The 112,617-nt window shown below is 73.9% G+C and carries 97 protein-coding genes (2 of these 97 running past the window's edge); 65 read left to right on the forward strand and 32 right to left on the reverse strand.

Features of this window, described 5'->3' with window-relative positions:
* A protein-coding gene (locus ACFYUY_RS15090; RefSeq protein ID WP_387900820.1) for a hydrogenase maturation protein crosses the window boundary here: on the forward strand, positions 1 to 759 show its 3' portion. Its footprint begins 954 nt before the window's first position; only the last 759 of its 1,713 coding nucleotides appear in the window; its start codon lies off the left edge, out of view; it ends in the stop codon at positions 757 to 759.
* Between the two features lie 68 nt (positions 760 to 827).
* Here ACFYUY_RS15090 and ACFYUY_RS15095 read toward each other — a convergent pair whose 3' ends face one another.
* Together ACFYUY_RS15095 and ACFYUY_RS15100 are read right to left on the reverse strand one after the other, a co-directional pair.
* Complete coding sequence (locus ACFYUY_RS15095; protein WP_360212570.1) at positions 828 to 1,634, reverse strand: MHYT domain-containing protein; 807 nt, start codon at positions 1,632 to 1,634, stop codon at positions 828 to 830.
* Positions 1,635 to 1,931: 297 nt separating this feature from the next.
* Positions 1,932 to 2,327: a VOC family protein gene (locus tag ACFYUY_RS15100; protein ID WP_387900822.1), complete on the reverse strand. Its 396-nt coding sequence runs from the start codon at positions 2,325 to 2,327 to the stop codon at positions 1,932 to 1,934.
* Positions 2,328 to 2,592: 265 nt separating this feature from the next.
* Between ACFYUY_RS15100 and ACFYUY_RS15105 the strand changes: the two genes are divergently transcribed.
* Together ACFYUY_RS15105 and ACFYUY_RS15110 are read left to right on the forward strand one after the other, a co-directional pair.
* A complete protein-coding gene (locus ACFYUY_RS15105; RefSeq protein WP_360212566.1) occupies positions 2,593 to 3,027 on the forward strand; it encodes a MarR family transcriptional regulator in 435 nt (144 codons plus the stop codon).
* A gap of 357 nt (positions 3,028 to 3,384) precedes the next feature.
* Entirely contained in the window at positions 3,385 to 4,674 is a 1,290-nt protein-coding gene (locus ACFYUY_RS15110; protein WP_360212662.1) for an MFS transporter, read from the forward strand.
* Positions 4,675 to 4,716: 42 nt separating this feature from the next.
* Here the strand turns inward: ACFYUY_RS15110 and ACFYUY_RS15115 are convergent, their stop codons facing one another.
* Complete coding sequence (locus ACFYUY_RS15115; protein ID WP_360212564.1) at positions 4,717 to 5,253, reverse strand: GNAT family N-acetyltransferase; 537 nt, start codon at positions 5,251 to 5,253, stop codon at positions 4,717 to 4,719.
* A 69-nt stretch (positions 5,254 to 5,322) separates the two neighbouring features.
* Between ACFYUY_RS15115 and thpR the strand changes: the two genes are divergently transcribed.
* Positions 5,323 to 5,910 (forward strand): RNA 2',3'-cyclic phosphodiesterase, encoded by a 588-nt coding sequence (thpR, locus tag ACFYUY_RS15120; protein ID WP_360212562.1) that lies wholly within the window; start codon positions 5,323 to 5,325, stop codon positions 5,908 to 5,910.
* Between the two features lie 283 nt (positions 5,911 to 6,193).
* Here the strand turns inward: thpR and serC are convergent, their stop codons facing one another.
* Positions 6,194 to 7,312 carry a phosphoserine transaminase gene (gene serC, locus ACFYUY_RS15125; protein WP_360212560.1) on the reverse strand — a complete coding sequence of 373 codons (1,119 nt, stop codon included), beginning with the start codon at positions 7,310 to 7,312 and terminating at the stop codon, positions 6,194 to 6,196.
* Positions 7,313 to 7,475: 163 nt separating this feature from the next.
* Positions 7,476 to 8,576 carry a citrate synthase 2 gene (locus tag ACFYUY_RS15130; protein ID WP_360212558.1) on the reverse strand — a complete coding sequence of 367 codons (1,101 nt, stop codon included), beginning with the start codon at positions 8,574 to 8,576 and terminating at the stop codon, positions 7,476 to 7,478.
* A 418-nt stretch (positions 8,577 to 8,994) separates the two neighbouring features.
* On the opposite strand from ACFYUY_RS15130, the gene pdxH reads away from it, so the two are divergent.
* The 13 genes from pdxH (at position 8,995) to ACFYUY_RS15195 (ending at position 29,432) form a co-directional block, all read left to right on the forward strand.
* Positions 8,995 to 9,627 (forward strand): pyridoxamine 5'-phosphate oxidase, encoded by a 633-nt coding sequence (gene pdxH, locus ACFYUY_RS15135; protein ID WP_360212660.1) that lies wholly within the window; start codon positions 8,995 to 8,997, stop codon positions 9,625 to 9,627.
* 244 nt (positions 9,628 to 9,871) lie between these two features.
* A complete protein-coding gene (gene fxsA / locus ACFYUY_RS15140; RefSeq protein ID WP_360212556.1) occupies positions 9,872 to 10,063 on the forward strand; it encodes an FxSxx-COOH cyclophane-containing RiPP peptide in 192 nt (63 codons plus the stop codon).
* Between the two features lie 138 nt (positions 10,064 to 10,201).
* Positions 10,202 to 11,611, forward strand: coding sequence for a TIR-like protein FxsC (locus ACFYUY_RS15145; protein ID WP_360212554.1), 1,410 nt, complete (start codon positions 10,202 to 10,204; stop codon positions 11,609 to 11,611).
* Positions 11,601 to 15,614, forward strand: coding sequence for an FxSxx-COOH system tetratricopeptide repeat protein (gene fxsT, locus ACFYUY_RS15150; protein WP_387900826.1), 4,014 nt, complete (start codon positions 11,601 to 11,603; stop codon positions 15,612 to 15,614). Before ACFYUY_RS15145 ends, fxsT (ACFYUY_RS15150) begins: the two co-directional genes overlap by 11 nt.
* Before the next feature lie 96 nt (positions 15,615 to 15,710).
* Complete coding sequence (locus ACFYUY_RS15155; protein ID WP_387900828.1) at positions 15,711 to 16,994, forward strand: FxsB family cyclophane-forming radical SAM/SPASM peptide maturase; 1,284 nt, start codon at positions 15,711 to 15,713, stop codon at positions 16,992 to 16,994.
* Between the two features lie 14 nt (positions 16,995 to 17,008).
* Positions 17,009 to 18,073 (forward strand): aKG-HExxH-type peptide beta-hydroxylase, encoded by a 1,065-nt coding sequence (locus tag ACFYUY_RS15160; protein ID WP_387900829.1) that lies wholly within the window; start codon positions 17,009 to 17,011, stop codon positions 18,071 to 18,073.
* A gap of 372 nt (positions 18,074 to 18,445) precedes the next feature.
* Positions 18,446 to 18,631 (forward strand): FxSxx-COOH cyclophane-containing RiPP peptide, encoded by a 186-nt coding sequence (gene fxsA, locus ACFYUY_RS15165; protein ID WP_360212546.1) that lies wholly within the window; start codon positions 18,446 to 18,448, stop codon positions 18,629 to 18,631.
* A 91-nt stretch (positions 18,632 to 18,722) separates the two neighbouring features.
* The gene (locus tag ACFYUY_RS15170) at positions 18,723 to 21,071 is read left to right on the forward strand and encodes an FxsB family cyclophane-forming radical SAM/SPASM peptide maturase (RefSeq protein WP_387900831.1); all 2,349 of its coding nucleotides are present in this window, start codon (positions 18,723 to 18,725) and stop codon (positions 21,069 to 21,071) included.
* A 152-nt stretch (positions 21,072 to 21,223) separates the two neighbouring features.
* Positions 21,224 to 21,934, forward strand: coding sequence for an AAC(3) family N-acetyltransferase (locus ACFYUY_RS15175; RefSeq protein WP_360212542.1), 711 nt, complete (start codon positions 21,224 to 21,226; stop codon positions 21,932 to 21,934).
* A 187-nt stretch (positions 21,935 to 22,121) separates the two neighbouring features.
* Complete coding sequence (locus ACFYUY_RS15180; protein WP_387900833.1) at positions 22,122 to 22,886, forward strand: hypothetical protein; 765 nt, start codon at positions 22,122 to 22,124, stop codon at positions 22,884 to 22,886.
* Positions 22,887 to 23,048: 162 nt separating this feature from the next.
* A complete protein-coding gene (locus tag ACFYUY_RS15185; RefSeq protein ID WP_360212538.1) occupies positions 23,049 to 24,410 on the forward strand; it encodes a TIR-like protein FxsC in 1,362 nt (453 codons plus the stop codon).
* Positions 24,407 to 28,429 carry an FxSxx-COOH system tetratricopeptide repeat protein gene (gene fxsT, locus ACFYUY_RS15190; RefSeq protein WP_387900834.1) on the forward strand — a complete coding sequence of 1,341 codons (4,023 nt, stop codon included), beginning with the start codon at positions 24,407 to 24,409 and terminating at the stop codon, positions 28,427 to 28,429. Before ACFYUY_RS15185 ends, fxsT (ACFYUY_RS15190) begins: the two co-directional genes overlap by 4 nt.
* Before the next feature lie 37 nt (positions 28,430 to 28,466).
* Positions 28,467 to 29,432 carry a D-glycerate dehydrogenase gene (locus ACFYUY_RS15195; protein ID WP_360212536.1) on the forward strand — a complete coding sequence of 322 codons (966 nt, stop codon included), beginning with the start codon at positions 28,467 to 28,469 and terminating at the stop codon, positions 29,430 to 29,432.
* 60 nt (positions 29,433 to 29,492) lie between these two features.
* Here the strand turns inward: ACFYUY_RS15195 and ACFYUY_RS15200 are convergent, their stop codons facing one another.
* The 3 genes from ACFYUY_RS15200 to ACFYUY_RS15210 all read right to left on the reverse strand — a co-directional run bounded on the left by ACFYUY_RS15200 (position 29,493) and on the right by ACFYUY_RS15210 (position 32,314).
* Positions 29,493 to 30,347 (reverse strand): alpha/beta hydrolase, encoded by an 855-nt coding sequence (locus ACFYUY_RS15200; RefSeq protein WP_360212656.1) that lies wholly within the window; start codon positions 30,345 to 30,347, stop codon positions 29,493 to 29,495.
* Between the two features lie 23 nt (positions 30,348 to 30,370).
* Complete coding sequence (locus ACFYUY_RS15205; protein ID WP_387900836.1) at positions 30,371 to 31,351, reverse strand: DUF4231 domain-containing protein; 981 nt, start codon at positions 31,349 to 31,351, stop codon at positions 30,371 to 30,373.
* Positions 31,352 to 31,549: 198 nt separating this feature from the next.
* A complete protein-coding gene (locus ACFYUY_RS15210) occupies positions 31,550 to 32,314 on the reverse strand; it encodes a sugar isomerase domain-containing protein (RefSeq protein ID WP_360212532.1) in 765 nt (254 codons plus the stop codon).
* A gap of 221 nt (positions 32,315 to 32,535) precedes the next feature.
* On the opposite strand from ACFYUY_RS15210, the gene ACFYUY_RS15215 reads away from it, so the two are divergent.
* Positions 32,536 to 33,228 (forward strand): metal-dependent transcriptional regulator, encoded by a 693-nt coding sequence (locus ACFYUY_RS15215; protein WP_360212530.1) that lies wholly within the window; start codon positions 32,536 to 32,538, stop codon positions 33,226 to 33,228.
* A gap of 508 nt (positions 33,229 to 33,736) precedes the next feature.
* Here ACFYUY_RS15215 and ACFYUY_RS15220 read toward each other — a convergent pair.
* Positions 33,737 to 34,447 carry a bifunctional DNA primase/polymerase gene (locus tag ACFYUY_RS15220; protein WP_387900838.1) on the reverse strand — a complete coding sequence of 237 codons (711 nt, stop codon included), beginning with the start codon at positions 34,445 to 34,447 and terminating at the stop codon, positions 33,737 to 33,739.
* 306 nt (positions 34,448 to 34,753) lie between these two features.
* Between ACFYUY_RS15220 and ACFYUY_RS15225 the strand changes: the two genes are divergently transcribed.
* Complete coding sequence (locus ACFYUY_RS15225; RefSeq protein ID WP_360212528.1) at positions 34,754 to 36,130, forward strand: transcriptional regulator; 1,377 nt, start codon at positions 34,754 to 34,756, stop codon at positions 36,128 to 36,130.
* Positions 36,131 to 36,350: 220 nt separating this feature from the next.
* Positions 36,351 to 37,520, forward strand: coding sequence for a hypothetical protein (locus ACFYUY_RS15230; RefSeq protein WP_387900840.1), 1,170 nt, complete (start codon positions 36,351 to 36,353; stop codon positions 37,518 to 37,520).
* A gap of 96 nt (positions 37,521 to 37,616) precedes the next feature.
* On the opposite strand, the gene ACFYUY_RS15235 is transcribed toward ACFYUY_RS15230, so the two are convergent.
* Positions 37,617 to 38,912 (reverse strand): ABC transporter substrate-binding protein, encoded by a 1,296-nt coding sequence (locus ACFYUY_RS15235; protein ID WP_360212524.1) that lies wholly within the window; start codon positions 38,910 to 38,912, stop codon positions 37,617 to 37,619.
* 173 nt (positions 38,913 to 39,085) lie between these two features.
* Between ACFYUY_RS15235 and ACFYUY_RS15240 the strand changes: the two genes are divergently transcribed.
* Positions 39,086 to 39,601 carry a hypothetical protein gene (locus tag ACFYUY_RS15240; RefSeq protein ID WP_387900842.1) on the forward strand — a complete coding sequence of 172 codons (516 nt, stop codon included), beginning with the start codon at positions 39,086 to 39,088 and terminating at the stop codon, positions 39,599 to 39,601.
* 193 nt (positions 39,602 to 39,794) lie between these two features.
* The gene (gene purU / locus ACFYUY_RS15245; RefSeq protein WP_387900844.1) at positions 39,795 to 40,661 is read left to right on the forward strand and encodes a formyltetrahydrofolate deformylase; all 867 of its coding nucleotides are present in this window, start codon (positions 39,795 to 39,797) and stop codon (positions 40,659 to 40,661) included.
* 94 nt (positions 40,662 to 40,755) lie between these two features.
* Here purU and ACFYUY_RS15250 read toward each other — a convergent pair whose 3' ends face one another.
* Both ACFYUY_RS15250 and ACFYUY_RS15255 read right to left on the reverse strand, forming a co-directional pair.
* Positions 40,756 to 41,943, reverse strand: coding sequence for an MDMPI N domain containing protein (locus tag ACFYUY_RS15250; protein ID WP_360212520.1), 1,188 nt, complete (start codon positions 41,941 to 41,943; stop codon positions 40,756 to 40,758).
* Entirely contained in the window at positions 41,940 to 42,605 is a 666-nt protein-coding gene (locus tag ACFYUY_RS15255; RefSeq protein WP_387900846.1) for a sigma-70 family RNA polymerase sigma factor, read from the reverse strand. Before ACFYUY_RS15255 ends, ACFYUY_RS15250 begins: the two co-directional genes overlap by 4 nt.
* Before the next feature lie 576 nt (positions 42,606 to 43,181).
* On the opposite strand from ACFYUY_RS15255, the gene ACFYUY_RS15260 reads away from it, so the two are divergent.
* Positions 43,182 to 43,661, forward strand: a complete 480-nt coding sequence (locus ACFYUY_RS15260) for an ATP-binding protein (RefSeq protein WP_360212516.1) — start codon at positions 43,182 to 43,184, stop codon at positions 43,659 to 43,661.
* Positions 43,662 to 44,206: 545 nt separating this feature from the next.
* Here the strand turns inward: ACFYUY_RS15260 and ACFYUY_RS15265 are convergent.
* Positions 44,207 to 45,178 carry a GlxA family transcriptional regulator gene (locus ACFYUY_RS15265; protein WP_387900848.1) on the reverse strand — a complete coding sequence of 324 codons (972 nt, stop codon included), beginning with the start codon at positions 45,176 to 45,178 and terminating at the stop codon, positions 44,207 to 44,209.
* Positions 45,179 to 45,298: 120 nt separating this feature from the next.
* Between ACFYUY_RS15265 and ACFYUY_RS15270 the strand changes: the two genes are divergently transcribed.
* The 4 genes from ACFYUY_RS15270 (at position 45,299) to ACFYUY_RS15285 (ending at position 49,020) form a co-directional block, all read left to right on the forward strand.
* On the forward strand, positions 45,299 to 46,663 hold the full coding sequence (locus ACFYUY_RS15270) for an MFS transporter (protein WP_387900850.1): 1,365 nt from the start codon (positions 45,299 to 45,301) through the stop codon (positions 46,661 to 46,663).
* 77 nt (positions 46,664 to 46,740) lie between these two features.
* Positions 46,741 to 47,268: a GNAT family N-acetyltransferase gene (locus tag ACFYUY_RS15275; protein ID WP_360212510.1), complete on the forward strand. Its 528-nt coding sequence runs from the start codon at positions 46,741 to 46,743 to the stop codon at positions 47,266 to 47,268.
* 121 nt (positions 47,269 to 47,389) lie between these two features.
* Positions 47,390 to 47,734 (forward strand): DUF4229 domain-containing protein, encoded by a 345-nt coding sequence (locus ACFYUY_RS15280; RefSeq protein WP_360212508.1) that lies wholly within the window; start codon positions 47,390 to 47,392, stop codon positions 47,732 to 47,734.
* Positions 47,735 to 47,763: 29 nt separating this feature from the next.
* A complete protein-coding gene (locus ACFYUY_RS15285; RefSeq protein WP_387900852.1) occupies positions 47,764 to 49,020 on the forward strand; it encodes a substrate-binding domain-containing protein in 1,257 nt (418 codons plus the stop codon).
* 261 nt (positions 49,021 to 49,281) lie between these two features.
* Here ACFYUY_RS15285 and ACFYUY_RS15290 read toward each other — a convergent pair whose 3' ends face one another.
* Entirely contained in the window at positions 49,282 to 50,490 is a 1,209-nt protein-coding gene (locus ACFYUY_RS15290) for an MFS transporter (protein ID WP_360212504.1), read from the reverse strand.
* Between the two features lie 424 nt (positions 50,491 to 50,914).
* Here ACFYUY_RS15290 and ACFYUY_RS15295 point away from each other — a divergent pair, with 424 nt between their 5' ends.
* Positions 50,915 to 52,264 carry a dicarboxylate/amino acid:cation symporter gene (locus ACFYUY_RS15295; protein ID WP_387900854.1) on the forward strand — a complete coding sequence of 450 codons (1,350 nt, stop codon included), beginning with the start codon at positions 50,915 to 50,917 and terminating at the stop codon, positions 52,262 to 52,264.
* Positions 52,265 to 52,474: 210 nt separating this feature from the next.
* Here ACFYUY_RS15295 and ACFYUY_RS15300 read toward each other — a convergent pair whose 3' ends face one another.
* On the reverse strand, positions 52,475 to 52,678 hold the full coding sequence (locus ACFYUY_RS15300) for a cold-shock protein (protein WP_030060085.1): 204 nt from the start codon (positions 52,676 to 52,678) through the stop codon (positions 52,475 to 52,477).
* Between the two features lie 511 nt (positions 52,679 to 53,189).
* Here ACFYUY_RS15300 and ACFYUY_RS15305 point away from each other — a divergent pair.
* The 7 genes from ACFYUY_RS15305 (at position 53,190) to ACFYUY_RS15335 (ending at position 61,425) form a co-directional block, all read left to right on the forward strand.
* The gene (locus ACFYUY_RS15305; RefSeq protein ID WP_387901044.1) at positions 53,190 to 54,053 is read left to right on the forward strand and encodes a menaquinone biosynthetic enzyme MqnA/MqnD family protein; all 864 of its coding nucleotides are present in this window, start codon (positions 53,190 to 53,192) and stop codon (positions 54,051 to 54,053) included.
* Positions 54,054 to 54,300: 247 nt separating this feature from the next.
* Positions 54,301 to 56,064 (forward strand): protein kinase, encoded by a 1,764-nt coding sequence (locus ACFYUY_RS15310; RefSeq protein ID WP_387900856.1) that lies wholly within the window; start codon positions 54,301 to 54,303, stop codon positions 56,062 to 56,064.
* Positions 56,065 to 56,176: 112 nt separating this feature from the next.
* Positions 56,177 to 57,397, forward strand: coding sequence for a cyclic dehypoxanthinyl futalosine synthase (gene mqnC, locus ACFYUY_RS15315; RefSeq protein ID WP_360218832.1), 1,221 nt, complete (start codon positions 56,177 to 56,179; stop codon positions 57,395 to 57,397).
* A gap of 16 nt (positions 57,398 to 57,413) precedes the next feature.
* On the forward strand, positions 57,414 to 58,280 hold the full coding sequence (locus ACFYUY_RS15320) for a hypothetical protein (protein ID WP_387900858.1): 867 nt from the start codon (positions 57,414 to 57,416) through the stop codon (positions 58,278 to 58,280).
* Positions 58,281 to 58,594: 314 nt separating this feature from the next.
* Positions 58,595 to 59,116 (forward strand): hypothetical protein, encoded by a 522-nt coding sequence (locus ACFYUY_RS15325; protein WP_387900859.1) that lies wholly within the window; start codon positions 58,595 to 58,597, stop codon positions 59,114 to 59,116.
* Between the two features lie 111 nt (positions 59,117 to 59,227).
* Positions 59,228 to 59,923, forward strand: coding sequence for a demethylmenaquinone methyltransferase (locus ACFYUY_RS15330; RefSeq protein ID WP_360218841.1), 696 nt, complete (start codon positions 59,228 to 59,230; stop codon positions 59,921 to 59,923).
* Between the two features lie 212 nt (positions 59,924 to 60,135).
* Complete coding sequence (locus ACFYUY_RS15335; protein ID WP_360218919.1) at positions 60,136 to 61,425, forward strand: geranylgeranyl reductase family protein; 1,290 nt, start codon at positions 60,136 to 60,138, stop codon at positions 61,423 to 61,425.
* Between the two features lie 69 nt (positions 61,426 to 61,494).
* Here ACFYUY_RS15335 and ACFYUY_RS15340 read toward each other — a convergent pair whose 3' ends face one another.
* The 3 genes from ACFYUY_RS15340 to ACFYUY_RS15350 form a co-directional block, all read right to left on the reverse strand.
* Positions 61,495 to 61,860, reverse strand: coding sequence for a MazG-like family protein (locus ACFYUY_RS15340; protein ID WP_360218844.1), 366 nt, complete (start codon positions 61,858 to 61,860; stop codon positions 61,495 to 61,497).
* A 252-nt stretch (positions 61,861 to 62,112) separates the two neighbouring features.
* Positions 62,113 to 62,817, reverse strand: coding sequence for a peptidylprolyl isomerase (locus tag ACFYUY_RS15345; protein WP_387900862.1), 705 nt, complete (start codon positions 62,815 to 62,817; stop codon positions 62,113 to 62,115).
* 75 nt (positions 62,818 to 62,892) lie between these two features.
* Positions 62,893 to 63,633 carry a TetR/AcrR family transcriptional regulator gene (locus ACFYUY_RS15350; protein ID WP_387900864.1) on the reverse strand — a complete coding sequence of 247 codons (741 nt, stop codon included), beginning with the start codon at positions 63,631 to 63,633 and terminating at the stop codon, positions 62,893 to 62,895.
* Positions 63,634 to 63,732: 99 nt separating this feature from the next.
* Here ACFYUY_RS15350 and ACFYUY_RS15355 point away from each other — a divergent pair, with 99 nt between their 5' ends.
* Together ACFYUY_RS15355 and ACFYUY_RS15360 are read left to right on the forward strand one after the other, a co-directional pair.
* On the forward strand, positions 63,733 to 64,398 hold the full coding sequence (locus ACFYUY_RS15355) for a CatB-related O-acetyltransferase (RefSeq protein ID WP_387900866.1): 666 nt from the start codon (positions 63,733 to 63,735) through the stop codon (positions 64,396 to 64,398).
* Between the two features lie 179 nt (positions 64,399 to 64,577).
* The gene (locus tag ACFYUY_RS15360; RefSeq protein ID WP_387900868.1) at positions 64,578 to 65,612 is read left to right on the forward strand and encodes a DMT family transporter; all 1,035 of its coding nucleotides are present in this window, start codon (positions 64,578 to 64,580) and stop codon (positions 65,610 to 65,612) included.
* 13 nt (positions 65,613 to 65,625) lie between these two features.
* On the opposite strand, the gene ACFYUY_RS15365 is transcribed toward ACFYUY_RS15360, so the two are convergent.
* Positions 65,626 to 66,252 carry a hypothetical protein gene (locus ACFYUY_RS15365; RefSeq protein WP_387900870.1) on the reverse strand — a complete coding sequence of 209 codons (627 nt, stop codon included), beginning with the start codon at positions 66,250 to 66,252 and terminating at the stop codon, positions 65,626 to 65,628.
* Positions 66,253 to 66,446: 194 nt separating this feature from the next.
* On the opposite strand from ACFYUY_RS15365, the gene ACFYUY_RS15370 reads away from it, so the two are divergent.
* The 20 genes from ACFYUY_RS15370 (at position 66,447) to ACFYUY_RS15465 (ending at position 90,431) form a co-directional block, all read left to right on the forward strand.
* Entirely contained in the window at positions 66,447 to 67,565 is a 1,119-nt protein-coding gene (locus ACFYUY_RS15370) for a sensor histidine kinase (protein WP_387900872.1), read from the forward strand.
* On the forward strand, positions 67,562 to 68,242 hold the full coding sequence (locus ACFYUY_RS15375; protein WP_387900874.1) for a response regulator: 681 nt from the start codon (positions 67,562 to 67,564) through the stop codon (positions 68,240 to 68,242). The genes ACFYUY_RS15370 and ACFYUY_RS15375 overlap by 4 nt, the downstream gene beginning before the upstream one ends.
* Before the next feature lie 574 nt (positions 68,243 to 68,816).
* Complete coding sequence (locus ACFYUY_RS15380) at positions 68,817 to 69,176, forward strand: NADH-quinone oxidoreductase subunit A (RefSeq protein WP_030060100.1); 360 nt, start codon at positions 68,817 to 68,819, stop codon at positions 69,174 to 69,176.
* A 101-nt stretch (positions 69,177 to 69,277) separates the two neighbouring features.
* Complete coding sequence (locus ACFYUY_RS15385; protein WP_360218868.1) at positions 69,278 to 69,832, forward strand: NADH-quinone oxidoreductase subunit B family protein; 555 nt, start codon at positions 69,278 to 69,280, stop codon at positions 69,830 to 69,832.
* Positions 69,829 to 70,542 carry an NADH-quinone oxidoreductase subunit C gene (locus ACFYUY_RS15390; RefSeq protein WP_360218871.1) on the forward strand — a complete coding sequence of 238 codons (714 nt, stop codon included), beginning with the start codon at positions 69,829 to 69,831 and terminating at the stop codon, positions 70,540 to 70,542. The genes ACFYUY_RS15385 and ACFYUY_RS15390 overlap by 4 nt, the downstream gene beginning before the upstream one ends.
* Positions 70,542 to 71,912 (forward strand): NADH-quinone oxidoreductase subunit D, encoded by a 1,371-nt coding sequence (locus ACFYUY_RS15395; RefSeq protein ID WP_387900877.1) that lies wholly within the window; start codon positions 70,542 to 70,544, stop codon positions 71,910 to 71,912. Before ACFYUY_RS15390 ends, ACFYUY_RS15395 begins: the two co-directional genes overlap by 1 nt.
* A 26-nt stretch (positions 71,913 to 71,938) precedes the next feature.
* Positions 71,939 to 72,664: an NADH-quinone oxidoreductase subunit NuoE gene (nuoE, locus tag ACFYUY_RS15400; protein WP_387900879.1), complete on the forward strand. Its 726-nt coding sequence runs from the start codon at positions 71,939 to 71,941 to the stop codon at positions 72,662 to 72,664.
* Complete coding sequence (gene nuoF / locus ACFYUY_RS15405) at positions 72,664 to 74,025, forward strand: NADH-quinone oxidoreductase subunit NuoF (protein WP_360218877.1); 1,362 nt, start codon at positions 72,664 to 72,666, stop codon at positions 74,023 to 74,025. The genes nuoE and nuoF overlap by 1 nt, the downstream gene beginning before the upstream one ends.
* On the forward strand, positions 74,022 to 76,541 hold the full coding sequence (locus ACFYUY_RS15410) for an NADH-quinone oxidoreductase subunit G (protein ID WP_387900881.1): 2,520 nt from the start codon (positions 74,022 to 74,024) through the stop codon (positions 76,539 to 76,541). Before nuoF ends, ACFYUY_RS15410 begins: the two co-directional genes overlap by 4 nt.
* The gene (gene nuoH, locus ACFYUY_RS15415; RefSeq protein ID WP_360218883.1) at positions 76,538 to 77,881 is read left to right on the forward strand and encodes an NADH-quinone oxidoreductase subunit NuoH; all 1,344 of its coding nucleotides are present in this window, start codon (positions 76,538 to 76,540) and stop codon (positions 77,879 to 77,881) included. Before ACFYUY_RS15410 ends, nuoH begins: the two co-directional genes overlap by 4 nt.
* Positions 77,882 to 77,887: 6 nt before the next feature.
* A complete protein-coding gene (nuoI, locus tag ACFYUY_RS15420; RefSeq protein WP_360218886.1) occupies positions 77,888 to 78,490 on the forward strand; it encodes an NADH-quinone oxidoreductase subunit NuoI in 603 nt (200 codons plus the stop codon).
* 5 nt (positions 78,491 to 78,495) lie between these two features.
* The gene (locus ACFYUY_RS15425; RefSeq protein ID WP_360218925.1) at positions 78,496 to 79,407 is read left to right on the forward strand and encodes an NADH-quinone oxidoreductase subunit J; all 912 of its coding nucleotides are present in this window, start codon (positions 78,496 to 78,498) and stop codon (positions 79,405 to 79,407) included.
* Positions 79,404 to 79,703 carry an NADH-quinone oxidoreductase subunit NuoK gene (gene nuoK / locus ACFYUY_RS15430; protein ID WP_030235394.1) on the forward strand — a complete coding sequence of 100 codons (300 nt, stop codon included), beginning with the start codon at positions 79,404 to 79,406 and terminating at the stop codon, positions 79,701 to 79,703. Before ACFYUY_RS15425 ends, nuoK begins: the two co-directional genes overlap by 4 nt.
* 15 nt (positions 79,704 to 79,718) lie before the next feature.
* Positions 79,719 to 81,614 (forward strand): NADH-quinone oxidoreductase subunit L, encoded by a 1,896-nt coding sequence (gene nuoL, locus ACFYUY_RS15435; protein ID WP_360218889.1) that lies wholly within the window; start codon positions 79,719 to 79,721, stop codon positions 81,612 to 81,614.
* A 34-nt stretch (positions 81,615 to 81,648) separates the two neighbouring features.
* Positions 81,649 to 83,301 (forward strand): NADH-quinone oxidoreductase subunit M, encoded by a 1,653-nt coding sequence (locus ACFYUY_RS15440; RefSeq protein ID WP_387900883.1) that lies wholly within the window; start codon positions 81,649 to 81,651, stop codon positions 83,299 to 83,301.
* Positions 83,302 to 83,312: 11 nt separating this feature from the next.
* Positions 83,313 to 84,935: an NADH-quinone oxidoreductase subunit NuoN gene (gene nuoN / locus ACFYUY_RS15445; protein WP_387901048.1), complete on the forward strand. Its 1,623-nt coding sequence runs from the start codon at positions 83,313 to 83,315 to the stop codon at positions 84,933 to 84,935.
* Positions 84,936 to 85,238: 303 nt separating this feature from the next.
* The gene (locus tag ACFYUY_RS15450) at positions 85,239 to 86,249 is read left to right on the forward strand and encodes a polyprenyl synthetase family protein (protein ID WP_360218895.1); all 1,011 of its coding nucleotides are present in this window, start codon (positions 85,239 to 85,241) and stop codon (positions 86,247 to 86,249) included.
* A gap of 225 nt (positions 86,250 to 86,474) precedes the next feature.
* Positions 86,475 to 87,137, forward strand: coding sequence for a response regulator transcription factor (locus ACFYUY_RS15455; RefSeq protein ID WP_360218898.1), 663 nt, complete (start codon positions 86,475 to 86,477; stop codon positions 87,135 to 87,137).
* Positions 87,138 to 87,381: 244 nt separating this feature from the next.
* Positions 87,382 to 89,379 (forward strand): 2-oxoacid:acceptor oxidoreductase subunit alpha, encoded by a 1,998-nt coding sequence (locus tag ACFYUY_RS15460; protein WP_387900886.1) that lies wholly within the window; start codon positions 87,382 to 87,384, stop codon positions 89,377 to 89,379.
* Positions 89,376 to 90,431: a 2-oxoacid:ferredoxin oxidoreductase subunit beta gene (locus tag ACFYUY_RS15465; RefSeq protein WP_387900888.1), complete on the forward strand. Its 1,056-nt coding sequence runs from the start codon at positions 89,376 to 89,378 to the stop codon at positions 90,429 to 90,431. Before ACFYUY_RS15460 ends, ACFYUY_RS15465 begins: the two co-directional genes overlap by 4 nt.
* 105 nt (positions 90,432 to 90,536) lie before the next feature.
* On the opposite strand, the gene ACFYUY_RS15470 is transcribed toward ACFYUY_RS15465, so the two are convergent.
* The 3 genes from ACFYUY_RS15470 to ACFYUY_RS15480 all read right to left on the reverse strand — a co-directional run bounded on the left by ACFYUY_RS15470 (position 90,537) and on the right by ACFYUY_RS15480 (position 93,236).
* On the reverse strand, positions 90,537 to 90,917 hold the full coding sequence (locus ACFYUY_RS15470) for a VOC family protein (RefSeq protein ID WP_360218904.1): 381 nt from the start codon (positions 90,915 to 90,917) through the stop codon (positions 90,537 to 90,539).
* 218 nt (positions 90,918 to 91,135) lie between these two features.
* On the reverse strand, positions 91,136 to 92,797 hold the full coding sequence (locus ACFYUY_RS15475) for an LCP family protein (RefSeq protein WP_387900890.1): 1,662 nt from the start codon (positions 92,795 to 92,797) through the stop codon (positions 91,136 to 91,138).
* Complete coding sequence (locus tag ACFYUY_RS15480) at positions 92,790 to 93,236, reverse strand: DUF6542 domain-containing protein (protein ID WP_360218910.1); 447 nt, start codon at positions 93,234 to 93,236, stop codon at positions 92,790 to 92,792. The genes ACFYUY_RS15475 and ACFYUY_RS15480 overlap by 8 nt, the downstream gene beginning before the upstream one ends.
* 277 nt (positions 93,237 to 93,513) lie before the next feature.
* Between ACFYUY_RS15480 and ACFYUY_RS15485 the strand changes: the two genes are divergently transcribed.
* A complete protein-coding gene (locus ACFYUY_RS15485; RefSeq protein ID WP_387900893.1) occupies positions 93,514 to 94,161 on the forward strand; it encodes a TetR/AcrR family transcriptional regulator in 648 nt (215 codons plus the stop codon).
* A 118-nt stretch (positions 94,162 to 94,279) separates the two neighbouring features.
* On the opposite strand, the gene ACFYUY_RS15490 is transcribed toward ACFYUY_RS15485, so the two are convergent.
* The 3 genes from ACFYUY_RS15490 to ACFYUY_RS15500 all read right to left on the reverse strand — a co-directional run bounded on the left by ACFYUY_RS15490 (position 94,280) and on the right by ACFYUY_RS15500 (position 97,859).
* Complete coding sequence (locus ACFYUY_RS15490; protein WP_387900895.1) at positions 94,280 to 94,996, reverse strand: hypothetical protein; 717 nt, start codon at positions 94,994 to 94,996, stop codon at positions 94,280 to 94,282.
* A gap of 173 nt (positions 94,997 to 95,169) precedes the next feature.
* Positions 95,170 to 95,688, reverse strand: a complete 519-nt coding sequence (locus ACFYUY_RS15495) for a GNAT family N-acetyltransferase (RefSeq protein ID WP_387900897.1) — start codon at positions 95,686 to 95,688, stop codon at positions 95,170 to 95,172.
* Positions 95,689 to 95,813: 125 nt separating this feature from the next.
* Positions 95,814 to 97,859 carry a DUF4157 domain-containing protein gene (locus tag ACFYUY_RS15500; RefSeq protein ID WP_387900899.1) on the reverse strand — a complete coding sequence of 682 codons (2,046 nt, stop codon included), beginning with the start codon at positions 97,857 to 97,859 and terminating at the stop codon, positions 95,814 to 95,816.
* A gap of 330 nt (positions 97,860 to 98,189) precedes the next feature.
* Between ACFYUY_RS15500 and ACFYUY_RS15505 the strand changes: the two genes are divergently transcribed.
* Positions 98,190 to 98,603 carry a DUF3052 domain-containing protein gene (locus ACFYUY_RS15505; protein ID WP_360213503.1) on the forward strand — a complete coding sequence of 138 codons (414 nt, stop codon included), beginning with the start codon at positions 98,190 to 98,192 and terminating at the stop codon, positions 98,601 to 98,603.
* Positions 98,604 to 98,675: 72 nt separating this feature from the next.
* Here the strand turns inward: ACFYUY_RS15505 and ACFYUY_RS15510 are convergent, their stop codons facing one another.
* Positions 98,676 to 99,398 (reverse strand): DsbA family oxidoreductase, encoded by a 723-nt coding sequence (locus ACFYUY_RS15510; protein WP_387900901.1) that lies wholly within the window; start codon positions 99,396 to 99,398, stop codon positions 98,676 to 98,678.
* A 216-nt stretch (positions 99,399 to 99,614) separates the two neighbouring features.
* On the opposite strand from ACFYUY_RS15510, the gene gcvH reads away from it, so the two are divergent.
* Entirely contained in the window at positions 99,615 to 99,998 is a 384-nt protein-coding gene (gene gcvH, locus ACFYUY_RS15515) for a glycine cleavage system protein GcvH (protein WP_387900903.1), read from the forward strand.
* Between the two features lie 54 nt (positions 99,999 to 100,052).
* Here gcvH and ACFYUY_RS15520 read toward each other — a convergent pair whose 3' ends face one another.
* Positions 100,053 to 100,529: a hypothetical protein gene (locus tag ACFYUY_RS15520; RefSeq protein WP_387900905.1), complete on the reverse strand. Its 477-nt coding sequence runs from the start codon at positions 100,527 to 100,529 to the stop codon at positions 100,053 to 100,055.
* 300 nt (positions 100,530 to 100,829) lie between these two features.
* Here ACFYUY_RS15520 and ACFYUY_RS15525 point away from each other — a divergent pair, with 300 nt between their 5' ends.
* Positions 100,830 to 102,800, forward strand: coding sequence for a hypothetical protein (locus ACFYUY_RS15525; protein WP_387900906.1), 1,971 nt, complete (start codon positions 100,830 to 100,832; stop codon positions 102,798 to 102,800).
* 77 nt (positions 102,801 to 102,877) lie between these two features.
* On the opposite strand, the gene ACFYUY_RS15530 is transcribed toward ACFYUY_RS15525, so the two are convergent.
* Complete coding sequence (locus ACFYUY_RS15530; protein ID WP_360213513.1) at positions 102,878 to 103,087, reverse strand: DUF6011 domain-containing protein; 210 nt, start codon at positions 103,085 to 103,087, stop codon at positions 102,878 to 102,880.
* A gap of 63 nt (positions 103,088 to 103,150) precedes the next feature.
* On the opposite strand from ACFYUY_RS15530, the gene ACFYUY_RS15535 reads away from it, so the two are divergent.
* On the forward strand, positions 103,151 to 103,921 hold the full coding sequence (locus tag ACFYUY_RS15535) for a TetR/AcrR family transcriptional regulator (protein ID WP_387900908.1): 771 nt from the start codon (positions 103,151 to 103,153) through the stop codon (positions 103,919 to 103,921).
* Positions 103,922 to 104,023: 102 nt separating this feature from the next.
* On the opposite strand, the gene ACFYUY_RS15540 is transcribed toward ACFYUY_RS15535, so the two are convergent.
* Positions 104,024 to 104,425: a winged helix-turn-helix transcriptional regulator gene (locus ACFYUY_RS15540; protein WP_387900910.1), complete on the reverse strand. Its 402-nt coding sequence runs from the start codon at positions 104,423 to 104,425 to the stop codon at positions 104,024 to 104,026.
* 112 nt (positions 104,426 to 104,537) lie between these two features.
* Here ACFYUY_RS15540 and ACFYUY_RS15545 point away from each other — a divergent pair, with 112 nt between their 5' ends.
* Together ACFYUY_RS15545 and rarD are read left to right on the forward strand one after the other, a co-directional pair.
* Positions 104,538 to 105,392 (forward strand): NAD(P)H-binding protein, encoded by an 855-nt coding sequence (locus ACFYUY_RS15545; RefSeq protein WP_387900912.1) that lies wholly within the window; start codon positions 104,538 to 104,540, stop codon positions 105,390 to 105,392.
* A 142-nt stretch (positions 105,393 to 105,534) separates the two neighbouring features.
* Positions 105,535 to 106,500: an EamA family transporter RarD gene (gene rarD / locus ACFYUY_RS15550; RefSeq protein ID WP_387900914.1), complete on the forward strand. Its 966-nt coding sequence runs from the start codon at positions 105,535 to 105,537 to the stop codon at positions 106,498 to 106,500.
* A 158-nt stretch (positions 106,501 to 106,658) separates the two neighbouring features.
* Here rarD and ACFYUY_RS15555 read toward each other — a convergent pair whose 3' ends face one another.
* Genes ACFYUY_RS15555 through ACFYUY_RS15565 form a run of 3 tightly spaced genes read right to left on the reverse strand, consistent with a single transcriptional unit; the run spans position 106,659 to position 109,977 of the window.
* Positions 106,659 to 107,594 carry an ABC transporter permease gene (locus ACFYUY_RS15555; protein ID WP_387900916.1) on the reverse strand — a complete coding sequence of 312 codons (936 nt, stop codon included), beginning with the start codon at positions 107,592 to 107,594 and terminating at the stop codon, positions 106,659 to 106,661.
* Complete coding sequence (locus ACFYUY_RS15560; protein ID WP_387900918.1) at positions 107,581 to 108,675, reverse strand: ABC transporter ATP-binding protein; 1,095 nt, start codon at positions 108,673 to 108,675, stop codon at positions 107,581 to 107,583. Before ACFYUY_RS15560 ends, ACFYUY_RS15555 begins: the two co-directional genes overlap by 14 nt.
* Positions 108,676 to 108,678: 3 nt before the next feature.
* Positions 108,679 to 109,977, reverse strand: a complete 1,299-nt coding sequence (locus ACFYUY_RS15565; protein ID WP_387900920.1) for an outer membrane lipoprotein carrier protein LolA — start codon at positions 109,975 to 109,977, stop codon at positions 108,679 to 108,681.
* Between the two features lie 182 nt (positions 109,978 to 110,159).
* Between ACFYUY_RS15565 and ACFYUY_RS15570 the strand changes: the two genes are divergently transcribed.
* A protein-coding gene (locus ACFYUY_RS15570; RefSeq protein ID WP_387900923.1) for a bifunctional FO biosynthesis protein CofGH crosses the window boundary here: on the forward strand, positions 110,160 to 112,617 show its 5' portion. It continues 131 nt past the right edge of the window; 2,458 of the gene's 2,589 nt are visible here — the first part of the coding sequence; the start codon lies at positions 110,160 to 110,162; its stop codon lies off the right edge, out of view.

Here is a 112,617-nt window from a genome sequence, read left to right on the forward strand (position 1 = left end):
GCGATGGACACCGGGCAGTGCCGCCGGCTGCTCGCCGCCTACGTGGAGGCGGCCGACCGGCCCACCTCGGTGCTGGTGCTCGGCGCGCCCCGGGACTTCTACTCCAACGGGATCCACCTCAACGTCATCGAGGGCGCGTCCTTCCCGGCGCTGGAGTCCTGGGAGAACATCAACGCGATGGACGACCTCGTCCACGCGGTCCTCACCACCACCGACAAGCTCACCGTCGCCGCACTGGCCGGGAACGCGGCGGCCGGCGGCCTGATGCTGGCGCTCGCCGCGGACGAGGTGTGGTGCCGGGAGTCGGCGGTGCTCAACCCGCACTACCGGCTGATGGGCCTGTACGGCTCCGAGTACTGGACGTACACCCTGCCCGCCCGGGTCGGCGCCGAGCGGGCCGAGCGGCTCACCACGGAGGCGCTGCCGGTCGGCGCCGAACAGGCCCGCCGGATCGGGCTGGTGGACCGCACCCGCGGCGGGGACGCCGCGGCCTTCCGCCGCTGGGTGGCCCGCGAGGCCGCCCGGCTCGGCGGCTCGCCCGAGCTCGCCGGGCGACTGGTGGAGAAGAAGCGCCGCCGGGCCGCCGACGAGGAGGCGAAGCCGCTGGCCGAGTACCGGGCGGAGGAACTGCGGCGGATGCACGCCAACTTCTACCGGGCCGGCGAGCCGTACCACGCGCTGCGGCGGGACTTCGTGCACAAGGTCTGCCCGGTGGCCACGCCGGCGCACCTGACCGGACTGCTCGGCCGTCCGGAGTAGCCGGGGTCATCGCGCGGCGGCGCCCGGCCGGGGTGGGGGACCCGGCCGGGCGCCGCCGCGCCGGGGGTTCAGCGCTGGGCGCCGACCCGGTTCAGCGGCCGCCGCTGCCGCGGCACCAGCGGGGCCGCCGGTCCGGCCAGCAGGGGCTGCGAGGAGGCGCGGCTGGGGGAGACCGCGAAGGCCAGCGAGCCGAAGAAGACGTAGCAGCCGAGCCCGACGCCCAGCGGGAAGATGAACTGGAGCGCCATCACCCCGCTCTGGACGGACTGCGCCGGGTCCAGTCGCACCGAGAGCGCCGCCATGCCGGTGTAGTGCATCGCGCAGACCGCCACGCCCATCACCGGCGCGGCCGCCAGGACGGCGAGCGTGCCGCGGATGTTCAGGGCGGCCCAGAGCGCCGCCGTCGCGGCGAACACCGCGATCCCGACGGAGAGTCCGACGGTGACGTGGTCGTAGCCGAGGTGGCCGGGCAGGACCATCGCCGCCATGCCCAGGTAGTGCATGGCGGCGACGCCGAGTCCGGTGGTCAGGCCGCCGGCCAGCAGCGACAGGACGGGCCTGCGGCTGTACCCGACGGTGAACAGCCCGACGCCGACGACGGCGACGGCGACCACGAGGCTAAGCACGGTGAGCCCGGGCCGGTAGCGGATCTCGACCCCGCTGACGGAGAAGCCGAGCATCGCGATGAAGTGCATGGACCAGATGCCGGCCCCGAGCGAGCTGGAGGCGAAGAGCAGCCAGACCGCGCGGGTGCGGCCCTGCGAGACGAGGGCCCAACGGGCGCTGCGCAGCGCGACGAAGGCGCCCACGCAGGCGATGAAGTACGAGACCGCCGGTGTCACCCAGCCGTGGTCGGCATGGTGGATCTCACCCAAGAGAGCTCCCTGGAGGGATGAGGGGATGCGGGCGCCAGGGCTCGGGCGGAGGCGGTGGGCCGGAACGGGTCGGCCGGTGGAACGCGCGGGTGGGCGCGGGAGGACGAGGGCTCCGCCGTGGGGAGACCTGGGCGTGTGGTGCCCCTGACAACGGGGACAGTAGCCACTGCCCGGCGGCGGCACAATGTTCGGGGTTTTCGTGAAATCCCAGGTCAGGATGGCCCTTTACGCGGTCTGCATGATCTTGGCACCAAGCCCTGACACCGCCTGCGCACGGCCCCCGGGCCGGTTGGTGCGTTACTCCAGGGGGGCTAGCCCGAACGGGTGGCCGGCCGGGTCGATCAGCACCTTGAGCGTCCGGCCGTGCTGGTACGTCGGCTCGGTCGCGCCGAGCTCCAGCGCCTTCGCGGTGGCCTCGTCGAGGTCGTCCACGTAGAAGTCGAGGTGGAAGTGCTTGCTGCCGTCCGGCTCCGTCCACGGCTCCGGGCGGTAGTCGGTGACCCGGCCGAAGCCGAGCGGGCTGCCGCCCTCGGGGTTGTCCAGGATCGCGAAGTGCTCGTCCGAGTGCCGGGTCTCCCAGCCGAGCAGCTCGCCGTAGAACGCGGCCAGCGCGACCGGGTCGGCGCAGTCGATGGTGACCATGGCGAGCCGGGCGAAGCCGGTGTCGTTCTGCTCGGTGGCGAGGTCGGACATGTGTGGTCGGCCCTTCTGGGAGTGGTGTCGGCCCTTGCGGAAGGGGGAGCGGGCACCCGGCGGCGCGTCGGATCGTGGCCTACGACCAGCATCGCACCGGGGCGATCTTCCGGCGCGGCGGTGCGTGCGGGAGAGGGTGGCGCGGGGCCGCCGGGTGGGGGGTGCCGCGGTGCGTGCGGCGGTGTCGGGTACCGGGGCCGCCGGGGCGGGCGGGGCGGGCGGGAACCAATTTTCCTTAGCGAGAGTAATGAGATAGGCTAAGGACATGCCCGAGATGTCCGAGCAGGACCTCGCAGCGGTCAACCAGCTGCGGTCGTCCACGATGCGCCTCTCCCGTCGACTCAAACACCAGAGGGTGGAGGAGTCGCTGAGCCCCACCGAGATGGGGGTGCTGGGCACCCTCGCCCGGTGCGGGAAGGCCACACCGGGTGAGCTCGCCCGGAAGGAGCACGTGCAGCCCCCGTCGATGACCAGGATCGTCGCGATGCTGGAGGAGAAGGGGCTGGTGCGGCGCGAGCCGCACCCCGAGGACCGCCGCCAGGTGGTCGTCAGCAGCACCGAGCAGGCGGAGGCGATCCTCGCGGAGAGCCGCCGCCGGCGCAATGTCTGGCTCGCCGAGCTCGCCGAAGGGCTCGACGAGGAGGAATGGGCCGTCCTCCGCGAGGCCGCGCCCGTGCTCTACAAGCTCGCACACCTCTAGGCACACCCACTCCGGCGAGCCGGCCGGAAGAAGAAGGAGCACCGCATCACCGCAGGACCGACCACCGAAACCAGGAGCGCGACGGCCTTCGCCAGGGCCGCCGCGCCGCGAGGGGAGACCACCTTGACACCGCCGGCCGCAGCCAGCGCCGCCGCCGTCCGCACCGACGACGTGACCACCGACCCCACCGCGGCCGGTGCCGCGGCCGCCGACCTCCAGGCACCCGCCCCCACGGGGCTGCCCGGCAGCGGCGACGACGACCCCGACGAACGCACCGCGGCGGACGACCCCGCCGCTCCCGGCCGCAGCCACGCGGCCACGTCCCCCACCGGAGCCCGCTTCACCCGGCCCGGGGGGATGTTCTCCTCCCTGCGCGTCCGCAACTACCGCTACTACTTCGCCGGCCAGGTGGTGTCCAACACCGGCACCTGGATGCAGCGGATCGCCCAGGACTGGCTGGTGCTCAGCCTCACCGGCAGCCCGCTCGCCGTCGGCATCACCACCGCCATGCAGTTCCTGCCGATGCTGCTGCTCGGCCTGTTCGGCGGCGTGCTCGCCGACCGGATGCCCAAGCGCCGGCTGCTGGTCTACACCCAGGGCGCGATGGGCCTGCTCGCCGCCGGCCTGGCCGTCCTGACCATCGGCGGCGTCGTGACGCCGTACTACGTGTACGCCTTCGCGCTGCTGCTCGGCCTGGTCACCGTGGTCGACAACCCGACCCGGCAGGCCTTCGTCTCCGAGATGGTCGGCCCCAAGGACCTCTCCAACGCGGTCAGCCTGAACGCCGCCAACTTCCAGACCGCGCGCCTGGTCGGCCCCGCCGTGGCGGGCCTGCTGATCGCCGCGGTCGGCAGCGGCTGGGCGTTCGCCGTCAACGCGCTGTCCTTCGCCGCCGTGATCGGCGGGCTGCTCGCCATGCGCGAGTCCGAACTGCGCCCGACCGCGCCGATCGCGCGTGAGAAGGGGCAGTTGAAGGAGGGGCTGCGGTACGTGAAGGAGCGGCCAGAGCTGCTCTGGCCGATGGTCCTGGCCGGCTTCATCGGCACCTTCGGCTTCAACTTCCCGACGCTGCTCTCCGGTTTCGCCCACGACACCTTCAAGGTGGGCGCCGGGCAGTACGGCCTGCTGAACACCGCGATGGCGGTCGGTTCGCTGGCCGGCGCGCTGCTCGCGGCCCGCCGCGGCGCACCCCGGCTGCGCCGGCTGGTGGGGGCCGCGCTGGCCTTCGGCACGCTGGAGGTGGTCGCCGCGTTCGCGCCCGACTACTGGACCTTCGCGGTGCTGCTCACCCTGATCGGGGTGTTCGGGCTCAGCTTCAACACCTCCGTCAACTCCGCGCTGCAGCTGGGCACCGACCCGGCGATGCGCGGCCGGGTGATGGGGCTGCTGGTGCTGGTCTTCACCGGTGGCACGCCGATCGGCGCCCCGGTCGTCGGCTGGGTGACCGCCTCGTACGGGCCCCGGCTGGGCCTGCTGGCCTGCGGACTGGTGTCCGCGCTGGCCGCCGGCGTGGTCGGACTGGTGCTCGCCCGCAGCGCCGACCTGCGGCTGCGCCTCGACCTGCACCCGGGCCGCGGCGGGCGGGTGGTGGCCTTCGTGCCGCGCACCGGCACCACCAGCAAGTCCCAGCTGGCCGCCGCCTGCTGACGGGCCGCCGGGCCCCGGGGGAGTGCCCCCGGGGCCCCGCGGTCACAGCCGGATGGCGAGGACCTGGCCGGGCCAGACGCCGTCCCCCTGCGCGACCTCGAAGCCCTCGGTCTCGGTGAAGCCGAGCGCGCGGTAGCGGCCGACCAGCTTGCGGTCCGCGCCCGCGTAGCAGTCCACCCGCAGCAGGCCGAGGCCGCGCCGGCGGGCCTGCGCCACGGCGTCGGCGATCAGCGCGGCGCCGATCCCCGAGCCCTTGCGGCTGCGGTCGGTGACCAGGTTGCGGATGAACAGCTCGGGCTCGTCCGCCGGCGGGACGTGCGGCCCGCGCTCCTCGGAGAGCACGCAGGAGCCGACCGTGCGGCCCTCGCCGTCCACGGCGAGCCGGATCAGGAACGGCTCCGCGCCGTACCGGGCGACGTGCCCGGCCCGGGCCGGGACGGTGCTGAAGGGCTGGTCGCCCCACTGGCCGGTGCGGCCCTGGCCGGCCAGCCAGGCGACGGCGCCGTCGAGCAGGGCGAGCACGTCCGGGATGTCGTCGGGGCCGCCGGTGCGGATCGTCACGCCAAGGGAATCGGTCATGGGACGTTCTAACCCGGACGGCCTCCCGCGGGAAAGCGGGGGCGCGGCGGCGCGGGGGAGGATGGCGGCATGAGGCTGTTCGTGGCGGTGCACCCGCCGGACCGGGCGCTGCGGGGGCTCGCCGCCGCGGTCGAGCCGCTGCGCGGGCTGCCGGGGGCGGACCGGCTGCGCTGGACCGCCGTCGACGGGTGGCACCTGACCCTGGCGTTCCTCGGCGAGGTGGCGCCCGAGCGGGTGCCGGAGCTGGAGGCCGGCCTGGCCGGGGTCGCCGAGGTCCACCCGGTGCACCGGCTGCGGCTGTCCGGGGCGGGCCGGTTCGGCGACCGGGTGCTCTGGGTCGGGGTGGAGGGGCAGGCCAGGGCGCTGGGCCGGCTCGCGGAGGCCGTGTCCGGGGCCGTCGCCGAGGTGGCCGGGGCGGCCGGTGCCGAGGCCTTCCACCCGCACCTGACCCTGGCCCGGGCGGGCTCCTCGCGCGGCCACCGGCGGGCCGTCCAGCGGGTCACGGCGGCCGAGCTGGACGCCCTGGCGGCCGTGCTGGCCGACTACCGGGGGCCGGAGTGGGAGGCCGCCGAACTGCACCTGGTGCGCAGCGACCCGGACGGCGGCGGGGCGCGCTACACCACGCTGCGCTCCTGGCCGCTGGCGGACTGGTGCTGAACCGCCCCGCGGGCGGGCCCGGCGGCGCTCCGCGGGCCCGGCGGCGGGGGAGCGGACCGGCCTCGGCGTCCGGACGGGTGTGGGCCGGAGGTACCCTCGTTGACCGTGGATCCCAAGACTCGTATGCGTATCGTGACCGGCACCCTGGTGCTGCTGCTGGTCGTCGTGCTGATCAGCTCGCTGTCCGGCCGCTAGGGCGCCCCCGGACGCCCCCGGGGCCGCCCGGGGACGGCTGAGGGCCACCGCCCGCCGGGCGGTGGCCCTCAGCCGTGCGTGGAGCCCGTCAGAGCTGCTCGACCACGTGGTCGATGCAGGCGGTGAGCGCCTCGACGTCGGCCGGGTCGATGGCCGGGAACATCGCGATGCGCAGCTGGTTGCGGCCGAGCTTGCGGTACGGCTCGGTGTCCACGATGCCGTTGGCACGCAGTGCCTTGGCGACCGCGGCGGCGTCCACCGACTCGTCGAAGTCGATGGTGCCGACCACCTGGGAGCGCTCGGCCGGGTTGGCCACGAACGGGGTGGCGTAGGAGGACTTCTCGGCCCACGAGTACAGCCGGGACGAGGAGTCGGCCGTCCGGGCGACGGCCCAGTCCAGCCCGCCGTTGCCGTTCAGCCACTCCAGCTGGTCGGCCAGCAGGAACAGGGTGGCGATCGCCGGGGTGTTGTACGTCTGGTCCTTCGACGAGTTGTCGATGGCCGTCGGCAGGTCGAAGAACGGCGGGATGTAGCGGCCGGAGCCGGCGATCTCGGCGGCGCGCTCCAGGGCGGCCGGGGAGAACGCGGCCAGCCAGAGGCCGCCCTCGGAGGCGAAGGACTTCTGCGGCGCGAAGTAGTAGACGTCGGTCTCGGTGATGTCCACCGGCAGGCCGCCGGCGCCCGAGGTGGCGTCCACCAGGACGAGCGAGCCCTCGTCGGTGCCCACCGGGCGCTTGATCGGCATCGCGACGCCGGTCGAGGTCTCGTTGTGGGTGAGGCCGTAGACGTCCACGCCGGCCTCGGCGACCGGCAGCGGGTGGGTGCCCGGGGCGGTCTTGATCACGGTCGGCTCGGCGAGCCAGGGCGCGGCCTTCACCGAGGAGGCGAACTTGGAGGAGAACTCGCCGAAGTCCAGGTGCTGGGACTTCTCCCGCACCAGGCCGAAGGCGGCGATGTCCCAGAAGGCGGTGGAGCCGCCGTTGCCGAGGACGACCTGGTAGTCCTCGGGGAGCGAGAAGAGGCTGCTCACGCCCTCGCGCACGCGCTTGACCAGGTTCTTGACCGGGGCCTGGCGGTGGGAGGTGCCGAGCAGCGAGGTCTGGGTGGCGGCGAGGGCACTCAGGGCCTCGGGGCGCACCTTGGACGGTCCGCAGCCGAAACGGCCGTCTGCGGGCTTGATGTCAGCGGGGATCTGGATCTGAGCCACGCGCGCAGCCTACCGGCCGGGAACCGGCCCGGGGTACGGTCGTCCGCCTCCTGAGATTGTGATCTTCGCTGCCCCCCGACGTGCGGACAGCGGGCCCGGCGGAGGCCGGACCCGCTGTTCAGAGGCGGTGCGCAGGCGGTCGACCGGTGTGCGGCCGGTCGACTCAGTGGGCGATGGCGCCCCAGCCCTCGATCTCCTCGGGGCGGCGCGGGCCGGGGCCGATGTAGCGCGCGGCGGGGCGCACGAGCCGGCCCGTGCGCTTCTGCTCCAGGATGTGCGCCGACCAGCCGGCGGTGCGCGCGCAGGTGAACATCGAGGTGAACATGTGCGCCGGGACCTCGGCGAAGTCCAGCATGATGGCGGCCCAGAACTCGACGTTGGTGGCCAGCACGCGGTCCGGGCGGCGGTTGTGCAGCTCCTCCAGCGCGGCCTTCTCCAGCGCCTCGGCGACCTCGAAGCGCGGCGCGCCGAGCTCCTTGGCGGTGCGGCGCAGCACGCGGGCGCGCGGGTCCTCGGCGCGGTAGACGCGGTGGCCGAAGCCCATCAGGCGCTCGCCGCGGTCCAGCGCGTTCTTGACCCAGGCGGTGGCGTCGCCGGTGCGCTCGATCTCCTCGATCATGCCGAGCACGCGGGACGGCGCACCGCCGTGCAGCGGGCCGGACATCGCGCCGACCGCACCGGACAGGGCGGCCGCGACGTCGGCGCCGGTGGAGGCGATGACGCGGGCGGTGAAGGTGGAGGCGTTCATGCCGTGCTCGGCGGCGGACGTCCAGTAGGCGTCGATGGCCTTGACGTGCTTCGGGTCCGGCTCGCCCCGCCAGCGGATCATGAAGCGCTCGACGACCGTCTCGGCCTTGTCGATCTCGCTCTGCGGGACCATCGGCAGGCCCTGGCCGCGGGCCGACTGGGCCACGTACGACAGTGCCATCACGGCGGCCCGGGCGAGGTCGTCGCGGGCCTGCTCGGCGGAGATGTCCAGCAGCGGCTTGAGGCCCCAGACCGGGGCGAGCATGGCGAGCGCGGACTGCACGTCGACCCGGATGTCACCGGAGTGGACGGGGATCGGGAAGGGCTCGGCGGCCGGCAGGCCGGGGTTGAACTTGCCGTCCACCAGCAGGCCCCAGACGTGGCCGAAGGAGACGTGACCCACCAGGTCGTCGATGTCGACACCGCGGTACCGCAGGGCGCCGCCTTCACGGTCGGGTTCGGCGATCTCGCTCTCGAACGCGACGACTCCCTCAAGTCCGGGTACGAAGTCGGACATGCGACGGCTCCTTCAGTTCTGCGATCGGCGCTCCGCCGTGGTGGGGCGGGCACGCCAGTGACCGAATGGTGGTTGGCACTCGGTGCCAGAGTGACAGGCACGGGGTGCATTGCGCCATACACCACCGCGGTGATGTTGCCCATGGGCCCGCTTGACTTTTCCGCCGAGGGTCGGTCGTGCCCGGGAAATCTCCGGAGCCAAACGTCTGGTTCCGGACAATTCACCGTACGACGGGCGGTCAAGCGGTGGCGAGACACCTTATCTCCCACCGCGGTTTGTCCGGAGGTAGCGGTGCCGGTTGCTTGTCGTACGGGATGATGTTGACGTGCAGACCCCGGAACGCGCCCAGTCGACGCCCCAGAGCCCCGCCACCCGGATCCTGGCCGACGAGGCCCGCCCCGGCCCGGACCTCACCGTGATGCGCAAGCACTACACCCACGAGGGCCTGGTCGAGGAGCAGCTCGCGCCAGAGCCGATCGGCCAGTTCACCCGCTGGTTCCACGAGGCCGACGACGCCGGACTGGTCGAGCCCAACGCCATGGTGCTCTCCACCGCCGACGCCGCGGGGCGGCCCAGCTCGCGCACCGTCCTGCTCAAGGGGTACGACCTGCGCGGCTTCGTGTTCTTCACCAACTACGGCTCCCGCAAGGGCGCCGAGCTCGCCGCCAACCCGCACGCCGCACTGCTCTTCCCGTGGGTCGCGCTGGCCCGCCAGGTGATCGTCCAGGGCCGGGTGGAGAAGGTCGGGCGGGACGAGACCGCCGCCTACTTCCGCACCCGGCCGCACGGCTCCCAGCTCGGCGCCTGGGCCAGCGAGCAGTCCAGCCCGGTCGGCAGCCGCGAGGTCCTCGAACAGCGCTACGCCGAACTGGAGCGCCGCTACCCGGAGGGCGAGGGCGTGCCGGTGCCGCCGTTCTGGGGCGGATACCGGGTGGTGCCGGAGAGCGTCGAGTTCTGGCAGGGCCGGGAGAACCGGCTGCACGACAGACTGCGCTACCTCGCCGAGCCGACGGCCCCCACCGGGTGGCGGGTCGAGCGGCTCTGCCCGTAGGGCGACCTCCCGGTCCGTCGGCGCCCCGGCTCGTCCGGCCCGTCCGGCCCATCCCGCATCCCGCATCTTGCATCCCGCATCCCGGCGCCCCGGCCCGTCCGGCGCTCCCGGCGCGCGGCGTCACCACGGAACTGATGACCCGTCATGCCCGATGTGTAACAATGTGCTGCCCGTCGCGCGGTGCCCGGGTCGAGGCTCTTCCGGCCGGCAGCCCGCTGTGCCGGCACGATCGAGTGAGGGACTGATGGGCGTCACCGGTACGGAAACCGCCGCTGGACTCGGCTCGGACCTGGTCGACGTCGCCGCCCTGCCGCTCGACGAACTCGACGCCCTGCCCGAGACCGTCCTCGGCGACCTGCTGCGCCGGGTGGTCGCGGACGCCCTGACCCCCGGCGCCGAGCCGCTCGCCGCCTTCCAGTCGGCCCTCGACCGCTGACCCGACCGGCGGCTGACCGCCGGTTAAACCCCAGGTGGCCCGCGGAGTTCGACAACTTCCCGCGAGGTTGGTGGAGTTCACGACATGCTGGGTATCAAACCAGCGCCGTCGAGGCACCGTCGGGCCCGGGGGGAAAAGGTGTCGGAGCATCAGCAGGACCAGCGGAAGCCCTACTTCTTCTTCAGCTACGCGCGTCGCGACTACGAGGCCGAGGACGCCTTCGTCGACCAGTTCTTCAACGACCTGAGGGACGAACTCGGCCGGATCGAGTCGGCCGCCCGGGCCGACGAGATCGCCTACCGCGACACCGAACAGCTGCGCCTCGGCGACGAGTGGGCCCAGCAGCTGGCCCGGATGCTCGGCCGCAGCCGGACCATGGTCGCGCTCTACTCCCCCGCCTACTTCGCCAGCCTCTACTGCGGCAAGGAGTGGACCGCCTTCCGCGGCAGGGTCCGGCGCCACCAGGAGGAGCACGGCGAGCTGATCCCGGCCCTCGTCCCGGTGCTCTGGGAGCCCGTCGCGCCCGGGGAGCTGGCCGAGGAGGTCACCAAGATCCAGTGGGCCCAGCCGGACATGGGCGAGGCCTACGCCCGCTACGGGCTGCGCGCCCTGCTGCGCACCGGGCCGCAGGGCGACGCCTACCTCCAGGTCGTCCGGGTGGTCGCCGAACGCGTCCGGGCCGCGGCCGCGCGGCGGCTCACCGAACTCGCCGACTTCGACCTCGGCGCCGTGCGCGGCTACTTCCCCGGGCCCGCCCCCATCGAGCCGGCGCCCAGCCCCGGGATGGTCCGGCTCTTCATCGCCGCCGGCCAGGCCTCCGACGCCGCCGCGGGCGGCTCGTACGCCGGCGGCTGGTACGGGGCCAAGCCCTGGCACTGGGCGCCCTACCACCCGCCCGTCCGGCCCTCCCTGGCCGCTCGCGCCCAGCAGGTGATCACCGCGGCCGGGCACACCACCACCCTGGAGGAGATCGGCGCCGGCCTCGGCGAGCAGCTCGACCAGGCCCGTGAGGACAGCCAGGTCAGCGTCCTGCTGGTGGACCCGTGGGTGGCCGCCGCCGACCGCTACCGCTCCGCGCTGCGCGAGTACGACGACCACAACCACCCGGTCACCGGCGTGATGGTCCCCGACGGCAGCGGCGACCCGGGCGACGGGCCGGAGCACGACGCGCTGTGGGCCGGCGTGCGCGGCGTGTTCCGCCGCAACTGGCTGCGCCGGAGCGACCCGGAGCACTTGTTCCGGGTCAAAGTGAACCGGGAGAGTTTCGACACCGACCTCACCATCATGGTGACGGTCGCCCAGAACAAGCTCATGGACGACAACTTCGATTGGGAGGACGATGGCGGCGGAGCCGCGTTCGGCCTCGGCCCCGACGGCGGGAGCGGCCCGGCGATGCCCGGGCTGTCCGCCCCGCCCGCCCCGCGGGGCCCGCGCCACGACCCGATCGCCCGACCCGACCCGCTCCCGGGCCGGGACGACGTGCCCAGACCGCGCCGCAACCAGGACGAGGCGGAGCCGCTGAGGGGAGACCAGGACGATGATCACTGAGCCCGGTGCAGAGCGGGAGCGCGGCGGACCGGGATCGGTCGTCACGTTCTACTCCTTCAAGGGCGGCACCGGCCGGACCATGGCCCTGGCCAACGTCGGCTGGATCCTCGCCAGCCGGGGCCTGCGGGTGCTGGTCGTCGACTGGGACCTGGAGGCGCCCGGCCTCCACCGCTACTACCACCCGCTGCTGGTCGACCCCGAACTGCACTCCACCGAGGGCCTGATCGACCTGCTGCGCTCCTACGTCCGGCAGGCCCTGCCCTCCGCCCTCGGACCGACCGGCCTGCCCCCGGCGGCCTGGCTGGACGAACCCGGCCGGCTGGACGGCTACATCTGCGGCCTCGCCCTCGACCTGCCCCCGGGCGGGCGGCTCGACTTCCTGCCCGCAGGCCGGCAGAACGCCGCCTACGCCGCCGCCGTCACCAGCTTCAACTGGCGCAGCTTCTACCACGGCCGGGACATCCGCGGCGGCGAGTTCCTGCGCGAACTGCGCGAACGCTGGGCGCGCGGCTACGACTACGTGCTCATCGACAGCCGCACCGGCGTCAGCGACACCTCCGGCATCTGCACCGTCCTGATGCCCGACACCGTCGTCGACTGCTTCACCTTCAGCGCCCAGAACATCCGCGGCGGCGTCGACGCCGCCCGCGCCATCGCCGAGGCCGAGGAACGGGCCATCCGGGTCCTGCCGGTGCCGATGCGGGTCGAGGACGCCGAGCAGGAGCGTCTGGAGGCCGGCCGCGACTACGCCCGGGAGTCCTTCGCGCCCTACCTCGGCCGCTGGCTGAGCGCCGACCGGCGGGCCGGCTACTGGGCCGACGTCGAGGTGCCGTACAAGCCCTTCTACGCCTACGAGGAGGTGCCCGCCACCGTCGCCGACCGCCCGCAGGAGGCCCGCAGCCTGCTCAACGCCTTCGAACGGCTGGCCGGGTGGATCACCGACGGGCGGGTCCGCACCCTGCGACCGCTCACCTCCGAGACCCGCCGCCGGCTCTACGGCGCCTACCTGCGCTCCGCCCGCGCGGTGCCCCGCCAGGTGTTCGTCAGCTACGCGCCCGAGGACCGGATGTGGGCCGAGTGGGCGGCCGGCACCCTCACCCGCTTCGGCTACCAGGCCTCGCTGCACAACGCGGCCGATCCGTACACCGGCAACCGGCCGCCGGAGGTCACCGGGCCGCTCGACGGCCAGGGCCGGCTGCTCGCCCTGCTCTCGCCCGAGTACACCGCGCTCGCCCGCGCCACCGAGGTCTGGCAGCTGCTGAACGGACGCGAACTCGCCTCCGGCTCACCGGCGCTGGTCGCCCTGCGACTGCAGGACTCGGACGAGCCGGTGCCCCGCCCGTTCGTCGGCCAGGCCGCGCCCGACCTGGTCCGCTCCTCGGCCGTGGCCGCCGAGTCCCAGCTCTACGGCGAGCTCGGCCCGCCCCCCGGCGGCACCCGCCAGGGCGACTCCGACAGCGGTGAGTTCGCCGCCCCCGCCCGCTTCCCCGGGACCGCCCCGCAGGTCCAGGAGGCGCCTTCGCGCAACGCCTCCTTCATCGGCCGCGGCAAGCTGCTCGAACTCCTCCGCAACCGCTTCACCGGCGGCCCCGCCGCGGTGCTCAGCCAGGTCCTCTACGGCTTCGGCGGCGCCGGCAAGTCGCAGATCGCCGCGGAGTACGCGCACCGCTTCAAGGCCGCCTACGACGTGGTCTGGTGGGTGCCCGCCGAGGAGCCCGCCAACATCCCGCAGAAGCTCGCCGAACTCGCCCCCCGGCTCGGCGTGCCGAGCAGCGACGACGTCGCCCACACCGCGGCGGCGGTGCTCGACGCGCTGCGCCGCGGCCACCCCTACCGGCGCTGGCTGCTCGTCTTCGACAACGCCGGCACCCCGGAGGAGCTCGCGCCCTGGCAGCCGGCCGGTTCCTCCGGCGGGCACGTGCTGATCACCTCCCGCAACCAGGGCTGGGCCCGGCACGCCGGTCTCGTCGAGGTCGACGTCTTCCTCCGCGAGGAGAGCGTCCGGCTGCTGCGCCGCTTCAACGGCGGCCTCTCCCCGGAGGACGCCGACCAAGTCGCGCAGCGGCTCGGCGACCTGCCGCTCGCCGTCGGCCAGGCCGCGGTCTGGCTCCAGGAGACGTCGATGCCGATCGCCACCTACCTGGAACTGCTCGACGAAGAGCTCACCGAGATGCTCGAGCGCACCCGGCTGCGCACCGCCGACTACCCGCACTCCGCCGCCGCGACCTGGCGCATCTCGGTCGAGGAACTGCGCCGGATGAACGCCCCGGCCGCCCAGATCCTGGAGATCTGCGCCTTCTTCGGGCCCGACGCCATCCCGATGCGGCTGCTCTACAGCCGGGCCGTCACCCGGGCCCTGCGGCTGCCCCCGCGCGCGCCCCGCGACAAGCTCGCGATCGGCGAGTTCCTGCGCGCCATCAACCGGTTCGGGCTCGCCCGCACCGACCAGGGCAGCGAGACCATCACCGTGCACCGGCTGGTCCAGGCGGTGCTCCGGGACCAGGTCGAGGAGGAGCGCCGGGCCGAACTGCGCGCCGTCGTGCACGCCGCGCTGGCCACCGCCAACCCCGGCGACCCGGACGTCCCCGCCAACTGGTCCGAGTACGCCGAACTCCTGCCCCACCTCTGGCCGTCCGGCGCCGTCGACAGCGCCGACGAGGACGTCCGGCAGTGGATCATCGACTCGGTCCGCTACCAGTGGAAGCGCAGCCTGCACGAGTCCGGCCGGGAGCTCGCCGAACGCACCCTCGAGCACTGGCGCCGGGACGGCTACGGCGGCCCCGGCTTCGACGCCGACAACGACGCCCAGACCCTCATGCTGCGGACCCAGCTGAGCAACATCCGCCGCTCCCAGGGCGCCCTCCAGGAGGCGTACGAGATGGACCGCGACATCCTGGAGCGGTTCACCGCCACCCTCGGCCCCGAGCACTCGCACACCCTCGCCGTCGCCAACAGCCTCGGCGCCGACCTGCGCTTCCTCGGCCGCTACGACGAGGCCCGGGCGCTGGACCGGCGCACCCTGGACGCCGCCCGGCGCACCCTCGGCCCGGACCACCCGCGCACCCTGATGATCACCAACAACCTGGCCGTCTCCGACTACCTGGCCGGCGACCGCCGGGCCGCCCTCGAACGCCACCGCAGCAACTACCTCCAGCAGCGCGACGCCCTCGGCGCGCACAGCCTCTACGCCCTCTCCTCGGCCAGCAACTACGCCCGCGACCTGCGCGAGACCGGCCGGCTCCGGGAGGCGCTGGACCTGCTGGAGGAGACCGTCCGGATCTACCAGCAGACCATCGGCGACGCCCACACCGACACCCTGCGCGCCCGCAAGAACCTCGCGGTGGCACTGCGCCGGGCCGGCCGCTACAACGAGGCCCTGGAGATCGACGAGGACATCTACCAGCGCTACCTGGACATCAACGGCGCCGAACACCCCGACACCCTCGCCGCCGCCACCAACCTGGCCAGCGACCTCAACGCCCTCGGCGACACCGACCGGGCCATCCCGCTCGCCGAACGGGCCCTCGCCCGCTACCGCGACTACCTGGGCGAGAACCACCCGGTGACGCTCGCCGGCGCCAACAACCTCTCGGTCTACCTGCGGCTGGCCGGCCGGGCCACCGAGGCCCGCGAGCTGTCCGGGCGGACCCTGGCGCAGTTCCGCACCGTCCTCGGCGACCACCACCTCTACATCCCGATCGCGATGATGAACCACGCCAACGACCTCGCCCTGGCCGGGGAGACCGAGGCGGCCCTCGCCGTGGAGCAGGAGGCGGCACCGCTGATGACGGCGACCCTCGGCCCCGACCACTACGACTCCATCGGGATCAACTCCAACCTCTCGTTGTCCCTGGCCGCGGTCGGGCTGACCGAACGGGCCGCCGAGCTGCGCGCGGACTGCATCCGCCGGGCCCGGGTGACCCTCGGGGAGGAGCACCCGACGACGGTGGCGGTGAAGGCCGGGCACCGGCTCGACTCCGACGTCGAACCCCCGCACGTGTGACGGCCGGTCCGGTGCCGGGGGCCCGGCGCCGGGCCCCCTCGTGCGGATCCCCGCCGGATCCGGCGAATCCGGGGGAGAGGACCTAGGCTCACCCGCATGGTGCCGTTCCGGCAGTTCCTGCTGAAGATCCACAGCCGGTGCAACCTGGCCTGCGACTACTGCTACATGTACGAGGCCGCGGACCAGGGTTGGCGCGACCGGCCGCGGCGGATGGCGCTGCCGACGGTCCGCCGGGCCGCCCGGCGGATCGCCGAGCACGCGGCCGAGCACGGGCTCGACGAGGTCGCCGTGGTGCTGCACGGCGGCGAGCCGCTGCTCGTCGGCGCGGGCCACCTGGACGCCCTGCTGGGGGAGTTGGCCGCGGCCGGGCCGCGGATCCGGTTCAGCCTGCAGACCAACGGGCTGCGGCTGCTGGACGAGCCCGCGCTGCTCGACGTGCTGCACCGGTACCGGGTCGCGGTCGGGGTGTCGCTCGACGGGACCCGGGCCGACCACGACCGGCACCGGCTGCTGCCCTCCGGCCGGGGCAGCTGGGACCGCACGGCCGAGGCGGTGCGGCTGCTCGGCTCGGCCGAGCACCGGGAGCTGTTCGCCGGACTGCTCTGCGTCGTCGACCTGCGGGCCGACCCGGTGGCCACCTACGAGGCGCTGCTGGAGTTCGCGCCGCCCCGGCTCGACCTGCTGCTGCCGCACGCGACCTGGGCCGCCCAGCCGGCCGGGGTGCGGCGGGAGCCGCCCTCCGCGCCGCCCTCCGGCACGGAGCCCGCGCCCTACGGGGAGTGGCTGATCGCGGCCTTCGACCGCTGGTACGGCGCCCCCCGGCGGGAGACCGGCGTGCGGCTGTTCGAGGAACTGGCCGTGCTGCTGCTCGGCGGCCGGGCGGCCAGCGAGGCGGTCGGCCTGGCGCCGGTCGACCTCGTCGTGGTCGAGGCGGACGGCACGATCGAGCAGGCGGACAGCCTCAAGGTGGCCTTCGACGGGGCCGCCGGGACGGGCCTGGACGTCCGGCGGCACGGCTTCACCGAGGCGGCGGCGCACCCGGCGTTCCGGGCCCGTCAGCGGGGGCTCGCCGGGCTCGGCCCGGTCTGCGCCGGCTGCCCGCTGGCCCGGGTCTGCGGCGGGGGGCTCTACGCGCACCGGTACGCGGCCGGGGGCGGCGGCGGTGCGGCCGGGGGCGGCGGCGCGGGCGGGGGCGGCGGCGCGGGCGGTGCGGCAGTGGGCGTCGGAGGGGGTGCGGCAGGGGGCGCCGGCGGGGGCTTCACTCACCCGTCCGTGTACTGCGCGGACCTGGACCGGCTGATCCGCCACATCGCGGGGAGACTGCGGGCGGACCTGGCCGGAGCGGCCGGGGCGAGGGCCCGACGGGCCCAGCAGACCTAGCGGAAGGACGACCGGTGGCGGGTACGGACGAGGCGGTGGCGGCCGGAGTGCCGGGCGCGCGCGGGGCGGACGGGCTGCCCCGCCACGGGCTGGACCGGGCGACGTTCCGGGCGATCGCGGCCGCCCGCGGCGGAGCGGAGGCCGTCCGACCGCTGCGTGCCGGGCAGTTGAGCAAGCGGGCGCTGCTGCTGCTGGCGCTGCGGCGGGCCGCTCCGGACGACGAGGGCTACCGCGCGGCGTACGGCGAGGTGCGGGAGCTGCAGCGGGCCGACCGGGCGCGGTGGGAGGAGGTGCTGCTGCGGCCCGAGTTGGACGCCTGGGCGGCGGACTGCCTGCGCGGCCTAGCCGCCGGGGAACGCGTTCCGCTGGACGGGCTGGCCGCGTTCCTCCGGGCCGGGTCGGGCCCCGCGCTCGCGCTGGAGTGCGACGGGCTGGGCTGGAGCCCGGTGATCGACCACGCCGGGCCGCGCCGGGTGGACTACGGGCGGCCGCCGGCCGGTCCGCTCGGAGCTGCGGAACTCGGGCTCTGGGAGGATCAGTTGGAACGGGCCTGGCGGATCCTGGTGCGCCGGCACCCGGGGTACGCGCGGGCCGTCGCGGCCTGCGTGGGGGTGATCGTGCCGTTGCGCCCGGCCCCGGGCGGGGCGGCGGTCAGTGCCGCCGCCCGGCGGGCCTACGGCGGGGTGGCGGCCTCGCTGCCGGGCGATCCGGTGCTGCTGGCGCTGGCCCTGGTGCACGAGTTCCTGCACGTCCAACTCGGTGCCCTGCTCGACCTGGTGCCGCTGCACCGGCCCAACGGCGCGGCCGTCTACCACGCCCCCTGGCGGCCCGACCTGCGCCCGGTCGGCGCGCTGCTGCAGGGGACGTACGCCCACCTGGGGGTCGCGGACTTCTGGTGCGCCGAGGCGGGCTCGGGGGAGGGCGACCGGGCCCGGGCGCGGCGGGAGTTCGACTGCTGGCGGGCGCACACCGTCGCGGCCGCGGCTACGCTCCTGGGGAGTGGTGAACTGACGCCCGACGGAACGGAGTTCACGGCCGAGCTGGCGCGGGCGGCGGGTGCCCTGGGGGTCGCCGGCTGACCCCGGGCGGGCGGCGGGCCCGGGCGCGGCGGCAGCGGTGCCGGCGGCGGGTGTCGCGGCCGCGGTGGTGGCCGTGGGTGGTGGTCGCCCGCCCGGGGCGTGCGCCGGTCGCTCCGCGGCGGCGGTGCGGGGTGGCGGGCCGGCCTGGCGGACGCGCTTCGGCGCGCGCCAGGGCGAAGCGCGCGACCGCTGAACGGGTGAATTTTTGGGGTTGTGGAGGCTTCCGCAGGGCGCGGAGCGGCAGGGGAAGCGAAGTTGAGACCTCGATGCGCCGTCTTCGGGTGCGCCGGAGCCTTATCGTGGTGCCACTCAATCTTGGGTGGTTTCTCTTCCCACCCTCGGCCGTGCCTAACCGTGCATAAGGAAACGAATATGACAGCGGTAACCAGCACCCTGCCGGCCGGCAACCTGACTGACCCTCAGGAAGCCCCGGAGCGCCTCTCCCTCGCTGATCTGGCCGCACTGGGCGCGGAGGAGATCGCCGACCAGCTGCGCCGCGCGCTTCCCGGCGCGGACTCCGGTCTCGTACCGGTCGCGGCCTTCAACTCGTCGATCTGACCTGCTCCGTAGACCCGAACGGGATCCCAGACCGAGCTTCGACCGAACCAGATCCATGACGACGCGAATTCCGCTGCCCCTCACGCAATTCGTGATCAAGATGCACAGCCGGTGCGACCTCGCATGCGACCACTGCTACGTCTACGAGCACGCCGACAGCAGCTGGCGCAGCCGACCCAAGGTCGTCGGTGACGAGATCCTGGCCAAGGCCGCCGAACGCATCGGCGAGCACGCGGCCACCCACCGGCTGCCCGTCGTCCGGGTCGTCCTGCACGGGGGAGAGCCCCTGCTCGCCGGCCCGGAACGGCTCCGCCGTGCCGTCACGACGCTCCGCTCGGCGCTCCCGCCCGGATGCGTCCTCGACGCCCGCATCCACACCAACGGCGTGCTGCTCAGCCGCGCCTTCTGCGACCTGTTCGCCGAGACGGGCGTCAAGGTCGGCATCTCCCTGGACGGCGACAAGGCCGCCAACGACCGCCACCGGCGCTTCGCCGACGGGCGCAGCAGCCACCCGCAGGTCCTGCGGGCCGTCGCGCTGCTGCGCGAACCCGCCTACCGGCACCTCTACGCCGGGCTGCTGTGCACCGTCGACGTGGAGAACGACCCGGTCGCCGTGTACGGCGCGCTGGCCGCACTGGAACCCCCCGCGGTCGACTTCCTGCTCCCGCACGCGACCTGGGACGAGCCGCCGAAACGTCCCGCCGCCCTGGGGGAGACCCCGTACGCCGACTGGCTGCTCGCCGTCCACAGGCTGTGGGAAACCGGCGGCCGGCCCTTCGCCGTGCGCACCTTCGAATCCGTCCACCGCACCCGGCGCGGCCTCTCCAGCCTCACCGAGTCCCTCGGGCTGGAACCCTCCGACCTGGCCGTCCTGGAGACGGACGGGACCTTCGAGCAGGCCGACAGTCTGAAGACCGCATACGACGGCGCGCCCGCCACCGGCCTCAACGTCTTCGAGCACAGCCTCGACGACCTCGCCCGGCACCCCGGCATCGCCGCCCGCCAGTCCGGCCTCGCCGGGCTCGCCGCACAGTGCCGCGCCTGCCCCGTCGTGCGCTCCTGCGGAGGCGGTCTGTACGCCCACCGCTACCGGAGCGACGATGAGGGGGGCGGCTTCGACCATCCCTCCGTCTACTGCGGGGACCTCATGACCCTGATCAACGGCATCTCGGCCCACGGCGCTCCGGCGGCGGTGCCGGCGCAGAGCGGCGAACCCGTGCTGCCGACCGCGCTCACCCCGCCGCAACTCGACGAACTCGCCCGGGGGTACGGCGGCGCGGACACCGTGCGCGCCCTCACCCGCTCCCAACTCGCCCTCACCCGGGCCATGCTGGCCGCCGCCTGGGACGCCTCGGGGCAGTCCCGGGGCGAGGCGTGGTCCCTGCTCGCCGCCCTCGACACGGCCGCCCCGGCCGCCGTCGACGCCGTCCTCGCCCACCCGTACGCCCGCGCCTGGGCCGCCCGCCGGCTCGCCGGGGACCTCGGCACCGACCTCGGACCGCTCGCCGCCCTCGCCGCGGCCGCCGCCGTGCGGGCCGGCCGCGGGGACTCCGTCGCCGTACCGGTGCGCGACGGGTGGCTGCACCTGCCGACCCTCGGACGGATCGCGCTGCCCGCCGGGGAGGCGGTCGTCACCGGCACGGCCGAGGGCCTCACCGTGCGGGCGGCCGACGGCACGGTGCGCACGGTGCTGGACGAACCGCTGCGGACCGTCCGGCTCGCCGGGGGGTGGACCGTCCGGCTGGAGGACGTCGACCCGCTGCGGGACAGCCACGACCACCCCGTGTCCGGCCGCCTCACCGACGCCGAACTGCTCGACTGGACGGGCGCCCTGCGCGAGGCCTGGGAGCTGCTCGGCCGGGACCTGCCCGGCTACGCGGACGGCGTCGGGGCCGGCCTCGGCACCGTCACCCCGCTGCGCCCCGGGCCGGCCGGACGGGACGTCAGCTCGGCCGCCCGCCAGGCCTTCGGTGCCGTCGCCATCGCCCGGCCCGCCACCGCACCCACCCTCGCCCTGCTGCTCGCCCACGAGTTCCAGCACGTGAAACTCGGCGCCGTCCTCGACGTGCTGGACCTGTTCGACCGCGGCGACGCTACGCTCTACCTCGCCCCCTGGCGGCCCGACCCCCGGCCGCTCGAAGGGCTCTTCCAAGGCACCTACGCCCACCTGGCCGTCACCGAGTACTGGGGAACCCGCGCACTCGCGTACGACGGTCTGCCGGGCGAGGCCGCCGACCGGGCGCGGCGCGAGTTCGCGCTCTGGCGGCGGTACACCGCCGAAGCCGTCGAGCGGCTGGCCGGCTCCGGATCGCTGACCGCGGCCGGCTCGCGGTTCGCCGACGGCATGCGCGAGACCGTCACCCCGTGGCTCGCCGTGCCGCTGCCCGCCGCCGCCGAACGGGCCGCCGACCGCGCCCGGCGGGAACGCGCCGCCACCTGACCACACCAGCCCGCCTCGGGACACCCTCACCCGGGGCCCAACCCCGGGGAACCGTCATCCTGACCGAATCCCGCGCCGGCAGCGTCGCCGCCGCGCTCTCCCGCCGGAAACTCGTCCACGACCTCGTCCGGCTCGGCGTCCGCCCGGGCACGGTGCTGCACGTCCAGGCCTCCCTGCGGGCCCTCGGCCCGGTGGACGGCGGCGCCGACACCGTGGTGGACGCCCTGCTCGACGTGCTCGGCGACCGGGGCACCCTGGTCGCCTACACCGCCACGCCCGAGAACTCCGCCACCTCGCGGATCCACAAGGCCGCCACCGCCGGTCTCTCCCCGGCCGAGGTGACCGCCTACCAGGCCCGGATGCCGCCCTTCGACCCCGACGCCACGCCCTGCTCGACGACCATGGGGGCCCTCTCCGAGACCGTCCGCACCCGCCCGGGCGCGCTGCGCAGCAGCCACCCGCAGACCTCCTGGGCCGCCCTCGGGCGGCACGCCCGCGAGATCACCCACGACCACCCCCTCACCTCCCACCTGGGCCCCGCGTCCCCCCTCGGGCGCCTCTACGACCTGGACGCGCGGGTGCTGATGCTCGGCGTCCCGATGTCCCGCTTCACCGCCTTCCACCTCGCCGACCAGCGGATGCCGGACGTCCCGCTGCGCGAGTACCACTGCGCGGGCCCGGACGGCTGGATCACCTTCAAGGCCCCCGACCTGGACGACCTCCACTTCGGCTCCCTGGGTGAACGTTTCCTCGCGGAGGCCCGGCAGGTCACCACCGGCCGCATCGGCGGCGCCGACTGCCGCCTCGTCCCGGTCCGCGAGGCCGTCGACCTCGCCGAACACCTCCTCCGCCGGCACCGCTAGGCGGCACGCCCGTCCGGGCCTGCCCCCGTCCGCCCGTCCGCCCGTGCGCAGGAAGTCGGTCCGGCCGACTTCCTGCGCGCCCGCGGTCGTCGGGCATGTCCATGTCGTCGGACCGGGCCCCGCCCGCGGGCCCGGCGGGCCCGGGACGTAGGATCCGCGGGGTTGGTCACTCCACGAAGGGTTCGGCGTGAGCGTCAAGCGGGTTGCTGTTGCGGGTGTCGTCGTGGTCGCGCTGGGTGCGGTCGCCGCGTGCGGGGGAGGCGACACGGCGGGGAGTGCGGCGAGCGCCAGTCCGAGCGCGAGCGCGAGCGCGGAGCGGCTGGAGTCGGCGACCGGCGGGACGATCCTGGAGAAGGCGCACAAGGAGTTCGCCCGGGCGAAGTCGGTGAAGATCACCGGGAGTTCGGTGGAAGGGGGCCAGAAGGTCACCTTCACGGCGTCGGCCGCGGCCAACGGCGACTGCGCGGGGACGTTCGACTTCGGGGCGGACGGCAAGGCCGAGATCCTGCGGACCGCGGGACAGACCCTGGTCAAGGAGGACGCCGCACTGCTCGCCAAGCTGGCCGGCGCCGCCGCGGCGGAGCTGGGCAAGGGCCGGTGGATCCGGGCCAAAGCGGGCGACGACCTGTCCGTCGTCGGGTCCTTCTGCGACCTGAAGGGCACTCCGGTGTTCGGCGACGGCGACTGGTACAAGCTGGTCAACTCGGACGGCGCCCAGACGGTGAACGGGCAGAAGACGGTGGCGATCTTCTCGGGCTCGCAGGACGGCGGAAGCTACCGGGGGTACGTCGCCGTGGAGGGCCCGGCGCGACCGGTCCGGGTCGAGTCGATGCGCCTGGAGGGGGCCACGGACGGCGTGACGATGGACTTCTCCGACTACGACGCGCCCGTCACCGTCACGATGCCGCCCGCCGACCAGATCATCGACTTGTCGACGATCAAGAAGTCCTAGCGCGACCGCGGTCGACCGCACGTCGGACCGCCATCGTTTCGGTCATGTCAATTCGTGCGAGTCGTTGTGCTATTCCCCTGGGGCGTCAGTCGTTCCTACACTGAAGCCCCGCGCACGGGGGCTGCGGGAACCAGGTTGCCGACGGGCCCGGGGGAGGCGCGTGTGAACGACCGTGGCTGGGACGAGGACGACGCCCGGCCGTACTTCTTCCTCTCCTACGCGCACACCCCGAAGGCCGGCGCCCGCGGGGCCGGCGACCCGAACCACTGGGTGCGCCAGCTGTACCGGGACCTCTGCGAGGCGGTCCTGCAGCTGACCACGGTGCCGGCCGGGGTGCCCGTCGGCTTCATGGACGAGTCCATGCACCAGGGCGAGTTGTGGGCCGAGCGGCTGGCCGACGAGCTGGCGACCTGCCGGGTCTTCGTGCCGCTGTACTCGCCGCGGTACTTCAACAGCGTCCCGTGCGGCCAGGAGTGGCACGCCTTCACCCGCCGCCCGGTGTACCCGGCGACGATGGACTCGGAGCGCACCAGTGGCATCGTGCCGGTGCTCTGGGCGCCGATGAGCCGCTACCGGCTGCCCGGGGTGGCCGGTGAACTGCAGTTCAACCACGCGAGTTTCGGGCCGGACTACGCCACCGAGGGCCTGTACGCGCTGATGAAGCTCAGCTACTTCCGCTCCGCCTACGAACTGGCCGTGCACCGGCTGGCCGCGCGGATCGTGCAGGTGGCCGAGGAGACGGTGATCCCGGTCGGGCGGCGCCTCGACTTCAACGGGCTGCCCAGCGCGTTCAACGTCACCGCGCCGACGAAGCAGTTGCGGATCTCGGTGCTCGCCTACCACCAGGGCGAGCTGCCGGCCGACCGCAACCCCGACTTCTACGGCGCCCGGCGCACCGACTGGCACCCGTACCGGCCGGCCGGGTCGCCGATCGCGCAGCACGCGGTGCGGCTGGCGCGGCAGTTGGGGTTCCAGCCGACCGTGCACGAGTTCGACGAGGAGGTCGAGTCGATCATCGGCGGCGACGCCGCCGCACCCGGCCTCCTGCTGCTGGACCGCTGGGCGCTGTGCGACCCGGACCGCCGCGAGCTCGTCCGCCGCTTCGACCGCTCCGACGCCACCTGGGTGAGCGTCCTGGAGCCGTGGAACACCGAGGACCCCGAGTGCGAGGAACGCGGCGGCGAACTCGGCGACCTGAGCGACCAGACGCTGCGCATCACCCGGCGGGCGAGCCGCCCCAGCTTCCTCGGCGTCACCGGCCCGACCGGGCTCAACACCCTGGAGGACTTCGACGACGCACTGCCCCGGGCCGCCATGAAGGCCAAGTACGCCTTCGAGGGGCGCACCCGCGCCGAACCGGAGGACCCGGCGCCGCCCCGGCCCAGCCTGCGGGACGCGTTCCGGCGCGGTCCGGGCGCGGGGCCCGCCGGCCACCCGGACCGCTACGGCCACGACGATCACCCTGACCGTGACGACGGCGATGACCCCGATGACGGGATGGCGCCCGTGGGAGGATTCAGATGAGCGAGAACCGCACCAGGAACCTCCGCGTCGGCGGCCTCACCGCCGCCGAACTGGCCGCGCAGCGCGAGTCCGCGCAACGCGAGGCCCTGCGCCACGGCGGGGAGCAGGACCGCAACGGCCGGATCATCACCTTCTACTCGTACAAGGGCGGCACCGGCCGCACCATGGCGCTCGCCAACACCGCCTGGATCCTGGCGGCGAACGGCTTCCGGGTGCTCACCGTCGACTGGGACCTGGAGGCGCCGGGCCTGGCCAAGTTCTTCCACCCCTTCCTCGACCCGGCCTCGCTCGCGGGCACCACCGGGATGATGGACCTGATCGCCGAGTACCGGGAGGAGGCGCTGCGCCCGGTCGAGCACGCCGAGGGCTGGCACCTGGACTTCGCCCGGGTGCACCCGCACGCGCTGTCGCTGTCCTGGCCGCTGTTCCCGGCCGGCGGCAGCCTGGACTTCCTCTCCGCGGGCCAGTTCAACCGGGACTACTCCGAGGCCGTCACCCACCTGGACTGGGACATCTTCTACGACCGCTTCGACGGCGGGCAGTTCTTCGACGCGCTCAAGGCCGACATGAGCAAGCGCTACGACTACGTGCTGATCGACTCCCGCACCGGCCTGTCCGACATCGCCGAGATCTGCACCGTGCAGATGCCCGACGACCTGGTGGTCTGCTTCACCCTGAGCGACCAGTCCATCGACGGCGCCTCGCGGATCGCCCAGCACATCCACGACCGCTACCGCGAGCGCGGCATCCGCATCCTGCCCGTCCCGATGCGCATCGACGAGGGCGAGAAGGAGAAGGCCGACGCCGGCCGGGCGCTCGCCAGGGTCCGCTTCGACGGCTTGCCGGTCGGCCTGAACGGCGAGGAACTCGCGCAGTACTGGGGCTCGGTGGAGATCCCGTACCGGCCGTTCTACGCCTACGAGGAGATCCTCGCCACCTTCGGCGACCAGACCGGCACCCCCACCTCGATGCTGGCCGCCTGCGAGCGGCTCACCTCGATGATCACCGAGGGCCGGGTCAACTCGCTGCCCTCGCTCGACGAGGAGCTGCGGCTGCGCTACGTGGACGCGTTCACCCGCCGCCGCCCGTCCGTGCCCGCCGACCTCTACCTCTCCTACGTGCCCGAGGACCGGATGTGGGCGGACTGGATCGAGTCCGTGCTCACCCGGGCCGGCTTCCGGGTGCTGCCGCGCGACCTGAGCGCCGGCACCGACCCGCGGGAGGAGACGGAGCGCGGCATCGACGCCGCCTACCGCACGGTCGCCGTGCTCTCGCCCGCCTACCAGCGCTCCCCGCAGGCCCGGGCGCTCTGGGAGTCCGTGGTCAGCTCCGACCCGTCCGGCACCCGCCGCCAGCTCGTCCCGGTCCGGGTCGGCGACGTCCGGCTGACCGCGCCGTTCAGCAACCGCAACCCGGTCGACCTGGTGGGCCGCGACGAGGCTCAGTCCGTGCAGACCCTGCTGCGCGCGCTCGGCCGCGGCGACGTCGCGCTGACCGAGTCCAACGGCGGCGGTCCGCGCTTCCCCGGGAGCAAGCCCGCGGTGTGGGACGTGCCGCCGCGCAACCCCTCCTTCACCGGCCGCGCCGCCGTCCTGGAACAGCTGCGCAACCAGCTGCGCGGCGGCATGGCGGCCGTGCTGCCCACCCCGCAGACCCTGTACGGGCTGGGCGGCGTCGGCAAGACCCAGGTCGCGCTGGAGTACGCGCACCGCTTCATGTCCGACTACGACCTGGTGTGGTGGATCGACGCCGAGCAGACCGAACTCGTCGCCCCCGCGCTGGCCGACCTGGCCCGCCGGCTGGGCCTGCGGGTCGGCGACTCGGTGACCGAGGCCGCCGAGGCCGCCCGGGAGGCGCTGCGGCGCGGCGTCCCGACCCAGCGCTGGCTGCTGATCTTCGACAACGCCGACGAGCCGTCCGAGATCCGCCGCTTCTTCCCCGGCGGCTCCGGCCACATCCTGGTCACCTCCCGCAACCAGGCCTGGAGCGGGCACGCCGAGGCCCTGGAGGTGGACGTCTTCACCCGCGGCGAGAGCGTCGAGCACCTGTGCCGGCGGGCCCGCGGACTGTCCCGCCCGGACGCCGACCGGGTCGCCGAGGCCGTCGGCGACCTGCCGCTCGCCGTCGAGGTCGCGGCCGCCTGGCTGGACACCACCGGCACCCCGGTGGAGACCTACGTCGCCCAGCTGCACGCCGAGGCCGCCCGCGCGCTGGCCGTCGCCCGGCCCGCCGACTACCCGACGCCGGTCGGCGCCACCTGGAACGTGTCGATCGGACGGCTGCGCCAGCAGTCCCCGGCCGCCGTGCGGCTGCTCCAGCTCTGCGCGTTCTTCGCGCCCGAGCCGATCTCGATGAACCTCTTCTACAGCGACCAGATGATCCGGGCGCTGGTGAAGTACGACGCCGACCTCAGCGACAAGTTCATGCTGGGCAAGGTGATCCAGGCGATCGGCCGGTACGCGCTGGCCAAGGTCGACGCCGGCAGCAACAGCTTCCAGGTGCACCGGCTCGTCCAGGCGGTGATCCGCGCCGAGATGACCGACGAGGAGCAGGAGGTCGCCGTCCACGAGGTGCACCGCATCCTCACCGGCGCCCGGCCCGTCCTCGGCGACACCGACGACCCCGCCAACTGGCCCGCCTTCGACGAGATCTGGCCGCACCTGTCGCCGTCCAAGGCGCACAACTGCGACGAGGCCGACACCCGCCAGCTGCTCATCGACCGCGTCCGCTACCTCTGGAAGCGCGGCGAGCTCGACCGCGCCCGCGACCTCGGCCACGCGCTCGACGACGAGTGGACCCGCAAGCTCGGCGAGGACGACCGGCAGACCCTGCTGCTGCGCTTCCAGCTCGCCAACGTGCTGCGGTCCCAGGGCAGTTACGCGGAGGCGCTGGCCCTGGACGAGGCCACCCTGGAACGCCAGCGGGTGCTGCTCGGCGAGCACCACCCCTACACACTGATGACCGCGGGCTCGCTCGGCGCCGACCGCCGCGCGCTCGGCCGGTTCCAGGCCGCGCTCGACCTCGACCGGGAGATCCTCGACCAGTTCCGCGAGCTGTTCGGCGACGACAACCCGCGCACCCTGTCGATGGCGAACAACCTGGCCATCGACTACCGGCTGGTCGGCGAGAGCGAGGCCGCCCGCGAACTCGACCAGGAGACCCTCGACCGGCGCACCGCCGTCCTGGGCCCCAAGCACCCCTACACGCTGATCACCAAGTCCGCCCTGGCCCGGGACCTGCGCGAACTCGGCGACTACCGCGGCTCCGCGGACCTGCTCCAGGAGGTCACCGCGGACTTCGGCGACGGGCTGGACCCGGGCCTGCCCGAGAGCCTGCGCAACGCCAAGTCGCTGGCCGTCTCGCTGCGCCGGATGGGCCAGCTCGCCGAGGCCCGCCGGATCACCAAGGAGACCTACGAGCGCTACCTGGAGCGCTACGGGGCCGACGCGCCGGACGCGCTCGCCTGCGCGCTCAACCTGGCCGCCGACCACAGCGCCTCCGGCGACAAGGAGGCCGCCCGGGACCTCTGCGCCACCGTGTTCGAGGGCCACCGGCGGCTGTTCGGCGACGAGCACCCGTTCACCCTGGCCTGCGCCAACAACCTGGGCATCTACCTGCGCGGCAGCGGCGACATCCAGGGCGCCATCGAGCGCGGCCTGGCCACCGTCCGGGGCCTGACCGACTCGGTCGGGCCGGAGCACCCGTACACCCTCAACGCGATGATCAACCTGGCGAACGCCTACGGCGACGACGGCCAGATCGGCCTCGCCGAGGAGCTCGGCCGGGCCGCCTACCAGGGCCTCTGCGACCGCTACACGCCCCGGCACCCGGACGCCGTCGCCTGCGAGGCCAACCTGGCGATCACCCTGCGCGCGGCCAACCGGCACACCCAGGCGGCCGAACTGCGGGCCCGCGCGATCGCCGAACTGATCCGTCAGTTCGGCGAGGAACACCCCAACACGGTGTCCGCCCGGGGCTGGAAGCGGATCAACCGCGACCTGGAACCGCAGCCGGTGTGACCGGCCCGGCACCGGGGGCCGGGTACGCTGCCGACCCATGGAGCAGCTCCCGCCCCCGGTCCTGGTCACCCGCCGCCTCGCGCCCGGGGTGATCGAACGGCTCACCGCGCACCACGCCGTCACCTGCCACGACTCCGACGAGGCGATGGACCGGGCCGGGCTGCTGGCCGCCGTCCGCGGCCGGCGGGCCGTGCTCACCACCCTCGACGACCGGGTGGACGGCGAGTTCCTGGACGCCGCCGGGCCGTCCCTCGCCATCGTGGCCAACCACGCGGTGGGGTACCACAACATCGACCTGGCCGCCTGCGCCGAACGCGGCGTCCTGGTCTCCCACACCCCCGGGGTGCTCACCACCGCCACCGCCGACATGGCCTGGGCGCTGCTGCTGGCCGCCACCCGCAGGCTCGGCGAGGGCGAGCGCCTGCTGCGCTCCGGCAGCCCCTGGACCTGGGCGCCGAACTTCCTGCTCGGCATGGAACTGGCCGGCACCCCGCTCGGCGTGCTCGGCATGGGCCGGATCGGGCAGGCGGTGGCCCGCCGGGCCCGCGCCTTCGACATGCCCGTCAGCTACCACAACCGCCGCGAACTCCCGCCCGAGCAGGCCGACGGCGCCGCCTGGCTGCCGCTCGAGGAGCTGCTCGCCGCCTCCACCGTGCTGGTCGTCACCGCCCCGCTCAGCGCCGCCACCCGACACCTCCTGGACGCCCGCCGGCTCGCCCTGCTGCCGCGCGGCGCCGTGGTGGTCAGCATGACCGCCGGGGTGGTGGACGAGGAGGCGCTCGCCGCCGCGCTGGAGTCCGGGGCGCTGTTCGCCGCGGCCGTGGACAACTTCGAGCACGAGCCGGCCGTCCCGTCCGCGCTGCTCGCCCAGGAGCGCGCGGTGCTCGCACCCCACCTGGGCAGCGCCACGGTCCGCACCCGGCAGGCGATGGGCGGCCTGGCGGTGGACAACGTGCTCGCCGTCCTCGGCGGGGGAGCGCCGGTCACCCCGGTGCCGGCCTGACGGGTGCCCGGCCCGGCGGGCACGGGCCCCCAGCGGGCGCGGCCCCGACCGGGTCGGGGATCAGCCGGCCGCCCAGGCCAGGGCGGTGGTGAGCACCCGGAACGCCCCGAAGTGCGCGGCGCCGGGCTCCAGGAAGAGCTCGGCGCCCGGGATGTGGTCGGCCAGCCAGCGGGAGTGCTCGACCGGCGAGAACTGGTCGTCGGCGCCGTGCCACAGCCAGGCCGGCACCGCGACGTCCTCGACCTTGAACCCCCAGTCGGCGGTGAAGGCCAGCACGTCGTCGATCCAGCCGTCGGCGCCGTGCCGGAACGCCTCCCGGTAGTTGCTCTCCAGCATCCGCCGCAGCCCGCTGTCGGCCACCACCTCCCGGTCGGCGGGCGACAGTTCGGGCCGCAGGCCGTTCAGCAGCCGCACCGGGTCGTCCTTGATCTGGCGGGAGCGGAACTCCATCGCGTCGGCGATCCGGCCGTGCCCGCGCTCGGCCTCCTGGTAGGCGTGCACGTTGGACGGGGTCATCCCCGCGTACCAGTCCAGGCCGGCCGCGTTGTGCGGGGCCAGCCCGACCAGCACCGCCACCCGGCTGACCCGCTCCGGCAGCAGCGCCGCGCAGGCCAGCGCGTGGGGTCCGCCACCGGAGCGGCCGAGCACCGCGAAGCCGTCCAGGCCCAGGTCGTCCGCGATGGTCCGCACGTCGGCCGCCGCGGCGCTCACCCGGCGGCCGAACAGCCGGGTGGAGTCGCCGTAGCCGGGCCGGTCGTAGGAGATCAGCCGGACGCCCAGCCGGTACAGCACGGTGCTGCGCGGGTGCGGCCCGACCCGGCTGCCGGGCATGCCGTGCAACAGGAAGACCGGACGCCCGCGGGGGTCGCCCAGCGACTCCACGGCGAGCGCGCGGCCGTCCGCCGCCTTGACCATCCGTAACGACACCTGCGGCCTCCTCAGTGGTCCCGGTCGGTGGTGGTGCGGATCTCCCGGCGGGCTTGCCAGGTGGTGTGCTCGCGGGACACCGCGTCCTCGGCGTCCCGGGCCAGCCTGGCCCAGAGCTCCTCGGCGTCGTCCGAGGCCACGTCCAGCGCGGCCAGTTGGCGCCGGATCAGGTCCAGCTCGTCGGCGGCCAGCCCGTAGGCGGCGGCGAGCGGGCGGTACTGGCGCAGCTGGGCCCACGCGGTCACCGAGGCGGCCACCGCCGAGACCGTGCCCAGCGCGTCGTAGCCGAACGCGCCGAGCGCCCGCAGCACCGCGAGCACCAGCCCGAGCGCCGGGAGCACCACGCCCAGCACCCCGGCCACGTCGCCCGCCCGCGCGCAGTACCGGGCCTTGGCGCGGTACCAGTCGTGCTGGACCTGGATCCGCTCCCGCAGGTACACCTCGCGGCGCACCGCCAGCGGCTGCTCGCGCAGCCCGCGCATCGCCGCCGTGATGCCGGCCGGTCCGCCGGGGTCGGCGGGGTCCGGGGGGTCGGCGGGGTCCGGGGGCCGCTCCGCCGTCGCGACGGCGACCGGGCCGCCCCGGAAGGCGCCCAGCACCCGGTCGAGCTGGAAGCGGTAGAGGCCCTCGGCGTCCGGCAGGCTGCGCGGCGGCGGCTGGAAGGCGTCCGCCCGGACGGCGAACTTCCAGGCCAGCGTCTTGACCGACTCGGCGGCGGCCCGGCCCTCGTACCAGAGGCCCTGCGGGTTCTGCCGGCTGATCACCACCGCGAGGACGATCGCCCCCAGGTAGGCGACGGCCGCCGGCCAGGCCCACGGGGCGCCGTCGGCCGACCCGGTCGCGGCGGCGGCGACCAGCAGGAGCAGCTCCCAGGCGGAGAGCAGCACCGAGCGGCGCTGGCCGCGCAGCGAGGCCGCGTCGGCGGTCCAGAAGAACTCCGGCAGCAGCTCCCGCTCGCGCACCCGCCCCGCCCGTTCCGCCCCAGACGCCATGCTCGGCCCCCACCCGTCGCTCCGGTCGCACCGCTGTCCTGCCCCGGGCGGCTTCCCGGTACGCCTGGCCCGGTCCGGGGCGGCCCGCAATGGCCGGGAAGCCCCGGTGGTTGTCCGGGCCGGGTGCGTCCGGTGGCCGGACGGACACTCCGTGTCGCGGGGGGTGCCGGTGGCGGTCGGCAGGTGTACGGCCGGCGGTCAGTAGGTGTAGAGGATCCGGTCGGCGTTGTCGGCCATCTGCTTGGCGTTCCACTCGGTGCCGCCCGGGACGTTCCCGGACCGGAACAGCGGCGGGGCGGCGGCGGTGCCGGCGGCCGCCGCGTCGGCCAGCCGGCCGACCGCGGAGGCGACCACGGCCTGCATCAGCGCGCTGGTCACGATGGTGGAGACCGGGCCGAAGGTGGTCTCGGCGGCCGGGTGGGTCAGCTCGCCGTCGCCGACCGCGATCTTGTTGTCCAGCACCACGTCGCAGTGGTCCTTGAGGTAGCTGCCGGACGGGTGCGCCGAGGGCACCTCGCCCGGGTAGGCGAGCGAGGTCACCCCGACCACCTTGAGGCCGCGCTCCCGGGCGTACCGGGCCAGCTCGACCGGCATCACCTGGCGTCCGGACAACGAGATCACGAACAGCAGGTCGCCGCCGGTGGCCGGGGTCAGGTCCAGCGTGGTGGTGGCCAGGCCGGAGACCCGCTCCAGCGCGCTGGACAGCGGCGCGGGCATCACCGTCACCCCGGCCATCCCCGGGACGTTCAGCAGGTTCACCGGGACCAGCCCGCCGGCCCGGTACACCACGTCCTGGGCGGCCAGCGCGGAGTGCCCGGCACCGAAGGTGAACACCCGGCGGCCCTCGGCGATCGCCTCCGCGAGCAGCTCCGCGGCGGCCTCGATGGCCTCGGCCTCCTCCTCGCGGACCCGCTGGAGGTGGGCGATCGCGGCGTCGAAGTACCGGCCGACCAGGTCGTTCATCTGTTGCCTCCGCTCTCTGCCGGTGGGGGAGCCGGCCGGGTGGGACGGCCGGAGTGGTCCGCACCGCCAGTGGAGAAAGCTACGGCGAGCACCGTGGCGCCCCGGCGGCACCGCTGTCAACAGGAACGAAAACCGCTCACCGGAGCCCCCGTGCGGGCCCGGTTGTCGGTCCGGTAGGTCAGAATTGGCGGTGAGGACACCGAAGAACGGAGCCAGCGGCGATGTCTGGGCTGATCGACACCACTGAGATGTACCTTCGCACCATCCTGGAACTGGAGGAAGAGGGCATCGTCCCGATGCGTGCCCGGATCGCCGAGCGACTGGAGCAGAGCGGCCCGACGGTCAGCCAGACGGTCGGCCGGATGGAGCGGGACGGGCTGCTCCAGGTCGCCGGGGACCGCCACCTCGAACTCACCGAGGACGGCCGCCGGCTCGCCGTGCGCGTGATGCGCAAGCACCGGATCGCCGAGTGCCTGCTCGTCGACGTGATCGGCCTGGAGTGGGAGCAGGTGCACGAGGAGGCCTGCCGCTGGGAGCACGTGATGAGCGAGACGGTCGAGCGCAAGGTGCTCGCCATGCTCGGCCACCCGACCCAGTCCCCGTACGGCAACCCGATCCCGGGCCTGGACGAGCTGGGCGACGCCAAGGCCGAGGGTGAGGGCTTCGACGCGGCGCTCGTCCCGCTGGACACCGTCCGCCCGGGCGACGAGGGCGCCAGCGTCGTGGTCCGCCGGATCGGCGAGCCGATCCAGACGGACGGCGAGCTGATGCGCACGCTGCGCCGGGCCGGGGTCCGGCCAGGCTCCACCGTGCAGGTCAGCGCCGGCGTCGGCGGGGTGCTCGTCGGCACCGGCGAGCACGCGGCCGAGATCGGCAAGGACATCGCCCAGCACGTGTTCGTCGCCCAGGCCTGAGGCGCCCCCCGGGACGCCCGCCGGTCTCCCGGCCGGAGCGCCGGCCGGAGCGCGCCGAACGGCGCCGGGCACAACGAGAGGGCCCGCTGCTCCCCGTGCAGCGGGCCCTCTCGCCCTCCCCGTCCCTCCCGTCCCCTCCGCTCCCTCCCGTCCCCTCCACCGCCCCGCCCGGCTTCCCCGTCCGAGCGCTCCCTCCGGCGTCCCCTCGCACCGCAAATCCTCCCCTCGGCCGATCATGGCAATCCTTGAGCGTTGTCACTCGTCCGAGGGGCTTTCGCCGTTGACCAGCGGGTAGACCGAGGCCTTATCCGCCCCTGCGTGTGACGGGCCCCGTCTCCGGTGGGAGACGGGGCCCGTCAGTCGCGCGCAGGGTGTCGCGCGTCGCGCGCCCTCACCCGATAGGCGTAGGGCCGCCGTTCCGCGGGCGGTGGACCGCCGCGTCCGTCCGGCGTACCGCCGCCGCGCCCGACCGGCGCGGCGGCCCGGTGCACCGGGGCTCCGAACCGGCTCAGCGCACCGCCGCCGGCTGGGCGGGCTGGGGCCTGGCGGCGGCCGGCGCCTCGCGCCCGCAGGCGTAGGCGAGCGGGCTGATCAGCTCGGCGGCGTCCGGCAGCCAGCGGTTGAGCGCCGAGGGCGAGCGGGCCCACTGCGCGTAGCCGGTGCCCCCGATCCGGGACGGCGGGGCGACCGTCCAGTCCCCCTCGCCGCGGGCGACCAGGTCCAGCCGCCCGGGCGGCCAGCCGAGCTTGCGGAGCATCTCCGGCAGCTTGGCCGCGACCCCGGGCAGTACCAGGAAGTGCAGCCGCCGACCGATCCGGCCGGGCGCGGCGGGCAGCACCGCCACCGGGCCCAGCTGCAGGTCCATCCGCTCCATCCGCGCCAGTGCCAGGCACCCGGCCGTCTCCGGGACGTCCAGGACGTCGAAGGACCGGCCGGTGGGCAGCAGGATCGAGGCCTGCGGCCGCTCGGTCCACCAGCGCCGCACCGCGCCGGGCCCCGCGCTCGCCTTGCGGGCCCAGTCCGCGTCCAGCGGGTGGGCCCCCGGCAGCGGGCAGCGCGGGTCGCCGCAGGAGCAGCGGGCGGGCCCGTCGCCGTCGATCAGCCAGGCACCCGGGGCCACCTCCCAGTGGCGGGTCTCGGCGTAGCCGACGGCTTCGATGAGCAGCGGGGGCAGTCCGGCGTTCTTGCCCTGGTCGGGGGAGTCGGGGATGTCTTCCACGCGCTGCTCAACTACCGTGTGTGAGGCTGGTTACGGCCCGGTGCCAGCCGGTTGGGCGCATCCCGGCAATGTCACCCGATCCGGTTACCCGACCGAGTTGGGGCGGGCGGGGGTGGGCGCAGTGGGGGCGCACGGGAGCATTTCCCAGGGCGCGTGGGGGGTGCGGTTCGTCACCGTGGGTATCCCGCTGGCGTTGCTGATCGCTAACCTTGTGTCAGATTCCTTGGACGGTCGGACAGTCGGCAACAGATCAGCAGAAGCGTCGCCCGCCGGCCGGGACCGGAGGGTGTGGGGAGGCGAAGCCCAATGGCCGCGAGACCACTCGTCGCACGACAGCCCAACGAGCGTCTGCAGCAACTGATCCAGGAGGCCAGCTGCTCCAACGCGGGCCTCGCCCGCAGGGTCAACCTCTGCGGCGCCGAACACGGCCTGGACCTGCGCTACGACAAGACCTCCGTCGCCCGCTGGCTGCGCGGGCAGCAGCCGCGCGGGCAGGCGCCGGCCGTGATCGCCGAGGCGCTCGGCCGCAAGCTCGGCCGCAGCGTGTCGGTCGAGGAGATCGGCATGGCGGACGGCAAGAACCTCAGCTCCGGCATCGGGCTGCAGTTCGCGCCGACCCTGAACGCCGCGCTGGAACAGGTCTGCGAGCTGTGGCGCAGCGACGTCGGCCGGCGGGACTTCCTGACCGGGGCGACGGTCGCGGCCTCCGCCCTGGTGGAGCCCAGCCGCGACTGGCTGATCACCCCGCCCGACCCGGTGGTGGCCCGCACCGGCGGCCCCCGGGTGGGCCCGACCGACGTGGCCGCGATCAAGGCCACCACCACCATGCTGGTCGACCTGGACCACCGCTTCGGCAGCGGTCACGTCCGCCCGGTCGTGGTGCACTACCTCAACTCGGTGGTCTCCAGCCTGCTCGGCGGCGCCTACCGGGAGGAGACCGGGCGCCAACTCTTCGCCGCCGTGGCCAGGTTGACGGAACTGGCCGGCTACATGGCGGTGGACACCGGGCAGCCCGGGCTGGCCCAGCGGTACTACATCCAGGCGCTGCGCCTCGCCCAGGCGGCCGACGACCGCGGCTACGGCGGCTACGTGCTGGCGGCCTCGATGAGCCACCTGGCGGCCACCCTCGGCAACCCGCGGGAGATCGCCCAGCTCGCCCGCGCCGCCCAGGAGGGCGCCCGCACGGTGGCCACCCCGACGGCGATGGCCATGTTCTACGCCGCCGAGGCCCGCGGCCACGCCCTGCTCGGGGACGCCCGCTCCTGCGAGGCGGTCGCGGCCAAGGCGCTGGAGATGATGGAGAAGCGCCGCCCGGAGGACGACCCGGACTGGATCGTCCACTTCGACGACGCCTACCTGGCGGACGAACTGGCCCACTGCCACCGCGACCTGGAACAGGCGGGGCAGGCCGAGCACTACGCCCGCCGGGCGCTCGACCTGCACCCGCCGACCCGGGTCCGCCGCCGCGCGGTCGACCTCGTGCTGCTCGCCACCGCGCAGCTGCAGCAGCGGGACCTCGAGCGGGCCTGCGAGACGGGGGCGCAGGCGGTCCGGCTGCTGAGCGGGCTGCGGTCCAACCGCGGCGTGGAGTACCTGGACGAGTTCCGGCGCCGCCTGGAGCCGTACCGGGAGCAGCGGGTGGTCCGCGAGTTCCACGCCCGGGCGGACGCGGAGGCCGCCTAGGGGAGGAGCAGCCAGGCGGCCCAGGGGCCGTCCGGCGAGGCTCTGAGCCCCGGGTCCGGGGGCTGTGAGGGGAGTGTGTGAGGGATGTCCCGCCCGCGTGGCCACCCGGTTCGGCGAACCGGTAGCGTGGGCGTGACGTCCAAGGAACTGTGATGCTCCCAAGAACCGACGAGATGTGGTCCGCCGTCAGCGCGCGGTCGTGCACAGGTGAGGAATCGCGTTGAGCCAGCGCCGCTCGTACCCCAACTCGGGTGACTTCAACCTGGACGACCTGTTCCGCCCCGAGCCCGGCCAGCAGCCCCAGGGGCAGCCGGGCCAGCCTGGCCACCCGCAGAACCAGGCGCCGGTGCCGCCGGTGGGCCAGCCCTCCGGGCAGCCGGAGTACCTCGGCGACGGCGCGCACGCGTTGCCGACCCAGGCCATGCCGGCCCAGCAGCCCCCGTGGGCCGGTGCGCCGCAGCCCGGCTACGGCGTCCCGCAGCAGGACCACGCGCCGGAGACGCAGCACCTCCCGCCGTACCCGGTCGCGGACCCGCGGGGCGGCGGCTACCCGGCTCAGCAGGCCCAGCCCGGCTACCCGCAGCAGCACCAGCCCGCCCCGGGCGGGTACGGCTACCCGCCGGCGGGCCAGCAGGTCGTGCCGCAGCAGGCCGCACCGGCCTACCAGGACCAGGGCTACGGGCAGGGCTTCGAGGCCACCCAGGCGGTGCCGTCGGCGGCGCCGGCGGCGCGGGCCCGCGGCGGCCGCCCCTCCAACAAGCTGGTCATCGGCGGTGTGCTGGCGGGCCTCGCGGCGGCCGGCGTGCTGGTCGCGGTCCTGATGAACGGGGACGACACCGCCTCCGGCGGCGACAAGAAGACCGGCACGGTGGCCGCCACCGGCAGCACCGCACCCGGCACGGCGAGCGCCAGCGGCTCGGGCGCGGCCGTCGACCCGGACGTCAAGGCCCAGGCGCAGCCGCTGTCGGACCTGCTGGGCACGGCGAGCGACAGCCGCTCGGCGGTGGTCGGCGCGGTCTCCTCGGTGCAGAAGTGCGACAAGCTGCCCGAGTCGCAGCAGGCGCTCAGCGGCGCGGCCGGCAAGCGGCGCGAGCTGCAGACGAAGCTCGGCCAGCTGAAGACGGACAAGCTGCCCGGCGGCCAGCAGCTGGTCGACCAGCTCAACGCGGCCTGGACGGCCTCGGCGCAGGCCGACGACGAGTACGCGGCCTGGGCGGGCGACTCCCAGGCCCCGGGCGCCTGCGACCCGAAGAAGCAGGACAACCAGCACTACAAGAACGCCGTGCAGGCCAGCGGCACGGCGACCACCGCGAAGAAGCAGGCCTCGGCGCTGTGGAACGCGATCGCCGTCCAGACCGGGCTGCCCAGCCGCGGCGACGGCGACCTCTGAGGACCCGGACGGACGGGCCGGGCGGGACTGCGCGGGGTCGGACGGCGCAGGGTCGGACGGCGCAGGGGCGGGCCGGAGCCCGCCCCCGTGTGCCGGTCAGGCCGGGGGTCTGCCCCCGGTGAGCACCCAGCGGACGTCCACGAAGCCCGGCTGCTGCAGGGTCATCCGGCCGCCCTTGACCACCTGGTAGGTGACCCAGGTGTTCACCAGCCGCGGGGACTCGGTGCTGGGCAGCATGTTGGTGGTGCCCCAGTTCAGCGGCGGGGTCAGACCGACGTCGATCCCCTCGCCGCTGTCCAGCAGCGCGGTGATGGTCTTCTCGGTGACCTGCTTGCCGGCGGCCGTGAGCTTCTCGACGACCATGCGGAACACCTCGTACGCGACCCAGGTGGTCTCCACCCCGGGGTCGGAGACGTCGATGGTGCGGCCGCCGGTGGTGTCGGCGCGCACCACCGCGCGCAGCCCGTCCCAGGTCTTGGCCGACTCCGGCGGGTACCAGCTGGTGACGTACGCGCCGGCCAGCGGGCCGGAGTCGCCGCCGGTGGAGTCGACCACCGACTGCTGCACGCTGCCGATCACCGAGGCGATCCTGGTGTTCTTCGGGTTCAGCCGGCGGTAGGAGTCCAGCAGGTTGCCGGTGGGCTCGGCGGCGAGGGCACTGGTGATGCAGTTCCCGGACTCGTCGCGGCCGATCGCCTTGCGGGCCACCGCGGTGTAGTCGGTGGACTGCTCGGGCGCCTTGACGTCGAGCAGCTTGATCCCGGCCGGCTTGAGCGCGTTGGCCAGGTAGCCGAGCAGGTTGTCGCCGGCCGGGGTGTCGGGGCGCACCAGCGAGACGGCCTTGCAGCCGGCCTCGACCAGCTGGCGGCCGCTGCCGCCGATCAGGGCGGGCATGCCGCCGTCCACCGGGTACGACAGCGGGCTGCTGAACTCCGGCTGGGAGAGGCCGTAGCCGCCGATCAGCGGGATGCCGGCGCGCTCCAGCGTCGGCATGAAGGCGTCGCCCCACTGGCTGTAGGAGCCGAGCACGGCGACGGCCTTGGCGTCCACCGCCTGCTGGGCGCAGGCCCGGGCACCGTCCGCGGTGTTGTGCTCGTTGCAGGTGATCACCTTCAGGCGGCGGCCGTTTAACCCGCCCTTGAGGTTGACGTCCTGGCCGACCGCCTCGGCGAGCGCGGTCATGCCCGGGCGGTCGGCGGACCCGGTGCCGGACGGGGCCCAGGTCATCACGGTGAGGTCGCCGCCGTTGGTGGAGGCGTCGGCCGGTCCGCCGCACGCGGAGGCCGAGAAGAGGGTGGGGATCAGGGCGGCCGCGGCGGCTGCCGCGGCGATCGGGCGGCGTCGTCTCGAGGCGTGGTGCCGGGCCTGGAACGCGTCCCTTCGGCTGGTCATCGGTCTTCCCTCTCTGGGCGCCATCCGGCGCACCGGATCCAGCCAAACGCCGGTGCCACACGTCGAGAGGGCCGAAGTGCGAACAGTCGGCAAACGGGGGCTGAAATCCGGACGGGTACGCGTGTAGATCGCGAGTGGAGCACGAACGGACCGGGAACGTACGATCGTTCTCCATGTCCTCCAGCACAGATTCTTCGCACCGGTCCGCCCGAAACCCTTCTCGTCCGGGCCACCGCTCCAGCACCATGGGCGGCATGCCGCTCAACGACCTGCCCTGGTGGCGCTGGCGAGCCCGACTCCGCTCGGCGCTGCACATGCTGTCCGACCCCGGGTTCCAGCACGAGACCTGGCTGACCGGCCGGGCCGGCTACGGGGACGTGACCGACGCCGTCTACCGGCTGGTCGAGGACACCTGGTTGGACCGCTGGTCGGCCGGGAAGTACGTGGGGACGATCTTCCGTGACGCCACCGAGGCGGCCCTGGTCGACGTCGCGGTGCTGAGGGTGGTCCACCTGCTGCACGAGGTCGGCGCGGACGCCCCGGCCTCCGCCTACCTCGGGCACCCCGGCTGGCCGGAGGCGGTCCGGGCGGCCCGCGAGGCGCACGTCGTGCTGGCGTCCAACGACGGGGACGACCCGGACGCGGCGCCCAAGTCGCTGGACGTGCTGCGCATCCTCACCCAGGTCTGAGCCCCGGGCCGCAGCCCGGGGTGGGGCGGGGCCGGGCCGTGGCGGCGCCGTGGGCGGGCCGCGCCGTCGCGGCGCCGCGACCGGGCTCCTGAGCAGGGCCGTCCCGCAGTACGGGCAGCGGGGCGGCGAGTGTCCAGGATGTGACACGCTGGACCACCCACGCACGCCACGACCTCAGGACGGGATACCCCCAGTGGACCAGCAGCCGGCCAGCGCCCAGTACGTCCTCACGCTGTCCTGCCCCGACAAGCAGGGCATCGTCCACGCCGTCTCCAGCTACCTCTTCATGACCGGCTGCAACATCATCGACAGCCAGCAGTTCGGGGACGGCGACAGCGGGCTGTTCTTCATGCGGGTGCACTTCTCCGCCGTCGAGCCGGTCACCGCGGACAAGCTGCGGGCCAGCTTCGCCGCGATCGGCGCCTCGTTCGGGATGGACTGGCAGATCCACCCGACCGAGCAGCGGATGCGGATCGTCCTCATGGTCAGCAAGTTCGGCCACTGCCTGAACGACCTGCTGTACCGCACCCGGATCGGCGCCCTGCCGGTGGAGATCGCGGCGGTCGTCTCCAACCACACCGACCTGCGCGACCTGACCGAGAGCTACGGCGTCCCGTTCCACCACATCCCGGTCACCCGGGACACCAAGGCCGAGGCCGAGCAGCAGCTGCTGGACCTGGTCGCCAAGGAGGACGTCGAGCTGGTCGTGCTCGCCCGCTACATGCAGGTGCTCTCGGACCAGCTGTGCACCGCGCTGTCCGGCCGGGTGATCAACATCCACCACTCCTTCCTGCCGAGCTTCAAGGGCGCCAAGCCCTACCACCAGGCGCACGCCCGCGGCGTGAAGCTGATCGGCGCCACCGCCCACTACGTCACCGCCGACCTCGACGAGGGCCCGATCATCGAGCAGGAGGTGGCCCGGGTGACCCACGACACCACCCCGGACCAGCTGGTCGCGCTCGGCCGGGACGTCGAGTGCCAGGCGCTGGCCCGCGCGGTGAAGTGGCACAGCGAGCACCGGGTGCTGCTCAACGGCACCCGCACGGTGGTCTTCGCCTAGGCACTGGGGCGAGGGGCCAGGGGCCCAGGGGCCTGGCCGGCGGCCGGCCCACGGGCCTGCCGCCGCGGCCGCTCGCGCCGGCCGCGGCCCGGCGCTACGGCCGGGAGAGCAGCGGGAGGGCGTGCAGCACCTCGCGGATCGCGGCCCGGTCGCCGTGCTCGCCGACCGGAAGCCGGTCCGGGTCGCGGTGCGCGGCGGCGAGCTGGCAGAGCTCCAGGCCGTCCAGCACCATCGAGGCCACCGGCTCGCCGCCGGGCGGCCCCGCCTCCGGACCGTCCAGGGGTATCAGCCACTCGCCGGCCGCCGGGCCGTCGACCACCAGGCGCAGCCGGCGGCCGCCCCGCTCCGGGCCGCTCGTGCCGGCCGGTGCCCCGGCGGTCGCCGCGGCGGGTCGGGCGGCGCGCAGACCGGCCAGGGCCTGCGGGAGCATCCGCACCGCCAGGTCCACCAGCTGCCGCAGGTGCTGGGGTGCGGGCGGCTCGTACGGGTAGGCGACCGCGCGGGCCACGTCCTCGCCGTGCACGTAGCACTCGAAGGCACGGTCGAGGAAGGCGTCGCGCAGCGGGAGGACGGCGAAGCCGTAGTCGACGGGGGTGTTGCCCTGCGGGGCGAGCGCGGCGGTGCGCACCAGCTCGTGGGTCTGCCGCCGCCACCGGGCGCGCACCGACTGCGGCGGGAGGTCGGCCTGCTCGGCGATCAGCCGGGCGGTGCGCCCGGTCACCCCGGCGAACCGGCCGCCCTGCGGCGGGACCCTGGGCGGCGGTGCGACCGCCTCCTGCGGCGGCACCCGCCGTTCGGCCGGGGGCGTCGCGGTGCCCGGGGCGGCGGGCACCGGGTCGGGCAGGCCGAGGGCCAGCGCCAGCCAGCCGTCCACGGCGGCGAGGTGGCCGAGGACCTCGGCCGGGCGCAGCCGCTCGACGCCGCCGTGCCAGGGCAGTTCGGCCACCTCCTGCCACTCCTCCGGGCCGAGGTCGCGCAGCAGCGCGTCGAGCTTGGCGGTCTCCGCGCCGTAGGGCATGCCCCAGACGGGAACGGGCAGTTCGGCCGGTCGGCGGGCCAGGCACCAGTCGAGCACCTGCTGGCGCAGCGGTCCGGGCTGGTCCAGCGGCTCGTCGAGGGCGAGCCAGCCGGCCGCCTCGCTCAGCCGGGCGGCCTCGTCGGCGCAGTCCGCGCAGCCGGGCAGGTGCTGCTCCAGCTCGGCGGACTCGTGGCCCTGGCAGGCACCGAGGGCCCAGGCCCCGAGCAGCGAGCGCAGGTCGTCGTGCCGGTCCCCGGTGCTCATGCGCCCCCGTTCCCGTGCTCGTCGCCGGGGCCGTCCCGGTGGCCGTCCGCCTCGTCCGCCTCGTCCGGCCCGGCGGGCCGCCCGTCCCGGTGGCCGTGGTCCTCGTCCTGGCGGGCGCGTTCGTCGGCCAGTTCGGTGGCCAGCAGCGACAGTCCGAGCCGCATCCGCTGCTTGGCGGCCTGCTCGGTGATGCCGAGCAGGCGGGCCGTCTCCTGGTAGGTGCGGCCGTCGTAGTACGTCACCGTGATGGTCTCACGCAGGGGTTGGGGCAGGGCGTCCACCACGTAGCGCACCCGCGCGGCGGTGGACACGGCGCGGATCTCGGCCTCGGCCGCGCCGCGGTCGGGTTCGCCGGTGTGGCCGTACTCGGCGGCCCGGCGCAGCCGCAGCCGGTCGACCGCCCGGCGGTGGGTGAGCGTGCCGAGCCAGGAGCGCAGTGAGCCCCGGGCCGGGTCGAAGTCCTCCGGGTGCTCCCAGACGTGGGCGAATATCTCCCGGGTGAGCTGGGCGGCGGCGGTCTCGTCGGCGAGTATCCGCCCGGCCAGGCCGTGCACCATCGGCGCGAGCTGGTCGTAGAGTTCGCCGAGCGCGGTCTCCTCGCCGCGGGCGAGGCGGTGCTGGAGCTGTTCGTCCCAGCGCGGTGCGCGGTCGGGGGCGGCCATCGGGAACCACCCTCCTGCCGGGTCCGCTGGCTTACCCAACGGTATCTTGCGGCCGCTCGGCGGTGGGAGGATTCCCCGAAGAACGGAACCGGGGCTCGCGGATCGTCACATGGTGGGACGGTCGGCTGGTGGGACGGTCCGTCGGACGTTCCGCCGGAGCCGCTGTTCGAGCACCGGTGGACATATGTCGCACGGGTGGTTCGCGAGTGGCGGGCCGGGCGCGCGGGGCGTGCGGCGGTAGGTTCGCCACTGCGGGACCGGCGGGTCGGCCCGGGTCGGCCGAGTGCCGGTACGAGGCTCGCGAGAGTGAACGGGACAGTATGCACCGCGCTGTCCCCCGATCGCTGGAATATGCCCGAAGCGCTTGCTGCGGCCCGTCCGCCCACCCATCCTGAGGCGTATTCGAGTCGCGGCCAGTGCGCGACGGACGAGGTGGCGCGGGCGGACGGATCGGGTGAGCGCCGGGCGGGAGCCCGGGTGGGCCCGGCCGGCTCCGGGCGACGTGCGAGGCCCGCCGGCTGGATGATCCGGCCAGATCGGGACGATGGCCGAACTGCGAGTGCAGGTGGTGGAGCGGTGCAGGTTCTTCAGGTACAGCTGGCCGTGCAGGCGGACCCCGCAGAGGTCGGCCGGGCGCGCCGGTGGGTGCGCTCGCGGCTGCTGAACCACGGCGTCGACCCGGACGCGCCGATCGCCGAGACGGTGGTGCTGGTGGTCTCCGAGCTGGTGACCAACGCCGTGGTGCACACCGGGAGTCCGGCCGTGCTGCGGCTCTGCCTGCCGGTGGAGGACGGCCCGGCCGGCACCCCCGAGGCCCCGCTCTGTCCGCTCCGGGTGGAGGTGGCCGACGCGAGTCGGACCGCCCCGGCGCCGCGGCACGCGGGCGCGGACGAGGACGCCACCAACGGGCGCGGCCTGGAGCTGGTGGAGCTGCTCTGCGAGCGCTGGGGCTGGTACCCGGACGGCTCGGGCAAGCGGGTGTGGTGCGAGATCGGCGCGGACGCCCGGCCGGTGGACCCGATGGCCGGCGTGGACTGGGCGGCGCTGGCGCAGTAGCCGTGGGCGGTGGCGGTGGCGGTGGCGGTGGCGGTGGCGGTGGCGGTGGCGGTGGCGGTGGCGGTGGCGGTGGCGGTGGCGGTGGCGGCGGTGGTGAACCGGGGCGCCGGTGTGCGCCGTTGATGCGCCGCCGGAGATCACCGGCTGAAAGTTGACGCAACCATTCCGAATTTCGGACTACCCATTGACGTGACGTATCCGACTGATCACGCTTGGGTGCAGCTCTTCGTTGCGAGGGGACGTCGAGGGAAGCCCGAACGCCGCCACGGTGCTGTTGTCCAGGGGGACCGCGCCAGCAGGGGGGCCGTGGAACGTCGGCCGCGGGCTGTCCTTGGCGAGTGCGGGGAGCACGACGCGGGTTCAGGGCCCGTGCGTCGCGATCGGATGGCGGTCTGCCGTGCCGCGCTCGGGGTGAGCACGGTCGGCCGCCATCCGATCCGCCGTGGTACTACGGCGCTTTCCGGCCACCCGGACCACACCCGGCCCACCGACCGCAGGGGTACCGCGCGTCACCCCGGAACGGCGCGGCGCTCCGGAGCGGCGCGTCACTCCGGAACGGCGCGGAAGGTCCGCCGGTACGCGCTCGGCGCGACGTCCAGGCGCCCGCGCAACTGGAGCCGGAGGGAGGCGGCGGTGCCGAATCCGGACTCCCTGGCGATCTGGTCGACGGTCAGGTCGGTGCGCTCCAGCAACTGCCGGGCCCGCTCGGTGCGCTGCACGGTGAGCCACTGGCCGGGGCTGGAGCCGGTCTCCTCGCGGAAGCGCCGGGTGAAGGTCCGCACGCTCATGCCGGCCCGGTCGGCGAGCCGGCTCAGGGCCAGCGGCTGGTCCAGCCGCTCCAGCGCCCAGGCGCGCACCGCGGCGGTGCCCTGGCCGGTCGACTCCAGCGGACTCGGCGCCTCCACGTACTGCTTCTGGCCGCCCTCGCGCCACGGCGGCACCAGGCAGTTGCGGGCCACCGCGTTGGCCACCGCGCTGCCGTGGTCGCGGCGGACCACGTGCAGGCACAGGTCGACCCCGGCGGCCACCCCGCCGGAGGTGAGGACGTCGCCGTCGTCCGTGTAGAGGACGTCGGGGTCGAGCAGCACCTGCGGGAACAGCTCGGCGAAGCGCCGGGTGTAGCGCCAGTGGGTGGTGGCCGGCCGGCCGTCCAGCAGCCCGGCGGCGGCCAGCAGGAAGGAGCCGGTGCAGATCGACATCAGCCGGGTGCCGGGCCGGATCCGGGCCAGCGCGGCGGCGAGTGCGGGGGTGAAGGCGGCGTCGACGGTGGCCGGGCTGGAGTCGGCGGAGGCCGGGACCACCACGGTGTCGGCCCGTTCCAGCAGCTCCGGGCCGTGGTCGACGGCGATCCGGAAGTCCGCACTGGTGGCGATCGGCCCGCCGTCCAGGGTGCAGGTGGCGACCTGGTAGAGCGGCTGCCCGAGCGGGTCCCTGGCGCCGCCGAAGATGCGGGCGGGGATGCCGAGTTCGAAGGCGATCACGCCGTCCAGGGCGAGTACCGCGACCAGGTGCGCCATGCCGTTCCCTCCGGTGCCGTGGTGGTCGGGCCAGCGTACGCCGGGCCGTGGCCCGATTCTTGCGAAACCTGTCATTCAGGCCACTCGTCGGGGCCCCGCGGCTTCGGGACACTCGTCCGCGTGACCGAACGCAACGTCCTCGCCCCCACGCCCGCCCCCGCCCCCGGGGGCCCGTCCGACCCCGCCCGCCCCACCCGCTTCCGGGTGCACTACGCCTGGGTGGTGGCCGGCGTCTCGCTGCTGGTCCTGCTCGGCTCGGCCGGCTTCCGGTCCACGCCCAGCCTGATGATGGACGCCCTGCACAATGAGTTCGGCTGGTCGGTCGCGACGATATCCAGCGCCACCTCCGTCAACCTGACCCTCTACGGCCTCACCGCCCCGTTCGCCGCCGCCCTGATGGACCGTTTCGGCGTCCGCCTGGTGGTGGTCTGCGCACTGCTGACCATCTCGGTCGGGTCCGGGCTCACCATGCTGATGCGCGAGCCCTGGCAACTCGTGCTCTGCTGGGGCGTCCTGGTGGGCCTGGGCAGCGGCTCGATGGCCGGCGCCTTCGCCACCACGATCACCGGCCGCTGGTTCCGCGCCCGGCAGGGCCTGGTCACCGGCGTGCTGACCGCCGCCGGGGCGGCCGGCAACCTGGTCTTCCTGCCGGTCGGCGCCTGGCTGGTCGAGCAGCACGGCTGGCGCTCGGCGGTGATCGTGGTCTCGCTCGCGGCCAGCGCGGTCGCCGTCCCGGTGCTGCTGCTGATGCGCGAACGCCCGGCCGACCTCGGCCTGCTGCCGTACGGCGAGACCGGGGAACTCCCCTCCCCGGCCGCCGGCGGCCCGGAGGGGACCGCGACCGGGACCGACGGCCGCGCCCTCGCCCGCACGCTGCGGGTGCTGCGGGAGGCCGCGCGCAGCCGGGCGTTCTGGCTGCTGGCCGGCTCCTTCGCGATCTGCGGTGCCACCACCGCCGGCCTGGTCGGCACCCACTTCATCCCGGCCGCCCACGACCACGGCATGCCGGTCACCACCGCGGCGAGCCTGCTCGCCCTGATCGGCGTCTTCGACGTGGCCGGCACCGTGTTCAGCGGCTGGCTCACCGACCGGGTCGACTCCCGGCTGCTGCTGGTCGTCTACTACGGGCTGCGCGGGCTCTCGCTGCTCCTGCTGCCGCAGCTGTTCGCGGGCTCGCTGGAGCCGCCGATCCTCGCCTTCGTCGTCTTCTACGGCCTGGACTGGGTCGCCACCGTCCCGCCGACCGTCGCGCTGTGCCGCCGGCACTTCGGCGAGGACGCCCCGATCGTCTTCGGCTGGGTGCTGGCCAGCCACCAGATCGGCGCCGCCGTGGTGGCGGGCCTGGCGGGCCTGGCCCGCGACGCGCTCGGGAACTACGACCTGACCTGGTACGGCGCCGGTGCGCTGTGCGCGATCGCGGTCGGGCTCTGCCTGGCCCTGCGCGGAGGGCGGACGGCCGCGCGGCCGGCTCCGGCGCTGTCCTGAGGCCGTCCACCGCCGCCCCGGCGCTGTCCCGAGGCCGTCCACCGCCACTCCGGAGCGGACCGCTAGGCTCCGCAACCATGGCGCTCATCTTCACCGTGGACCCGAAGCTCGACCCCGACCTGCGCACCGCCGTCGTCCGGCTGTGGACGGACGTCACCAATGCCGGCGGAGCGGTCGGCTTCGTGGCGCCGGTCACCGAGGAGGAGGTCTGGGACACCGCCGAGCAGCAGTTCGCCGGGGTGCGGCCGGACGGCCCGGACCGGATGCTGGTCGCCCACGAGAGCGGTACCGGCCGACTGGTGGGCGTGCTGTTCTTCGAGTCGATGCGCTTCGAGCTCATGGAGCACTGGCGGATGCTCAAGCGGGTCATGGTGCACCCCGACTTCCAGGGCCGCGGTTACGGCGCCGAGCTGCTGGCCGAGGCCGAGCGGGTGGCCCGCCGGTGGGGCCTGCAGTCGCTGCGGCTCACCGCGCGCGGCGGCCAGGGCCTGGAGGGCTTCTACGCCCGCAGCGGCTACCGCGAGGTCGGCCGGGTGCCAGCCGCGATCAGGGTCGCCCCCGGGGACGACCGCGACGACATCACCCTCTGGCTCGACCTGCGGTGATCCGGGCCGACGGCGGGCGGCGGCGGGCGGGGCGCGGACGCCCCCGGCCCCGCGCCGCCCGTCAGGCATGCTTCACTGGGAGACCGGCCCCCGCCCAGACCAGTGAAAAGGACGTGTTCCCGTGAGCAGCACCGGCCAGGAGAAGTCGCACGCCACGCTCCGCTACACCTCCCTGCGGGTCAGCATCTTCCTCGGCTGCCTGCTGGTCTCGCTGCTGCTCGGACACTTCGGGATCATCCCGGTCAGCGGCCAGGCCGGCGTGGTCTTCCTGTTCCTGCTGGCCGCGGTCGCCTCCGCGCCGCTGAGCTACGTGCTGCTGAGCCGCCAGCGCGACGAGATGTCCAGCCAGATCAGCGGCAAGGTCGAGGGCCTGCGCAGCCGCACCGCCGAGCGGATCGCCGCGCAGAACGCCGAGGAGGACGCCGCCGACGACGCCGCCCGCGCGGCCGCCGCCGGGCAGAGCTGACCCAGGCCGGACCAGCGACCGCAGCCCTCGTGCCCGCCTCCGCCACCTCCGGTTCGGGTTCCACCTCCGGTTCGGGTTCCGGCTCCGGTTCCGGGGCCGTTCCGCCCGAGCCGTCGTCCGCCGCGTCCGGCGACACCCCTGCCGGGCCGTCCACCGACACCTCCGCCGTTCCGGCCGTGCCGTCCGCCGTGCCGTCCGCCGGGCCGTCCGCCGACTCCCGTGCCGTTCCGGCCGCCGGGTCGTCGGCCGAGCCGCCGGGCAGCGGCGCCACCGGGACCTGGCCGGCCCCGGTCCGGCGGCCCACCGGCCGCGACGTGGCCAGGCTCGCCGGTGTCTCGCAGGCCACCGTCTCGCTGGTGTTCTCCGGTGCCGAGGCCGGTCGCCGGGTCTCCGACGCCACCCGGGAGCGGGTCCGGGAGGCCGCCCGCAGCCTCGGCTACCGCCCGCAGGCGGCCGGCCGTCAGCTGCGCCTGGGCCGCAGCGGGATGATCCTGCTGGCGGTGCCGAACATCCTCGGCCCGTTCTTCGGCCGGGTGCTGGAGGGCGTCCACGAGGAGGCCGGCCGGCACGGCCTGGCGGTGGTGGTCAGCTCCGGCTGGGGGAGCGCCACCCTCGCGGAGGCCGCCACCACCAGCCGCTTCGACGGCCTGCTGATCTGCTCCCCGGACGACAGCCAGCTCGGTGAGCTCCCCGCCGACACTCCCGCCGTCTTCCTGGACGCCGACCCGGGCACCGACCGCGCCCGGCCGACCGTCGAGCTCGACGTCGCGGGCGGCATGCGCGCCGCCGTCGAGCACCTGGCCGCGCTCGGCCACCGCCGGATCGGGCGGCTGCGCTCGACCCACTCCGCGTACACCTTCCGGGTGCGGCAGGCCGCCTTCGAGCAGGCCGTCCGCGAACTCGACCTGGACGTGGTCGAGTTGGGGGTCAGTCTGAACGAGGGGCAGCCGGCCGCGCGGAGCGTGGCGCACCGCCTGCTGGAGCGCGCGGACCACCCGCGCGCGGTGGTCTGCGACGACGACGTGGTCGCCTCCGGGGTCTACCAGGCCGCCGCCGAGCGTGGGCTGCGGGTGCCCGGGGACCTGTCGGTGGTGGGCATGGACAACGTTCCGGTGGCGGCGCTGCTCGCCCCGCCGCTGACCACCGTGGACCTGCCCGGCGAAGAGCTGGGCCGGGTGGGGGTGGCGGCGCTGGCCGGCCTGCTGCGCGGGGAGCGGGTGGCGCCGGTCGCGCCGCTGGCCACCTCGCTGGTGCTGCGCTCCTCCACGGCGCCTGCCCACGGCTGACTCCCGGGCGGGGCCCGGCGTGATCCCGGGCGGACCGCCACGTGGACTGCGACGTGGGCTCCGGCGTGTCCCGGGCGGACCGCCACGTGGATCCCGGCGTCGACCTCGGCGTGGAATCCCGCCGAAGGTCCCGGCGTGGGCCCCGGGGTGGAGTCCGCCCGTCGATCGCAGCGCACGGCGGCCGGAGACGACCGCAGGGAAGTGGAAAAGGACCGCGCCCACCGGCCAGACCCCGGTGGGCGCGGTCGTCTACGGGGCGCCTCAGCCCACCGGGACCGGCTGCGCCAGCGGCGCGACCGGTGCCGGGTGGAACCAGCGCCGGGCGCCGAACAGCAGCAGGCCGCCGAGCGCGATCCCGCCGGCCGCGCACAGCGCCACCGGGCGCAGCGAGTCCTCGGCGAGGTGTCCGGCCACCGCGTAGCCGAGCGAGTTGCCGGTGGCGAACAGCGTCACCAGCCAGGCGAACGCCTCGGTCACCGTCCCGGTCGGCGCCAGCTCGGCGACCAGCACGAACGCCGCCGCCAGCAGCGGGGCCAGCACGATCCCGGACAGGAAGGCCAGTGCGGCCATCGGGTACGGCCCGGGCAGCAGCACCAGCGGGAGGTAGGAGGCGGCCATGGCGAGCGCCATCACCCAGGTGCGGGTGGCGGTGCTGCTGCGCCACCGCACCGCGCCGTAGGCGAGCGCACCGAGCAGGCCGCCGAGCGCGGCCAGTGCCAGCAGGGTGCCGGCCCCGCCGGGCAGCTCGCCGGCGTGGTGCTCCGCGTACGCGATGAACAGCACGTTCTGCGCGCCGACCGCCCAGCCGGCGCCGGCCAGTCCGACCAGCAGCAGCACCAGGCCGGGGGAGCGCAGCGGCCCGAGCAGGCCGGCGGAGTGCTCCCGGGCCGGGGCGCGCCAGGCCCGGGCGGGGGCGGTGGTGGAGACGATCAGCGCGCCGGCCAGGCCCAGGCCGGCGGCCACCCAGAGCGCGGCGACCGGGCTGAACAGCCCGGCGATGCCGGCGACGGCCAGCGGGCCGGCCACGTAGAGGATCTGCTGGGAGGCGGAGTCGAAGGCGTAGGCGGTGTCGAGTTGCTCCTCCTCCACCACCTCGGGCCAGAGCGAGCGCAGGCAGGGTTCGAGCGGGGGCATGGCGAGTCCGGCGATCGCGGCGCCCAGCGGGGCGGCGAGGGCGGAGCCGGGGGCGAGGGCGAGCAGGGCGTAGCCGCCGCCGGCGACGACCGCGGAGGCGAGCAGGACGCGCGGCTGCCCGGTGCGGTCCACGACGCGTCCGAGCACCGGCCCGCCGACCGCGGCGGCGATCGCGTACGCGGCGGTGGCCAGCCCGATCCGCCCGTAGGGCGTGCCGGCCTCGCGCAGGGCGAGGGCGATGACCAGGGCGGTCATGCCGGCGGGCAGGCGGCCGAGCAGCGTGCCGAGGAGCAGGCGGCTGACGTGGGGGGCGCGGAGCAGGGCGAGGTAGCCCATCGGCGTCTTCTTCTCCGGTCTGGGCAGGCGGGGGCGGGGACAGGTCAAAGTTATACGTATAACCACCTGCGGTCAATCGAGCCGATCGGCGTTGACTGATGGGGCGTCAGCTTCGTTCGTGTCCGGATCTCGCCGCAACCTCAAACAACTACTTTGAACATCTCAAACCTTTGCTGCTAACGTGTCGGCCGTGACCACCTCAGACGCACCGCGGACGCACGGCCTGGGCTCGCTGCCCGGCGCCGCCCGCCCGTGCGCTCTGACCGGTGCTGTGGACAGCCCGCGCCGTTGTCGCGCCATGAGCTGTACGTCGGCGGCACGCCCCTGACCGGGGGTTCGTGACCTTCCTGTCCGGCCCCGCGCCGTGCCGCCTTCCCCGCCCCGCCCCGCCGTCAGCAACGCCCTCCCCCGGAGCCGCACCGTCATGTCCACAGCGCCCGAGGCGACCTCGTCGCCGTCCGTGCTCACCAAGATCCGAAAGACCCCGTTCTGGGTGCAGATCGTCGCCGGCCTCGTGCTCGGCGCCGGCCTCGGCTACCTGGCCCGGACCGCCGACATCTCCTGGCTGGCCACCACCCTGGAGACGATCGGCAAGATCTTCGTCCAGCTGCTCAAGCTGGCCGTCCCGCCGCTGGTGTTCACCGCGATCGTGGTGAGCGTCGCCAACCTGCGCAACGTCACCAACGCGGCCCGCCTGGCCACCCGCACCCTGCTCTGGTTCATGATCACCTCGCTGATCGCGGTGGCCATCGGCCTGGGCCTCGGCCTGCTGACCAACCCCGGCCGGGGCACCGACCTCAAGACCGAAGGCCTGAAGGCGCTCGACTCCAAGGGCACCTGGATCGACTTCCTGACCGGGATCTTCCCGACCAACATCGTCGACGCCTTCGCCAAGGTGAACGTCCTGCAGATCGTCTTCATGGCGGTCGTGGTCGGCGCCGCGATCATCAAGCTCGGCAGCCGGGCCGAGCCGGTCCTCAAGCTCAGCGAGTCCGTGCTGGAGCTGACCCAGACCGCCCTGTGGTGGGTCATCCGGCTCTCCCCGCTCGGCACCCTCGGCCTGATCGGCAAGTCCGTCGCCAAGTACGGCTGGGACCTGCTCAAGCCCTTCGCCACGCTGACCCTGGACGTCTACGTCGGCTGCGCGCTGGTGCTGTTCGTCGTCTACTCGCTGGTGCTCCGGTTCGCGGCCGGCCTCAACCCGGTGAACTTCTTCAAGGGCGCCTGGCCCGCCATCCAGCTGGCCTTCGTCTCCCGCTCCTCGGTCGGCACCCTGCCGGTCACCCGCCGGGTCACCGAGCGCCTCGGTGTCCCGAGCGAGTACGCGTCCTTCTCCGTGCCGTTCGGCGCCACCACCAAGATGGACGGCTGCGCCGCGATCTACCCGTCGATCGCCGCGATCTTCGTCGCCCAGGTCTACAACATCGACCTCGGCATCAAGGACTACGTGCTGATCGCCTTCGTCTCGGTCGTCGGCTCGGCCGCCACCGCGGGCCTCACCGGTGCGATCGTCATGCTGACGCTCACCCTCTCCACGCTGGGTCTGCCCCTGGAGGGCGTCGGCCTGCTGCTCGCCATCGACCCGATCCTCGACATGGTCCGCACCGCGACGAACGTCGCCGGCCAGGCGCTGGTGCCGGTCGTGGTCGCCGCGCGGGAGAAGATCCTCGACGTCGCCGCGTACAACGACCCGTCGGGCGACCTGTACGACGCCACCCCGGCGGCCGTGATCCCGGCGCAGGCGGGCAAGGAGGCGGCTCCGGCCGCGGTCTGACCCTCCGCAGTGCAGAAGGGCCCGCCCCCGCACCGAACGGTGCGGGGGCGGGCCCTTCTGCACGCCGCCCCGGGGTTCCCGGGCACGAGGCAGGGGGCCCGCCGGTCGGGCGGGCCCCCTTGGGTGTTGCTCTTGTGCTCATGGTGACGGCTGTCGGGAGCCGCCGACGGACCCGGTGGGGTCCCGAGCGATCAGAACATCAGAGGATGGTCAGATAGCGGTGACGTTCTCCGCCTGCGGGCCCTTCGGGCCCTGGGTGACGTCAAAGCTCACCGCCTGGTTCTCCTCCAGCGAGCGGAAGCCGCTCGCGTTGATGGCGGAGTAGTGGACGAAGACGTCGGGGCCGCCGCCCTCCTGGGCGATGAAGCCGAAGCCCTTCTCAGCGTTGAACCACTTGACGGTTCCCGTGGCCATGCCGTTCTCCTTGCGAGGGACGTATCGGGGGCCACACCGTGTGGCACCCGGTCCGCTGCGCTGATCGCCCTGCCTCCGGACGAGTCCGAAGTTTTTCGATATTGCTGAAAAACTACAAAAAGCCTGCGGTTACATGCTCCGCAGGCTTCAAGTACTGCAAGGGGAATCAAACTGCAACTGAGGGCAACGCTAGCATGCGGTCGCTGTGACGACCAGGGGTGACTTGCGGCCCGGACGGCGCGTGTCGTAAGGCCCCGCGCGAGGGCGCGGGGCGGGCGGCGCAGGGGTGTTGGGCAGGCGGCGCGGGCGCCCCGCGAGGGTCGGGAGGCGGGTCGCGCGCAGGCGTGCGGGGCATCCGCGGCGGAGTCGGCGCGGGCGTGTCGGGTGGCCGGTGCGAGCCATTCCGAACACCGGGCATACGCTGCGGGGAAGCGCACGAACAGCACGAGGGAGCGGCGCAGTGGCAGCACCGGACGGACAAACGCGGGAGCCCCAGGAGAACACCCCGGAGATCACCCCGGTCAGGCCGCGCGTCGGCCATATTCAGTTCCTGAACTGCGTCCCCCTCTACTGGGGCCTCGCGAGGACCGGCAATCTGCTCGACCTCGACCTCACCAAGGACACCCCGGAGAAGCTGAGCGACCAGCTGGTCGACGGCCGGCTGGACATCGGGCCGATCACCTGCGTCGAGTACCTGCGCAACGCGGAGGACCTGCTCGTCCTGCCCGACATCGCGGTCGGCAGCGACGGCCCGGTGATGTCCTGCATCATCGTCAGCAAGGTCCCGCTGGGCGAGCTCGACGGCCGGCGGGTCGCGCTCGGCTCCACCAGCCGCACCTCCGTCCGGCTCGCCCGGCTGCTGCTCGAGGAGCGCGAGGGCGTCCGCCCGGAGTACTTCAGCTGCCCGCCCGACCTCAGCGCCATGCTCGCCGAGGCCGACGCCGCCGTCCTGATCGGCGACCCGGCGCTGCGTGCCTACCTCGGACAGGCCGCCGACCTCGGACTGACCGTCCACGACCTCGGCGAGATGTGGAAGGACTGGACCGGACTGCCCTTCGTGTTCGCCGTCTGGGCGGTGCGCCGGGAGTTCGCCGAGCGCCGGCCCGAGCTCACCGCGGCCGTCCACCGGGCCTTCCTGGAGTCCCGCGACCTCTCGCTCGTCGAGGCCGCCAAGGTCGCCGAGCAGGCGGCCCGCTGGGAGGCCTTCGGGGCCGACGTGCTGGAGCGCTACTTCAGCGAGGCCCTCGACTTCTCCCTCGGCGGGCGCCAGCTCGCCGGGGTCGCCGAGTTCGCCCGGCGGGTCGCCCACGACAGCGGCTTCGCGCCGGACGTGGCCGTGCGGTTGCTCGAACCGGTGGCGGTGCCCGTCGGCTGAGCGGTCGCGTCGGACGTGGCCGTGCGGTTGCTCGAACGGGCGGTGCTGCCCGTCGGCTGAGCGGTCGCGTCGGACGTGGCCGTGCGGTTGCTCGAACCGGCGGTGCTGCCCGTCGGCTGAGCGCGGCCCCCGCCCGGCCCGGTACGGTCTGCTCCCGGGTGCGTCCTGCGGGCGACCGCAGCGCGCCCCGGGAACGGCGGACGCGGCCGGGCGGCCGCGTCGACGGCGCGAGGGGAGCGTGCGGGGCATGCGGGCACTGGGGTCGGACGACCCGCGTCAGGTGGGCGCCTACCGACTGCTGCGGCGGCTCGGCGCGGGCGGGATGGGCCGCGTCTACCTCGGCCGCACGGCGGGCGGGCGCACCGTCGCCGTCAAGGTGGTGCGCAGCGAACTCGCGGACGACGCCGAGTTCCGCGCCCGCTTCCGGCAGGAGGTCGCCGCGGCCCGGCGGGTCGGCGGCGCCTGGACCGCGCCCGTGCTCGACGCCGACACCGAGGGCGAACACCCCTGGGTCGCCACCGGCTACGTGGCCGGCCCCGCGCTCGCCACCGCCGTCCGGGACTCCGGACCGCTGCCCGAACCGGCCGTGCGCGCCCTCGGCGTCGGGCTCGCCGAGGCGCTCGCCCACGTGCACGGGCTCGGGCTGGTGCACCGCGACGTCAAGCCGTCCAACGTGCTGCTCACCCTCGACGGGCCGCGGCTGATCGACTTCGGCATCGCCCGCGCGCTCGACGCCACCAGCGGCTTCACCCAGTCCGGGTACGTGGTCGGCTCGCCCGGCTTCATGTCCCCCGAGCAGGCGAACGGCCGGCCCGTCGGCCCGGCCGGCGACGTCTTCTCGCTCGGAGCCGTCCTCGCCTTCGCCGCCACCGGGGTGCACCCCTTCGGCGAGGGCGTCAGCGCCGCCGTGCTGCTCTACCGGGTGCTCCACGAGGAACCCGACGTCGCCGGCCTGACCGGGCCGCTGCGCGCGCTCGTCCTCGACTGCCTGGCCAAGGACCCGGCCGCCCGGCCCACCCCGGCCCGGCTGCGCGAACGGCTCGACCCGGACGGCGGCGCCACCGCCCTGCTGGGCCACGGCGGCTGGCTGCCGCCCGCGCTGGCGGCGGCGGTCGGGCGCAGCGCCGTGGAGCTGCTGGACCTGGAGGGGGATCCGGACGTCGGCGGCCCGCCGGACGAGCCCGTGCCGACACCGACCTACGTGCCCCGCGGCCACTACCCGCCCCTCGGCCAGCACCCGCCCGCACCGGTGACGCCACTGGAGCCGGGGCGGCCCGGCCGGCCGGGGCAGCCCGGGCGGCCGGGGCAGCCCGGGCGGCGGCGGGCCGGGCGGGCGGCGGCGGCCGTGCTGGCCGCGGCGCTGCTCGCCGGCGCCGGGTACGGGCTGTACGCGTGGACGCAGCGGCCCGATCCGGCCGGGACCGCACCGACCACGGGACCACTGGCCGTCCCGTCCGTCGACCCGGGCCGGTCCGGCGCGTCGCCGGGGGCGTCCGGGGAAGGCGGGGCGTCCGGGGAAGGCGGGGCGGACGGACCGTCCGATCCGTCGGCCGCCGCGTCACCGGCCGGGCGCTCCGGGCCGCCCGCCGCCCCCGCGACCGCACCGGCGTCCGGGTCGGGAGGGACCGGCGGGCCGAGCGCCGTACCGGCCGCCTTCCTGGGCACCTGGCGCGGAGACATGGTCAGCGACAAGGGCCTGCCCGCCGGCACCACCACGCTCACCATCGGCCCCGCCGCGATCGGCCAGGAGAACACCACCAGCCGCAACGCCCTCACCGGCCTGATCCCGCTCAGCTGCGACGGCGCCTGGACGCTCAAGTCCGCCTCCGGCAGCGCCCTCGTCTTCACCTCGCGGCTGGTCCGCTCCTCACTCCCCGGCGCCTGCACCAGCGGCTCCTACGCCGAGACGCTCACCCTGCAGGCGGACGGCACGATCCGCTTCACCTCCGCCGACCCGGCGGCCGGTAACCCGGCCGGCACGATGCGCAGGGTCGACGGGACAGCGGGCTGACGCGGCCGCCCGAAGGGCCTGGCGTAGGCTGGTTCGGCCGTACCCGGACGCCCGCCGTCCGGGGGCCGGCAGCGCCGAGAACAGCAGTACCCGAGAGAGAGAAGGCCGCCAGGTGACCGAGCTCGCAGCGACCACCCTCGATGCGCCCAGCACCGACCTGCAGGCCGTGCTCGACCGGGCCGCCGCCGGCGGCCGGATCACCCCGGAGGAGGCGCTGGAGCTGTACCGCTCGGCGCCGCTGCACGCACTGGGCTCCGCCGCCGACGCGGTGCGCCGCCGCCGCTACGCCGGTACCGAGCACATCGCGACGTACATCATCGAACGCAACATCAACTACACCAACGTGTGCGTGACGGCGTGCAAGTTCTGCGCCTTCTACGTGCCGCCGAAGAGCGACAAGGGCTGGTCCCGCGAGCTCGACGAGATCCTGCGCCGCTGCGCCGAGACCGTCGAACTCGGCGGCACCCAGGTCATGTTCCAGGGCGGTCACCACCCCGACTACGGCGTGGAGTACTACGAGCGCGCGTTCTCGGCGATCAAGGCCGACTTCCCGCAGCTGGTGATCCACTCGCTGGGCGCCTCCGAGGTCGAGCACATGTCCCGGATCTCGGGCGTCTCGATCGAGGAGGCCATCACCCGGATCCACCGGGCCGGCCTGGACTCCTTCGCCGGCGCCGGTGCCGAACTGCTGCCCGCGCGGCCGCGCAAGGCGATCGCCCCGCTCAAGGAGTCCGGCGAGCGCTGGCTGGAGATCATGGAGGCCGCGCACGGCCTCGGCGTGGAGTCCACCTCCACCATGCTGATGGGCACCGGCGAGACCAACGCCGAGCGGATCGAGCACCTGCGGATGATCCGCGACGTGCAGGACCGCACCGGCGGTTTCCGGGCCTTCATCCCGTACACCTACCAGCCGCAGAACAACCACCTGAAGGGCTCGACCCAGGCCACCGTCTTCGAGTACCTGCGGATGATCTCCATCGCCCGCCTGTTCCTCGACAACGTCGCCCACATCCAGGGCTCCTGGCTCACCACCGGCAAGGAGGCCGGCCAGCTGTCGCTGCACTACGGTGCGGACGACCTGGGCTCCGTCATGCTGGAGGAGAACGTCGTCTCGGCGGCCGGTGCCAAGCACCGCTCCAACCTCACCGAGCTGATCCACCTCATCCGGGCCGCCGACCGCGTCCCGGCCCAGCGCGCCACCACCTACGAGCACCTGCGGGTGCTGGACGACCCGGCCAACGACCCGGTCGACCCGCGGGTGGCCTCGCACATCGCCTCCACCGCGATCGAGGGCGGCACGGCGCACCCCGAGCTGAAGATCCTGGACAACTGAGGAGCGGGGCGCCGACGTGCTGACCCTCCACCGGGCGGCCCTCGTGCTGCCCGACCCGGCCGACCCCACCGCCCCGTCCCTCGCGGACGGGGCGGTGCTGGTGCGCGGCGAACGCGTCGAGGCCGTCGGGGCGTACGCCGGGCTGGCCGCCGCCCACCCGGGGGCACGGGTGCGGGACTGGGGTGCCGCCGTGCTCACCCCGGGGCTGCGCAACCCGTACGGGCACCGGCTGCTGGAGCGTGACTACCACCCGGACCCGCGCGAGGGGATCGGGGTCGAGCCGCTCGTGGACGGATTGGTGGACGCTGGGGATGCCGGTGCTGCGGGGGCTACGGCTGGTCCGGGTGCTGCGGGCGCTGCGGGTGCCTTGGGTGGTGCCGGTGGTGCGGGTGCCTTGGGGGCTTCGGGCGACGACGCGCGGTGCGGGGCCAGCGCCCGGCGCGGGCTGCAGCGGATGCTCGGTTTCGGGGTGACGGCGGTCGCCGGGCCGTTCGAGCGGAGCCCCGTGCGCACGGCCGTGGCGCGCTCGGGGCTGGTGGCGCTGCCGGGCGACCCGGCCACGGGCGCCGACGCGGACCGGGGTGCCGCTCCGGGCGCGGCCGGCGGTCGGCTGCTGGACCCCCTGGCGGTGCTGCCGCTCTCGCGGGCCGTCCACGGACGGGTGACGGTGGGCGGCCGGGCCGACTTCGCGGTCTTCCCGGCGGGTCGGGGAGCCGTCGGGGACGGCCTCGGGGACGGCCGGTTTGGCGGTGCGGTGGGCGCGACCGGGGACGAGGCCGGGGACGAGGCCGGGGCGGGAGAGGCCGCCGTGGGCGTCGGGCCGCTGCCGGGCGGCTGCCTGGCGACCGTGCTCGCGGGGCGGTTGGTGTACCGCCGGCGCTGAGCGGCGCCCGGGCCGTGCGTCCGTACCCGCCGGTAGCCGGACTTCCCTGCGGCACAACGGACTTCCTTCGTGTGCTGCCGAACTGCGGTGTCCGCAGCGTGGAGTGATTACCCCTTCGCCGTGACCTGAGGGCCCGCCAGCGGCTACGATCCCGAACAGCTCACTCCGTACCCTCACCACACCACCGCCCGTGCCCGCGGGCGGCGCGGCCCCGTCCCAGGGCCCGAAGGCAAGCCAGGACAGGAACCATGCGATCCGCGACCGTCCCCCCACCGCGAACCCCGCGGTTGGGCCGTGGTTGGTACCTCGCCGCCGTGCTCAGCGCCGTGCTCGCCGTCGGCATGTGCCTGCTCGGCTGGCGCCAGGCCGAGCAGGCCGACCGGATCGCCGCCCACCCGGTGAGGGTCGAGGGCGTCGTCACCCAGCTGCCCACCGGCGGCGGCTCCTACAGCGCCGTCAGCTACCGGGCCTCCGGCCAGCAGCACACCGCGGCCGCGCTGCCGCTGACCGACGGCGCCAGGGTGGGCGACACGATCTGCCTGGAGCACGCCGCCGACGACCCGGGCGCGGTGCGGATCTGCGGCGACACCTATCCGCAGCCGGTCGGCGTCGGCCTGGCCCGGTTCAGCGTTCCGGTCGCCGTCGGGCTCTTCGCGATCTGCGTGCTGCGCATCCGGCGGCACCGGCGGGCCGTCGCGGTCCGCGCCGGCCAGGGCCGGCTGGCCACCACCGTCGCCCTGGCGACCGGGGCACTGGCCGACGGGATGCCCGCCATAACGCACGGCAAGCGCTCCCGCCGCCGGCGGCGCCCGGGCGGGCGGCGCGCCCAGCACTGACGGGGCCGGCGTGCCCGCCGCGGGCCGGCCGGGTGCCGGACGGGGGCCGGATCCGGTGGCCCGGCGTGCCCCGTTGGTCGGGGCGTCGGCGCCAGGGTGAACAATGGGGTCGTGACCCGAGCCTCTCTGGACAAGCAGCCGCACGAAGTCGCCGCCATGTTCGACGACGTCGCGGCGAAGTACGACCGCACCAACGACGTGCTCTCCCTCGGCCAGGCCCGCGCCTGGCGCCGGGCGGTGGCCGAGGCGGTGGCCGCCGGACCCGGGGACCTCGTGCTCGACCTCGGAGCCGGCACCGGCACCTCCTCGCTGCCCTTCGCCGACGCCGGCGCGCAGGTCGTCCCGTGCGACTTCTCCGTCGGCATGCTCGCCGAGGGCAAGCGCCGCCACCCCGAGCTGCCGCTCACCGCCGGCGACGCCACCCGGCTGCCCTTCGCGGACGACACCTTCGACTCGGTGACGATCTCCTTCGCGCTGCGCAACGTCCACGACACCGACGCCGCGCTGCGCGAGATGCACCGGGTCACCAAGCCCGGCGGCAAGCTGGTGATCTGCGAGTTCTCCACCCCGACCTGGACGCCGTTCCGGACGGTCTACACCGAGTACCTGATGCGCGCCCTCCCGCCGGTCGCCACCGCGGTCAGCAGCAACCCCGACGCGTACGTGTACCTCGCCGAGTCCATCCGGGAGTGGCCGGACCAGCCCGCGCTGGCCGCCAAGCTGCAGGAGAGCGGTTGGTCCAAGGCCGCCTGGCGCAACCTCACCGGCGGCATCGTCGCGCTGCACCGGGCCTACAAGCCGGCGTAGCGCGCACCGCCGCGGCGCCCCCGGACCGCGGGGCGCGGTCGGGGGTGCGGGGCGAGGTGCGGTCCGGTGCGGTCCGGGGTGCGGGGCGGGACGCAGCCGGGGGCGTGGTCGTTTCCGGCGCCGTGAACGGAACTAGACTGCCCAAGACAACGCCGCCGTCCCCCAGCCGCAGCTCCAGGAGAGTGTCCACCGTGTCCGAGACCGCAGCCGACCTGACGAAGCCGGACAGCCCGATCGAGAGCACGGCCGACGTCATCGTGGTCGGCGCGGGCCCCGCCGGCTCCACCACCGCGTACTACCTCGCCCAGGCCGGGCTGGACGTGCTGCTGCTGGAGAAGACCGCCTTCCCGCGCGAGAAGGTCTGTGGCGACGGCCTGACCCCGCGCGCCACCAAGCAGCTGGTGGACATGGGCATCGACGTCTCCACCGGGAACGGCTGGCTGCACAACAAGGGCCTGCGCATCATCGGCGGCGGCGTCCGGCTCGAGCTCGACTGGCCCGAGCTGTCCGCGTTCCCCGACTACGGCCTGGTGCGCAAGCGCGCCGACTTCGACGAGCTGCTGGCCCGTCAGGCCGAGAAGGCCGGCGCCAGGCTCTACGAGCGCTGCAACGTCAGCGGGCCCGTACTGGACGACCGCACCGGCCGGATCGTCGGCGTCACCGCCAAGCTCGGCGACGAGAAGCGCCCCGTCACCTTCCGCGCCCCGCTGGTCGTCGCCGCCGACGGCAACTCCACCCGGCTCTCGCTCGCCATGGGCCTGCACCGCCGCGAGGACCGCCCGATGGGCGTCGCCTACCGGACGTACTTCACCTCGCCGCGCCACGACGACGACTACCTGGAGTCCTGGCTGGAGCTCTGGGACACCCGCGGCGGCCAGCGCAAGCAGCTGCCCGGCTACGGCTGGGTGTTCGGCATGGGCGACGGCACCTCCAACGTCGGCCTCGGCATCCTCAACTCCTCGCCCGCCTTCGGTGAGCTCGACTGGCGCGAGGTGCTCAAGGCCTGGTGCGCCGGCATGCCGGAGGAGTGGGGCTACACCCCCGAGAACATGACCGAGCCGATCCGCGGCGCCGCGCTGCCGATGGCCTTCAACCGGCAGCCGCACTACACCCGCGGCCTGCTGCTCGTCGGCGACGCGGGCGGCATGGTCAACCCGTTCAACGGCGAGGGCATCGCCTACGCGATGGAATCCGGCCAGATCGCCGCCGGGGTCATCGCCCAGGCCCACGCCCGGGTCACCGAGGCCGGCCGCGAGCGCGCCCTCCAGGGCTACCCGCGCATCCTCAAGGACGTCTACGGCGGGTACTACACGATGGGCCGCGCTTTCGTGAAGCTCATCGGCAACCCCAAGGTGATGCAGCTCGCCACCCAGCGCGGCCTCACCCACCCGATGCTGATGCGCTTCACCCTCAAGATGCTCGCCAACCTCACCGACCCGCAGGGCGGCGACGCGATGGACCGCATCATCAACGGCCTCGCGAAGGTCGCCCCGAACGCGTAACACCCTCGGGGGCGTCCTCGGGGGAACGCCCCCCGGGGCGCCCTCCGGCGGCCCTCCTCGGTGCGGCCTTCAGTGCGTCGCATCCTCCGCCGCCCCCTGCTCCCGGTCCGCCGGGCGGCGGGAGGCGGCGGAGCGCTGTTCGACGTAGGCGAGGCGCTCGGCGAACACCCGGGCCGCGTCCGGGGTCAGCGTCCGGAGCGCGACGAGGGCCGAGAAGACGACGTCGCAGAGCTCGTGCTGGACGTCCTCCCAGCTGTGGGTCACGCCCTTGCGCGGGTTCTGGCCGGTGGCGCCGATCACCGCCGCACCGACCTCGCCGACCTCCTCGGAGAGCTTGAGGATCCGCAGCAGGAGCTCCTCCCGGGGCGACTGCGTGCCCTCCGCGTCGAGCCACGCGACGACGTGGTCGACGCTCTCCCAGATCCGGCTGTCCATGCGCGCTGCTCCCGTGCGGTGTCGGTGGTGCTGCCACCGTACGGGAGCGGCGGCGGACAGCGCCCGGCTCTCGCGGGCCGGGCGGTCGTGACCCGATGGTCGTGACCCAGTGGTCGCGGGCCGGGGGCTGCGAGCCGGGCGGTTCTGAGGCGAGCGGTCCTGGGCCGGGTGGTCCTGAGCCGGGTGGTCCTGGGGCGAGCGGTCACCCCCCGAGCGGTCGTGGGCCCGGGCCCACGGGGTGCCGGCCCCGGGTCAGCGGGTGCTGATCTTCACGTTGCGGATGTTCACCGGGAGGGTCGGGAAGCCGTCGCCGGGGTTGTTCTGGTCGTCCTCGCCGCCAGCGGCGATCTTCTGCAGCACGTCCAGGCCCGCCGTGACCCGGCCGAACGGGGTGTAGGCGGGGGAGAGCTTGGTGTCCTTCCAGACGAAGAAGAACTGGCTGCCGTTGGTGTTGGGGCCCGCGTTGGCCATCGCCACCGTGCCCGCCGGGTAGGTGGCGCCGGTCAGGTTCTCGTCCGGGAAGGAGTAGCCGGGGCCGCCGCTGCCCGTTCCGGTCGGGTCGCCGCACTGCAGGACGTAGATCCGCTGGGTGGTGAGACGGTGGCAGTGGCTGCGGTCGAAGTAGTCGTGCTCGGCGAGGAACCGGAACGAGAAGGTGGTGCAGGGCGCCTTGTCGGTGAGCGCCTGGAAGGTGATCGAGCCCTGGCTCGTGCGCAGGGTCGCGCGGTAGGGCTGGGCGGCCTTCTTGGCGTCGAAGACCGGGATGCCCTTGAAGTTGTCGGCCGGCACTGCGGGCGTGTAGGCGCAGGTGGGCGCGGGTGTGGTGGGCGGGGTGTCCGCGACGGCGGTGCCGGTGCTCGCCACGAGCGGCAGGACGGTGGCGACGGCGAGCAGGGCCCAGGGTGCGCGCTTCACGTGACTGGCCTTCCGAGGGGTGGTGGACGGCAGGTTTGGCATGGCGACATCATCCACGCCGGGGCGGCGATCCGGTAGGGGGCGGAGTGGTGTGGGTTCCCGTTCGGTGTCGGAGGGTCAGGAAGTCGCACCCGTCGCGGGGTTCGCCTCCGGGGTGTGGATGAAGAGGCCGGCGCCGGCGGCCAGTGCGGCGGCGTCCGCGGCCCGTTCGGCGGACCGGGCGTCCAGCGGCTCGCCGGTGACGAACAGCCGGTAGTAGAGCGGGGCGGTGGCGGCCCGGACGACTTCGGCGCCGTCCGTGCCGGTGGGCAGTTCCCCGCGGGCGACGGCCCGGTCGGCCACCTGCGCGGCCTGTCGGTGCCGGGCGGTGAAGAAGGAGCGCAGGGCGGCCGCGCCGGTGTCGGAGCGCTGGGCGGCGGTGATCAGCGCCGTGGGAGTGGGGCCCTGCTCCGGGTCGGTGAAGACGGCGAACACCTCCCGGGTGATGAGGCGGAGGTCCTCCCGGAGGTCGCCGGTGTCGGGTACCGGCCACGGCTGGTCGGCCGAGACGGTCAGGGCCTCGGCGACCAGGCCGTCCACCCCGCCCCAGCGACGGTAGAGCGTCGCCTTGTGGACGCCGGACCGGGCCGCGACCGCCTCCACGGTGAGGCCGTCGTACCCCTTCTCGGTGACCTCGGCGAGCGTGGCGGCGACCACCTCCGCCCGGACCCGGGCGCTGCGACCGCCGGGGCGCGGAGTCGGAGCTCGGGGTGGCTCGGCTCCCGCGGCGGGGCTGGCGGCGGGGCGGGGGGTCGGGGTGGCGTCGGGGGTGTTCGCGGTGTCCGCGGTGTTCGTGGTGTTCGTGGCGCTCTCGTTCAAAGTCGACTCCAGTCGCGTTAAAGCTTGCCGTGCGGATGGTCTCGATGCCATGCTCATCGTAATGCGACACCGGTCGCATTACGAGAGGAGCCCTCCCCGATGACCGCCACCGCCATCCCCGACCCGACCGCACTGCACCCGCTCGCCGGCCATGACCGGGTGGTCCTGCTGCGCCCGCTCGTCACCGACCCGCGGATCGACGTCGGCGAGTACACCTACTTCGACGACCCCGAAGGGGCCACCCGCTTCGAGGAGCGCAACGTCCTCTACGCCTACGGGCCCGAGCGGCTGGTGATCGGCCGCTACTGCGCCATCGCCACCGGCACCCGCTTCCTGATGGCCGGCGCCGCCCACCCCACCATCGGCGTCTCCACCTTCCCGTTCACCATGTTCGGCGGCGACTGGACCGAACGGACCCTCGACATCGTCACCGGCCTGCCCAGCCGGGGCGACACCGTGGTCGGCAACGACGTCTGGTTCGGCTTCGGGGCCACCGTGCTGCCGGGCGTCCGGATCGGCGACGGGGCGATCATCGCGGCCGGCGCGGTCGTCACCGCCGATGTCGAGCCCTACATCGTCGTCGGCGGCAATCCCGCCCGCCCCATCCGGCGCCGCTTCGACGAGGCCGACATCGAACGGCTGCTCCGCGCGGCCTGGTGGGACTGGCCGGTCGAACTCGTCACCGAGCACGTCCGCGCCGTCATGTCCGGGACCCCGGCCGACATCGAGGAGATCGCCGCGGCGAACGGTCTGCTCGTCTCCTGAACCGTCCGGCCCGTGAAAGGCCGTTGATCAGGGGCGGGCCGGTGCGCGAAGATGGCGCACCGCCGCTCCACGCTCCGCCCGTTCGCCGCCGAGCCCGCCGCTCGGCCTCCTCCTGGGTCCGTCCGACGCCGTACGGTACTCGCGCCCGCCGGTTCCGTTCGCTCGGAGGGGTCAGACCCATGCGCTCCCGCCTGTTCAGTTCCAGCTCCACGTTCAGCTCCTCGCTCTCGTCCTCGTTCGCTTCCTCGTCGGTCCTCCGCGACCTGCCGGTCCTCCTGGTGGCCGTGGTGTGGGGGTCGAGCTTCCTCGCCGTCCAGCGGGTGGCCGAGCCGGGGACCGCCGTCGCGATGCTGGTGCTGCGGTTCGGGCTGGTGCTTCCGCTCCTCGGGGCCGTCGCCTGGCGTGCCCTGCGGAGGCTGAGCCGCGCCGAGTGGCTGGGCGGCGGTGCGCTGGGCCTGGTGCTCAGCGGGATCTTCCTGCTGGAGACGTACGGCGCCGTGCACACCTCCGCCACCAACGCCGGACTGATCATCAGCCTCGCCATGGTGCTGACCCCGCTCGGCGAGAGCGCGCTCACCCGGACCGCCCCGCCGCGCGCCTTCCTCGCGGCCGCCGTGCTGGCCGTCCTGGGCGTCGCCCTGCTCACCGGCGACGGAGGGCTCCGCCCGCCCACGCTCGGTGACCTGCTGGTGCTGGGCGCCGCCCTCGTCCGCGCGGTGTTCGTCCTCACCACGGCCCGCACCCGGGCCGTGCGCAACACCGACGCGTTGGCCCTGACCTGGGTCCAACTCGCGGTCGCCACCGCCGTCTTCACGGTCGTCGCGCTCTCCGCGGGGCCGGCACCGTGGGCCGTCGCCGCCTCGTACGGGCCCGGACAGTGGGCCTGGCTGCTCCACCTGTCGCTGTTCTGCACGCTGTTCGCCTTCTTCGTCCAGACCTGGGCCGTCCGAGCCACCTCGCCGTCCCGGGTGAGCCTGCTGCTGGGGACGGAGCCGCTCTGGGCCGCCGTCTTCGGCATCACGATCGCGGGCAACCGGATGGGCCCGCTGGCCCTGCTCGGCGGAGCCGTGGTCCTGTTCGCGACGGAGTGGGGCCGTCGCACCGCCCCGGCTCCGCGGCCGCAGGCCGGGGACGAGGCCCGGGGCGACTCCGAGGGCGCGGCCCCGGCCCCGCCGCCGGCTCCGGCTCCGGCTCCGGAGGCGGCGCGGGCCTGACCGGGCTCGGTGATCACCGGCGCCCCAGTGTCCGGCGGGCGTAGTCGACGGTGACCGCGCCGAGCAGCGGGCCCCAGACCACCAGGGGCAGGTAGGCGAGGGTCATCACCACGGCGGCGGCCCCGCGCGGCGAATCCGGCTCGGCCAGGTTGGCGGCCCAGCGGCCGAACAGCCCCTCCGCGCCGAGGACGGTGAGCACCACCGAGCCCAGCAGCGCCGGGACGATCGCGGCGAGCGGCCGCACCCGCCGGCCGCCGATCAGCGGGACCCACCGGGGCACCACCAGGCCCCAGGGCCGGACCAGGCCGAGGGTCAGGAACGCCAGCGCCTCGGCCAGGGCGCTCAGTACGACGCAGTAGACGGTGCCCCAACCCGGCTGGTGCTCGCCGTAGGCCGCGGCCGTCGCCCCGGTGAACCCCATTGGGACGCCGAAGCCGAAGGCGACCCGCCACACCCCCGAGGGGACGGTGCTCAGGGCCGCGGCCCCGGCGGCGAGCTCGGCCCACCGCGGTGCGGGCGGGACGGTCCGGGCGTTGCGACCGCCCGGAGCGACGAGGGTGTCCGGAGCGACGGCGACGGCCGGGGCGGCCGCCCCGGCCCGGTGGCCGGTGCCGCGTGCGTTGATCGCGATCCTCGACATGGTGGTGGCTCCCTTCCTGCCCGGCCCTCCCGGCCGGTTCGACGACTCAAGGCTGACCCCTCCCACCGGCTCCGCGGCAGATGCCGATCGGGCTGTTCCACCTGCTCAACCGGCCTTTGAAATATGCCGATCGGCACAAGCGGACCCCGGGTGCCCCGTCGTACGGTGACGGCAGTCCAAGGGAGGAGATGACGATGACTCAGCTGCTCGCACTCGTCGTGCCGGCCCTGCTGCTGCCGGCGTGGGTGGCTCGCGGTCGCCGCGGGGTGGCGGCGGTGACGGCCGTGGTCGGTGCGTCGTCGGCGGCGGTCACCATCGCCGTCTGGTTCGTCGGCCGGTGGGCGGAGGCGGACAGGTGGCCGGGGCTGCTCGGCCTGGCCGAACTGGCCGCCCTGCTGTTGGCGGTGGTCCTCACCCTCCGGTCGGCGGACGGCCCGCGGTCCGCCGCGGCCGCCTGGACGGCCTGCGGCGCCGTCGGCCTCTGGCCTTCCCGGTTCGAGGCGGTCGACGGGCCGATGGGGGCGCTCGACCTCTTCGGCTTCGGGTCGATGCTGTCCCTCCCCGCGGTGCTGATCGGCCTCTACCTGCGCGGCCTGGACGGCGCCCGGCTCCGGGCGGTGGCGGAGGCCCGGCGGGCCCAGCGGCTCGAGCTGGCCCACGACCTGCACGATTTCGTGGCGCACGACGTGAGCGGCATGGTCGCCCAGGCCCAGGCGGGGGCCTACCTGGCCACGATCGATCCCGCGCGGGCGGCGGAGATGTTCGAGCGGATAGAGCAGGCCGGGCAGCGGGCCCTGGCCTCGCTGGACCGGACGGTGCAGCTGCTGCGTACGGAGGAGGGTGCCGGCCGCGCCCCGCAGCCGGGCCTGACCGAACTGCGTGAGGTGGCAGCGCAGTTCGTGCTCTCGGGCGGCGCCGAGGTCAGGCTGGAGCTCCCGGAGGACCCGATCCCCCGGGAGGTGGCGGGCACCGTCCACCGGATCGTCGTCGAGGCGCTCACCAACGTCAGGCGGCACGCACCGACCGCTCGGACGGTGGACGTCCGGGCGCTCCGAGCCAGCGGCCGGCTGGAGCTGACCGTGACCAGCGACGGGCGGGGCGCCGCTCCAGGAGGCCGCCCACGGCGCGGCGGAGGAAGCGGACTGTCGGGGCTGGCGGCCCGGGTGGAGGCCCTGGGCGGTTCGTTCGAGGCGGGGCCGCACGGAGTGCGGTCCTGGCGGGTGGCGGCGGTGCTTCCCCTGGGGGAGGCACGCGACCGGCAAGGAGTTCGGCGGAGTGCGGCGAAGGCCGCAGCACGGGAGGAGCACGCATGAGCAGCACCGGGCCGATCAGGGTCTTGATCGCGGACGACCAGCCCGACGTCCGCAGTGCGTTCCGGATGATCCTGGACGTCCAGCCGGACATGGCGGTGGTGGCCGAGGCCGCGGACGGCGCCGCGGCGGTGGCGGAGGCGAGGAGGCTGCGTCCGGACGTGGTCCTCGCGGACATCCGGATGCCGAAGCTCGACGGCCTGGAGGTCACCCGGCAGCTGGCCGGTCAGTGCAAGGTGATCGTGGTGACCACGTTCGACCTGGACGAGTACGTGCACACAGCGCTCCGGCACGGTGCGGCGGGCTTCCTGCTCAAGCGCTCCGGCCCGGTGCTGCTGATCGAGGCGATCAGGGCGGCGATGGCCGGGGACGCCTTGATCAGCCCCCAGGTCACCGTCAGGCTCCTGCGGCACATGGCGGCGCCCGGTCCGGAGGAGCGCTCCGGTTCGGGGGCGGCGGCGCCGCCTGCGGCCGGCCCGGTGGAGGAGTTGACCACGCGGGAGCGGGAGATCGCCGAGCTGGTGGCCGACGGCGCGACCAACGCCGAGATCGGCTCCGGGCTGTTCATCTCACCGGGCACGGTGAAGAACCACCTCGCCAACGTCCAGCGCAAGCTCGGTGCCAGGAACCGGGTGGGCATCGCGGCCTGGGTCTGGGAGCAGGCCGCCGGCAACCGGTAGCGGGGTGAGTGGCGAGGGGTGGCCGGCCGGCGGGGGCGACGGCAGCAGGGAGACACCGGCGGGAGGGGGGCCGTGCGGAGGGGCGTCCGGCGAGCGGCGGGAGCCGCGTGGCGAACGGGCGAGAACCCCAACTCCACCCCGCGCTCGAGCGCTTGTGAACGAAGGGTCAAGCGGACGTTCGGAGCGCCGCCACCCCTCTGGGTGAGCCGCTATAACACGTCAACATGACGCCCGGAAATTTGCTTGAGACGACGCATAGTTGATATAGGAGCGTGCCTCTGACCAGCCGCTTCACAAGTAAATGCGACTGGTTGTGACCATTTGACTTCTTTGTGTTGACAACTCTCGGCATGTTCACATTCGGCGTGATTCCAAGGGTGTCGTAGATCACAAAGATGACGTTGAACTGCGTGTCGCAGATCACAAGCCGACGGGCATAGGATGCGCTCGTTCCAGGCTTTGTGAACTGCCTCACATGAGGTGGATCCCGGGAACCGGAACGCGGGTTCACCACAGTGTGACCTGCCGGTTCCGATCTGCAGTCAAGGACGACTGGACGGAGGGAGCGGGGGCTATGAATGCCTACGCGCCGATCCTCGTACTCGGTGCCATCGCGGCGGCGTTCGCGGTCGGCTCCGTCGTGATGGCCTCGCTGACCGGCCCCAAGCGCTACAACCGGGCCAAGTTGGAGGCGTACGAGTGCGGCATCGAGCCGACCCCGCAGCCCGTGGGCGGCGGTCGGTTCCCGATCAAGTACTACCTGACGGCGATGCTCTTCATCGTCTTCGACATCGAGATCGTCTTCCTCTACCCGTGGGCGGTCACCTTCGACGCCCTGGGGATCTTCGGGTTGGTCGAGATGCTCCTGTTCATCGCCACCGTCTTCGTCGCGTACGCCTACGTGTGGCGCCGCGGCGGTCTGGAGTGGGACTGAGCGCGGGGTGGCCGCCGCCCTTGTGAACGAGCGGACAAGCCCGAACGGGCCGGACGTACCACAGGACTTGAGGGCTTTCTGAGGGCATTGAGAGGGATCTGATGGGAATCGAGGAGAAGCTGCCGAGCGGCTTTCTGCTCACGACCGTGGAGACGGCCGCCGGCTGGGTGCGCAAGGCGTCACTCTTCCCGGCCACCTTCGGTCTGGCCTGCTGCGCGATCGAGATGATGACCACCGGTGCCGGCCGCTACGACCTGGCCCGGTTCGGCATGGAGGTGTTCCGGGGTTCGCCCCGACAGGCCGATCTGATGATCGTGGCGGGCCGGGTGAGCCAGAAGATGGCCCCGGTGCTGCGCCAGGTGTACGACCAGATGCCCAACCCGAAGTGGGTCATCTCGATGGGCGTCTGCGCCTCGTCGGGCGGGATGTTCAACAACTACGCGATCGTGCAGGGCGTCGACCACATCGTCCCGGTGGACATCTACCTGCCCGGCTGTCCGCCCCGCCCGGAGATGCTGATGGACGCGATCCTGAAGCTGCACGACAAGATCCAGCACGAGCCGCTCGGCGTGAACCGGCGCCGGGCCGAGGAGCTCGGCGAGGCGCTCGCCCTCCGGGCCACCCCGGTCAGCGAGATGCGGGGGCAGCTGCGATGAACGAGCAGGTACCCGAGACCCGGCAGGAGCGGCCCGTCCGCGAGATCCCGGTCGAGGTGGTCGGCCGCCGCCAGGGCATGTTCGGCGCCCAGGGCACCGGTGACACCTCCGGCTTCGGCGGTCTGGTCGCGCCGGTGGTGCTGCCCGGCCCGAGCGAGCGGCCGTACGGCGGCTGGTTCGACGAGGTGGCCGACGAGCTGGAGGGCGCCCTGGAGGAGCAGGGGCTGGACCCGGTCGACGTGATCGGGAAGACGGTGGTCGCCCACGGCGAGATCACCTTCCACATCGAGCGCGAGCACCTGTTGCGGACCGTCCGCATCCTGCGCGACGACCCGGCGCTGCGCTTCGAGCTCTGCCTGGGCGTGAGCGGCGTGCACCACCCCGGCGACAAGGGCCGCGAGCTGCACGCGGTCTACCACCTGCGCTCGATCACCCACGGCCGGCTGATCCGGCTGGAGGTCACCGCACCGGACGCCGACCCGCGGATCCCGTCCGTGGTGAGCGTCTACCCGACCAACGACTGGCACGAGCGCGAGGCCTACGACTTCTTCGGCCTGGTCTTCGACGGTCACCCGGCGCTCACCCGGATCATGATGCCGGACGACTGGCTGGGCCACCCGCAGCGCAAGGACTACCCGCTCGGCGGCATCCCCGTCGAGTACAAGGGCGCCCAGATCCCGGCACCCGACCAGCGGAGGTCGTACAGCTGATGAGCACCCAGCACCACGAACAGGCCCCGCAGGGAGCGGACCCGCGGGAGGACGCCGAGCGGGCACACGCCCGGGAGACCACCGAGGGCCGGGTCTTCACGGTCACCGGCGGCGACTGGGGCGAGGTCGTCGAGGCGGTCGGCCGGGCCGACGACGAGCGCATCATCGTCAACATGGGCCCCCAGCACCCGTCCACCCACGGCGTGCTGCGGTTGATCCTGGAGATCGACGGCGAGACGGTCACGGAGGCCCGCTGCGGCATCGGCTACCTCCACACCGGCATCGAGAAGAACATGGAGTTCCGCAGCTGGGTCCAGGGCACGACCTTCGTGACGCGGATGGACTACCTGACCCCGCTGTTCAACGAGACCGCGTACTGCCTGGCCGTCGAGAAGCTGCTCGGCATCACCGCCGACGTCCCGGACCGGGCCAGCGTCATCCGCGTGATGATGATGGAGCTCAACCGGATCGCCTCGCACCTGGTCTGCCTGGCCACCGGCGGCATGGAGATCGGCTCCACCACCCTGATGATCTACGGGTTCCGGGACCGCGAGCTGATCCTGGACGTCTTCGAGCTGGTCACCGGCCTGCGCATGAACCACGCGTACGTGCGCCCCGGCGGTCTCGCCCAGGACCTCCCGCCCGGGGCGGTCGACCAGATCCGCGAGGCGGTCCGGACGTTCCGCTCCCGGATGCACGAGTACGACAAGCTCGCCACCGGCAACCCGGTGTTCAAGGCCCGCCTGGTCGACGTCGGCTTCCTGGACCTGCCGGGGTGCCTGGCGCTCGGCGCCACCGGTCCGATCCTGCGCGCCACCGGCCTGCCGCACGACCTGCGCAAGAGCGACCCGTACTGCGGCTACGAGGACTACGACTTCGAGGTCGCGACCGCCGACAGCGCCGACTCCTACGGCCGCTTCCTGATCCGGCTGGAGGAGATGAAGCAGTCACTGCGGATCGTCGAGCAGTGCCTCGACCGGCTGCGCCCGGGCCCGGTCATGGTGGCCGACAAGAAGATCGCCTGGCCGGCCCAACTCGCCGTCGGCCCGGACGGGATGGGCAACTCGCTCGACCACATCCGCAAGATCATGGGCACCTCGATGGAGGCCCTGATCCACCACTTCAAGCTGGTCACCGAGGGCTTCCGGGTCCCGGTCGGCCAGGCGTACACGGCGGTCGAGTCGCCCAAGGGCGAGCTGGGCGTGCACGTGGTCAGCGACGGGGGGACGCGCCCGTACCGGGTCCACTTCCGGGATCCGTCGTTCACCAATCTGCAGACGATGGCGGCGATGTGCGAGGGCGGCCAGGTGGCCGACGTGATCGTCGCGGTGGCCGGGATCGACCCGGTGATGGGAGGCGTGGACCGGTGACAGACGTCCAGTTGGGGATGCCGGCGATGCCGGCCGCACCGTACCCCGAGGAGGTGCACGCCCGGCTGACCGCGGACGCCGCGGAGCTGATCGGCCGCTACCCGCAGGCCCGGTCGGCGCTGCTGCCGCTGCTGCACCTGGTGCAGGCCGAGGAGGGCTTCGTCAGCGCGACCGGCATCCGGTTCTGCGCCGAGCAGTTGGACCTCACCACCGCCGAGGTCACCGCCGTCGCCACCTTCTACACGATGTACCGGCGGCGGCCGGCCGGGAAGTACCACGTCGGGGTCTGCACCAACACCCTGTGCGCGGTGCTCGGCGGCGACCAGATCTTCGACGAGCTCCAGCAGCACCTCGGTGTCCGCAACAACGAGACCACCGCGGACGGCGAGATCTCGATCGAGCACATCGAGTGCAACGCGGCCTGCGACTACGCCCCCGTGGTGATGGTCAACTGGGAGTTCTTCGACGACCAGACCCCGGAGAGCGCCAAGCAGCTGGTCGACGACCTGCGCGCCGGCCGCGAGGTCCGGCCGACCCGGGGCGCCCGGCTGTGCGGCTTCAAGGAGACCTCCCGGATCCTGGCGGGCTTCCCCGACGAGCGCCCGGGCGCCAACGACGAGTCCGGCGCGGGCGGAGCACCCTCGCTCGCCGGCCTGCGGCTGGCCAGGGGCGAGGCGCTGCCCGGCACCGGTGGCACCAAGGTCGTCGCGCCCCGCCACGAGGGCACCGGCCACGAAGGGACCGAAGCGTGATGACCTCCGCCGAGCCGGCCGAGAAGCTGCTCACCCCCGTGCTGTCGGCCTCCTGGGACGACAGCCGGCCCTGGACGCTCGCCACGTACCAGCGCCACCACGGCTACGAGGGCCTCAAGGCGGCGCTGGCCATGCCGCCGGACGACGTGATCGCCCTGGTGAAGGACTCCGGGCTGCGCGGCCGCGGCGGCGCCGGCTTCCCCACCGGGATGAAGTGGCAGTTCATCCCGCAGAACGACGGCAAGCCGCACTACCTGGTGGTCAACGCGGACGAGTCCGAGCCGGGCACCTGCAAGGACATCCCGCTGCTGTTCGCCAACCCGCACTCGCTGATCGAGGGCATGATCATCGCCTCGTACGCGATCCGCTGCGACCACGCGTTCATCTACCTGCGCGGCGAGGTCGTCCCGGTGCTGCGCCGCCTGCACGAGGCGGTCGCGGAGGCGTACCGGGCGGGGCTGCTGGGCCGGAACATCCTCGGCTCGGGCGTCGACCTCGACATCACCGTGCACGCCGGCGCCGGCGCCTACATCTGCGGCGAGGAGACGGCGCTGCTGGACTCGCTGGAGGGCCGGCGCGGCCAGCCCCGGCTGCGGCCCCCGTTCCCGGCCATCGCCGGCCTGTACGCCTGCCCGACGGTGGTCAACAACGTCGAGTCGATCGCCTCGGTGCCGCCGATCCTGGCCCGGGGCAAGGAGTGGTTCAAGGGCCTGGGCACCGAGAAGTCCCCCGGCTTCACGCTGTACTCGCTCTCCGGCCACGTCACCAACCCCGGCCAGTACGAGGCGCCGCTGGGCATCACCCTGCGCCAGCTGCTGGACATGAGCGGCGGCGTCCGCTCCGGCCACCGGCTGAAGTTCTGGACCCCGGGCGGCTCCTCCACCCCGATGTTCACCGACGAGCACCTGGACGTCCCGCTGGACTACGAGGGCGTCGGCGCAGCCGGCTCGATGCTCGGCACCAAGGCGCTGCAGGTCTTCGACGAGACGACCTGCGTGGTGCGGGCCGTCACCCGCTGGACGGAGTTCTACGCCCACGAGTCCTGCGGCAAGTGCACCCCCTGCCGAGAGGGCACCTACTGGCTCGTCCAGCTGCTCAAGCGGATCGAGGCGGGCGAGGGCGTCGCGGGGGACTTGGAGAAGCTCCTCGACATCGCCGACAACATCAACGGCAAGTCCTTCTGCGCGCTGGGGGACGGCGCGGCCAGCCCGATCGTCTCCTCGCTCCAGCACTTCCGGGCCGAGTACGAGCAGCACCTGGCAGAGCGCCGCTGCCCGTTCGACCCGGCCGCCTCCACCGTCTGGGCCGACGGCCCCCGCCCCGGCCACCAGTCCGCCACCGAAAGGGAGGTGCACGCGTGACGATCACAGAGCCATCCACCTCCACGGGCGACAAGGCCCCGGTCGAACTGGTCACGCTCACCATCGACGGCGTCGAAGTGCAGGTCCCCAAGGGGACGTTGGTGATCCGGGCGGCCGAGACCATCGGCACCCAGATCCCGCGCTTCTGCGACCACCCGCTGCTCGACCCGGCCGGCGCCTGCCGGCAGTGCATCGTGGAGATCGAGGGCCAGCGCAAGCCGGTCGCCTCCTGCACCATCCCGGTCGCCGAGGGCATGGTGGTGCGCACCCAGCTGAGCTCGCCGGTGGCGGAGAAGGCGCAGCGCGGCGTGATGGAGCTGCTGCTGATCAACCACCCGCTGGACTGCCCGGTCTGCGACAAGGGCGGCGAGTGCCCGCTGCAGAACCAGGCGATGTCCACCGGGGAGACGGACTCCCGCTTCGAGGGGATGAAGCGCACCTACGAGAAGCCGGTGCCGATCAGCAGCCAGGTGCTGCTGGACCGCGAACGCTGCGTGCTGTGCGCGCGCTGCACCCGCTTCTCGCAGCAGATCGCCGGCGACCCGTTCATCGACCTGGTGGAGCGCGGTGCGCTGCAGCAGGTCGGCACCGGTGAGGGCGACGACTTCGAGTCGTACTTCTCGGGGAACACCATCCAGATCTGCCCGGTGGGCGCGCTGACCTCGGCGGCTTATCGTTTCCGCTCGCGTCCGTTCGACCTGGTCTCCTCGCCGAGCGTGTGCGAGCACTGCTCGGCCGGCTGCGCCCAGCGCACCGACCACCGGCGGGGCAAGGTGCTGCGCCGGCTGGCGGGCGAGGACCCGGCGGTCAACGAGGAGTGGAACTGCGACAAGGGCCGGTTCGCGTTCCGCTACGCCCAGCAGCGGGACCGCCTCACCACCCCGCTGGTGCGGGAGGGCGGCGAGCTGGTCCCGGCGTCCTGGCCGGAGGCGCTGGCCCGGGCCGCCGCGGGGCTGCGCGGCGCCCGCGCCGGCGTGCTCACCGGCGGCCGGGTCACCGTCGAGGACGCCTACGCGTACGCGAAGTTCGCGCGGGTGGTGCTCGGCACCAACGACGTGGACTTCCGGGCCCGCCCGCACAGCGGCGAGGAGGCGGACTTCCTGGCCGCCGCCGTCGCCGGGCGCGGCGTGGACGTGGACGGCACGGGCCTGAGCTACGAGCGGCTGGAGCAGGCACCGGTGGTGCTGCTGGCGGGCTTCGAGCCGGAGGAGGAGTCGCCGATCGTCTTCCTGCGGCTGCGCAAGGCGGCCCGGGCGCGCGGCACCAAGGTGTACTCGGTGGCGACGTTCGCCTCCCGGGGGCTGACCAAGCTGCGCGGCGCACTGCTGCCGGCGGCCCCCGGCACCGAGCCGGAGTGGTTCGCGGCGCTGGCCGCGGACGAGCCGCTGAACGACGACGCCGGGCGGGCGGCCGAGCTGCTGCGCGGCCCGGGCGCGGTGATCCTGGCGGGCGAGCGGCTGGCCTCGGTGCCGGGCGCGCTGACGGCGGTGCTGCGCCTGGCGCACGCGACCGGTGCGACGCTGGCCTGGGTGCCGCGCCGGGCGGGTGAGCGCGGGGCCGTCGAGGCGGGCGCGCTGCCGGGCCTGCTGCCGGGCGGCCGTCCGGTGGCGGCGCCGGGGGCGCGGGCGGAGGCCGCCGCGCTGTGGGGCGTGGCGGAGCTGCCCGCGCGGCTGGGCCGGGACACCGACCAGATCCTCGCGGCGGCGGTGAACGGCGATCTGGACGCGCTGCTGGTCGGCGGTGTGGATCCGGACGACCTGCCGGATCCGGCGCTGGCCGACGAGGCGCTGGCGGCGGTGCCGTTCGTGGTGTCGCTGGAACTGCGGCCGTCCGCGGTGACGGCGCACGCGGACGTGGTACTGCCGGTGGCGGCGGTGGCGGAGAAGGCCGGCACCTTCCTGGACTGGGAGGGCCGGGTGCGGATGTTCGAGGCGGCGCTCAAGCCGGACCAGCAGATGGGCCGTCACCTGCACCCGGACCTGCGGGTGCTGAGCATGCTGGCGGACGCGCTGGGCCACCGGCTCGGCCTGCCGGACGTCCGGGCGGCCCGCCTGGAGCTGGACCACTTCACCCCGTGGACGGGCGACCGCACCGCGGACCCGGCCGCGCACCCGGCCGTGCTGCCGCGGCCGGCCAACGGTCAGGCGGTGCTGGGCGGCTGGCGCCAGCTGCTGGACGGCGGCTCGCTGCAGCAGGGCGATCCGCACCTGGCGGGCACCCGGCACCGGGCGGTGGCCCGGGTCTCCCCGGTCACCGCGGAGGAGATCGGGGCCGTCGCGGGCGGTGCGCTGCGGGTGACGGGCCCGGCGGGCTCGCTGACCCTGCCGCTGGAGGTCGTCGACTCGATCCCGGACCGCACGGTCTGGGTGCCGCTCAACTCCACGCCGGGCGGCGCGCACCGCGCGCTCGGCACCACCGTCGGCCACCTGGTGACGATCGCCGCGGCCGCACCGGAGCCGGCCGAGCAGGCCGTGGCCCCGGTCGGCGACGCGAGCAGCGAAGGGGAGGAGCGATGACTCCGCAGCCGTACGAGACGCTCCACTTCTTCGGCCACGACCCGTGGTGGCTGGTGCTGCTGAAGGCGGTGTTCTGCTTCGGCTTCCTGGTCCTGACGGTGCTGATCGCGATCGTCTGGGAGCGCAAGGTGGTGGCCTGGATGCAGTTGCGCATCGGGCCGAACCGGCACGGGCCCTGGGGGCTGCTGCAGTCCCTCGCGGACGGCGTGAAGCTGGCGCTCAAGGAAGACCTGGTGGTCAAGGGCTCGGACAAGGTGGTCTACGTCCTGGCCCCGATCGTCTGCGCCATCCCGGCCTTCATGGCCTTCGCGGTGATCCCGTTCGGTCCGCCCGGCGACGAGGTGTCGATCTTCGGGACGCGGACGGCGATGCAGCTGACGGACTTCCCGGTGGCTCTGCTGTACATCCTGGCGACGGCCTCGGTCGGCATCTACGGCATCGTGCTGGCGGGCTGGTCCTCCGGGTCGACGTACCCGCTGCTGGGCGGTCTGCGCTCCTCGGCCCAGATGATCAGCTACGAGATCGCGATGGGCCTGTCCTTCGCGGCGGTCTTCATCTACTCGGGGTCGATGTCGACCTCGGAGATCGTGGCGCACCAGCAGCCGACCTGGTTCGCGGTGCTGCTGCCGGTGTCGTTCATCGTCTACATCATCGCGATGGTGGGCGAGACCAACCGGGCGCCGTTCGACCTGCCGGAGGCCGAGGGCGAGCTGGTCGGCGGCTTCAACACCGAGTACTCCTCGCTGAAGTTCGCGATGTTCATGCTGGCCGAGTACGTCAACATGGTGACCGTCTCGGCCGTCGCCTCCACCCTGTTCCTGGGCGGCTGGCGGGCCCCGTGGCCGGTGTCGACCTTCTGGGAGGGCGCCAACCACGGCTGGTGGCCGATGCTCTGGATCACGTTGAAGATCCAGCTGCTGCTGTTCTTCTTCATCTGGCTGCGCGGCACGCTGCCCCGGTTCCGCTACGACCAGTTCATGAAGCTGGGCTGGAAGGTGCTGATCCCGGTCTCGCTGGTCTGGCTGGTGCTGATCGCGAGCGTGCGGGCGCTGCGCAACGAGGGCTACGGCTTCGGCGAGGTGGTGCTGTACGTCGGCGCGCCGGTCGGGGGGATCCTGCTGCTCGCGTTGCTGCGGGACTTCCTGAAGAAGGAGCCCGAGGACTCTGCGGCGTCCGGTGACGGGGCGTCGCCGCAGGGCGGGTTCGACCCGATGGCGGGCGGTTACCCGGTGCCCCCGCTGCCCGGCCAGGAGCTGCCGCCGGTGCCGCGCCGGCGCAGCCGCGCCCCGAAGCAACTGCAGGACGCCCTCAACGGGGCCGACCATTCCGAAGGGAGCTGAACCGAGATGGAGTCCGACCAGACGGAGCGGGACGAACGCCCCGACAAGCCGTCGATCCTCGGCCCGGCCGCCGGCTTCGGCGTGACCTTCAAGGCCATGTTCAAGAAGCGGCTGACCGAGCAGTACCCGGAGCAGAAGAAGCCCACCGCTCCGCGTTTCCACGGCCGCCACCAGCTGAACCGGCACCCGGACGGCCTGGAGAAGTGCGTCGGCTGCGAGCTGTGCGCGTGGGCCTGCCCGGCCGACGCGATCTACGTGGAGGGCGCGGACAACCGGGAGGACGAGCGCTACTCGCCCGGGGAGCGCTACGGCGCGGTCTACCAGATCAACTACGCCCGCTGCATCCTGTGCGGGCTCTGCATCGAGGCCTGTCCGACCCGTGCACTGACCATGACGAACGAGTACGAGCTGGCGGACTCCTCCCGCCGGGACCTGATCTTCACCAAGGAGCAGCTGCTGGTGGGGCTGTCCGAGGGCATGGTGGACTCCCCGCACGCGATCTTCCCGGGCGCCGACGAGGGCGCGTACTACCGGGGCGAGATCACCGCGGCGGCGCCCGGGACGGTCCAGCAGGAGCGCACCGACCGGGAGAAGGAGGTCCGGTCGTGAGCCCCCTGACCACCCTCGCCGCGACAGGGACGACCTCCACCGGGGAGGCCGTCCAGTTCTGGGTGCTCGCGGTCGTCGCGGTCGGCGGCGCGCTGGGCATGCTGCTGATGAGGAAGGCCGTGCACAGCGCGCTGTGCCTGGCGGCGACGATGCTGGCGCTGGCGGTCTGTTACATGGCCCAGGGCGCGGTGTTCCTGGGCGTGGTGCAGATCGTGGTCTACACCGGCGCGATCATGATGCTGTTCCTGTTCGTGGTGATGCTGGTGGGCGTCACCAGCGAGGACTCGCTGAAGGAGCAGCTGAAGGGCCAGCGGTTCGCCGCGGTGCTGTGCGGGCTGGGCTTCGGCGTGCTGCTGGTGGCGGGGATCGCCAACGCGAAGCTGAACCACTTCACCGGCCTGTCCGAGGCGAACGCCGAGGGCAACGTGCCGGGCCTGGCCCGGCTGATCTTCACCCGGTACGTGTGGGCCTTCGAGGTCACCGGCGCGCTGCTGATCACCGCGGCGATCGGGGCCATGGTGCTGACCCACCGCGAGCACGTGAAGGCGCCGAAGACGCAGCGCGAGCTGGCCGCGCAGCGGGTCAAGGACAACATCCAGCTCCCGCCGCTGCCGGCGCCGGGCGTGTACGCGCGGCACAACGCGGTGGACGTCCCGGCGCTGCTGCCGGACGGCACGGTGGCCGAGGACTCGGTGATGGCGACGCTGCGCGAGCGCGGCCAGGTCCGGGACGTCAGCCAGGAGATGCTGCGGCGGATGGCGGAGCTGGAGAACAGCACCGCCGACTGGCTGGGCCGCCCGTCCTCCGAGCGGCCGGTCGTGTCCGGGCCGCGCAAGTCCCTGGAGCCGGTGCCGGCCGGTCAGCAGGACGGGCCCCAGGCGGGGTCCGAGCGCACCGACGAGGAGGGCGAGCAGTGAACCCGGTCAACTACCTCTACCTGTCCGCCCTGTTGTTCACCATCGGCGCCTCCGGGGTGCTGATCCGGCGCAACGCGATCGTGCTGTTCATGTGCGTGGAGCTGATGCTCAACGCCTCGAACCTGGCCCTGGTGACCTTCTCCCGGATGCACGGCACCCTGGACGGTCAGATCATCGCGTTCTTCACGATGGTGGTGGCGGCGGCCGAGGTCGTGGTCGGCCTCGCCATCATCGTCTCCATCTTCCGGACCAGGCACTCCGCTTCGGTCGACGACAGCAACCTGATGAAGCTGTAGGCGGAGGGCCTCTCGGTGAACTCTCTCATTCCGCTGCTGGTGGCCGCCCCGCTGGCCGGCGCAGTCCTGCTGCTGCTCGGCGGCCGGGCGCTGGACCGCTTCGGCCACTGGCTGGCCACCGCACTCGCGGCACTCTCGTTCGGCTTCGGCCTGGCGCTGTTCTCGGCGATGCTGGGCCGTGACGCCGAGCACCGGGCCGTGACCGAGTACCTGTACACCTGGATCCGGGTGAACGGCTTCCAGGCCGACGTCTCGTTCCAGCTCGACCAGCTGTCGATGACGTTCGTGCTGCTGATCACCGGTGTCGGCACGCTGATCCACGTCTACTCGGTCGGCTACATGGCGCACGACGAGCGCCGGCGCCGCTTCTTCGCGTACCTGAACCTGTTCCTGGCCGCCATGCTGCTGCTGGTGACGGCCGACAACTACCTGCTGCTGTACTTCGGTTGGGAGGGCGTGGGCCTGGCCTCGTACCTGCTGATCGGCTTCTGGCAGCACAAGCCGAGCGCGGCGACGGCGGCCAAGAAGGCCTTCATCGTCAACCGGGTCGGAGACCTGGGCCTGTCGATCGCGATCATGCTGATGTTCGTCGAGTTCGGCTCCTTCGCCTTCGGGCCGGTCTTCGGTGCGGCCGACCAGGCGAGCGAGGGCAAGCTGACGGCGATCGGCCTGATGCTGCTGTTGGCGGCCTGCGGCAAGTCCGCCCAGGTGCCCCTGCAGTCCTGGCTCGGGGACGCCATGGAGGGCCCCACCCCGGTGTCGGCGCTGATCCACGCGGCCACCATGGTGACCGCGGGCGTCTACCTGATCACCCGTTCCGCCGCGATCTTCAACCTGGCGCCGGACGCGCAGACCGCCGTGGTGGTGGTCGGCACGGTCACGCTGCTGTTCGGTGCGATCGTCGGTTGCGCCAAGGACGACATCAAGAAGGCGCTGGCCGGCTCGACCATGTCGCAGATCGGCTACATGGTGCTGGCGGCCGGGCTCGGTCCGATCGGCTACGCCTTCGCGATCATGCACCTGGTGACCCACGGCTTCTTCAAGGCCGGGCTGTTCCTCGGCGCCGGGTCGGTCATGCACGGCATGAACGACGAGGTGGACATGCGCCACTACGGAGGCCTGCGCAAGTACCTGCCGGTCACCTTCGCCACCTTCGGGCTGGGCTACCTGGCGATCATCGGCTTCCCGGGCCTGTCCGGCTTCTTCTCCAAGGACAAGATCATCGAGGCGGCGTTCGCCAAGGGCGGCACCGAGGGCTGGATCCTCGGGCTGTGCGCGCTCGTCGGCGCCGGTGTCACGGCGTTCTACATGACCCGGGTGATGCTGATGACGTTCTTCGGCGAGAAGCGCTGGCAGCCCGACGCCGACGGCAACGCCCCGCACCCGCACGAGTCGCCGAAGAGCATGACGATCCCGATGGTCCTGCTGGCCCTCGGCTCGGTCTTCGCGGGCGGGCTGTTCGCCTACAACGACTCCTTCCTGAACTGGCTGGAGCCGGTCACCGGCCACGCCGAGGGCGACTCGCCGCTCACGCCCCTGGTGGTCACCCTGCTCACCACGGTCTGCATGCTGGTCGGCGTCGGCGTCTCCTACCTGATGTACGGGCGCTCGCCCGTCCCCGTGGTGCCGCCGGTCGGCTCCCCGCTCACCCGGGCGGCCCGCCGCGACCTGCTCCAGGACGACTTCAACCACGCCGTCCTGGTCCGGCCCGGCTCGGCCCTGACCGCCACCCTGGTCTACTTCGACAGCCGCGGACTGGACGGCTTCGTCAACGGTCTGGCCGCCACCATCGGCGGCGTCTCCAGTCGGCTGCGGCGGATCCAGAACGGCTTCGTCCGCTCGTACGCGCTCTCCATGTTCGGCGGCACGCTGGTGCTGGTCGCCACGACTCTCCTGATGAGGTCCGTGTGATGACTCGTCCTGACAAGAACCCGGGGGGCCGGCCATGAGCGCGCTGTTGACCGCCACCTGTGCCGTCCCCGCGGCCGGCGCGGTGCTCACCGCGGCGCTGCCCGCCGGGTCCACCGAGGGCCGGCGCCGGACCACCAAGGCCGTCGCCCTGGGCGTCTCGGCCGTCACCCTGGTGCTGGCCGCCGTGGTGGCGGCGCGGTTCGACCCGAACGGCGCCCGCTACCAGCTCACCGAGTCCCACAGCTGGATCCGTTCCTTCGGCATCAGCTTCTCGCTCGGCGTGGACGGCATCGGCGCCGTCCTCGCCCTGCTCACCGCCGTGCTGGTGCCGGTCGTCATGCTGGCCTCCTGGCACGACGCCGACCCCTCGTCCCCGCCCGCCGCCGGGCCGGAGGGGGCCGGCCCGCTCCGGCCCGACGGGACCTTCGAGAACCGGCGCCGGACCCAGGGCTTCTTCGCCCTGATCCTGGCGGTGGAGGCGATGGTCGTCGTCTCCTTCTACGCCACCGACGTCTTCGTGTTCTACGTGTTCTTCGAAGCCATGCTGATCCCGATGTACTTCCTGATCGGCGGCTTCGGCGACCGGGCCGGCGGCCCCGACGCGGCGCGCCAGCGCAGCTACGCGGCCGTCAAGTTCCTGCTCTACAACCTGCTCGGCGGCCTGGTGATGCTGGCCGCCGTGATCGGCCTGTACGTGATCGCGCAGGACCAGGGCTTCGGCACCTTCGACCTGCCCACCCTGGCCTCGGCGATCGCCGACGGGAAGCTGCAGCTGACCGGCACCGCCGAGAAGGCGCTGTTCCTGGGCTTCTTCTTCGCCTTCGCGGTGAAGGCCCCGCTGTGGCCGCTGCACACCTGGCTGCCGAACGCGATGGGCGAGGCCACCGCCGGCACCGCGGTGCTGATCACCGCGGTGGTGGACAAGGTCGGCACCTTCGCGATGCTGCGCTACTGCCTCGGCCTGTTCCCGGACGCCTCGAAGACCTTCGCCCCGGCGATCCTGGTCCTCTCGGTGATCGGGATCCTCTACGGCGCGCTGCTGGCGATCGGGCAGAAGGACATCAAGCGGCTGGTCGCCTACGCCTCGATCTCGCACTTCGGCTTCATCATCATGGGCGTGTTCGCGCTCACCAGCCAGGGCCAGAGCGGCGCCACCCTCTACATGGTCAACCACGGCATCTCCACCGCCGCCTGGATGCTGGTCGCCGGCTTCCTGATCTCCCGCCGCGGCTCGCGGCTGATCGCCGACTACGGCGGCGTGCAGAAGGTCGCCCCGGTGCTCGCCGGGACGTTCCTGATCGGTGGCCTGGCCACCCTGTCGCTGCCCGGCCTGGCGCCCTTCGTCAGCGAGTTCCTGGTCCTGGTGGGCACCTTCACCCGCTACCCGGCGATCGGGATCGTGGCCACCTTCGGCATCGTGCTGGCCGCGCTGTACGCCCTGCTGCTGTACCAGCGCACCATGACCGGCCCGGTGAAGGCCGAGGTCAGCGGGATGCCCGACCTCAAGGTCCGGGAGCTCGCGGTGGTCGCCCCGCTGGTGGCGCTGACCGTCCTGCTCGGCGTCTACCCCAAGCCGCTCACCGACCTGGTCAACCCCTCGGTGAACGCGACGCTCTCGCAGGTCCACGAGACCGACCCGGCGCCGGTCCACCCGGTCGCCGCCACTTCAGGAGGTGAGCAGAAGTGAGCACCACCGGCATGCTCGCCGCCGCCGGCGGCAACACCGCCAGCATCCCGGCACCCCACATCGAGTACGCCCAACTGTCCCCGATGCTGGTGGTGTTCGGCGCCGCCGTGCTCGGCGTCCTGGTCGAGGCCTTCGTGCCCCGCCGGCACCGGCACTGGACGCAGGTCTCGCTCGCCCTGGTCGGGCTGATCGGGTCCTTCGTCGCCGTGGTGGTGCTGGCCGCGCAGGGCTACGGCTCCACCAAGGTCGACCTGCTGGCGATGGAGTCGGTCGCGCTGGACGGCCCGGCGCTGTTCCTGCAGGGCGTCATCCTGCTGGTCGCGGTGGTGGCGGTGCTCACCTACGCCGAGCGGAAGCTCGAGCCGAAGGCCGGCGGCCTGCCGGCCGACGCGTTCGCCGCCCAGGCCGCCGCCACCCCCGGCGGCGAGCAGGAGCGGGCGGCCGTCCGGGCGGGCTTCGCCACCAGCGAGGTCTTCCCGCTCACCCTCTTCGCGGTCGGCGGCATGCTGCTGTTCCCCGCCGCGAACGACCTGCTGACCATGTTCGTGGCGCTGGAGGTCTTCTCCCTCCCGCTCTACCTGCTCTGCGCGCTGGCCCGGCGCCGCCGGCTGCTCTCCCAGGAGGCGGCCGTCAAGTACTTCCTGCTCGGCGCCTTCGCCTCGGCGTTCTTCCTGTTCGGCACCGCGCTGCTGTACGGCTACGCGGGCAGCGTGAAGCTCGGCGACATCTCGGACGTCATCTCCGGCAAGGCGATGACCACCCCGGCGCAGCTGAGCAGCACCCAGAGCGACGCGCTGCTGCTGATGGGACTGGCGGTGCTCTCGGTCGGCCTGCTGTTCAAGGTCGGCGCCGTCCCCTTCCACTCCTGGACGCCGGACGTGTACCAGGGCGCGCCGACCCCGGTGACCGGCTTCATGGCGGCGGCCACCAAGGTCGCCGCGTTCGGGGCGTTCCTGCGGCTGTTCTACGTGGCCTTCCCCGGCCTGCGGCTGGACTGGCGGCCGGTGCTCTGGGGGGTGGCGATCCTCACCATGGTGGTCGGCGCGGTGCTCGCGGTGACCCAGCAGGACGTGAAGCGGCTGCTGGCGTACTCCTCGATCGCGCACGCCGGGTTCATCCTCACCGGGGTGATCGCCACCAACAAGCAGGGCCTCTCCTCGGTGCTGTTCTACCTGCTGGCGTACTCCTTCGTGACGCTCGGGGCCTTCGCCGTGGTCACCCTGGTGCGCGACTCCAAGGGCGAGGCGACCCACCTGTCCAGCTGGGCCGGGCTGGGGCGGCGCTCGCCCCTGGTGGCGGCGGTGTTCGCCCTGTTCCTGCTGGCCTTCGCCGGGATCCCGCTGACCTCCGGTTTCACCGGGAAGTTCGCGGTGTTCCAGGCGGCCGCGGCCGGCGGGGCGACTCCGCTGGTGATCGTCGGTGTGCTGAGCTCGGCGGTCGCCGCGTTCTTCTACATCCGGGTCATCGTGCTGATGTTCTTCTCCGACCCGAAGCCGGGCGGCCCGACCGTCGCGATCCCGAGCGCCTTCACGGCGACCGCGATCGGGGTGGGGGTCCTGGTCACGCTGGGTCTCGGTCTGCTGCCGCAGTACTTCCTCGACCTGGCGTCCAAGGCGGCGCTGTTCGTCCGCTGACCCCGCCGGGGCGGCGCCGCCGCCCCGGGCCCGTCGTCCGGGCCGTGCCCCCGTGCGCGGCCCGGACGCGCGTCCGCCGCCGGTGCGTCCGCCGCGGTTCTCCCGGCGGGTTCACCGGCGGATTCCGCCCCCACCGCCGGATCGCCGCGACAGCCGCCCTGACCTGGGCGTCCGGCCCGATCATGACAGGATCCGCACGCCCGTGCAGTGATCCACTCGCGACCGGATACCCTGCCTGTATGGCCAGCGGCGGCACTCAGGGACCAGGCCGCTAGATCGACCAGGGACAGAGGAGTGGTCTTCGTGACCGTCGTGGGACCCTTCGGGCTCAGCGTGCAGGACCGCGACCTGACCCGGGACGTCCAGGCCGGACTGGACGCGGTGGAGACGGCGCTCGCCGAGGCCGTCAAGAGCGACGTCCCCTTCATCACCATCACCGCCAGTCACCTCATCGAGGCCGGCGGCAAACGCTTCCGCCCGCTGCTCCTGCTGCTCGCCGCGCAGTTCGGCGACCCGGGCGCCCCGGGCGTGGTGCCCGCCGCCGTCGTCGTCGAGCTGACCCACCTGGCCACGCTCTACCACGACGACGTCATGGACGAGGCCCCGGTGCGCCGCGGCGCCCCCAGCGCCAACTCGCGCTGGGACAACTCCGTCGCCATCCTCACCGGCGACTTCCTGTTCTCCCGCGCCTCCCAGGTGCTCGCCGACCTCGGCCCCGAGGCGGTCCGGATGCAGGCCGACGCCTTCGAGCGGCTGGTCACCGGCCAGATCCTGGAGACCCGCGGCGCCGGCCCGGACGGCGACCCGCTGCTGCACTACCTCGACGTGCTGGCCGGCAAGACCGGGTCGCTGATCGCCGTCTCCTGCCGGATAGGAGCACTGGTGGCCGGCGCCGAGCCGTGGATGGTGGACACCCTCGGCGAGTTCGGCGAGCGGATCGGCATCGCCTTCCAGCTGGCCGACGACGTGCTGGACATCGCCAGCGACGGCCACGAGTCCGGCAAGACCCCCGGCACCGACCTGCGCGAGGGCGTGGCGACGCTGCCGACCCTGCTGCTGCAGCAGATGCCCGCGGACCCGGCCGACCCGGCCGACACCCGGCTGCGCGAGCTGATCGCCCAGCCCCTCGCCGACGACGAGCTGCACGCCGAGGCGCTGCGGCTGCTGCGCCGCCACCCGGCGCTGGAGCGCGCCCGCCGGGAGACCCTGCGCCAGGCCGAGGACGCCCGCGCGCTGCTCGCCCCGCTGCCGGACTGCCCGGCGAAGGCGGCCCTGGAGGGCCTCTGCGACTCGGTGGCGATCCGCACCATGTGACGGCCCGGCCGGGCACCCGCCCGGCCGGAGCGCCCGCCGGCCCGGCAGTCGCCCGGGCCCGGCACTCAGCCGGCCCCCTCCCGGCGCCCGCGCCGCCCGGCACCGGCCGCGCGGCGGTGGGCACCCCCCGGAGGACGGGCGTCCGGCGCCGTGAATCCCCCGGCGGGCGGACACCCGAATGGGGGAGACTGACCCCTGTCAGCTCACCCTGCCGGGAAGGTCGCCATGCGCCGCGTCGTCATCGCCGAGGACTCCGTACTGCTGCGGGAGGGCCTGACCCGGCTGCTCACCGACCGGGGCCTGGAGGTCGTGGCCGGGGTCGGTGACGGCGAGGGCCTGCTGAAGACCGTCCACGAGCTGGCCGCGGCCGGCGAGCTGCCGGACGTGGTGGTCTCCGACGTCCGGATGCCGCCGACCCACACCGACGAGGGGCTGCGGGCCTGCGTCGAGCTGCGCGGCCACTACCCGCAGCTGGGCGTGCTGGTGCTGTCGCAGTTCGTGGAGGAACGCTACGCCTCCGAGCTGCTGGCCGGTTCCACCCGGGGCGTCGGCTACCTGCTGAAGGACCGGGTCGCCGAGGTGCGAGAGTTCGCGGACGCGGTGGTCCGGGTCGCCGAGGGCGGCACCGCGCTGGACCCGGAGGTGGTCCAGCAGCTGCTCAGCCGCAGCCGCAAGGGGGACGTCCTGGCCCGGCTGACCCCGCGCGAGCGCGAGGTGCTCGGCCTGATGGCGGAGGGCCGGACCAACACCGCGGTGGCCAGGCAGCTGGTGGTCTCGGACGGCGCGGTGGAGAAGCACGTCAGCAACATCTTCCTGAAGCTGGGCCTGGCGCAGAGCCCGGAGGACCACCGCCGGGTGCTGGCGGTGCTCACGTACCTCAACTCCTGACCGGCCGGGAGCGGAGCCCGGGGCACGACCGGGCCGCCTGAGCCCTCGGAGGGCCGCCGGAATGATCTCCGGAGGCCGGACGTTGGACCTCGTGTGCGGGTCGGGCGCGGGTCGGTGATTTCCCGCCGCACGCGGGAGTTCCGTCCCCGGCCGACCTCCCGCGCATAGGATGCGGGAGGTGCACCAGGCGGACGGGGCACGGGGCCGCGCCCGCGGTGGTGTGCCCACGAGGAGGTCCGCGGCAGTGACCAGTCAGGTCGATCAGTCAGAGGCAGTGGACGGCCCGGACGGCGACGAGGGTCGTTCCGGGAGCGGTGACGGACGCTCCGGCCCGACCGTGCCGGCCGGTCCTCCCGCCCCGGGAGGACCTCCGCAGCGGCGGGCCAAGCCCATCCGCAGACTCGACCGGGTGATCATCCGTTTCGCCGGCGACTCGGGTGACGGGATGCAGCTCACCGGGGACCGGTTCACGTCGGAGACGGCGTCGTTCGGCAACGACCTGTCCACGCTGCCCAACTTCCCGGCCGAGATCCGGGCGCCCGCCGGGACGCTGCCGGGGGTGTCGAGCTTCCAGCTGCACTTCGCGGACCACGACATCCTGACGCCGGGGGACGCGCCGAACGTGCTGGTGGCGATGAACCCGGCGGCGCTGAAGGCGAACCTGGGGGACCTGCCGCGGGGTGCGGAGATCATCGTCAACACGGACGAGTTCACCAAGCGGGCGCTGGCGAAGGTCGGGTACGCGGCGGATCCGCTGGAGGACGGCTCGCTGGAGGCCTTCCACCTGCACAAGGTGCCGCTGACGACGCTGACGCTGGAGGCGCTGAAGGACAGCGGGCTGGCCCGCAAGGACGCCGAGCGGGCGAAGAACATGTTCGCGCTCGGGCTGCTCTCCTGGATGTACCACCGCCCCACGCACGGGACGGAGGCGTTCCTGCGCACCAAGTTCGCCAAGAAGCCGCAGATCGCGGAGGCGAACATCAGCGCGTTCAAGGCGGGCTGGAACTTCGGTGAGACGACGGAGTCGTTCGCGGTCTCGTACGAGGTGCCGCCGGCGCGGCTGCCGGCCGGGCGCTACCGCAACATCTCGGGGAACCTGGCGCTGTCCTACGGCCTGATCGCGGCGGCGCGGCGCGCCGAACTGCCGTTGTACCTGGGCTCCTACCCGATCACACCGGCCTCGGACATCCTGCACGAGCTGTCCCGGCACAAGAACTTCGGGGTGCGGACCTTCCAGGCGGAGGACGAGATCGCGGGGATCGGCGCGGCGCTGGGCGCGGCGTTCGGCGGGGCGCTGGGCGTGACGACGACCTCGGGCCCCGGGGTGGCGCTGAAGAGCGAGACGATCGGCCTGGCGGTGTCGCTGGAACTGCCGCTGCTGGTCGTGGACATCCAGCGCGGGGGCCCGTCGACGGGCCTGCCGACGAAGACGGAGCAGGCCGACCTCCTGCAGGCGATGTTCGGGCGCAACGGCGAGGCGCCGGTGCCGATCGTGGCCCCGGCGACGCCGGCCGAGTGCTTCGACGCGGCGCTGGAGGCGGCGCGGATCGCGGTGACGTACCGCACGCCGGTGTTCCTGCTGTCGGACGGCTACCTGGCCAACGGCTCGGAGCCGTGGCGGATCCCGGAGGTGGACGAACTCCCGGTGATCAGCCCGGACTTCGCGACCGGGCCGAACCGGGAGGACGGCTCGTTCTGGCCGTACCTGCGGGATCCGAAGACGCTGGCGCGGCCGTGGGCGGTGCCGGGGACGGCGGGTCTGGAGCACCGGATCGGCGGCATCGAGAAGCAGGACGGCACCGGGAACATCTCCTACGACCCGGCGAACCACGACTTCATGGTGCGCACCCGGCAGGCGAAGGTCGACGGGATCGCGGTGCCCGAGGCGGAGGTCGACGACCCGAGCGGTGAGGCTCGGGTGCTGGTGCTCGGGTGGGGTTCGACGTACGGGCCGATCACCGCGGCGGTGCGCCGGGTGCGGGCGGACGGCGGTGAGGTGGCACAGGCGCACCTGCGGCACCTGAACCCCTTCCCGGCGAACCTCGGGACGGTGCTGAGGAGTTATGACAAGGTCATCGTGCCGGAGATGAACCTGGGGCAGCTCGCGTTGCTGCTGCGGGCGAAGTACCTGGTGGACGCGGAGTCCTACAACCAGGTGCGGGGGCTGCCGTTCAAGGCGGCGCAGTTGGCGGACGTGCTGTCGGCGGCGATCGGCACCCTGGACGAGGAGGACCACCGATGAGCGAGAACGGCTTCCCGTCCCTGCGTCTGGTGCCCCGCGCCGAGGGCGCGCAGAGCGCCCGGGACTTCAAGACCGACCAGGAGGTGCGCTGGTGCCCGGGCTGCGGGGACTACGCGGTCCTGGCGGCGGTGCAGGGCTTCATGCCGGAGCTCGGCATCCGGCGCGAGAACACGGTGTTCGTGTCCGGGATCGGTTGCTCGTCGCGTTTTCCGTACTACATGAACACCTATGGGGTGCACTCGATCCACGGGCGGGCGCCGGCGATCGCGACGGGGCTGGCGTCCTCCCGGCCCGACCTGAGCGTGTGGGTCGTCACGGGGGACGGGGACGCGCTGTCGATCGGCGGGAACCACCTGATCCATGCGCTGCGGCGCAACGTGAACCTGAAGATCCTGCTGTTCAACAACCGGATCTACGGTCTGACGAAGGGCCAGTACTCGCCGACCAGCGAGCTGGGCAAGGTCACCAAGTCGACGCCGATGGGCTCGCTGGACGCGCCGTTCAACCCGTTGTCGCTGGCGATCGGCGCGGAGGCGACGTTCGTGGCGCGGACGATCGACTCGGACCGCCAGCACCTGCAGTCGGTGCTGCGGGCGGCGGCCGCGCACGAGGGCACCGCGCTGGTGGAGATCTACCAGAACTGCAACATCTTCAACGACGGCGCGTTCGAGGTGCTGAAGGAGCCGGGCACGCGCGACGAGGCGCTGGTCCGGCTGGAGCACGGGCAGCCGATCCGCTTCGGCGCGGGGCTGGCCGGCGGGGTGTTCCGCGGCCCGGGCGGTGAGCTGTCCGTCGGGGCGGTGACGCCGGACAACGAGGCGCAGGTGCTGGTGCACGACGTCCACGCGGCCAGCCCGGCGACGGCCTTCGCACTGTCCCGGATCGCCGACACCGACACCCTGCACCACACCCCGATCGGGGTGCTGCGCGACGTGCGGCGTCCGGTCTACGACGAGTTGATGGCCGATCAGCTGGACGCGGCCGTGGCCCAGCACGGGTCGGGCGACCTGGCCGGGCTGCTGGCCGGTGCCGACACCTGGACGGTGGACTGACCGCTCCGGACGGTGCGACGGCGCCCCCTCGGCCACCGGCCGAGGGGGCGCCGCCCGTTGTCGGGCCCGTCGTCGAGTCCGCTGTGGCGCCCGGCGTGCCGTGCGTCACTCCGCGGCCCACTCGACCAGCTCGATCACGACCCCGTTCGGGTCGGTGACCTGGAAGAGCTTCTCGCCCCAGGGCTCCTCGCGCAGCTCCATGGTGATCCCGGCGCCCTCCGCGCGCAGCCGCCGTTCCTCGCCCGCGAGGTCCGCCACGACGAAGGCCAGGATGGTGCCGGCCACCGTCCGGTGGCGCTGGTCCTCGGGCAGCACCTCGATGCCGCGGCGCAGGTAGACGACGTCGACGCCGCCACCCGGGTGCCGGAGCGAGACGAAGCCGTCGGCCGACATCGCCTCGGCGTAGCCGAAGTGGCGCCGGAGGAAGTCGGCGGAGGCGGTGGTGTCCTCGACGGTCAGGGCGATGGCGGAGGTGGTGATCTGCATGGTGGGCGTCCTCTCGTCGGCAAGCCGGCACGGTTATCCCGTACGCAGTACACTATACATAGTACGGAGAATTGTGCCAGGGCTCTCCGCCGATGCGCGTGGGGAGGCCCCCGGGCGGGAGCCTCCCCACGGTGCGGTGCGGCGGATCGAGAGACGTGACGGGTGCGGCCGGCGTGACCCGGCGTCACCCGGTGCGGCCGGTCAGCGGCCGCGCCGGGTCAGTAGACGCAGGGGATGCCGCCGTCGGACTCCGCGTCGACCGCGGGGCCCTGCACCGGCAGGTTGGCGGTCGGGTCGCCCGGGGCCCCGGAGGCGCCGGCGCTCGCGGTGGCGGTGGGCTTGTCGTCGGCCGCTCCGGTGAACCCGGTGCCGAGGGTGACCACCACCCGGCCGGCGGGCGTCGCGGCGGACTCGGTGGCGCTCACGCCGTAGCGCGCGGCGACCAGGTCGGCCGCGTCCTTGGCGCCCTTGCCGTAGACGACGGTGGTGGTCTTCGGGCGGGTGCTCGCGCTGCCGGTGCGGCCGGCCTTGAAGCCCATCGCGACCAGCGCCTTGGACTCCGCGCCCGAGGAGACCCCGGCGGCGGTCGAGGCGTTGAAGACGTCCACGGTGGCGGAGGCCGCGGCGGCCGTCGTCGTCGGGGACGCGGTCGGCGTCTGGGTGGGCGTCGCGGTCGGTGCGCCGGGGGTGGCGGCCGCGGTGTCCGCGGGCGCGGGGGCGGGGGCGGAGTCCGCGTAGCCGAAGATCTGCTTGACCACCTTCTGGACCTTCGCCGGGGTGACCAGGTTGACGTCCTGGCCGTTGCGCTTGCCGAAGTCGTCGAAGGTCAGGGTGTTGAACTCGACGTTGCCGCCGGTGAGGTTGGGCGCCTGCTGGGCGAAGTCGAGGACGTTCCACTCGTTGTCGATGACGAGGTCCTTCTGCACCACGCCGAAGAGCTTCTGCAGCTTGCCCAGGTCGCTGACGATGCCGTCCTGCTTGAGCTTGTGCACCACGGAGGAGATGAACGCCTGCTGGCGGTGGGTGCGGGCGAAGTCGCCGCTGTTGCCGTCCGGGCCGTCCAGGTTGTGGCGCTGGCGGACGAAGGAGAGCGCCTGGGCGGCGTTGAGCTTGTTGATGCCCTTGTGGAAGTCGGCGCCGGAGCCCTGGCCCTCCATGGCCGGGTCCTTGGTGTCGTGGGTGAGGCAGACCTCGATCGGTTCGACGGCCTTGGCGATGTCGTAGAAGCCCATCAGGTTGACCTCGGCGATGTGGTCGACGGGTTGGTCGAGGAACTTCTGCACGGTCTGGATGGTGGCCGCCCGGCCGGCGTCACGGCCGGCCTTCTCCAGGTCCGCGCCCTTGAGGCCCTTCGCCTGGAGGCCCGGCGTGGCCTTCTCCTTGGCCTCGCCGTAGGCCTCCTTGATCTTGCGCATGCCGGCCTGCTTGCCGTCGGCGCCGTACGTCATGACGTAGTCGTCGCGGGGTATCGAGACGGCCTGCACCTTGCCGCCGCCGGCGGGTATGTGCAGCAGGATCAGCGAGTTGGTGTTGTAGCCGCCGACGTCGGAGCTGTGGCCGGCGTGCAGCTCGTCCTGGACGAACTCCGGCGGCAGGTCGGTGCCGTCCATGTTCTTGCGGCTGTCCAGGCCGATCAGCAGCAGGTTGACCGAGTTGTCGAGGTGCTTGGGCGCGTCCTTCTTCGTCCCGGCGATGACGTCGGAGGTGGTCATCCCGTCGGTGAGGGACGTGTACTCGTACCAGACCACCCCGCTGGCGGCGAAGACCGCCAGGGCCACCGAGCAGGCCGCGGTGCGGCCCGCGATCAGCAGCGGGGAGCGCCTGCGGGCGGGTGCCGGAGCCGCCTCCGCGGCCCGGTCGGCGTTCCGTTCCTCAGCCATGGGCCCTCCTCCGGCCCAGGACCACCCGGACCACCATCACCAGCGCGGCCGCGGCTGCGGCTGCGGCCATCACGGGGAATCCGTGCACCACCCACTTCGCGGAGCCGGTGGCCAGGGCCCTGCCCCGGTAGGCGTCGCCGTTGGCCAGCAGTTCCGCGCCGGCGGTGACCCCGAGGACCAGCAGGGGGGAGGCGGCGAGCACCCACCACCAGCCGTTGCGGCCGCTGAGCGCGGCGGCCAGGCCGGTGCCGAGCACCGCGCCCACTCCGAAGGCCAGGCCGGTGCCGGGCCCGGAGAGCTCGTCGACCGCGGCGCCCGCCGCCGGCAGCCCGACGGCCAGCGCGGCGGGCAGGGCGGCCCCGCCGGGCAGCGGGCGGGCCGCTCCGCCCGACTGCCGCCGTATCCGCTGGTCGGACGTCCGTCCTCGTCGGCCCGCCACGTACTCACCCCCGGTCCTCGGTGCTGGTGCGCCACGGTGGCGCCCACGCCCGGCCGCCGTGTGGGGATCGGCCGTGCGCTGCCACTACTGGACGCTGTTGGTCGGCCGACTGGTTCCCTCGACCGGGTGAGCCGGGGCCTGCCGTCCACTTCTTTCTACACGGGTGTAGAGATCGGCAGCAGCATAGGACACCCTGGTCGGACGGCAACCCGGGCCGGCGCAGGCGAGATATACTACACCGGGTAGTTTTCTAGTTCGGCGGACGAGGAGCGGTGCGGTGGCGGTGGTGGCGACGGGCGGAACGGGACGGCCGGAGAAGCGCGAGGCGATCGCGCGGGCCGCGACGGCGGTGTTCGGGCGCGAGGGCTACGTCCGGGCCAGCATGGACGCGATCGCCGCGGAGGCCGGGGTGTCGAAGCGGACGGTCTACAACCACTTCGCGGACAAGGAGACCCTCTTCCTCTCCGTCGCCCTGCACAACTCCGCCGAGCTCACCGAGCGGATCGCCGCCCTGATGGCCCGCTACCTCGACCGGGTCGTCGACCTGCGCCAGGACCTCGTCGACCTCGCCGTCGAGCGGGCCCGGGCCGTCCTGTCCGCGGGTGACCACGGCGCGCTCGGCCGGGCCATCCGCGCCGAGGTGACCAACATCCCGGCCGACGTGCTGGAGGCCTGGCTGGACGCCGGCCCGATCGCCTCGCAGCGCGACCTGGCGCGGCACTTCACCACCCTCGCCGACCGCGGACTGCTGGCCTTCGACGACGCGGCGCTGGCCGCCGAGCAGTACACCCTGCTGACCTTCCACGGCGTCGCCGAGCGCTCGTTCTGGGGGGCGCTGCCGGTCGCCGACGAGGAGGTCGCCCGGATCGCGGCGGACGGCGTGGAGGCCTTCCTGCGGATCTACCGGGCCCCGGCGGCGGGCTGACGCGCCCTCGCCGCGCCGGCCGCGGGCCGGGAGGCCTCCGGTCTCCGGGCGGCGGGCCGACGCCCCGCGGGGTCCGGGCGGCGGCCGTGGCCGGCCCGCCGCCCGGACCCCGGCCGGATCACTTCCAGTTGACGCCCTTGCCGAGGGTGTACGGGTCCCCCCAGTACTCGGCGCCGGCGACCTTGGAGGCCGACGGGGACAGCGCCACCGCGCAGGAGGTGGCGGACTGCCCGGCCGTGAAGCCCGAGGGCAGCGAGCTGCTCGGGCACTTGGCGAAGGTGCCGATGATCATCAGGTCCTGCGCCTCGGTGCCGTCCGCCAGCAGGCCCTTCATGTGGTCCACGCTGGTGAAGGACAGGTCGGTGGAGCCGGCGTTGGTGACCTTGTAGTGGATGTAGTACGGCACCAGGCCCTTGGCCTTGTCGCCGAGCTTGAGGGCGGTCAGGTCGGCCGGGTCACCCTGGTCGATCGAGGTGACCGCCAGCGAGATGGTGCCCTTGGTGCTGCCCGAGGAGAAGGGCAGCGTGACGGCCTCGCCGACCTTGACCGTCGTACCGGGCGCCGCGGTCGCCCCGCCTCCGGCCGCCGGCGGGGCGCTGGCGGCCGGTGTGTTCGCCGGGGCCGCGGCCGTCGCCGCGGAGGTGGCCGGCGCGGCCGGGGTGGTGGCCGGGCCGGTCGGGGCCGCGGCCGGGGTGGTCGGTGCCGCGGCCGCCGGCGGGGTCTTCGCGGTGTCGGACGAGGCGGCGTCGTCGTTGCAGGCCGTCAGGGTCAACGCGCCGACCGCGACGAGTCCGGCCAGGACCGCCGCGTTCCTACTGCTGCCGATGGACTTCATGGGTGTCCCCCGTGTCTCGGGACGGCCGGACGGCCGCCCTTCCGGGGACGTTCATAGCGCAGGGCGCGACCGCTGCACCATCGGTTTGGCGGCGTCTTGACCCGGCCGTGACGAGTCCCGCGCGCAGCCGTGACGGAGGCCGCACCTCCGTGACGGGCCGTCCGCCGGTGCGGTCAGTGCTCCCGTTCGCCGGCGAGCAGGCCGAGCACCGCCTCGTCGGCGAAGGCCCCGTCGGCCCAGCGGGCGGCGCGCAGGGTGCCCTCCAGGGTGAAGCCGGCGCTGCGCGCCGCCCGCAGCATCGGTTCGTTGTCGGCCAGGGTCTCCAGCTGGAGCCGCCGGAGGCCGAGCACGCGGAACCCGTAGTGGCAGAGGGTGCGCAGGGTGTCGGTGGCGAGCCCGCGCCCGCGGTGCGAGGGCCGCAGCGCGATCCCCAGGTGGGCGCACCGGTTGTGGGCGTCGACGCCCCAGAGCAGCGCCTCGCCCGCGAGTTCGCCGGTGGCCCGCTCGACCACGGAGAAGAGGGCGGCCTCCTCGCTCGGCTCGGTGACGGCGTACGGGGATCGGTCGGGCACGGGCGGGACGGGCCGCCACGGCCGGGAGTCGGCGCGCGAGCGGGTGGGGACGTCGTCGTACAGCTCGGCCTGGAGGACGGGGACGTCGTCGTGGTGCCGGGCGCGGAGGGTGACGTGCAAGCCTTGTAGCATGTCACATTGTCTATCAGGGGGCAGGGGTGGCGCGCCCCCGGGTTTCCGGACCGCGCGGGCCGGGTCCGGGCCGGGACGGTGGGCGGCCGCCCCGGCCGGGAGGGCCGCCGGGGCTACTCCTCGTACGCCTCGTCGCTCTCGTTGGAGAGCCGGCCGCTGAGGAGGCGTTGGGCCCGCTGCCACGTCCCGCCCTGGTCCTGCCGGCACTCGTGCACCTCGTAGGCCAGCGTGGTCGGCACGCCGTCCATGCCGAACTGCTCGTCACTGCCCAGCATCCGCACCTCGAAGCTCAGCACCCGGCCCTCCTCCAGCACCCACCGCTTGACGGGCGACTCGACCTCGCGCTCGAACTGCTGGTTGAGACTGGCGCTCATCGGGACGAGGTTGCGCGCCTCGGCGGGGCCGTGCAGGTGGTGGTTGAGCAGGTGCCCGCGGATGGCGCCGAGCCCCCAGGCGCCGCCCTCCGGCTCGAATCCGGACTGCCCCGGGGGCGCCAGCAGGGTGAGCGGTTCGGCGAGCATCCGGACGCCCATGACCTCGTCGACCAGGTCGCCGTCCTCGTCGATGTTCTGGAAGTTGCCGGTCTCGAACACGACCTGGGTGCGGGGCAGGTTCGCGAGGCTGGTGCCGCCGTACTGCTGGGTCTCGAAGCTGCCGACGGCCTGGTAGGCCGTCTCCAGCACCTCCCGGACCACGTCGCCGTACTCCCTGGTCCAGGGGAACCTCAACTGGTTCCACAGGGTGGCGAGTTCGTCGGTCAAGCCGTCCTGCTCGACCCGGCCGAAGTCCAGCGGCTCGCTCCGGTCCGGCCCGTCGGTCGTGCGGTTGACCAGGTAGTTCACCCCGCCCTGCTGGTCCAGTTCGACCTTGAGCTCGTAGCCGCCGGCGATCTGCTGGAGGGTGTCGTCGAGTTCGACCACGTGGCAGGTGATCGAGTAGGGCAGCGGGGAGTTGGGGTCGCCGTTCACGACCACCTCGTAGCCGAAGGTGCCGTTCTCGTTGTAGACCATCTTCTTGAGCGGCTCCTCGACCTCCTTGCTGTGCTTGCTGTTGAGCCTCTTCGAGAAGGGGGCGAGGTTCTCCGGGGTGGCCGGTCCGTGCAGGTGGGCGTTGAGCAGGTGCCCCTCCACGGCCCCGCCGAGCCCGGCGTAGGCGCCGGTCGTGGCGTCCGAGCCGGCCGCGCCGCGCGAGGTCAGGGGGTAGGCGCGCATGGCGGTGCCGCGGAGGACGCCGCCCGCGTTCACCACCGGGCCGAAGGTGACGACGGTCTGCGGCACGTTGTTGAGCTCGCCGTGCCGGTTGCTGAGCGCCTGCTGCACCTCGCCCATGCCGCTGCTCCAGCCGTTCGACAGCTTCTGGTAGGTCAGCAGGATCTGGTGGACGTCCAGCGCGCTCGGCTGCTGGGCGGCGTTGCGCAGGGTGTCCCAGTCCCGCAGCGGCGTGGTGTCGTCGGGGAGGGGGTCGTGGCCCTTGAGGAGTTCGATGCCCGGGCCGGGAGCCCGCTGGACGGCCGTTCCGGCGCCGGCGGTGGCAGGGGCGGCGGGGGCCCGCTGCACCCCTTCCTCCTCCTCGTGGTGGGTGTGCCCGGAGTGGTCGTCGTGGCCAGCGTGCCCGCTGTGCTGCGCGGGCGTCGGACCGGACATCACCCGGTGGGCGTTGGCCTCGGCCTCGCGCTCGAAGCGGTCGGACGGGTCGCTGACGTTCAGTCCGGAGCCGTTGTCGGAGCCCGAGACGGGGCCCTGCCGCTGCTGGATGACATGGGTGAGCTCGTGGGCCAGGGTGTGCTTGTCGCCGCCGCCGTCGCCGATCACCACGTGGCTCCCGGAGGTGTACGCGCGGGCGCCGATGCCGGCGGCGGAGGCCCTGGCGGCACCGTCGTCGTGGATCCGGACGTCGGAGAAGTCCGCCCCCAGGCGGGCCTCCATGTCGGCGCGGACGGCGCCGTCCAGGGGGCGTCCGGGCCGCCGCAGCACGTCCCGCACCGACGACGCCTGCCCGGGCTCCTCCAGCAGCTCGCCGGCCTGACGCAGCATCTGGACGACGGCGGCGTTCCCGGCGGTGGCCTGCAGGCCGAGCAGGGGGGTGGCGGCGGCGCGGGCGGCGACCGGTCGGGCGACCGCCTGGTCCTGGGCGGTCTTCTCGCTGTCACGCGTCCGCATCGGCGTCCCCTCGGGTGTTCGGATCCAACACTCCTGAATACCCCTCGGATCCGCCGCACGGATAGGGCCCTCCGGGCAACGTCCCTGCCCCGGGAGGCAGTCCGGAGGGCCACCCGGTGCTCCGGGGCGGGCGTTCCGGGGCGGGCGTCCCGGTGGATCCGCGGAACGCTCCTCCGCCGGACGCGCCCGGGAGGGGACGGCACGGGTGGGGCTTGCGCCGGTCCTTCCGCGGCCGGCCGCGACGGGCGTGTTCCGGGCCCCACACGCTGCGCGTCTGGTTGGCTACCCGCACGCGGGGCGGCAGGCGCCTCCGGACGAAGGGAGACCGCCATGACGACGTCGGAGGAGGAGCGCACCGGCCCGGCGGCCCGGCTCGGGTTCGAGCCCGGCCAGGTCGTCCAGGAGGTCGGTTACGACGACGACGTCGACCTCGCCCTCCGCGACGGCATCGAGTCGCTGATCGGCCAGGACCTGGTGGACGAGGACTTCGGTGACGTGGCCGACGTCGTCCTGCTGTGGTTCCGCGAGGAGGACGGCGACCTCGCCGACGCGCTGGTGGACGCCGTCGGGGTGCTCGACGAGGGCGGCGCGGTCTGGCTGCTCACCCCGAAGTCCGGCCGGGACGGCCACGTCGATCCCGCGGACCTGCAGGAGGCGGCCCGGACGGCCGGCCTCGTCCAGGTCAGGAGCATCAGCGCCGCCGTGGACTGGTCCGGCACCCGGCTCGTCGCCGCAGGGCGCTGACCGCTTCGGGAGCAGGGGCGGGCGCGGGGCGTCGGCCCGTCCGACGCCCCGCTCCGCCCGCCGGATCCCGGCTCACCGCTGCGGCAGCTCACAGCCCTCCGGCCCGCAGGCCTCGCCGGACGCGCCTGCCCCTCCGGCCTCGACCAGGAGCGGCACCGCCACCCGGCTCTCCCAGGCCTGCTCCAGCGCCGCCGTGAACGTCGCGGACGGTTGGGCGCCCGAGACGCCGAGCCGCCGGTCGAACACGTAGAACGGCACGCCCGTCGCGCCCATCGCGCTCGCCGTCGCCTCGTCCTCGCGGACGGCCTCCGCGTAGGCCGCCGGATCGGCCAGCACGGCCGCCGCGGCCCCGCCGTCCAGCCCGGCCTCGACGGCGAGTTCCAGCAGGCGGCCGTCCGCGAAGGCGGAGCCCTCGTCGGCGAAGTTGGCCCGGTACAGGGCGTCCAGGAGCTGGGCCTGGCGCCCGTGCTCGGCGGCGAAGTGCAGCAGGCGGTGCATGTCGAAGGAGTTCGCCGCGTCGCGCCCCTCGCTGAGGTAGTCCAGGCCCTCCGCGCGGGCGTTCGCCGCGATCCCGGCCTCGGCGGCCTCGGCCTGCTCCAGGCTGATCCCGTACTTGGCGGCGATCAGCGGGACGACGGGCCGGGCCTCCGCGGGGGAGCGGGGGTCGAGCTCGAAGGAGCGGTGGACGACCTCGACGTCGGCGCGGTGGGGGAAGCGCTCCAGCGCCTTCTCGAACCGGGCCTTGCCGATGTAGCACCACGGGCAGTTGATGTCGCTCCAGACCTCGACGCGCACGGCGTTGCTCCTGTCATCCGGCCGCGCGGGTCCTTCCCGCACGCACCCCGGGGCCAACGCGGGCGGCGACCTGAATATTTCTCATCATGAAATATTCAGGTCCACCGTCAATGGCGGCCAAGGACCAGCGCCCGTTCGAGGGAACGGAGGCCTGCCCGCGGTCGCTTCTGGGCACGATCGGCGGGCCGGCCGTCCACCACCCCGAACGGAGAAGTCATGACCACCATCCCCGCCGACCTGCGCTACACCGACTCGCACGAATGGGCACGCCTGGAGAGGGACGGCACCGTGACGATCGGCATCACCGACCATGCGCAGAAGACGCTCGGCGACATCGTCTTCGTCGAGCTCGCCAACGTCGGCCGGACCCTCCAGGCCGGGGACCCGGCCGGAGTGGTCGAGTCGGTCAAGGCCGCGTCGGACTTCTACACGCCGATCGGAGGGGAGGTCGTGGCCGTCAACGAGGAGCTGAACGACAGTCCGGAGCTGATCAACGAGGACGCCTACGACTCGTGGATCTTCAAGCTCAAGCCCGCCAAGAAGGCGGAACTGGGCGGGCTCCTCGACGCCGCCGGGTACCGCGCCACCCTCGGCGAGTGAGCTGATCGACGGGGCCCGGTGCCGGGGCCGGCCGGCCGCCCGTACCGGGCCCGTTCACAGACAGATCCAGCAGTACAGCCGCTCCCCGGCCGCCCGGGCCCGCCCGGCCAGGGCGACCAGCTCCTCCGCCACCGGCAGCAGCTCCGCCGGATCGGCGCCGCCCCACTCCTCCGCCACCGCCCACACGGCGACGGCCGGCGGCAACCGCTCGTCGCCGGCCCCGGCCAGGGCGTCCCGCACGTCGTCACCGAGTTCCGTCACCCACGGGCCGGTGGCCCACGGGTCGTCCTCGTCCGCCGGCCCCCCGGGGCCGGGGAGCGGGGCCGTCGGCCAGACCGGCGTCTCGGTGACCAGGCCGGCCCGCCACGGCTCCTGCCGGACGGCCGCGACGAGCTGCCCCAGCAGCACGGTCGGGTCGATCCGCTTCGCCCGGACCCCGTCGAACTCCGGCGACCCGCCGTCCGTCCGCTCCAGCTCGCGCACGACCGCCGCCGCGTCCGGCGCCCGGAAGTAGTCCGTCAGCACGCCCATCCCCGCCGTCCTCTCCGCCTCGTCCTCGTCCCGGCCCGTTCTCGTTCCGGTTCGTGATTCCGGTGACAGCAGACCAGACGCCGCCGACACCGGCGCCGGGGGCGGCCCGCGGCGGCACGAGGGCGGCACGGGAGGTCGGGCCCGCCGACTTCCCGTGCCGCCTCCGGGTGCGTCCCGCGTGGGCGAAGGCCTCGCGCCACCCCGCCTGACGGGCCATCGGGGTGATCATGCGGTCGTCATATGCACGGGATACCCTCTTCGGCGCACATCGGAGAACGGCACGACCAGGGGGGACGGCACATGGACCACGCGGACGGCGAGGGAGACGCGCGACTCGCGGCCGAGGGCGAGGTGGCGGTGGCCCGGCTGGCGATCGACTCCGGGGACCTCGCGCACGCCGCGGACCACCTGGCCGACGCGATCCTCTCCGACCCGCAACTGCCGGAACTGCACGAGGCGTTGGCCGAGCTGTGCGCGGCCGCGGGCGGCCCGGCGGCCGCGCGGGAGCTGTTCCCGCTGGACGGTCAGGTGTTCCTGGGCACCGTCGTCTGCCGCGCCCACGTCGAGGCCGCGGCCGGGGACTGGGACACCGCCGTCGGGCTGCTCGCCTCCGCGATCCAGTACGAGCCGGCGAGACCCTGGGCGCACACCGCCTGGCTCTCCCGCGAGGACCTGCCGTCCCTGGTCGACCCGGACGCCGTCGCCCAGGCGGTGGCCCGGGCATCGGGCGGACTGCCCGACCCGCTGCCGGCCGAACTCGTCGACGCCGTCGGCCCCTTCGAGGACTTCGTGCAGGCCGTGGTGGACCTGCACGGCGACCACGCGCTGCTGCTGGCGATGGCCTCCGGCCTCACCCGCCGCGTCGGCGCCACCGCCCGTGCCGTCGAACTCGCCGAACTGGCGCACCGCCTGGCCCCCGGCTACATGCCCTCCGTGATGCTCGGCAACGCCCTGCGCGCCCACGGCCGGCCCGAACGGGCGCTCGCCGTCTGGGAGGCCGAACTGGCTCGGGTCGCCCCGGACCGGGACAACTCCAGCAGCTACCTCGCGGTCGACGTCGCGGAGTTGTACGGCGACCTCGGCCGCCCCGCCGACGGCCTGCCCTGGCTGGACCGGGTGCTCGCCACCGAACCCGACCACCCCAAGGCGGCCCCGGCGCGGTACGGCCTGCGGCACGCCGTCGACGGCGACCCCGCCCACCTGCTCGCCCTCGCGGACCACCACCGCGCCCACCCCGACCACGACTACGCCCAGGACCTGCTGGAGCGGCTCAGCCACCGGGAACCCTGGCTCGGCATGGTCCCCGGCGCGACCGAGGCGACCGTCAACGTGCTGCACCAGGTGCTGGCCGCCCCCGGCACCACCCGGGAGAGCGAGATCGAGTGCAGCGCCTCCGCCGTCGAGCCGCCCAGCTCGCTGCTGGCCGTCCGGCTCGCCCTGCCGCGGGCGACCGTCGGATACCAGTCCGTCGGTGAACCCGACCCCCGGGTGCCGCTGGCCGAGCCCGCCACCCGGATCTGGGCCTGGGACGGCACCGACCCGCGCCCGGTGGTCGGCCCGCCCGCAGCGCACAGCGCCGAACTCGTCCAGGCCACCGCCGAGATCGTCTGGGCGACCGTGCCCGCCGCCTACGACCACGCCGTCCGGCTGGCCGGGCTGCCGCTCGACGACCTGCTCGGCGTGCTCGCCCACCCGCCGATGCCCCGCGAGGACGAACTCGGCCGGGCCCTGCTCGCCCACCAGCCGGAACTCTGGGTGCGGGCCGTCCAGGTCTTCGCCTGCCTCGGCATCGCGCACCACCGCACCGACCAGCCGTGGGCGGAGTCCGACCGCCGCCGGGTGCTGGTCGACCTGCTGCTCGGGCCGGAGGACTGGGTGGTGGAGGCGGCCGGCTTCGCCCTGGTGGCGATCGGCTGGACGGAACCCGACACCCGCACCGACGTCGCCGAACAGCTCGGGCAACGGCTGCACTACAGCGTCCGGGCGTACGGCACCCGCGTGGTGACGGTGCTGCGCTCGGTGTCCGCGCTGGCGCTCGCCGCGCCCTGGCTGCCGAGGGCCGACCTCGACCTGGCCCGCCGCTCGATCGACCGGCTGGACGCCCAGCAGGCCGAGCAGGCCCAACAGGCCGAGCAGGCGGGGAAGGCGGGGAAACCGGGACGGGCGGGGCAGAGCGGCACGGCCGAGGAGACCGCAGCACCGGTGCCGGCGGCCGACGGGCGCCCGGAACCCCGCCCCGGGCTGTTCCGGCGTCTCTTCCGCCGCGACTGACGGCGCGGCCGACGGCGCGACCGGCGGCCGGGGCGGTTCGGCCCCGCAGGCCGGGCGGTGGGCCCGCCCGCCGGCGGTCAGCCCACGCCCGGCAGCGGATCCTGGTCGACGTCGAAGCGGGCGACCCGGTCCGCCGGGTCCCGGCACTCCGGGCCGAGCCGCAGGATCCGCGACTCCGGGTCGTGCAGCGGCCGGTGGCAGCGGCGGCAGGTGACACGGGGGCGGACGGCCTCGGGGGTGTCGGTGCCCGGGATCGGGTCGGGGCCGTCGGTCGGGGCACTGGTCATGGAAGGAGACGGTAACCCGGGCGGGCCGGGTGGGCCCCTTCGCGGCCGTGAAACGATGGTGGCATGGCCACGGACCGCAGCAGCGCAGGAGACCCGGCGCGCACCCTCGCCCTGCTCTGGGGGCTGACCGCCGAGGAGAAGCCCGGCCGGCGCGGCCCCAGGCAGGCCCGGTCGACCGGCGAGATCGCGGCGGCCGCCATCGCGCTCGCCGACGCCGAGGGCGTGGACGCCGTCACCATGCGCCGGGTGGCGCAGGAGCTGGGGCTGTCCCCGATGGCGCTCTACACCTACGTGCCCGGCAAGGCGGAACTGCTGGACCTGATGCTGGACACCGTCTACGCCACGATGCCCCGCAGCACCCCGGCCGACGACGGCTGGCGGGCCGGGGCCACCGCCGTCGCCGACGACAACCGGGCGCTCTACCGGGCCCACCCGTGGGTCGCGGCGGTGTCCACCAGCCGCCCGCCGCTCGGCCCGGGCCTGATGGCCAAGTACGACTACGAGCTGCGCGCCCTGGAGGGCACCGGCCTGCCCGACGTCGAGCTGGACGCCGCCCTCACGCACCTGCTCGGCTTCGTGCAGACCTGCGCCCGGATGGCCGCCGACGAGCGCGCCGCGCAGCAGGACAGCGCGCTGACCGACGCCCAGTGGTGGGCGGCCAACGCCGAACTGCTCGGCAAGGTCTTCGACGCGGAACGCCACCCGGTGGCCGCCCGCGTCGGGGCCGCCGCGGGAGAGGCGCACGGCGGCGCCTACGACCCGGACCACGCGTACGCCTTCGGCCTGGCGCGGGTGCTGGACGGGCTGGCGGCACTGATCAGGGCCGAGGACTGACCGCGCCCGAGCACTGACCGCGCCCGGGGATCGACCGCCCCGGGGATCGACCGCCCCCGGGGATCGATCCGGCCCCGGAGCCGAGCCGGCGGACGGGACCGGTCAGGCGCGTGCGGCGCGGGCGTCGTACCCCTCGCGGGCGTCCCGGACCGCGCACATCCGGGCCTCCACCCAGTGCGCGAGCGCCGACACGTACTCGGCGGCCTCCAGCCCGAGCGGGGTGAGGCTGTAGTCGACCCGGGGCGGGATCACCGGATGGGCCTCGCGCAGCACGAAGCCGTCCCGTTCCAGGGTCTGCAGGGTCTGCGCGAGCATCTTCTCGCTGACGCCCGACACCCGGCGGCGCAGCTCGCTGAAGCGGTAGCCGCGCTCGCGCAGGGCGATCAGCACCAGCACCCCCCACCGGCTGGTGACGTGCTCCAGCACGCCCCGGGACGGGCACATGCGGTCGTACACGTCGGGCGCCCGGTCGAGGAAAGACAGGCCGTTCTCCATTACCTCCATGTCAGTACCTTACTTCGAAGTGCGTACTATCCAGGAGTTAGTGCCGTTCCTAGGGTGAGTGTCGAAGTCGGTGCGGCCCGCGAAGGCCGCGGAATCACCCCAGGGAGCGCACATGTACGTCGTCACCGGAGCCACCGGACAGCTCGGCCGGCTGGTCGTGGAGGGGCTGCTGGCCGCCGTGCCGGCGGAGCGGGTCGCCGTGGTGGTCCGCGACGCGGCCCGGGCCGCGGACTGGGCGGACCGCGGCGTGCGGGTCCACGTGGCCGACTACGACGACTCCGGGACGCTGGCCGGAGCGTTCGGCGCGGGCGACCGGGTGCTGCTGATCTCCGGGAACCAGATCGGCAGCCGGGTCGCCCAGCACGGCGCGGTGATCGACGCGGCCGCGGCCGCCGGCGTGGCGCTGCTGGCGTACACCAGCGTGCTGGCCGCGCCGACCGCGACCTTCCGGATCGCCGAGGAGCACCGGGCCACCGAGGAGCTGCTGCGCGCGTCCGGGCTGCCCTTCGCGCTGCTGCGCAACGGCTGGTACACGGAGAACTACCTGGCCGCCGCGGCCGCGAACGTCGCGAGCGGCGAGGTCTTCGGCAGCAGCGGTGAGGGCCGGGTGGCGAGCGCCGCGCGCCGCGACTACGCGGACGCGGCCGTGGCCGTGCTCACCGGTGAGGGGCACGAGGGCCGGGTGTACGAGCTGAACGGCGACGCCGACTGGAGCATGGCGGAGTTCGCGGCCGAGCTCGCGGCGGCCTCCGGCAGCCCGGTGGCGTACCTCGACGTCGCGCCGCAGGAGCAGGTGCGCCGGCTGGTCGCGGCGGGGCTGCCGGAGGGCTTCGCCGGGCTCTTCCCGGACACCGACGCGGCGATCGCCCGGGGCGAGCTGGCGCGGCGGGGCGACGACCTGGGCCGGCTGATCGGCCGCCCGACCGTCCCACTGGCCGAGTCGGTCCGGGCCGCGCTCGGGGCCTGACGCCGGCCCGGGCCGCCCGGGCCGCCCGACGTCTCCGCAGGTCAGCGCCTGTCATGACCAAAATGCGGAAACGGAGATGACAGTCTGCCCTCCCGCCCGCTACCGTCACCTGGACACACGTGCGCGCGGAGGGCAGGCGGCCATGCCGGAGACAGATCAGGACAGCGGAAGAGGCCTCTGGTACGGCTTCGCGGCCTACGGCATCTGGGGGCTCTTCCCGCTGTTCTGGCCACTGCTGGAGCCCGGCGCCGCCGACGACATCCTGGCCAACCGGATGGTCTGGTCGCTGCTCGCCGTCGTCCTCTTCCTGGTCGCCCAGCGGCACTGGAGCTGGATACGCCCGCTGCTGCGCCAGCCCCGCCGGCTCGCCATGCTGGCGGCCGCGGCCGCGGTGATCTCGGTCAACTGGGGCGTCTACATCTGGGCCGTCAACGCCGGACACGTCGTCGAGACCAGCCTCGGCTACTTCATCAACCCGCTGGTCACCATCGCGTTCGGCGTCCTCGTCCTCAAGGAGCGGCTGCGCCGCGGGCAGTGGGCGGCCGTCGGCATCGGCGCGGCGGCCGTCGCGGTGCTGAGCGCCGCCTACGGGCGGCTGCCGTGGATCGCCCTCACCCTCGCGTTCTCCTTCGCCACGTACGGCTTGCTGAAGAAGAAGGTCGGGCTGAGCGGGCTGGAGAGCCTGGCCGCGGAGAGCGCCTTCATGTTCCCGTTCGCGCTCGGCTACCTGATCTACCTGGAGGTCAGCGGGCGCGGCACCTTCGGCCACACCGTCGCCGGCTCGTACGGCTGGGGGCACTCCGCGCTGCTGGTGCTCAGCGGGCTGATCACCGCCGTCCCGCTGCTGTTCTTCGGCGCGGCGGCCGTGCGGGTCCCGCTGACCGTGCTCGGGCTGCTGCAGTACCTGGCGCCGGTGTTCCAGTTCCTGATCGGTGTCGCGGTGTTCCACGAGTCGATGCCGCCCGCCCGCTGGGCCGGTTTCGCGCTGGTCTGGGCCGCGCTCGCGGTGCTCACCTGGGACGCGCTGCGCCAGCTGCGGGCCGACCGCGCGGGGCGGGCCGCGGCCGTGCCGCCGCCCGCCACCGCCCCGGCCCTGCTCAAGGGCTGAGGCCCCGCTCGAGGACTGACGTCCTGCTCAAGGACTGAGGCCCGCCCGGCTCGGGCGCGCCCGGTTCCGGGTGTCCGGCCGGGTGACACACACGGCCGCGTGTGTCACCCGGCCCGCTGCTGCGCCGAGCCCGGGGCCGGCCCGGCCCGGTGCGCCGCTCAGGCGCTGATGTCCCGGCTGGTGAACCGCGACCAGGCCGCCGCGCCGAACACGGCCACGTAGGCCGCCTGCAGACCGAGGTCCTTCCACACGGAGTCCCAGTACATCGGCTCCCGCAGCAGGTCCGCGAAGCTGAGCCAGTAGTGGGTGAACAGGAACGGCCGTACGGCGTCCAGCTGCGGGAAGGCGTCCAGGATCTGCACCGTGACCACCAGCCCGACGGTGGCGGCCATCGCCGCGATGCCGCTGCCGGTCAATGTGGAGACGAACAGCCCGATCGCGACCAGCCCGGACAGCGAGACCGCCACCACGCCGGCCACCAGGACCGCCCGCAGCAGCGCGTCGCCGAAGCCGATGGTGTCCCCGGAGATCAGCGTGACCTCGCCCAGCGGGAACAGCGCGGCACCGGTGGCCAGCGCCGCCAGCGCGACCGCCGCGGTGGCGGCCAGGCAGAACACCAGGCCGGCGGTGAACTTGGCGGCCAGCAGCCTGGTCCGCCCGGCCGGCGCGACCAGCAGGTAGCGCAGCGTCCCGGTGGCGGCCTCGCCGGCCACCGAGTCGCCGGCGACCACGCCGACCGTCATCGGCAGGAACACCGGCAGGGCGACGGCGAGCGCCGTGAACACCAGGAACAGGCCGTTCTGGGTGGTCTGGGCGATGAAGTTCACGCCTCCGCCGCCCTCGTGCGGGCTGTCCGTGTTGAGCTTGACGACCACGCCGATCAGGACCGGCAGCACCGCCAGGATCCCCAGCAGCACCTTGGTGCGCATCCGGCGGAAGGTCAGGTGCAGCTCGTTGCGGAACAGCGCCAGGAAGCCGGCCGCGGTCTGCGGGCGCCGCCCGACGGCGACCGCCGGCACCCCGGAGGCCGTGGACCCGGACGCCGTGGCCCCGGGCAGCGTCGCCCCGGACGGCGCCGTCTCAGCCTGCGACATCGAAGCCCTCCCCGGTCAGCGCCACGAAGGCGTCCTCCAACGTGCCCCGCTCCAGTCCGAACCCGTGCACCCGCACCCCGGCCTCGACCAGCGCCGCGCACAGCTTCGGCAGCGCCTCCTCGACCGGCGCACCGGCGGCGCCGGTCGTGCCGAGCTCGCCGTCCACCCGCCCGTCGCCGGGCACCAGGGCCAGCACGCCGCGCGCGGCCAGCACCTCGGCGGCCTGCGCCACGTCCGGCGTGCGGACCACCAGCCGGCCCTGGGCCCGTGCGGCCAGCTCGGCGACGGTGCCCTGCACCAGCAGTCGGCCGCGGGACATCACCGCCGCGTGGGTGCAGACCTGCTCGATCTCGTCCAGCAGGTGCGAGGAGAGGAACACCGTGGTGCCCTCGGCCGCGACCTCCCGCACCAGCGCCCGGATCTCGCGCATGCCCTGCGGGTCCAGCCCGTTGGTCGGCTCGTCCAGCACCAGCAGCTCGCGGGGCTGCAGCAGGGCCGCGGCCAGGCCGAGCCGCTGCTTCATGCCGAGCGAGTACGCGCGGGCCTTCTTGCCGGCGGCGGCGCTCAGCCCGACCCGTTCCAGCGCGTCGTCCACCCGCCCGCGCCGGGTCCGCGGGTCCGCGGTCGGGTCGGCGGCGTCGAAGCGGATCAGGTTGTCCCGGCCGGTGAGGAAGCCGTACAGCGCGGGGCCCTCGATCAGTGCGCCGACCCTCGGCAGCACGGTGGCGACGGACTGCGGCATCGGCTCGCCGAGGACGGCCGCCGAGCCCGAGGTGGGGGCGATCAGGCCCATCAGCATCCGGATGGTGGTGGTCTTGCCGGAGCCGTTCGGGCCGAGGAAGCCGAAGACGGAGCCGCGCGGCACGGTCAGGTCCAGGCCGTCCACGGCGAGCTGGCCGCCCCGGAAGCGCTTGGTCAGGCCGCGGGTCCTGATCACGTCGTCGGTGCCGGTGTCCGAAGGGGCCGGTGAGGCGGGGGAGGAGGGGGGAGCGGGGGAAGCGGGAACCGGGGCCGGGCGCTGCTCGGCGCCCGGGCCCCCGGCCGACTCCGTAACGTCCCCCGTTACGGGAGCCTTGGTCATCCGTCAGTTCACCCCGGCGGCGTGCTGCAGCACCGGCAGGGTCACCGCACCGGCGAAGACCCGGCCGTCGTCGGTGACCAGGACGTTCACCACCTTGGTGCTGATCAGCGTGCCCCCGTTGACGGGCTTGCCGAGCGACTTCACCAGCGCCTGCGGGTTCAGCGCCGGGCCGCGGTCGCCGTGCTTGCCCTGCTTGCCCTGCGTGCCGTCGGTCTTCGGCGCCTCGACGGTGCCGTCGGGAAGCTTCGCGGACACCACGGCCGTCCAGCCCTCGCCGACCACGTTCACGCCGTCGTGGCCCCGGCCGGCCTCGCCCTTGCCGGCGTTCTCCCCGCCGGCCCGGCCCTTCCCGGCGGCGTCCTCGCCACCGGCGCCCGGCGCGGATCCCCCGCCGGCCTTCTGCTCCGTCACCTTGGCGCCCTTGGGCACGGTGAAGTCGAAGGTCTTGCCGGCCGGCTTGGCGAAGGACACGTCGGTGAAGCGGACGTCCAGCACCGTCGAGCCGTCGACGCCCTTGACCACCACGGCGAGCGGCACGCCGTTCTCGGCGGCCACCGAGATCCGGACCTCGGCGACGGTCGAACCCGGCTGGGTGGGCTTGACGCTCAGCTGGTACGCCTTCTGCCCGGCCACGTTGGCGGTGCCGGAGACGGTGACCGCGGTGGTGCCCGCGCTCCCGGTCAGGAACTGCCGGGCCGCCTCCTGCGGGGTGGTCGGCACGCCGGTCAGCGGCGCCCCCGGGTGCGCGCCCCCGGTGCCGGCGGCGTGCCGGGCGGCCTGGCCGGTCAGGTGCAGGGCCGTGTTGGTGGTGCTGTCCCAGGCCCAGGCCTGGTCGCCGTTGTGCACGACGGTGTAGCCGGACATGTTCTCCAACAGGTCCACCCGCTGGCGGTCCGGGCCGTCCACCGCGATCCGCAGGGTCTGGTCGCCGCCGAGCAGCCCGAGCAGCTTGGCCTGGGGATCGGCCGCGGAGGAGTCCCCGCCGCCGCGCCCGGCCGCCGCGCCGATCCCGCCCGCCGCCGCCCCGAGCAGCTGGGTCGGCAGGCCGAGGTCGGTGGAGACGGACACCGTGCCGGAGAGGGTCTGCGCCTCGGAGCCCAGCGCCTTGGCCACCACCTGTTCCGCGGTCAGGGTGGGCAGGTCGGGCGGGGAGTCGGCGGCCAGCGCGGGCACCAGCCCGATCCCGGTGGCGATCACCGCGGCGATGGCCAGCGGCACCCCGGCCCGGATCGCGGTGCGCCGCCGCGAGCGGTACGGCACGCCGCCGTCCACGCTGTCCCCCGCCGCCGTGTCATTGGTCATGGCGTCCTCAACTCCTCTACGAACGCGAGCGATTGGCTGTACCCCTCCATTAGAGGGCGCACCACCGGCGCCGTCATCGCCCTGCAGGGCCAGTTCGGGGTAAACCTCCCGGGTACATCGACCCTGAGACGCCCTCAGGGTTGACTCCTCCCGACGTACCACACCTGGCGTAGGGTCGCGCCATGGACGGAACCGCCGTGGACGCAAGCACCCCCCCGACCGCGAACGCGATGCGCCGTGCCCTGCGCCGCGCCCGGGACGGCGTCGCCCTCGACGTGACCGAGGCCGCCGTGCTGCTCCGGGCCAGGGGCGAGGACCTGGCGGACCTCTGCGCGAGCGCCGCCCGGGTCCGCGACGCCGGACTGGCGGCCGCCGGTCGCCCCGGCGTCATCACCTACTCCAAGAGCGTCTTCATCCCGCTCACCCGGCTGTGCCGCGACCGGTGCCACTACTGCACCTTCGCCACCGTCCCCGGCCGGCTGCGCCGGGACGGCCACGGGATGTTCATGTCCCCCGACGAGGTCCTGGACGTCGCCCGGCGCGGGGCCGAACTCGGCTGCAAGGAAGCCCTGATCACCCTCGGCGACAAGCCCGAGGACCGCTGGCCCGAGGCCCGCGAGTGGCTGGACGCGCACGGCTACGACGACACCATCGCCTACGTCCGGGCGATGTCCGTCCGCATCCTGGAGGAGACCGGCCTGCTGCCGCACCTCAACCCCGGGGTGCTGAGCTGGACGGACTTCCAGCGGCTCAAGCCGGTGTCCGCCTCGATGGGCATGATGCTGGAGACCACCGCCACCCGGCTGTGGAGCGAGCCCGGCGGCCCGCACCACGGCTCGCCCGACAAGGAACCGGCCGTCCGGCTGCGGGTGCTGGAGGACGCCGGGCGCAGCTCCGTCCCGTTCACCAGCGGCCTGCTGATCGGCATCGGCGAGACGTACGCGGAGCGCGCCGAGTCGCTGTTCGCGCTGCGCCGGATCTCCCGGGCGTACCACGGCGTCCAGGAGCTGATCCTGCAGAACTTCCGTGCCAAGCCGGACACGGCGATGCGCGGCATGCCCGACGCCGAACTCGACGAGCTGGTCGCCACGGTGGCGGTGGCCCGGCACCTGATGGGCCCGACCGCCTGCCTGCAGGCGCCGCCGAACCTGGTGGACGGCGAGTACGAGCGGCTGATCGCGGCCGGTGTCGACGACTGGGGCGGCGTCTCCCCGCTCACCCCCGACCACGTCAACCCCGAGCGCCCCTGGCCGCAGATCGAGCGGCTCGCGGAGCGCTCCGCGGCGGCCGGCTTCGAGCTGCGCGAGCGGCTCGCGGTCTACCCCGAGTACGTGCGGCGCGGCGAGCCCTGGCTCGACCCGCGGGTGCTGCCGCACGTGCGGGCGCTGGCCGACCCGGACACCGGGCTGGCGAATCCGGACGCGGTGGTCCGCGGCCTGCCCTGGCAGGAGCCCGAGGACCTGCCCGCCTCCTACGGGCGGACCGACCTGCACACCGCCGTCGACACCGAGGGCCGCACCGGTGACCGCCGGGCCGACTTCGAGGACGTCTACGGCGACTGGGAGGTGCTGCGCGAGCAGGTGCTCGCCGAGGGCGCGCCGGAGCGGCTCGCCGGGGACCTGCGCGAGGCGCTGGCCGTCGCCGCCGACGACCCGACGCGGCTGACCGACGACCAGGCACTGGCCCTGTTCCACGCCGACGGCCCGGCCCTGGACGCGCTGTGCCGGATCGCCGACGACGTCCGCCGCGCCGCCGTCGGGGAGGACGTCACCTACTGCGTCACCCGGAACATCAACTTCACCAACGTCTGCTACACCGGCTGCCGCTTCTGCGCCTTCGCCCAGCGCCGCACCGACGCCGACGCCTACACGCTGTCGCTGGAGCAGGTCGCCGACCGGGCCGCGCAGGCCTGGGAGGTCGGCGCCACCGAGGTCTGCATGCAGGGCGGCATCCACCCGGACCTGCCGGGCACCGCCTACTTCGACATCGCCCGTGCGGTGAAGGAACGGGTGCCCGGCATCCACGTGCACGCCTTCTCGCCGATGGAGGTGGTCAACGGCGCGACGCGCACCGGGCTCTCGGTGCGCGACTGGCTGCAGCGGGCCAAGGAGTCCGGCCTGGACACCATCCCGGGCACCGCGGCGGAGATCCTGGACGACGAGGTCCGCTGGGTGCTCACCAAGGGCAAGCTGCCCGCCGCCACCTGGGTCGAGGTGGTCACCACCGCGCACGAGCTGGGCATCCGCTCCTCGTCGACCATGATGTACGGGCACGTGGACACCCCGCGGCACTGGCTGGGGCACCTGCGGCTGCTCGCCGAGGTCCAGCAGCGCACCGGCGGCTTCACCGAGTTCGTGACGCTGCCGTTCATCCACACCAACGCGCCGGTCTACCTGGCCGGGATCGCCCGGCCCGGCCCGACCGCCCGGGACAACCGCGCGGTGGTCGCGATGGCCCGGCTGCTGCTGCACCCGCACATCCCCAACATCCAGACCAGCTGGGTCAAGCTGGGCGCCGAGGGCGCGGCGGAGATGCTGCGCTCGGGGGCCAACGACCTGGGCGGCACGCTGATGGAGGAGACCATCTCGCGGATGGCCGGTTCGGCGTACGGGAGTTACAAGTCGGTGCGGGACCTCCAGG

Origin of the sequence: Kitasatospora sp. NPDC004745 (assembly GCF_042873275.1) — a bacterium.
GTDB lineage: Bacteria > Actinomycetota > Actinomycetes > Streptomycetales > Streptomycetaceae > Kitasatospora.

What these genes read in the sequence shown, in the direction of transcription:
- ACFYUY_RS15100 (WP_387900822.1), bottom strand. Translation starts at nt 2,327, where the DNA reads ATGTCCGACCTCGCCACCGAGCAGAACGACACCGGCTTCGCCCGGCTC.
- ACFYUY_RS15105 (WP_360212566.1), top strand. Translation starts at nt 2,593, where the DNA reads ATGCCCGAGATGTCCGAGCAGGACCTCGCAGCGGTCAACCAGCTGCGG.
- ACFYUY_RS15110 (WP_360212662.1), top strand. Translation starts at nt 3,385, where the DNA reads ATGTTCTCCTCCCTGCGCGTCCGCAACTACCGCTACTACTTCGCCGGC.
- ACFYUY_RS15115 (WP_360212564.1), bottom strand. Translation starts at nt 5,253, where the DNA reads ATGACCGATTCCCTTGGCGTGACGATCCGCACCGGCGGCCCCGACGAC.
- thpR (WP_360212562.1), top strand. Translation starts at nt 5,323, where the DNA reads ATGAGGCTGTTCGTGGCGGTGCACCCGCCGGACCGGGCGCTGCGGGGG.
- ACFYUY_RS15130 (WP_360212558.1), bottom strand. Translation starts at nt 8,576, where the DNA reads ATGTCCGACTTCGTACCCGGACTTGAGGGAGTCGTCGCGTTCGAGAGC.
- pdxH (WP_360212660.1), top strand. Translation starts at nt 8,995, where the DNA reads ATGCGCAAGCACTACACCCACGAGGGCCTGGTCGAGGAGCAGCTCGCG.
- fxsA (WP_360212556.1), top strand. Translation starts at nt 9,872, where the DNA reads ATGGGCGTCACCGGTACGGAAACCGCCGCTGGACTCGGCTCGGACCTG.
- fxsT (WP_387900826.1), top strand. Translation starts at nt 11,601, where the DNA reads ATGATCACTGAGCCCGGTGCAGAGCGGGAGCGCGGCGGACCGGGATCG.
- ACFYUY_RS15155 (WP_387900828.1), top strand. Translation starts at nt 15,711, where the DNA reads ATGGTGCCGTTCCGGCAGTTCCTGCTGAAGATCCACAGCCGGTGCAAC.
- fxsA (WP_360212546.1), top strand. Translation starts at nt 18,446, where the DNA reads ATGACAGCGGTAACCAGCACCCTGCCGGCCGGCAACCTGACTGACCCT.
- fxsT (WP_387900834.1), top strand. Translation starts at nt 24,407, where the DNA reads ATGAGCGAGAACCGCACCAGGAACCTCCGCGTCGGCGGCCTCACCGCC.
- ACFYUY_RS15195 (WP_360212536.1), top strand. Translation starts at nt 28,467, where the DNA reads ATGGAGCAGCTCCCGCCCCCGGTCCTGGTCACCCGCCGCCTCGCGCCC.
- ACFYUY_RS15200 (WP_360212656.1), bottom strand. Translation starts at nt 30,347, where the DNA reads ATGGTCAAGGCGGCGGACGGCCGCGCGCTCGCCGTGGAGTCGCTGGGC.
- ACFYUY_RS15205 (WP_387900836.1), bottom strand. Translation starts at nt 31,351, where the DNA reads ATGGCGTCTGGGGCGGAACGGGCGGGGCGGGTGCGCGAGCGGGAGCTG.
- ACFYUY_RS15210 (WP_360212532.1), bottom strand. Translation starts at nt 32,314, where the DNA reads ATGAACGACCTGGTCGGCCGGTACTTCGACGCCGCGATCGCCCACCTC.
- ACFYUY_RS15215 (WP_360212530.1), top strand. Translation starts at nt 32,536, where the DNA reads ATGTCTGGGCTGATCGACACCACTGAGATGTACCTTCGCACCATCCTG.
- ACFYUY_RS15225 (WP_360212528.1), top strand. Translation starts at nt 34,754, where the DNA reads ATGGCCGCGAGACCACTCGTCGCACGACAGCCCAACGAGCGTCTGCAG.
- ACFYUY_RS15235 (WP_360212524.1), bottom strand. Translation starts at nt 38,912, where the DNA reads ATGACCAGCCGAAGGGACGCGTTCCAGGCCCGGCACCACGCCTCGAGA.
- ACFYUY_RS15240 (WP_387900842.1), top strand. Translation starts at nt 39,086, where the DNA reads ATGTCCTCCAGCACAGATTCTTCGCACCGGTCCGCCCGAAACCCTTCT.
- ACFYUY_RS15250 (WP_360212520.1), bottom strand. Translation starts at nt 41,943, where the DNA reads ATGAGCACCGGGGACCGGCACGACGACCTGCGCTCGCTGCTCGGGGCC.
- ACFYUY_RS15255 (WP_387900846.1), bottom strand. Translation starts at nt 42,605, where the DNA reads ATGGCCGCCCCCGACCGCGCACCGCGCTGGGACGAACAGCTCCAGCAC.
- ACFYUY_RS15265 (WP_387900848.1), bottom strand. Translation starts at nt 45,178, where the DNA reads ATGGCGCACCTGGTCGCGGTACTCGCCCTGGACGGCGTGATCGCCTTC.
- ACFYUY_RS15275 (WP_360212510.1), top strand. Translation starts at nt 46,741, where the DNA reads ATGGCGCTCATCTTCACCGTGGACCCGAAGCTCGACCCCGACCTGCGC.
- ACFYUY_RS15290 (WP_360212504.1), bottom strand. Translation starts at nt 50,490, where the DNA reads ATGGGCTACCTCGCCCTGCTCCGCGCCCCCCACGTCAGCCGCCTGCTC.
- ACFYUY_RS15295 (WP_387900854.1), top strand. Translation starts at nt 50,915, where the DNA reads ATGTCCACAGCGCCCGAGGCGACCTCGTCGCCGTCCGTGCTCACCAAG.
- ACFYUY_RS15300 (WP_030060085.1), bottom strand. Translation starts at nt 52,678, where the DNA reads ATGGCCACGGGAACCGTCAAGTGGTTCAACGCTGAGAAGGGCTTCGGC.
- ACFYUY_RS15310 (WP_387900856.1), top strand. Translation starts at nt 54,301, where the DNA reads ATGCGGGCACTGGGGTCGGACGACCCGCGTCAGGTGGGCGCCTACCGA.
- ACFYUY_RS15340 (WP_360218844.1), bottom strand. Translation starts at nt 61,860, where the DNA reads ATGGACAGCCGGATCTGGGAGAGCGTCGACCACGTCGTCGCGTGGCTC.
- ACFYUY_RS15345 (WP_387900862.1), bottom strand. Translation starts at nt 62,817, where the DNA reads ATGCCAAACCTGCCGTCCACCACCCCTCGGAAGGCCAGTCACGTGAAG.
- ACFYUY_RS15355 (WP_387900866.1), top strand. Translation starts at nt 63,733, where the DNA reads ATGACCGCCACCGCCATCCCCGACCCGACCGCACTGCACCCGCTCGCC.
- ACFYUY_RS15360 (WP_387900868.1), top strand. Translation starts at nt 64,578, where the DNA reads ATGCGCTCCCGCCTGTTCAGTTCCAGCTCCACGTTCAGCTCCTCGCTC.
- ACFYUY_RS15365 (WP_387900870.1), bottom strand. Translation starts at nt 66,252, where the DNA reads ATGTCGAGGATCGCGATCAACGCACGCGGCACCGGCCACCGGGCCGGG.
- ACFYUY_RS15370 (WP_387900872.1), top strand. Translation starts at nt 66,447, where the DNA reads ATGACTCAGCTGCTCGCACTCGTCGTGCCGGCCCTGCTGCTGCCGGCG.
- ACFYUY_RS15375 (WP_387900874.1), top strand. Translation starts at nt 67,562, where the DNA reads ATGAGCAGCACCGGGCCGATCAGGGTCTTGATCGCGGACGACCAGCCC.
- ACFYUY_RS15380 (WP_030060100.1), top strand. Translation starts at nt 68,817, where the DNA reads ATGAATGCCTACGCGCCGATCCTCGTACTCGGTGCCATCGCGGCGGCG.
- ACFYUY_RS15385 (WP_360218868.1), top strand. Translation starts at nt 69,278, where the DNA reads ATGGGAATCGAGGAGAAGCTGCCGAGCGGCTTTCTGCTCACGACCGTG.
- ACFYUY_RS15390 (WP_360218871.1), top strand. Translation starts at nt 69,829, where the DNA reads ATGAACGAGCAGGTACCCGAGACCCGGCAGGAGCGGCCCGTCCGCGAG.
- ACFYUY_RS15395 (WP_387900877.1), top strand. Translation starts at nt 70,542, where the DNA reads ATGAGCACCCAGCACCACGAACAGGCCCCGCAGGGAGCGGACCCGCGG.
- nuoE (WP_387900879.1), top strand. Translation starts at nt 71,939, where the DNA reads ATGCCGGCCGCACCGTACCCCGAGGAGGTGCACGCCCGGCTGACCGCG.
- nuoF (WP_360218877.1), top strand. Translation starts at nt 72,664, where the DNA reads ATGACCTCCGCCGAGCCGGCCGAGAAGCTGCTCACCCCCGTGCTGTCG.
- nuoH (WP_360218883.1), top strand. Translation starts at nt 76,538, where the DNA reads ATGACTCCGCAGCCGTACGAGACGCTCCACTTCTTCGGCCACGACCCG.
- nuoI (WP_360218886.1), top strand. Translation starts at nt 77,888, where the DNA reads ATGGAGTCCGACCAGACGGAGCGGGACGAACGCCCCGACAAGCCGTCG.
- ACFYUY_RS15440 (WP_387900883.1), top strand. Translation starts at nt 81,649, where the DNA reads ATGAGCGCGCTGTTGACCGCCACCTGTGCCGTCCCCGCGGCCGGCGCG.
- nuoN (WP_387901048.1), top strand. Translation starts at nt 83,313, where the DNA reads ATGCTCGCCGCCGCCGGCGGCAACACCGCCAGCATCCCGGCACCCCAC.
- ACFYUY_RS15455 (WP_360218898.1), top strand. Translation starts at nt 86,475, where the DNA reads ATGCGCCGCGTCGTCATCGCCGAGGACTCCGTACTGCTGCGGGAGGGC.
- ACFYUY_RS15465 (WP_387900888.1), top strand. Translation starts at nt 89,376, where the DNA reads ATGAGCGAGAACGGCTTCCCGTCCCTGCGTCTGGTGCCCCGCGCCGAG.
- ACFYUY_RS15470 (WP_360218904.1), bottom strand. Translation starts at nt 90,917, where the DNA reads ATGCAGATCACCACCTCCGCCATCGCCCTGACCGTCGAGGACACCACC.
- ACFYUY_RS15475 (WP_387900890.1), bottom strand. Translation starts at nt 92,797, where the DNA reads ATGGCTGAGGAACGGAACGCCGACCGGGCCGCGGAGGCGGCTCCGGCA.
- ACFYUY_RS15490 (WP_387900895.1), bottom strand. Translation starts at nt 94,996, where the DNA reads ATGAAGTCCATCGGCAGCAGTAGGAACGCGGCGGTCCTGGCCGGACTC.
- ACFYUY_RS15500 (WP_387900899.1), bottom strand. Translation starts at nt 97,859, where the DNA reads ATGCGGACGCGTGACAGCGAGAAGACCGCCCAGGACCAGGCGGTCGCC.
- ACFYUY_RS15505 (WP_360213503.1), top strand. Translation starts at nt 98,190, where the DNA reads ATGACGACGTCGGAGGAGGAGCGCACCGGCCCGGCGGCCCGGCTCGGG.
- gcvH (WP_387900903.1), top strand. Translation starts at nt 99,615, where the DNA reads ATGACCACCATCCCCGCCGACCTGCGCTACACCGACTCGCACGAATGG.
- ACFYUY_RS15520 (WP_387900905.1), bottom strand. Translation starts at nt 100,529, where the DNA reads ATGGGCGTGCTGACGGACTACTTCCGGGCGCCGGACGCGGCGGCGGTC.
- ACFYUY_RS15525 (WP_387900906.1), top strand. Translation starts at nt 100,830, where the DNA reads ATGGACCACGCGGACGGCGAGGGAGACGCGCGACTCGCGGCCGAGGGC.
- ACFYUY_RS15530 (WP_360213513.1), bottom strand. Translation starts at nt 103,087, where the DNA reads ATGACCAGTGCCCCGACCGACGGCCCCGACCCGATCCCGGGCACCGAC.
- ACFYUY_RS15535 (WP_387900908.1), top strand. Translation starts at nt 103,151, where the DNA reads ATGGCCACGGACCGCAGCAGCGCAGGAGACCCGGCGCGCACCCTCGCC.
- ACFYUY_RS15540 (WP_387900910.1), bottom strand. Translation starts at nt 104,425, where the DNA reads ATGGAGGTAATGGAGAACGGCCTGTCTTTCCTCGACCGGGCGCCCGAC.
- ACFYUY_RS15545 (WP_387900912.1), top strand. Translation starts at nt 104,538, where the DNA reads ATGTACGTCGTCACCGGAGCCACCGGACAGCTCGGCCGGCTGGTCGTG.
- rarD (WP_387900914.1), top strand. Translation starts at nt 105,535, where the DNA reads ATGCCGGAGACAGATCAGGACAGCGGAAGAGGCCTCTGGTACGGCTTC.
- ACFYUY_RS15555 (WP_387900916.1), bottom strand. Translation starts at nt 107,594, where the DNA reads ATGTCGCAGGCTGAGACGGCGCCGTCCGGGGCGACGCTGCCCGGGGCC.
- ACFYUY_RS15560 (WP_387900918.1), bottom strand. Translation starts at nt 108,675, where the DNA reads ATGACCAAGGCTCCCGTAACGGGGGACGTTACGGAGTCGGCCGGGGGC.
- ACFYUY_RS15565 (WP_387900920.1), bottom strand. Translation starts at nt 109,977, where the DNA reads ATGACCAATGACACGGCGGCGGGGGACAGCGTGGACGGCGGCGTGCCG.